122 protein-coding genes (2 of these 122 cut by a window edge) are annotated in these 107,835 nt (G+C 63.8%); 52 read left to right on the top strand and 70 right to left on the bottom strand.

All coding sequences use genetic code 11. From position 1 onward, the window contains the following. From ndhI to KBY73_RS02805, 5 genes are all read right to left on the bottom strand, one after another. Positions 1 to 190: the beginning of an NAD(P)H-quinone oxidoreductase subunit I gene (ndhI, locus tag KBY73_RS02825; RefSeq protein ID WP_254935556.1), read on the bottom strand. 407 nt of this gene lie to the left of the window's left edge; the window shows 190 of its 597 coding nt (coding positions 1-190); it begins with the start codon at positions 188 to 190; its stop codon lies off the left edge, out of view. An 81-nt stretch (positions 191 to 271) separates the two neighbouring features. Then, positions 272 to 1,402, bottom strand: a complete 1,131-nt coding sequence (nuoH, locus tag KBY73_RS02820) for an NADH-quinone oxidoreductase subunit NuoH (RefSeq protein WP_254935555.1) — start codon at positions 1,400 to 1,402, stop codon at positions 272 to 274. Positions 1,403 to 1,426: 24 nt separating this feature from the next. After that, on the bottom strand, positions 1,427 to 2,596 hold the full coding sequence (locus KBY73_RS02815) for a citrate synthase (RefSeq protein ID WP_254935554.1): 1,170 nt from the start codon (positions 2,594 to 2,596) through the stop codon (positions 1,427 to 1,429). Positions 2,597 to 2,622: 26 nt separating this feature from the next. After that, positions 2,623 to 3,117, bottom strand: coding sequence for a histidine phosphatase family protein (locus tag KBY73_RS02810; RefSeq protein ID WP_254935553.1), 495 nt, complete (start codon positions 3,115 to 3,117; stop codon positions 2,623 to 2,625). A gap of 5 nt (positions 3,118 to 3,122) precedes the next feature. Beyond that, positions 3,123 to 4,754 carry a DUF3352 domain-containing protein gene (locus KBY73_RS02805; RefSeq protein ID WP_254935552.1) on the bottom strand — a complete coding sequence of 544 codons (1,632 nt, stop codon included), beginning with the start codon at positions 4,752 to 4,754 and terminating at the stop codon, positions 3,123 to 3,125. Between the two features lie 30 nt (positions 4,755 to 4,784). Here KBY73_RS02805 and KBY73_RS02800 point away from each other — a divergent pair, with 30 nt between their 5' ends. From KBY73_RS02800 to KBY73_RS02790, 3 genes are all read left to right on the top strand, one after another. Further along, entirely contained in the window at positions 4,785 to 5,141 is a 357-nt protein-coding gene (locus KBY73_RS02800; protein WP_106632675.1) for a rhodanese-like domain-containing protein, read from the top strand. A gap of 126 nt (positions 5,142 to 5,267) precedes the next feature. Then, positions 5,268 to 6,176: a heat-inducible transcriptional repressor HrcA gene (locus KBY73_RS02795; RefSeq protein WP_254935636.1), complete on the top strand. Its 909-nt coding sequence runs from the start codon at positions 5,268 to 5,270 to the stop codon at positions 6,174 to 6,176. An 80-nt stretch (positions 6,177 to 6,256) separates the two neighbouring features. Next, on the top strand, positions 6,257 to 6,685 hold the full coding sequence (locus KBY73_RS02790) for a hypothetical protein (RefSeq protein ID WP_254935551.1): 429 nt from the start codon (positions 6,257 to 6,259) through the stop codon (positions 6,683 to 6,685). Between the two features lie 16 nt (positions 6,686 to 6,701). On the opposite strand, the gene trpB is transcribed toward KBY73_RS02790, so the two are convergent. Beyond that, complete coding sequence (trpB, locus tag KBY73_RS02785; RefSeq protein ID WP_396096461.1) at positions 6,702 to 7,973, bottom strand: tryptophan synthase subunit beta; 1,272 nt, start codon at positions 7,971 to 7,973, stop codon at positions 6,702 to 6,704. Positions 7,974 to 8,100: 127 nt separating this feature from the next. Between trpB and KBY73_RS02780 the strand changes: the two genes are divergently transcribed. Then, positions 8,101 to 8,472 (top strand): diacylglycerol kinase, encoded by a 372-nt coding sequence (locus tag KBY73_RS02780; protein ID WP_254935550.1) that lies wholly within the window; start codon positions 8,101 to 8,103, stop codon positions 8,470 to 8,472. Positions 8,473 to 8,513: 41 nt separating this feature from the next. Here KBY73_RS02780 and KBY73_RS02775 read toward each other — a convergent pair whose 3' ends face one another. Continuing rightward, positions 8,514 to 8,678, bottom strand: coding sequence for a hypothetical protein (locus KBY73_RS02775; protein WP_254935644.1), 165 nt, complete (start codon positions 8,676 to 8,678; stop codon positions 8,514 to 8,516). Positions 8,679 to 8,795: 117 nt separating this feature from the next. Here KBY73_RS02775 and KBY73_RS02770 point away from each other — a divergent pair, with 117 nt between their 5' ends. After that, positions 8,796 to 9,140: a translation initiation factor gene (locus KBY73_RS02770; RefSeq protein WP_254935549.1), complete on the top strand. Its 345-nt coding sequence runs from the start codon at positions 8,796 to 8,798 to the stop codon at positions 9,138 to 9,140. Between the two features lie 9 nt (positions 9,141 to 9,149). Here the strand turns inward: KBY73_RS02770 and KBY73_RS02765 are convergent, their stop codons facing one another. Continuing rightward, the gene (locus tag KBY73_RS02765; RefSeq protein ID WP_254935548.1) at positions 9,150 to 9,521 is read right to left on the bottom strand and encodes a type II toxin-antitoxin system VapC family toxin; all 372 of its coding nucleotides are present in this window, start codon (positions 9,519 to 9,521) and stop codon (positions 9,150 to 9,152) included. Between the two features lie 115 nt (positions 9,522 to 9,636). Here KBY73_RS02765 and cysC point away from each other — a divergent pair, with 115 nt between their 5' ends. Then, positions 9,637 to 10,293 (top strand): adenylyl-sulfate kinase, encoded by a 657-nt coding sequence (gene cysC / locus KBY73_RS02760; RefSeq protein ID WP_254935547.1) that lies wholly within the window; start codon positions 9,637 to 9,639, stop codon positions 10,291 to 10,293. Here the strand turns inward: cysC and KBY73_RS02755 are convergent. Continuing rightward, the gene (locus tag KBY73_RS02755) at positions 10,250 to 11,362 is read right to left on the bottom strand and encodes an AI-2E family transporter (RefSeq protein WP_254935546.1); all 1,113 of its coding nucleotides are present in this window, start codon (positions 11,360 to 11,362) and stop codon (positions 10,250 to 10,252) included. The two genes, cysC and KBY73_RS02755, sit on opposite strands and share 44 nt — an antisense overlap. Then, positions 11,362 to 11,868: a 5-(carboxyamino)imidazole ribonucleotide mutase gene (gene purE, locus KBY73_RS02750; RefSeq protein WP_254935634.1), complete on the bottom strand. Its 507-nt coding sequence runs from the start codon at positions 11,866 to 11,868 to the stop codon at positions 11,362 to 11,364. Before purE ends, KBY73_RS02755 begins: the two co-directional genes overlap by 1 nt. 80 nt (positions 11,869 to 11,948) lie before the next feature. On the opposite strand from purE, the gene KBY73_RS02745 reads away from it, so the two are divergent. The 4 genes from KBY73_RS02745 (at position 11,949) to KBY73_RS02730 (ending at position 14,429) form a co-directional block, all read left to right on the top strand. Next, entirely contained in the window at positions 11,949 to 13,151 is a 1,203-nt protein-coding gene (locus KBY73_RS02745) for an N-acetylglucosamine-6-phosphate deacetylase (protein WP_396096457.1), read from the top strand. A 26-nt stretch (positions 13,152 to 13,177) separates the two neighbouring features. Further along, positions 13,178 to 13,891: a magnesium protoporphyrin IX methyltransferase gene (gene bchM, locus KBY73_RS02740; RefSeq protein WP_254935545.1), complete on the top strand. Its 714-nt coding sequence runs from the start codon at positions 13,178 to 13,180 to the stop codon at positions 13,889 to 13,891. Positions 13,892 to 13,980: 89 nt separating this feature from the next. Next, a complete protein-coding gene (locus KBY73_RS02735; RefSeq protein WP_254931865.1) occupies positions 13,981 to 14,187 on the top strand; it encodes a 2-oxoisovalerate dehydrogenase in 207 nt (68 codons plus the stop codon). Beyond that, entirely contained in the window at positions 14,184 to 14,429 is a 246-nt protein-coding gene (locus tag KBY73_RS02730; RefSeq protein WP_254935544.1) for a type II toxin-antitoxin system HicA family toxin, read from the top strand. Before KBY73_RS02735 ends, KBY73_RS02730 begins: the two co-directional genes overlap by 4 nt. A 26-nt stretch (positions 14,430 to 14,455) precedes the next feature. Here KBY73_RS02730 and KBY73_RS02725 read toward each other — a convergent pair whose 3' ends face one another. The 4 genes from KBY73_RS02725 to KBY73_RS02710 are packed head-to-tail and all read right to left on the bottom strand — an operon-like array spanning position 14,456 to position 17,377. Further along, a complete protein-coding gene (locus tag KBY73_RS02725; protein ID WP_254935543.1) occupies positions 14,456 to 15,100 on the bottom strand; it encodes an alpha-ketoglutarate-dependent dioxygenase AlkB in 645 nt (214 codons plus the stop codon). Beyond that, positions 15,093 to 16,043, bottom strand: a complete 951-nt coding sequence (locus KBY73_RS02720; RefSeq protein WP_254935542.1) for a pseudouridine synthase — start codon at positions 16,041 to 16,043, stop codon at positions 15,093 to 15,095. Before KBY73_RS02720 ends, KBY73_RS02725 begins: the two co-directional genes overlap by 8 nt. 55 nt (positions 16,044 to 16,098) lie before the next feature. Beyond that, positions 16,099 to 16,827, bottom strand: a complete 729-nt coding sequence (locus KBY73_RS02715; RefSeq protein ID WP_254935541.1) for a response regulator transcription factor — start codon at positions 16,825 to 16,827, stop codon at positions 16,099 to 16,101. Positions 16,828 to 16,876: 49 nt separating this feature from the next. Beyond that, complete coding sequence (locus tag KBY73_RS02710; protein ID WP_254935540.1) at positions 16,877 to 17,377, bottom strand: hypothetical protein; 501 nt, start codon at positions 17,375 to 17,377, stop codon at positions 16,877 to 16,879. 19 nt (positions 17,378 to 17,396) lie between these two features. Between KBY73_RS02710 and KBY73_RS02705 the strand changes: the two genes are divergently transcribed. Further along, positions 17,397 to 18,545 (top strand): cysteine desulfurase family protein, encoded by a 1,149-nt coding sequence (locus KBY73_RS02705; protein WP_254935539.1) that lies wholly within the window; start codon positions 17,397 to 17,399, stop codon positions 18,543 to 18,545. Positions 18,546 to 18,561: 16 nt separating this feature from the next. Here KBY73_RS02705 and KBY73_RS02700 read toward each other — a convergent pair whose 3' ends face one another. After that, a complete protein-coding gene (locus KBY73_RS02700; RefSeq protein ID WP_254935538.1) occupies positions 18,562 to 19,080 on the bottom strand; it encodes a DUF456 family protein in 519 nt (172 codons plus the stop codon). Between the two features lie 65 nt (positions 19,081 to 19,145). Here KBY73_RS02700 and KBY73_RS02695 point away from each other — a divergent pair, with 65 nt between their 5' ends. Then, complete coding sequence (locus KBY73_RS02695) at positions 19,146 to 19,913, top strand: hypothetical protein (protein ID WP_254935537.1); 768 nt, start codon at positions 19,146 to 19,148, stop codon at positions 19,911 to 19,913. Positions 19,914 to 19,944: 31 nt separating this feature from the next. On the opposite strand, the gene rsmH is transcribed toward KBY73_RS02695, so the two are convergent. After that, on the bottom strand, positions 19,945 to 20,835 hold the full coding sequence (rsmH, locus tag KBY73_RS02690) for a 16S rRNA (cytosine(1402)-N(4))-methyltransferase RsmH (RefSeq protein WP_254935536.1): 891 nt from the start codon (positions 20,833 to 20,835) through the stop codon (positions 19,945 to 19,947). A gap of 6 nt (positions 20,836 to 20,841) precedes the next feature. Next, entirely contained in the window at positions 20,842 to 21,441 is a 600-nt protein-coding gene (locus KBY73_RS02685) for a hypothetical protein (protein ID WP_254935535.1), read from the bottom strand. 137 nt (positions 21,442 to 21,578) lie between these two features. Between KBY73_RS02685 and KBY73_RS02680 the strand changes: the two genes are divergently transcribed. Further along, complete coding sequence (locus KBY73_RS02680) at positions 21,579 to 22,763, top strand: NAD(P)H-quinone oxidoreductase subunit H (protein ID WP_254935534.1); 1,185 nt, start codon at positions 21,579 to 21,581, stop codon at positions 22,761 to 22,763. Continuing rightward, positions 22,753 to 23,208 carry a thioesterase family protein gene (locus tag KBY73_RS02675; RefSeq protein ID WP_254935533.1) on the top strand — a complete coding sequence of 152 codons (456 nt, stop codon included), beginning with the start codon at positions 22,753 to 22,755 and terminating at the stop codon, positions 23,206 to 23,208. Before KBY73_RS02680 ends, KBY73_RS02675 begins: the two co-directional genes overlap by 11 nt. On the opposite strand, the gene KBY73_RS02670 is transcribed toward KBY73_RS02675, so the two are convergent. The 5 genes from KBY73_RS02670 to menA are packed head-to-tail and all read right to left on the bottom strand — an operon-like array spanning position 23,205 to position 26,786. Then, a complete protein-coding gene (locus tag KBY73_RS02670; protein WP_254935532.1) occupies positions 23,205 to 23,393 on the bottom strand; it encodes a hypothetical protein in 189 nt (62 codons plus the stop codon). The two genes, KBY73_RS02675 and KBY73_RS02670, sit on opposite strands and share 4 nt — an antisense overlap. After that, the gene (locus KBY73_RS02665; RefSeq protein WP_254935531.1) at positions 23,371 to 23,637 is read right to left on the bottom strand and encodes a TM2 domain-containing protein; all 267 of its coding nucleotides are present in this window, start codon (positions 23,635 to 23,637) and stop codon (positions 23,371 to 23,373) included. Before KBY73_RS02665 ends, KBY73_RS02670 begins: the two co-directional genes overlap by 23 nt. Further along, a complete protein-coding gene (locus KBY73_RS02660) occupies positions 23,621 to 24,859 on the bottom strand; it encodes an AMP-binding protein (protein ID WP_254935530.1) in 1,239 nt (412 codons plus the stop codon). The genes KBY73_RS02665 and KBY73_RS02660 overlap by 17 nt, the downstream gene beginning before the upstream one ends. Then, positions 24,856 to 25,842 (bottom strand): o-succinylbenzoate synthase, encoded by a 987-nt coding sequence (gene menC / locus KBY73_RS02655; RefSeq protein WP_254935529.1) that lies wholly within the window; start codon positions 25,840 to 25,842, stop codon positions 24,856 to 24,858. Before menC ends, KBY73_RS02660 begins: the two co-directional genes overlap by 4 nt. After that, a complete protein-coding gene (gene menA, locus KBY73_RS02650) occupies positions 25,839 to 26,786 on the bottom strand; it encodes a 2-carboxy-1,4-naphthoquinone phytyltransferase (protein ID WP_254935528.1) in 948 nt (315 codons plus the stop codon). Before menA ends, menC begins: the two co-directional genes overlap by 4 nt. 71 nt (positions 26,787 to 26,857) lie before the next feature. Between menA and KBY73_RS02645 the strand changes: the two genes are divergently transcribed. Continuing rightward, a complete protein-coding gene (locus tag KBY73_RS02645; protein ID WP_261349158.1) occupies positions 26,858 to 28,318 on the top strand; it encodes an isochorismate synthase in 1,461 nt (486 codons plus the stop codon). Here KBY73_RS02645 and gshB read toward each other — a convergent pair. Together gshB and grxC are read right to left on the bottom strand one after the other, a co-directional pair. Beyond that, on the bottom strand, positions 28,288 to 29,235 hold the full coding sequence (gene gshB, locus KBY73_RS02640; RefSeq protein WP_254935527.1) for a glutathione synthase: 948 nt from the start codon (positions 29,233 to 29,235) through the stop codon (positions 28,288 to 28,290). The two genes, KBY73_RS02645 and gshB, sit on opposite strands and share 31 nt — an antisense overlap. A gap of 3 nt (positions 29,236 to 29,238) precedes the next feature. After that, positions 29,239 to 29,499, bottom strand: a complete 261-nt coding sequence (gene grxC / locus KBY73_RS02635) for a glutaredoxin 3 (protein WP_254935526.1) — start codon at positions 29,497 to 29,499, stop codon at positions 29,239 to 29,241. Positions 29,500 to 29,688: 189 nt separating this feature from the next. Here grxC and prfB point away from each other — a divergent pair. The 6 genes from prfB (at position 29,689) to KBY73_RS02605 (ending at position 33,376) form a co-directional block, all read left to right on the top strand. Further along, a protein-coding gene (gene prfB / locus KBY73_RS02630) for a peptide chain release factor 2 (protein WP_254935525.1) occupies positions 29,689 to 30,817 on the top strand; the annotation gives its coding sequence in 2 pieces (ribosomal slippage) (positions 29,689 to 29,763 and positions 29,765 to 30,817; 1,128 coding nt in all). After that, complete coding sequence (locus tag KBY73_RS02625; protein ID WP_254935524.1) at positions 30,810 to 31,007, top strand: DUF3285 domain-containing protein; 198 nt, start codon at positions 30,810 to 30,812, stop codon at positions 31,005 to 31,007. The genes prfB and KBY73_RS02625 overlap by 8 nt, the downstream gene beginning before the upstream one ends. A 1-nt stretch (position 31,008) precedes the next feature. Beyond that, positions 31,009 to 31,542, top strand: coding sequence for an rRNA maturation RNase YbeY (gene ybeY, locus KBY73_RS02620; RefSeq protein ID WP_254935523.1), 534 nt, complete (start codon positions 31,009 to 31,011; stop codon positions 31,540 to 31,542). Next, complete coding sequence (locus tag KBY73_RS02615; RefSeq protein ID WP_254928243.1) at positions 31,539 to 31,976, top strand: diacylglycerol kinase family protein; 438 nt, start codon at positions 31,539 to 31,541, stop codon at positions 31,974 to 31,976. Before ybeY ends, KBY73_RS02615 begins: the two co-directional genes overlap by 4 nt. 23 nt (positions 31,977 to 31,999) lie before the next feature. Then, positions 32,000 to 32,608, top strand: coding sequence for an aminodeoxychorismate/anthranilate synthase component II (locus KBY73_RS02610; protein ID WP_254935522.1), 609 nt, complete (start codon positions 32,000 to 32,002; stop codon positions 32,606 to 32,608). A 33-nt stretch (positions 32,609 to 32,641) separates the two neighbouring features. Further along, on the top strand, positions 32,642 to 33,376 hold the full coding sequence (locus KBY73_RS02605; protein ID WP_254935521.1) for an MBL fold metallo-hydrolase: 735 nt from the start codon (positions 32,642 to 32,644) through the stop codon (positions 33,374 to 33,376). Here the strand turns inward: KBY73_RS02605 and KBY73_RS02600 are convergent. From KBY73_RS02600 to nadC, 6 genes are read right to left on the bottom strand one after another with little or no spacing between them, the layout of a single operon-like run. After that, positions 33,373 to 34,452 carry a histidinol-phosphate transaminase gene (locus KBY73_RS02600; RefSeq protein WP_254935520.1) on the bottom strand — a complete coding sequence of 360 codons (1,080 nt, stop codon included), beginning with the start codon at positions 34,450 to 34,452 and terminating at the stop codon, positions 33,373 to 33,375. The two genes, KBY73_RS02605 and KBY73_RS02600, sit on opposite strands and share 4 nt — an antisense overlap. Next, positions 34,452 to 36,239: an arginine--tRNA ligase gene (gene argS, locus KBY73_RS02595; RefSeq protein WP_254935519.1), complete on the bottom strand. Its 1,788-nt coding sequence runs from the start codon at positions 36,237 to 36,239 to the stop codon at positions 34,452 to 34,454. The genes KBY73_RS02600 and argS overlap by 1 nt, the downstream gene beginning before the upstream one ends. 40 nt (positions 36,240 to 36,279) lie before the next feature. Further along, the gene (gene grrM, locus KBY73_RS02590) at positions 36,280 to 37,434 is read right to left on the bottom strand and encodes a cyclophane-forming radical SAM/SPASM peptide maturase GrrM/OscB (RefSeq protein WP_254935518.1); all 1,155 of its coding nucleotides are present in this window, start codon (positions 37,432 to 37,434) and stop codon (positions 36,280 to 36,282) included. A 20-nt stretch (positions 37,435 to 37,454) separates the two neighbouring features. Further along, complete coding sequence (grrA, locus tag KBY73_RS02585; protein ID WP_254935517.1) at positions 37,455 to 37,871, bottom strand: GrrA/OscA1 family cyclophane-containing rSAM-modified RiPP; 417 nt, start codon at positions 37,869 to 37,871, stop codon at positions 37,455 to 37,457. A gap of 31 nt (positions 37,872 to 37,902) precedes the next feature. Continuing rightward, positions 37,903 to 38,919 (bottom strand): extracellular substrate binding-like orphan protein GrrP, encoded by a 1,017-nt coding sequence (gene grrP, locus KBY73_RS02580; RefSeq protein WP_254935516.1) that lies wholly within the window; start codon positions 38,917 to 38,919, stop codon positions 37,903 to 37,905. Positions 38,920 to 38,978: 59 nt separating this feature from the next. Then, positions 38,979 to 39,848: a carboxylating nicotinate-nucleotide diphosphorylase gene (gene nadC, locus KBY73_RS02575; RefSeq protein WP_254935515.1), complete on the bottom strand. Its 870-nt coding sequence runs from the start codon at positions 39,846 to 39,848 to the stop codon at positions 38,979 to 38,981. Positions 39,849 to 39,893: 45 nt separating this feature from the next. Here nadC and KBY73_RS02570 point away from each other — a divergent pair, with 45 nt between their 5' ends. Beyond that, positions 39,894 to 41,492 (top strand): NCS2 family permease, encoded by a 1,599-nt coding sequence (locus tag KBY73_RS02570; RefSeq protein WP_254935514.1) that lies wholly within the window; start codon positions 39,894 to 39,896, stop codon positions 41,490 to 41,492. Here KBY73_RS02570 and KBY73_RS02565 read toward each other — a convergent pair. Genes KBY73_RS02565 through KBY73_RS02555 form a run of 3 tightly spaced genes read right to left on the bottom strand, consistent with a single transcriptional unit; the run spans position 41,483 to position 43,932 of the window. After that, positions 41,483 to 42,259, bottom strand: coding sequence for a hypothetical protein (locus KBY73_RS02565; protein WP_254935513.1), 777 nt, complete (start codon positions 42,257 to 42,259; stop codon positions 41,483 to 41,485). The genes KBY73_RS02570 and KBY73_RS02565 overlap by 10 nt on opposite strands. A gap of 54 nt (positions 42,260 to 42,313) precedes the next feature. Continuing rightward, positions 42,314 to 43,699 carry a tRNA uridine-5-carboxymethylaminomethyl(34) synthesis GTPase MnmE gene (gene mnmE / locus KBY73_RS02560; protein ID WP_254935512.1) on the bottom strand — a complete coding sequence of 462 codons (1,386 nt, stop codon included), beginning with the start codon at positions 43,697 to 43,699 and terminating at the stop codon, positions 42,314 to 42,316. A gap of 44 nt (positions 43,700 to 43,743) precedes the next feature. Then, complete coding sequence (locus KBY73_RS02555; RefSeq protein ID WP_254935511.1) at positions 43,744 to 43,932, bottom strand: hypothetical protein; 189 nt, start codon at positions 43,930 to 43,932, stop codon at positions 43,744 to 43,746. Here KBY73_RS02555 and KBY73_RS02550 point away from each other — a divergent pair. The 4 genes from KBY73_RS02550 (at position 43,931) to KBY73_RS02530 (ending at position 47,586) form a co-directional block, all read left to right on the top strand. Continuing rightward, a complete protein-coding gene (locus tag KBY73_RS02550; protein ID WP_254935510.1) occupies positions 43,931 to 44,233 on the top strand; it encodes a hypothetical protein in 303 nt (100 codons plus the stop codon). The genes KBY73_RS02555 and KBY73_RS02550 overlap by 2 nt on opposite strands. Before the next feature lie 799 nt (positions 44,234 to 45,032). Continuing rightward, complete coding sequence (locus KBY73_RS02540; protein WP_254935509.1) at positions 45,033 to 45,410, top strand: cupin domain-containing protein; 378 nt, start codon at positions 45,033 to 45,035, stop codon at positions 45,408 to 45,410. A 335-nt stretch (positions 45,411 to 45,745) separates the two neighbouring features. Next, a complete protein-coding gene (locus KBY73_RS02535) occupies positions 45,746 to 45,901 on the top strand; it encodes a hypothetical protein (protein WP_254935508.1) in 156 nt (51 codons plus the stop codon). A 65-nt stretch (positions 45,902 to 45,966) separates the two neighbouring features. After that, positions 45,967 to 47,586 (top strand): SGNH/GDSL hydrolase family protein, encoded by a 1,620-nt coding sequence (locus tag KBY73_RS02530; protein ID WP_254935507.1) that lies wholly within the window; start codon positions 45,967 to 45,969, stop codon positions 47,584 to 47,586. Positions 47,587 to 47,592: 6 nt separating this feature from the next. Here KBY73_RS02530 and KBY73_RS02525 read toward each other — a convergent pair whose 3' ends face one another. After that, positions 47,593 to 49,923 carry a bifunctional (p)ppGpp synthetase/guanosine-3',5'-bis(diphosphate) 3'-pyrophosphohydrolase gene (locus KBY73_RS02525; protein WP_254935506.1) on the bottom strand — a complete coding sequence of 777 codons (2,331 nt, stop codon included), beginning with the start codon at positions 49,921 to 49,923 and terminating at the stop codon, positions 47,593 to 47,595. A 52-nt stretch (positions 49,924 to 49,975) separates the two neighbouring features. On the opposite strand from KBY73_RS02525, the gene KBY73_RS02520 reads away from it, so the two are divergent. Further along, entirely contained in the window at positions 49,976 to 51,577 is a 1,602-nt protein-coding gene (locus KBY73_RS02520) for an ABC transporter ATP-binding protein (protein WP_254935505.1), read from the top strand. 6 nt (positions 51,578 to 51,583) lie between these two features. Here the strand turns inward: KBY73_RS02520 and KBY73_RS02515 are convergent, their stop codons facing one another. Genes KBY73_RS02515 through KBY73_RS02505 form a run of 3 tightly spaced genes read right to left on the bottom strand, consistent with a single transcriptional unit; the run spans position 51,584 to position 53,810 of the window. Beyond that, the gene (locus KBY73_RS02515) at positions 51,584 to 52,528 is read right to left on the bottom strand and encodes an RluA family pseudouridine synthase (RefSeq protein WP_254935504.1); all 945 of its coding nucleotides are present in this window, start codon (positions 52,526 to 52,528) and stop codon (positions 51,584 to 51,586) included. Then, a complete protein-coding gene (gene ylqF, locus KBY73_RS02510; protein WP_254935503.1) occupies positions 52,525 to 53,436 on the bottom strand; it encodes a ribosome biogenesis GTPase YlqF in 912 nt (303 codons plus the stop codon). Before ylqF ends, KBY73_RS02515 begins: the two co-directional genes overlap by 4 nt. Next, positions 53,436 to 53,810 carry a universal stress protein gene (locus KBY73_RS02505; RefSeq protein ID WP_254935502.1) on the bottom strand — a complete coding sequence of 125 codons (375 nt, stop codon included), beginning with the start codon at positions 53,808 to 53,810 and terminating at the stop codon, positions 53,436 to 53,438. Before KBY73_RS02505 ends, ylqF begins: the two co-directional genes overlap by 1 nt. A gap of 158 nt (positions 53,811 to 53,968) precedes the next feature. Between KBY73_RS02505 and KBY73_RS02500 the strand changes: the two genes are divergently transcribed. Beyond that, positions 53,969 to 55,174: a phosphoglycerate kinase gene (locus KBY73_RS02500; RefSeq protein ID WP_254935501.1), complete on the top strand. Its 1,206-nt coding sequence runs from the start codon at positions 53,969 to 53,971 to the stop codon at positions 55,172 to 55,174. 71 nt (positions 55,175 to 55,245) lie between these two features. Here the strand turns inward: KBY73_RS02500 and KBY73_RS02495 are convergent, their stop codons facing one another. The 3 genes from KBY73_RS02495 to KBY73_RS02485 form a co-directional block, all read right to left on the bottom strand. After that, the gene (locus KBY73_RS02495; RefSeq protein ID WP_254935500.1) at positions 55,246 to 55,632 is read right to left on the bottom strand and encodes a hypothetical protein; all 387 of its coding nucleotides are present in this window, start codon (positions 55,630 to 55,632) and stop codon (positions 55,246 to 55,248) included. Positions 55,633 to 56,434: 802 nt separating this feature from the next. Continuing rightward, on the bottom strand, positions 56,435 to 57,736 hold the full coding sequence (locus KBY73_RS02490; protein WP_254935499.1) for a HAMP domain-containing sensor histidine kinase: 1,302 nt from the start codon (positions 57,734 to 57,736) through the stop codon (positions 56,435 to 56,437). Beyond that, on the bottom strand, positions 57,714 to 58,439 hold the full coding sequence (locus tag KBY73_RS02485) for a response regulator (RefSeq protein WP_254935631.1): 726 nt from the start codon (positions 58,437 to 58,439) through the stop codon (positions 57,714 to 57,716). Before KBY73_RS02485 ends, KBY73_RS02490 begins: the two co-directional genes overlap by 23 nt. A gap of 85 nt (positions 58,440 to 58,524) precedes the next feature. On the opposite strand from KBY73_RS02485, the gene KBY73_RS02480 reads away from it, so the two are divergent. After that, on the top strand, positions 58,525 to 58,791 hold the full coding sequence (locus KBY73_RS02480) for an EF-hand domain-containing protein (protein WP_254935498.1): 267 nt from the start codon (positions 58,525 to 58,527) through the stop codon (positions 58,789 to 58,791). A gap of 26 nt (positions 58,792 to 58,817) precedes the next feature. On the opposite strand, the gene KBY73_RS02475 is transcribed toward KBY73_RS02480, so the two are convergent. Further along, positions 58,818 to 59,567 (bottom strand): hypothetical protein, encoded by a 750-nt coding sequence (locus KBY73_RS02475; RefSeq protein WP_254935497.1) that lies wholly within the window; start codon positions 59,565 to 59,567, stop codon positions 58,818 to 58,820. A gap of 96 nt (positions 59,568 to 59,663) precedes the next feature. Here KBY73_RS02475 and KBY73_RS02470 point away from each other — a divergent pair, with 96 nt between their 5' ends. From KBY73_RS02470 to KBY73_RS02460, 3 genes are read left to right on the top strand one after another with little or no spacing between them, the layout of a single operon-like run. Then, the gene (locus KBY73_RS02470; protein ID WP_254935496.1) at positions 59,664 to 60,734 is read left to right on the top strand and encodes a glycosyltransferase; all 1,071 of its coding nucleotides are present in this window, start codon (positions 59,664 to 59,666) and stop codon (positions 60,732 to 60,734) included. Positions 60,735 to 60,760: 26 nt separating this feature from the next. Continuing rightward, the gene (locus tag KBY73_RS02465; protein WP_254935495.1) at positions 60,761 to 61,036 is read left to right on the top strand and encodes a type II toxin-antitoxin system Phd/YefM family antitoxin; all 276 of its coding nucleotides are present in this window, start codon (positions 60,761 to 60,763) and stop codon (positions 61,034 to 61,036) included. Beyond that, positions 61,036 to 61,302, top strand: a complete 267-nt coding sequence (locus KBY73_RS02460) for a Txe/YoeB family addiction module toxin (RefSeq protein ID WP_254935494.1) — start codon at positions 61,036 to 61,038, stop codon at positions 61,300 to 61,302. Before KBY73_RS02465 ends, KBY73_RS02460 begins: the two co-directional genes overlap by 1 nt. Here KBY73_RS02460 and KBY73_RS02455 read toward each other — a convergent pair. Together KBY73_RS02455 and KBY73_RS02450 are read right to left on the bottom strand one after the other, a co-directional pair. Continuing rightward, on the bottom strand, positions 61,226 to 62,404 hold the full coding sequence (locus KBY73_RS02455; protein ID WP_254935493.1) for an aminotransferase class I/II-fold pyridoxal phosphate-dependent enzyme: 1,179 nt from the start codon (positions 62,402 to 62,404) through the stop codon (positions 61,226 to 61,228). The two genes, KBY73_RS02460 and KBY73_RS02455, sit on opposite strands and share 77 nt — an antisense overlap. 24 nt (positions 62,405 to 62,428) lie before the next feature. Then, the gene (locus KBY73_RS02450) at positions 62,429 to 62,944 is read right to left on the bottom strand and encodes a reprolysin-like metallopeptidase (RefSeq protein WP_254935492.1); all 516 of its coding nucleotides are present in this window, start codon (positions 62,942 to 62,944) and stop codon (positions 62,429 to 62,431) included. 150 nt (positions 62,945 to 63,094) lie between these two features. On the opposite strand from KBY73_RS02450, the gene KBY73_RS02445 reads away from it, so the two are divergent. The 4 genes from KBY73_RS02445 to KBY73_RS02430 all read left to right on the top strand — a co-directional run bounded on the left by KBY73_RS02445 (position 63,095) and on the right by KBY73_RS02430 (position 67,560). Continuing rightward, a complete protein-coding gene (locus tag KBY73_RS02445; protein ID WP_254935491.1) occupies positions 63,095 to 63,979 on the top strand; it encodes a MoxR family ATPase in 885 nt (294 codons plus the stop codon). After that, positions 63,966 to 64,904 (top strand): hypothetical protein, encoded by a 939-nt coding sequence (locus tag KBY73_RS02440; RefSeq protein ID WP_254935490.1) that lies wholly within the window; start codon positions 63,966 to 63,968, stop codon positions 64,902 to 64,904. Before KBY73_RS02445 ends, KBY73_RS02440 begins: the two co-directional genes overlap by 14 nt. Further along, positions 64,901 to 66,721: a DUF3488 and transglutaminase-like domain-containing protein gene (locus KBY73_RS02435; RefSeq protein ID WP_254935489.1), complete on the top strand. Its 1,821-nt coding sequence runs from the start codon at positions 64,901 to 64,903 to the stop codon at positions 66,719 to 66,721. Before KBY73_RS02440 ends, KBY73_RS02435 begins: the two co-directional genes overlap by 4 nt. Before the next feature lie 119 nt (positions 66,722 to 66,840). Then, the gene (locus tag KBY73_RS02430; protein WP_254935488.1) at positions 66,841 to 67,560 is read left to right on the top strand and encodes a pentapeptide repeat-containing protein; all 720 of its coding nucleotides are present in this window, start codon (positions 66,841 to 66,843) and stop codon (positions 67,558 to 67,560) included. A 9-nt stretch (positions 67,561 to 67,569) separates the two neighbouring features. On the opposite strand, the gene KBY73_RS15025 is transcribed toward KBY73_RS02430, so the two are convergent. After that, on the bottom strand, positions 67,570 to 67,812 hold the full coding sequence (locus tag KBY73_RS15025) for a RodZ domain-containing protein (RefSeq protein WP_254935487.1): 243 nt from the start codon (positions 67,810 to 67,812) through the stop codon (positions 67,570 to 67,572). Between the two features lie 270 nt (positions 67,813 to 68,082). Here KBY73_RS15025 and KBY73_RS02420 point away from each other — a divergent pair, with 270 nt between their 5' ends. Beyond that, positions 68,083 to 68,298: a hypothetical protein gene (locus KBY73_RS02420; RefSeq protein WP_254935486.1), complete on the top strand. Its 216-nt coding sequence runs from the start codon at positions 68,083 to 68,085 to the stop codon at positions 68,296 to 68,298. 82 nt (positions 68,299 to 68,380) lie between these two features. Here KBY73_RS02420 and KBY73_RS02415 read toward each other — a convergent pair whose 3' ends face one another. The 6 genes from KBY73_RS02415 to KBY73_RS02390 form a co-directional block, all read right to left on the bottom strand. Next, a complete protein-coding gene (locus KBY73_RS02415; protein ID WP_254935630.1) occupies positions 68,381 to 70,867 on the bottom strand; it encodes a type II secretion system protein GspD in 2,487 nt (828 codons plus the stop codon). A 117-nt stretch (positions 70,868 to 70,984) separates the two neighbouring features. Beyond that, on the bottom strand, positions 70,985 to 71,719 hold the full coding sequence (locus KBY73_RS02410; RefSeq protein ID WP_254935485.1) for a hypothetical protein: 735 nt from the start codon (positions 71,717 to 71,719) through the stop codon (positions 70,985 to 70,987). Beyond that, on the bottom strand, positions 71,719 to 72,435 hold the full coding sequence (locus KBY73_RS02405) for a PilN domain-containing protein (RefSeq protein WP_254935484.1): 717 nt from the start codon (positions 72,433 to 72,435) through the stop codon (positions 71,719 to 71,721). Before KBY73_RS02405 ends, KBY73_RS02410 begins: the two co-directional genes overlap by 1 nt. Beyond that, positions 72,432 to 73,247, bottom strand: coding sequence for a hypothetical protein (locus KBY73_RS02400; protein ID WP_254935483.1), 816 nt, complete (start codon positions 73,245 to 73,247; stop codon positions 72,432 to 72,434). The genes KBY73_RS02405 and KBY73_RS02400 overlap by 4 nt, the downstream gene beginning before the upstream one ends. Before the next feature lie 103 nt (positions 73,248 to 73,350). Then, positions 73,351 to 74,550, bottom strand: coding sequence for a quinone-dependent dihydroorotate dehydrogenase (locus tag KBY73_RS02395; RefSeq protein WP_254935482.1), 1,200 nt, complete (start codon positions 74,548 to 74,550; stop codon positions 73,351 to 73,353). A gap of 10 nt (positions 74,551 to 74,560) precedes the next feature. Next, positions 74,561 to 75,355, bottom strand: coding sequence for a ribonuclease H (locus KBY73_RS02390; RefSeq protein WP_396096436.1), 795 nt, complete (start codon positions 75,353 to 75,355; stop codon positions 74,561 to 74,563). A gap of 71 nt (positions 75,356 to 75,426) precedes the next feature. On the opposite strand from KBY73_RS02390, the gene KBY73_RS02385 reads away from it, so the two are divergent. Continuing rightward, a complete protein-coding gene (locus tag KBY73_RS02385) occupies positions 75,427 to 76,167 on the top strand; it encodes a DUF3747 domain-containing protein (RefSeq protein WP_254935480.1) in 741 nt (246 codons plus the stop codon). Positions 76,168 to 76,466: 299 nt separating this feature from the next. Here the strand turns inward: KBY73_RS02385 and rplL are convergent, their stop codons facing one another. Both rplL and rplJ read right to left on the bottom strand, forming a co-directional pair. Then, positions 76,467 to 76,850 carry a 50S ribosomal protein L7/L12 gene (gene rplL, locus KBY73_RS02380; protein WP_254935479.1) on the bottom strand — a complete coding sequence of 128 codons (384 nt, stop codon included), beginning with the start codon at positions 76,848 to 76,850 and terminating at the stop codon, positions 76,467 to 76,469. A 50-nt stretch (positions 76,851 to 76,900) separates the two neighbouring features. After that, the gene (gene rplJ / locus KBY73_RS02375; RefSeq protein ID WP_254935478.1) at positions 76,901 to 77,425 is read right to left on the bottom strand and encodes a 50S ribosomal protein L10; all 525 of its coding nucleotides are present in this window, start codon (positions 77,423 to 77,425) and stop codon (positions 76,901 to 76,903) included. A 253-nt stretch (positions 77,426 to 77,678) separates the two neighbouring features. Here rplJ and KBY73_RS02370 point away from each other — a divergent pair, with 253 nt between their 5' ends. Beyond that, positions 77,679 to 79,160, top strand: coding sequence for an ABC transporter permease subunit (locus KBY73_RS02370; RefSeq protein WP_254935477.1), 1,482 nt, complete (start codon positions 77,679 to 77,681; stop codon positions 79,158 to 79,160). Here the strand turns inward: KBY73_RS02370 and rplA are convergent. From rplA to gloA, 6 genes are all read right to left on the bottom strand, one after another. Beyond that, positions 79,144 to 79,851: a 50S ribosomal protein L1 gene (gene rplA / locus KBY73_RS02365; protein WP_254935476.1), complete on the bottom strand. Its 708-nt coding sequence runs from the start codon at positions 79,849 to 79,851 to the stop codon at positions 79,144 to 79,146. The two genes, KBY73_RS02370 and rplA, sit on opposite strands and share 17 nt — an antisense overlap. 92 nt (positions 79,852 to 79,943) lie before the next feature. Further along, entirely contained in the window at positions 79,944 to 80,369 is a 426-nt protein-coding gene (gene rplK / locus KBY73_RS02360; protein ID WP_106632872.1) for a 50S ribosomal protein L11, read from the bottom strand. 104 nt (positions 80,370 to 80,473) lie between these two features. Continuing rightward, positions 80,474 to 81,088, bottom strand: coding sequence for a transcription termination/antitermination protein NusG (gene nusG, locus KBY73_RS02355; protein ID WP_254935629.1), 615 nt, complete (start codon positions 81,086 to 81,088; stop codon positions 80,474 to 80,476). A 131-nt stretch (positions 81,089 to 81,219) separates the two neighbouring features. Continuing rightward, the gene (gene secE / locus KBY73_RS02350) at positions 81,220 to 81,480 is read right to left on the bottom strand and encodes a preprotein translocase subunit SecE (protein WP_396096432.1); all 261 of its coding nucleotides are present in this window, start codon (positions 81,478 to 81,480) and stop codon (positions 81,220 to 81,222) included. Positions 81,481 to 81,527: 47 nt separating this feature from the next. Next, positions 81,528 to 84,266, bottom strand: coding sequence for an ATP-dependent Clp protease ATP-binding subunit (locus KBY73_RS02345; protein WP_254935475.1), 2,739 nt, complete (start codon positions 84,264 to 84,266; stop codon positions 81,528 to 81,530). Between the two features lie 11 nt (positions 84,267 to 84,277). Then, entirely contained in the window at positions 84,278 to 84,670 is a 393-nt protein-coding gene (gloA, locus tag KBY73_RS02340; RefSeq protein WP_254935627.1) for a lactoylglutathione lyase, read from the bottom strand. Between the two features lie 154 nt (positions 84,671 to 84,824). Between gloA and eno the strand changes: the two genes are divergently transcribed. Both eno and KBY73_RS02330 read left to right on the top strand, forming a co-directional pair. Continuing rightward, positions 84,825 to 86,120 (top strand): phosphopyruvate hydratase, encoded by a 1,296-nt coding sequence (gene eno / locus KBY73_RS02335; protein ID WP_254935474.1) that lies wholly within the window; start codon positions 84,825 to 84,827, stop codon positions 86,118 to 86,120. 197 nt (positions 86,121 to 86,317) lie between these two features. Then, a complete protein-coding gene (locus tag KBY73_RS02330) occupies positions 86,318 to 87,748 on the top strand; it encodes a GGDEF domain-containing protein (RefSeq protein WP_254935473.1) in 1,431 nt (476 codons plus the stop codon). Here the strand turns inward: KBY73_RS02330 and KBY73_RS02325 are convergent. Genes KBY73_RS02325 through KBY73_RS02315 form a run of 3 tightly spaced genes read right to left on the bottom strand, consistent with a single transcriptional unit; the run spans position 87,705 to position 90,099 of the window. Next, positions 87,705 to 89,357 (bottom strand): AarF/ABC1/UbiB kinase family protein, encoded by a 1,653-nt coding sequence (locus KBY73_RS02325; RefSeq protein ID WP_254935626.1) that lies wholly within the window; start codon positions 89,355 to 89,357, stop codon positions 87,705 to 87,707. The genes KBY73_RS02330 and KBY73_RS02325 overlap by 44 nt on opposite strands. After that, a complete protein-coding gene (locus KBY73_RS02320) occupies positions 89,357 to 89,620 on the bottom strand; it encodes a hypothetical protein (RefSeq protein ID WP_315858392.1) in 264 nt (87 codons plus the stop codon). Before KBY73_RS02320 ends, KBY73_RS02325 begins: the two co-directional genes overlap by 1 nt. A 29-nt stretch (positions 89,621 to 89,649) precedes the next feature. Then, a complete protein-coding gene (locus tag KBY73_RS02315; RefSeq protein ID WP_254935471.1) occupies positions 89,650 to 90,099 on the bottom strand; it encodes a hypothetical protein in 450 nt (149 codons plus the stop codon). Between the two features lie 56 nt (positions 90,100 to 90,155). Here KBY73_RS02315 and KBY73_RS02310 point away from each other — a divergent pair, with 56 nt between their 5' ends. Then, positions 90,156 to 90,329 (top strand): hypothetical protein, encoded by a 174-nt coding sequence (locus KBY73_RS02310; RefSeq protein WP_193486311.1) that lies wholly within the window; start codon positions 90,156 to 90,158, stop codon positions 90,327 to 90,329. An 88-nt stretch (positions 90,330 to 90,417) separates the two neighbouring features. Here KBY73_RS02310 and KBY73_RS02305 read toward each other — a convergent pair whose 3' ends face one another. Further along, positions 90,418 to 90,594, bottom strand: coding sequence for a hypothetical protein (locus KBY73_RS02305; protein ID WP_254935470.1), 177 nt, complete (start codon positions 90,592 to 90,594; stop codon positions 90,418 to 90,420). A 54-nt stretch (positions 90,595 to 90,648) separates the two neighbouring features. Here KBY73_RS02305 and KBY73_RS02300 point away from each other — a divergent pair, with 54 nt between their 5' ends. Beyond that, positions 90,649 to 90,852, top strand: a complete 204-nt coding sequence (locus tag KBY73_RS02300) for a hypothetical protein (protein ID WP_254935469.1) — start codon at positions 90,649 to 90,651, stop codon at positions 90,850 to 90,852. Between the two features lie 111 nt (positions 90,853 to 90,963). Then, positions 90,964 to 92,469, top strand: a complete 1,506-nt coding sequence (locus KBY73_RS02295; protein ID WP_254935468.1) for a site-specific integrase — start codon at positions 90,964 to 90,966, stop codon at positions 92,467 to 92,469. Here the strand turns inward: KBY73_RS02295 and KBY73_RS02290 are convergent. Beyond that, positions 92,458 to 93,099 carry a DNA N-6-adenine-methyltransferase gene (locus tag KBY73_RS02290; RefSeq protein WP_254935467.1) on the bottom strand — a complete coding sequence of 214 codons (642 nt, stop codon included), beginning with the start codon at positions 93,097 to 93,099 and terminating at the stop codon, positions 92,458 to 92,460. The genes KBY73_RS02295 and KBY73_RS02290 overlap by 12 nt on opposite strands. A 273-nt stretch (positions 93,100 to 93,372) precedes the next feature. Here KBY73_RS02290 and KBY73_RS02285 point away from each other — a divergent pair, with 273 nt between their 5' ends. From KBY73_RS02285 to KBY73_RS02275, 3 genes are all read left to right on the top strand, one after another. After that, positions 93,373 to 93,951, top strand: coding sequence for a recombinase family protein (locus KBY73_RS02285; protein ID WP_254935466.1), 579 nt, complete (start codon positions 93,373 to 93,375; stop codon positions 93,949 to 93,951). Between the two features lie 344 nt (positions 93,952 to 94,295). Continuing rightward, positions 94,296 to 94,946: a hypothetical protein gene (locus tag KBY73_RS02280; protein ID WP_254935465.1), complete on the top strand. Its 651-nt coding sequence runs from the start codon at positions 94,296 to 94,298 to the stop codon at positions 94,944 to 94,946. A gap of 821 nt (positions 94,947 to 95,767) precedes the next feature. After that, positions 95,768 to 96,184 (top strand): hypothetical protein, encoded by a 417-nt coding sequence (locus KBY73_RS02275; protein WP_254935464.1) that lies wholly within the window; start codon positions 95,768 to 95,770, stop codon positions 96,182 to 96,184. A gap of 219 nt (positions 96,185 to 96,403) precedes the next feature. Here the strand turns inward: KBY73_RS02275 and argJ are convergent, their stop codons facing one another. Beyond that, entirely contained in the window at positions 96,404 to 97,618 is a 1,215-nt protein-coding gene (argJ, locus tag KBY73_RS02270; RefSeq protein ID WP_254935463.1) for a bifunctional glutamate N-acetyltransferase/amino-acid acetyltransferase ArgJ, read from the bottom strand. Between the two features lie 56 nt (positions 97,619 to 97,674). Here argJ and coaE point away from each other — a divergent pair, with 56 nt between their 5' ends. Beyond that, a complete protein-coding gene (coaE, locus tag KBY73_RS02265; RefSeq protein WP_254935462.1) occupies positions 97,675 to 98,262 on the top strand; it encodes a dephospho-CoA kinase in 588 nt (195 codons plus the stop codon). On the opposite strand, the gene gatB is transcribed toward coaE, so the two are convergent. Continuing rightward, positions 98,252 to 99,760 (bottom strand): Asp-tRNA(Asn)/Glu-tRNA(Gln) amidotransferase subunit GatB, encoded by a 1,509-nt coding sequence (gene gatB, locus KBY73_RS02260; protein WP_254935461.1) that lies wholly within the window; start codon positions 99,758 to 99,760, stop codon positions 98,252 to 98,254. The two genes, coaE and gatB, sit on opposite strands and share 11 nt — an antisense overlap. A 157-nt stretch (positions 99,761 to 99,917) precedes the next feature. On the opposite strand from gatB, the gene KBY73_RS02255 reads away from it, so the two are divergent. From KBY73_RS02255 to KBY73_RS02245, 3 genes are read left to right on the top strand one after another with little or no spacing between them, the layout of a single operon-like run. After that, positions 99,918 to 100,172 (top strand): type II toxin-antitoxin system Phd/YefM family antitoxin, encoded by a 255-nt coding sequence (locus tag KBY73_RS02255; protein WP_254935460.1) that lies wholly within the window; start codon positions 99,918 to 99,920, stop codon positions 100,170 to 100,172. After that, positions 100,169 to 100,582 carry a type II toxin-antitoxin system VapC family toxin gene (locus KBY73_RS02250; RefSeq protein ID WP_254935459.1) on the top strand — a complete coding sequence of 138 codons (414 nt, stop codon included), beginning with the start codon at positions 100,169 to 100,171 and terminating at the stop codon, positions 100,580 to 100,582. The genes KBY73_RS02255 and KBY73_RS02250 overlap by 4 nt, the downstream gene beginning before the upstream one ends. Continuing rightward, positions 100,579 to 101,691, top strand: a complete 1,113-nt coding sequence (locus KBY73_RS02245) for an FAD-binding oxidoreductase (RefSeq protein WP_254935458.1) — start codon at positions 100,579 to 100,581, stop codon at positions 101,689 to 101,691. Before KBY73_RS02250 ends, KBY73_RS02245 begins: the two co-directional genes overlap by 4 nt. On the opposite strand, the gene ndk is transcribed toward KBY73_RS02245, so the two are convergent. Next, the gene (ndk, locus tag KBY73_RS02240; RefSeq protein WP_254935625.1) at positions 101,692 to 102,150 is read right to left on the bottom strand and encodes a nucleoside-diphosphate kinase; all 459 of its coding nucleotides are present in this window, start codon (positions 102,148 to 102,150) and stop codon (positions 101,692 to 101,694) included. It abuts the gene before it with no gap. 95 nt (positions 102,151 to 102,245) lie between these two features. Here ndk and speA point away from each other — a divergent pair, with 95 nt between their 5' ends. Beyond that, a complete protein-coding gene (gene speA / locus KBY73_RS02235) occupies positions 102,246 to 104,195 on the top strand; it encodes a biosynthetic arginine decarboxylase (protein WP_254935457.1) in 1,950 nt (649 codons plus the stop codon). Here the strand turns inward: speA and KBY73_RS02230 are convergent. The 4 genes from KBY73_RS02230 to alaS form a co-directional block, all read right to left on the bottom strand. Then, the gene (locus KBY73_RS02230; RefSeq protein ID WP_254935456.1) at positions 104,192 to 106,009 is read right to left on the bottom strand and encodes an HD family phosphohydrolase; all 1,818 of its coding nucleotides are present in this window, start codon (positions 106,007 to 106,009) and stop codon (positions 104,192 to 104,194) included. The two genes, speA and KBY73_RS02230, sit on opposite strands and share 4 nt — an antisense overlap. Before the next feature lie 40 nt (positions 106,010 to 106,049). Continuing rightward, positions 106,050 to 106,406 (bottom strand): DUF3307 domain-containing protein, encoded by a 357-nt coding sequence (locus KBY73_RS02225; RefSeq protein ID WP_315858391.1) that lies wholly within the window; start codon positions 106,404 to 106,406, stop codon positions 106,050 to 106,052. A gap of 82 nt (positions 106,407 to 106,488) precedes the next feature. Further along, complete coding sequence (locus KBY73_RS02220) at positions 106,489 to 107,187, bottom strand: SIMPL domain-containing protein (protein WP_254935455.1); 699 nt, start codon at positions 107,185 to 107,187, stop codon at positions 106,489 to 106,491. A gap of 42 nt (positions 107,188 to 107,229) precedes the next feature. Then, a protein-coding gene (gene alaS / locus KBY73_RS02215; protein WP_254935454.1) for an alanine--tRNA ligase crosses the window boundary here: on the bottom strand, positions 107,230 to 107,835 show its 3' end. 2,046 nt of this gene lie beyond the right edge of the window; only the last 606 of its 2,652 coding nucleotides appear in the window; its start codon lies off the right edge, out of view; the stop codon is at positions 107,230 to 107,232.

Raw genomic sequence — 107,835 nt, 5'->3', positions numbered from 1 at the left:
ACTTGTCGAATTCGTAGTGGATGCGGCCCCGATAGCGCTCCGAGGGGATCAGCTTCTCGTAGGGGTATTGAACTGTGATCGGCCGGCGCCGCAGGTGATCAAAGGTCACCGCCAGACCCTGGGTCAGGTAGTTGGCCGCACCCACCGCATCGCGGGTGTAGTCACCGACTTTCTTGAGAAACCCGAACATGGAGTTGGCTCTGGGGGGAGGCGGTCGGAATGGGTCAGCCCATGATGGCTGGTCTGGAGAAAAGCTGGTGCTCAGGCTCGGTCAGCCACCAAAAACAGCCGGGAAGGCCAGCTTGAGAGCTGCCGTGATCAGCAGGTTGACGAGGGCAATCGGTAGCAAAAACTTCCAGCCCAGATCGAGCAGCTGGTCGATGCGCACCCGCGGAGTGGTCCAGCGCAGCAGGATCGCCAGAAACACCAGCAGATAGGCCTTGAGCACCGTCATGACGATGCCTACCGAGCCGGTGATCAGTTGCACCAAGGATGCATCGATCGGCTGGTGCAGCCAGCTGGCCAGCCACTCCACTGGGATGGGGAAACCCCAGCCGCCCAGGTAAAGCACCGACACCAGCAGGGCCGAGAGCACCAGGTTGATGTAGCTGCCCAGATAGAAGAGGGCAAACTTCATGCCCGAATACTCGGTCTGGTAGCCAGCCACCAGCTCCTCCTCGGCCTCAGGAAGGTCGAAAGGCAGGCGCTCACATTCGGCTAGGGCGCAGATCCAGAAGATCACAAAGCCCACCGGCTGACGCCAGATGTTCCAACTGAGGATGCCAGCGCCGGTCTGCTGGTTGACGATGTCAACGGTGCTAAGCGAATTGCTCATCATCACCACCGCCAGCACAGCCAGGGCTAGGGGGATCTCGTAGCTGATCGACTGGGCCGCCGCCCGCAGACCCCCCAGCAGCGAATACTTGTTGTTGGAGGCGTAGCCGCTCATCAGCAGGCCGATTGGCTGGATGCTGCTCAGCGAAATCCAAAGGAAAATACCGATGCCAACGTTGCTGATCAGCAGGTGCTGGCCGAAGGGCACTACCAACCAGCTGAGAATCACCGGAATCAGCACCAGCACTGGGCCGAGGGTGAACAGCAGGCCATCAGCCCGGGCGGGGATGATGTCTTCCTTGAACACCAGCTTGAGGCCATCGGCCATCGGCTGAAGCACCCCTAAAGCGCCGGCATATTCAGGACCAATGCGCTGCTGCACCGCTGCTGAGATCTTGCGCTCCAGCCAGACGTTGACCAGCACGCCCACCACGGCCGCCACCAGCACCAGCACCATGGGCAGGGGCAGCCACAACAGGTGGGCGGCGGCAGGACTCAGGCCGAAGCCCTGCAGGGCCTGCTCAAAACTGGCCTCTAGATCCAGGCCCGGAGCCGTGGTGGTCAGCATGGCGGCAGCTCAGATGGGGGCAACTTAGCGGGCCCCCACGGGCTGCCAGTCACGGGAGGGCTGACCGGTATAGATCTGAGAGGGCCGGTAGATGCGATTAGCCCCCAGCTGCTCCTTCCAATGGGCCAGCCAGCCAGCCGTGCGGGCGATAGCAAAAATGGGCGTGAAGAGATCTTCAGGGATGCCGAGCTTGCGGTACACCAGGCCTGAATAGAAGTCGACGTTGGGGAAAATTCCCTTAGGCCCTAGGCGCTCGGCCGCCACCTCCTCCAGCTTGCGGGCTAGGTCGTACATCGGATCGTGACCGAACTGGTCGAAGAGCTGCTCCGCCAGACTTTGGAGAATCACAGCCCGGGGGTCCTTCACCTTGTATTCCCGGTGGCCAAAACCCATGATTTTTTGCTTGCCGGCAATCGCCCGATCCAGCCAGGGCGCCACCTGATCTGGGCTGCCGATCTGGCCGAGCATCTCCAGCACATCTTCATTGGCGCCGCCGTGCAGGGGGCCCGCCAGGGTGCCAACCGCTGACGCCACAACGGCATAGGGGTCGGTGAGGGTGCTGGCCGTCACCCGGGCGCTGAAGGTGCTGGCATTGAGGCTGTGCTCGGCGTGCAGGATCAGACAGGCGTCAAAGATGCGGGCCGCCAGCGGATCGGGCTCCCGCTCCGTGAGCATGTAGAGAAAATTGGCGGCGTAGGCCAGGTCGTCGCGGGGTTGGATCGGATCTTGACCCTTCCTGATCAGCTGGAAGGCCGCCACCATCGTGGGGATCTTGGCGATCAGCCGCACCACCGCCGAAACGATGTATTCGGGGTTGTCGAGGGCTCGACGGGAATAAAAAAGGCCCAAGGAGGCGGCGCTGCTCTGCAGTGCATCCATCGGATGCCCCCCGGAGGGGAAGCACTTCATCATGTCCCGGATGCGGAAGCTGACCCGGCGGTGCATCTGCACCTCCTGCTCAAACTCCTGCAGCTGCTCAGCGGTGGGCAGCTCGCCCCAGATCAGCAGGTAGGCCGTCTCCAGAAAGGAGCTGCTGGATGCCAGCTGGTCTACGGGGTAGCCGCGATAGGTGAGCACCCCCCGCTGGCCATCGATGTCGCAGATCGACGACTGGGTAGCCGGCACCCCTTCCAAACCCGGCCGAAATGGGGCTGGGGTCGCCGCTCCTGTTACTACCAAGCTTCTCCACCGCACTCACTAAGGCGAACTTACGGCTGCCGCTAGCCATCCCGCCGTAGTCGCAGCAACCGTGGGCCAATTAGGGCCTCCAAGCTGGCGCCAGTTGGGCCCAAGCGCAGCAGCACGATGCCGGCCTTACGCACCGAAATCGAACCCGCCGGCAACCCCAGCAGGCTCGAGGCCAGCTCGCCCAGGTCTGGCTCATGGCCCACCAGACCAAGGCGCCGCCAAGGGCCCGCCTGCAGCAGCGGCCTCGGATCACCGCCTGGCGCCAGGCGATCCTCCAACTCCAGCGCCGGTGCCATACCAGCCGCCACACCAATTTCAGCGGTTTGCAGCGCCCGCCGCAGGGGGCTGCTCAGGAGGCGATCACAGTGAAGCTGCAAGCGGCACAACTCCGCCGCCACGGCCGCAGTGCGCTGACGGCCTTCAGCCGTAAGGGCCCGCTCCTGATCAGGGCGATCAGGGTGGCGATCTTCGGCGATGCCATGGCGCCAGAGCAGCAGTTCACGCTCAGCCGGTTCAAGTTTTGCCATAGCCATCAACCGAATTCAAGGTGGGCCTTGAGGTGCAGGTTGGCGTCAGGCTGCGCTTCCCAGCCCAGGCTCAGGCTCTGCACGGCCGGGGCCAGGGGCTGGCCGGCCAGGGCCGACAACAGCTGCCAGGTGCTCCAGCGCTGCAGCAAGGGCTGGGCCCGGCCCGCCGCCATAGCCCACTGCAGGGGAGCCTGGGGTAGATCGAGGCCGGCGAGCTGCTCCAGCCGCAGCCGGGGCGGCTTGCGGGAGTCACGCTGCTCCTGCAGCACCGCCAGGGTCTGACCCCACCAGGCCAGGCGGCCCTGGCTGGAGCGGGCGCCCTCCAGGCTGGCCTGCAGCTGGTTGGCATCGCCGCGAGCGAATCGGCGTCCAGCCTGGCCAGCCTCCAGCCTGGTCCAGACCCGCAGATCGGGATCCCCTTCCACCGGCAGCGGCGCGGCGATCAATCCCTCGGCAGCCAGCACCCCAGCGAGGGCCTCCGGCTGCGGTTGGTCGACGCCAGTGCCCAGCAGCCAGCCCTGACTTGCCTCACTGCGCAGCAGTGGGCCATCGGCGGCGGCGGTCACCAAGGCCGGGAAAGATCCCGGCTCAGCCTGCAGCACTGCCGCCAGCAGGGGCTGCCAGTAGGCCGGCCAAGCGGCGGGGCGCTGGATCAGGGCCAGGCTCTCTGAGGGGCCCTGCAGGGCCTCCAATAAGACTGCTCCTGTGGGGTCAATTTCCGTAGTGCCCGTGGCCGAGGGAACCGGCACTGCGGCATCTGCAGCGAACTGCAGCAGGGCCTCCAGCTCCAAGGAGCGGTTATCGGGGCGCAGGCTGGCCACCAGCTCCTGCACGACCCCAGGCGCCGTGAACTCACCCGGCAACCCCAACCAGGGCCCCAGGGTTTCTGGCCGGGCTGTGAGCAGCAGCGCCCCCTGCTCAAGGCGCTGCACCGCCTGCTTAAAGCGGGGGCTGGCCGCTTGGTTGAGCTCATCGATCTGGGAGACGTCAAGGGCCTGCTCCAGCACCCCCCGACCCGACGCGATCAACACCAGGTCGTCGTCGATCAGCGCCGTAGCGATCGGCACCGGGCTGGTGCCCACCAGGGCACCACGGCCACTGATCAAGCCCATGCCGCGGTAGCTGCTGATCTGCAGGTCGGTGCCCGCAAGACTGCGGGTCTGCCAGAAGCGCTGCAGGAAGCGGCGGGCGCCGTCAGCGTCGCGACTGCGCAGGGCCAGCAACCAGCCATCGGGCGCCGCCCCGGGCTCTGAGGCCAGTAGGGCAAAGCCGAGTTCGCGGCCCAACCAGGGGGCCAGCTCGCCGGGATAGTCGAGGCCGGCAGCAGCGAAAGCACCATCCCTAAGGCCGGCGACCGCCTCAGCCGCCTGGCGGCGCTGGCGGGGGGGAGCCACCGCCCGGGCGTAACCCACCGGCTGCTCGCCATCGCTGAGCAAATAGAGGCTCAGGGCGGCTTGGCGGGGCACAAAGCGGGCCGCCCGGGGCGAAACCAGCTGCTGGTGCTGCAGCTGCAGGGGGGAGCGCTGCAGCACCAGCCACCAGCCACCCGCCGCCAGGCTCAGCAACAGCAATGTCACCGCCAGCACGACCGCCAAAAACGGGCGGGCCTTCATGCGCCCCACGCAGGATGGGTCCATCTTGACCCCAAGCCACCCCGTCTGCCCGCCATGGCACCTATCGAGACGACACCGCAGACAATCCGGGCCCGCGACCTGCAAGAGCGGCTGGAGCGGGGCGAGGCGATCCAGCTGGTGGACGTGCGCGAAGACACCGAACTGGAATTGGCCCGCCTGCCCCATGCCGTGGTGCATCTGCCCCTAGGCCGATCTAACGAGTGGATTGGCCAGCTCAACCAGCTGCTCGACCGCGACCGACCCGTAGCCGTGCTGTGCCACGCCGGCGTGCGCAGCTGGCATCTGGGCTGCTGGCTGATGCAGGAACACGGCTTTGGTGCGGTCTGGAACGTGCAAGGGGGCATCGACGCCTGGAGTGTGGAGGTGGATCCGGCCGTACCCCGCTACTGACACCCGCTGGGCTGCGTACGATCGCCTCACTCCTGCGGCGCCCGCTTGCAGTCCGCCTCCCCTAGGCCCTTGCCCGCCAGGCAGCAGGAAGTACTGCAGCTCGCCGTTCGCCACTACGTCGACACGATGGAGCCGGTGGGCAGCCAGACCCTGGTGCGCCGTTTTGGCCTGCAGGCCAGCCCGGCGACGGTACGTTCAGCCATGGGGGCCCTGGAGCAGCGTGGCCTGCTCACCCAGCCCCACCCCTCCGCTGGCCGAATCCCCAGCCAGCAGGGCTACCGCACCTACGTTGATCAGCTGCTGCCCGCGCCAGGTGCGGCCGCCCTGCAGCTGGAGCGCGAACTCACCGGACTCAGCCTGCAGTGGGCAGCCCTCGACGATCTGCTGCTGCATCTGAGCCGGCGCCTGGCAGATCTCACAGGCCTGCTCAGCCTGATCACCAGGCCCCAACGTCAGCAGTCCCAGCTGCAGGCCCTACGACTGGTGGCCAGTGGTGAACGCCTGCTGGTGTTCCTGGTGGAGGGGGGCGCCACCGCCAGCAGCCTCAACTTGCGGCTGCCGTGCCTTGCGGTAGCGGAACTGGCGTCCCTGGAGCGCTGGGTCGCGGCCCAGCTGGATGGCGGCAGCATCGACTGGGCCGCCCTGCCCTCCCACCTCAGCAGCAGCGGCGCGGTATTGCGCCAAGCGCTGGCTAGCCATGGGCAGTCGCGGCAGCTAGAGGGCGAAGGCGCTGTGGCGACGGGGCTAGCTGGCCTGCTGGCCCAGCCGGAATTCAGCCAGACCCTCAGCCTGCGCCCCTTAGTGGAGCTGGTGGAGGATGCGCCCCAACAGCTCCTGCCCCAGCCGGGCATTTGGATCGGCGCTGAGCATCCCCACCGGGCCCTGCACCAGTGCGCCGTGGTGCAGGCCAACTACCGCAGCGGCGACGGCGGCGTGGGCCAGGTGGCCCTAGTGGGGCCAATGCGCATGGCCTACGCCACGGCCCGAGCCGCCGTGGGCTCGGTGGCCCAGGCACTGGAAAGGCTTTTGGGTTAACTCAATATTTTCCCAACTACGATTAGTACCCTGATGACTTGTCCAATCCGAACACCCGCGTGGATCACCAATCGGCAGGAGTGATCCTGAGACTTCTCAACCTGGTCGCGCTGGCCGACGGTGGGGTCTCCCTTGAAGAAGAAAGTCTTCTGGAGTCGCTAAGCGAGCAATACAAACTCCAGGCCAAATTCGTCACCTGGGAAGATCAGGTATCTGATCCAGCCTGCATCGAGGAGCTGGCCGCCTTGATAAATCCGGAGCAACGGGAACTGGCCATGAAAACCGCCGTGATGGTGGCTTCCGCATCAAGGCACCAGCAGGATGATGAATTCATCTGCGAGCAAGAGCGCGAGATCCTTTCTCGTCTTGCCACCGGCCTCGAGCTGAGCCCCGATCAGCTGCAATCAATCGAGAGCGCGGCGGCCGAGGAGATCAAGGAGCACCCCAACCTGTGGCAGGTGCTGTTTTCGCTTTTCGGCAATCGTTTCGACTTCCCGGTCTTGGGCTGATGCCAGCAGGCTGGGGTCAGCCTCCCATCTTGTCGCCGAGCTTCTCGGCCACCGTGTTCACATCCTTGTCGCCGCGGCCCGAGAGGTTGAGGACCACCTCGGTGCCAGGGGCCAGGGTGGGGCAGAGCTTCTCCAGCCAGGCGAAGGCGTGGGCCGTTTCCAGCGCCGGGATGATGCCCTCCAGGCGACACAGAAGCTGCAGGGCATCGAGCGCCTCGGTGTCGGTTACGGCGCCGTATTCAGCCCGACCGATGGTTTTGAGGTAGCTGTGCTCGGGGCCCACGCCGGGGTAATCGAGGCCGGCACTGATCGAGTGGGCCTCCTGCACCTGGCCCTCCTCGTCCTGCAGCAGCAGGCTCATGGCGCCGTGCAGCACGCCAACGCGGCCCTCGGTGATGGTGGCGGCATGGCGGCCGGTGGCCACGCCATCGCCGGCGGCCTCCACCCCCACCAAACGCACGTCCGTGTCCTGCACGAAGGGATGGAACAGGCCCATGGCATTGGAGCCCCCACCAACGCAGGCCACCAGCACATCGGGATTGCGGCCAAAGGCCTCGTGGCACTGGCGCTTGGTTTCCTCACCGATCACGGCGTGGAAGTCGCGCACCAGCATCGGGTAGGGATGGGGCCCGGCCACCGAGCCAAGAATGTAGTGGGTGCTCTCCACGTTGGTCACCCAGTCGCGGATCGCTTCGCTGGTGGCGTCCTTGAGGGTGGCGGTGCCAGCGGTGACCGGCTGCACCGTCGCCCCCAGCAGCCGCATGCGGAAAACGTTGAGGGCCTGACGGCGCATGTCCTCGGCGCCCATGTACACCACACACTCCAGACCGAAGCGGGCGCACACGGTGGCGGTGGCCACGCCGTGCTGACCGGCGCCGGTTTCGGCAATGATCCGTTTTTTGCCCATGCGCAGGGCCAGCAGCGCCTGACCGAGGGCGTTGTTGATCTTGTGGGCGCCGGTGTGGTTGAGGTCTTCGCGCTTCAGCCAGATGCGCGGACCGCCCTCGGGCCGGCGGTAGTGCTCGGTGAGCCGCTCCGCTTCATAGAGGGGATTGGGCCGCCCCACATAGGTGCGCAGCAGGTGGTTGAGCCGATCGGTAAAAGCAGGATCCTTCCAGGCCTCAGCCGCGGCCTGCTCCAACTCCGCCAGCGCGGGAATCAGGGTTTCAGGCACGTACTGGCCGCCGAACTGGCCGTAGCGGCCCAGACTGTTGGGGCGAGCTGCGCGCTCCAGGGCCGCTGGATCGACGCCGCTGGCTGCGGAGAGGGGAGAGACGGTGCTTGTCACCGGTGTCGGAGCAATATCAACTCAGCGTAAGAAGCGGCCACGGCCAAGGGCGCAAAGAACGGTCACGGGCGCAAAGAGGTGAGAGAGCTAATGGGCCTGCTCAAGCTGACGGGTGGATGATGGGCTGATGCCAACCACCACCCCCAGGCCCTACGAGCCACTGCGCAAAATGCGCGTTATCTGCCACGGCCTGCGCCTGGCCATGCGCGACAAGGCAGTGGCCTACAAGGTAGTGCTGGCAGCTGGGCTCCTGGCGATCGCCTTCGCCCAGCGGGCCTGGCTGGATTTCGGTCTGGTGCTGGTGACCACGGCGTTGGTGCTTTCAGCCGAACTGCTCAACACCGCCCTCGAGGAGCTGTGCGACTACGTGCAGCCGGAGCGCGCACCCCAGATCGGGGCCACCAAGGACATCGCCGCTGCCGCCGTGAGCATATGCATGGGGGCCTGGGTGATCGTGATGCTGATCGAGGGCTGGCGCCTGCTGCTGGCAAGGGCCTAACACCTCGTTCTATCGCTGGTCGTCACCTATGGAGTGGGGGCTCAGGGCAGGATTAATTTCAAACCGGAAAATGCCTGGCGATAGTGGCGCTCATCCCTGGTGATCAGTTCCGGGGACTCCAGCAGGGCATGGGCGAGCTGGGTGGGACTCCAGGCGGCCCAGTGGGGATCCGCCGTGATCACGTCGAGGATCACGCTCGAATTCACAAACAGCATTACTGCTCCTCGCCCCGGCAAAGGGTCAGGAGCTCATTGGTGCTGAGGCAGGCGCGATCCTGGGGAAGTAGCGCCTATCAAACTCAGGACTAAGGCGCAGGGTTCGGCATGGCAAGAAAAGGCGGCTGGCAGGAATTCAGCAGCAACTCCGCAAGCACGGCCAGGCCCACCCCGGCTGGGTCCGGCCCAACGGGCGCACCCAGCCCAAAGGCCCAGCAGCAGGTGAGGGTGCAGCGCACCAAGGCCGGCAAAGGCGGAAAACTAGTGACAGCGATCACGGGCCTTGAGGCGCCGGAAGCCGAGCTAAAGACCCTGCTCAAACAGCTCAAGGCCATTGCCGGAACAGGCGGCACCGTCAAAGACGGCGTGATCGAGCTGCAGGGAGACCAGGTGGCCGTGGCCCTGGGGGCGCTGGAGCAGGCCGGCTACCGGCCCAAGCAGGCGGGAGGCTGACGCGCAAGCTCAGAAGCCCGCCTTGCTGAAATCGTCGCCGATGTAGCCAAGGGGCAATTGGTCACGCTCAGCAAGTGCCGCCGCAAAACAATCCCCGAAGTTGAGCTGGGCGGGATGGCCCTGACCCTTGCCAAAACGCTTAAAGATGCCGAGAGCGCGCTCTGCCATATCCGCATCCACCGGCACCACATCAGGATCAATGAGATCCAGCAACGTCCGCATCGGTTCGAGCACACGACGGCAGTGAGCAAGCAGCAGCAGCTCCTGCAGGGTGCCTGCGGACAGTCGTAGGACTTCAGCTTGCTCGAGCGCCTGCTGGTGTCGCTCCCACCCAGGTTCTCGCTGAAGAATTGCGAGCAGCACAAAAGTATCCAGAATCACGACGGCAAGCCCTGCTCGTCGTAAAGCGAATCGGGATCGAACGGTTGGGCCGTCTCAAGGGCCTGACGCGAGGCACAGGGGAGAATGGCCCGATCCGTCCCAACGCCCAGCACCGATGTCCGCCGCTCCCTCCACCCCCACCTACGGCGAACTCACCAACCAGGGAGCCTCCACCAACATCGCCTGGCACCACACCACGGTGGACCGGGCAGCCCGGGCCGAACAGCAGGGCCACCGCAGCGCCATCCTTTGGTTCACCGGCCTGAGCGGCTCGGGCAAGAGCACCCTGGCCAACGCCGTGAACTCCGCCCTGTTTGAACGGGGGCTCTCCTGCTACGTGCTCGATGGAGACAACATCCGCCACGGCCTTTGCAAGGACCTGGGCTTCTCCGACGCCGCCCGCGAGGAGAACATCCGCCGCATCGGCGAGGTGAGCAAACTGTTCCTCGATGCGGGTGTGGTGGTGCTCACCGCCTTCGTGTCGCCCTTCAAGGCCGACCGCGACAAGGCCCGCGCCCTGGTCGATGCCGGCGACTTCATCGAGATCCACTGCGCCGCCGACCTAGGCACCTGCGAGCAGCGCGACACCAAGGGGCTCTATGCCAAGGCCCGGGCCGGCGAGATCAAGGAGTTCACCGGCATCTCCAGCCCCTATGAAGCCCCCGAGCAGCCCGAGCTACGGGTGGACACCGGCGCCCAGAGCCTGGAGGATTCGGTGGCCGTGGTGCTCAGCTATCTGGCGGCTCAGGGCGTGATCCCGCCGGGGAGCTGACCACCGGCACCTCCCCGGCGCGAAGCTGGTCGCCCCAGGCATCGAGAAAGGTCTTGGCGCAGCTGGCCACCGGCACCGCCAGCACCAAGCCGAGCAGATCCCCCAGGCCCAGCAGGCTGCCCAGGCGAGCTCCGACCGGCAGGCTGATCAACAGCCAGGCCGGCTGGAGCCCCACGATCCGCCCCATCAGCCGGGGCTGGATCACCTGGTCCACCACCTGGCCCACGCTGATGGCGGCGGCCAGCACTTCCAGGCCCGTGCGGGGATCATCCAGGGCGAGCAGCACGCTCACCGCCACGATCGTGAGGGCACTGGCATAGGGCACCAGGGTGGTGAAGCCGATCGCCACCGCAAACAACACGCCATAGGGAATGCCCAGCAAGGTGAACACCACGATCTGGGCCAGGCTGAGGATCAACGCCAGCACCACCTGGCCGGCGAAGTAGCCGCGGAAGGTGCGGTTCAAGGTGGCCACCACCAGCTCCCGCACCCGCGGCGGCAGCCACTGGGCCAGGCCGGCACTGATGCCCTCCCCTCCCAGCAGCAGAAACACCGCCAGCACCAGCACGATCACGGTGTTGACCGTGAGGCCCACGGTGGTGCCAAGCAAGCTCAGCAGCTGCTGGCTAAATTGGCGGGCCAGCTGGCTTGTGCGGGTGAGCAGCTCGCTGCTGAGGTCGCCGAAATCGGTGGGCAGCCCGCGCGTCACCGCCCAGGCCTGCAGCTGCTGCAACAGGGTTTCCCCCTGGGCCAACCAGCCGGGCAGGGCCGTGATCAGCTCGCCCAGCTGCTCGATCAGCCGGGGCACCAGCCAGACGGCGGCCAGGCCGATCAGGCCCACACTCACCCCCACCACCAGGGCGTAGGCAAGCCAGCGCGGCAGACCACGGCCCATCAGCCAGCGGCTGGGCAGATCCAGCAGAAAGCCGATCAGGGCCGCCGCCACAAATAGGGCCGGGAAGGGTGCCAGGGGCAGCAGCAGTTGGCGCAGCACCCAGAGGTTGAGCACCAGCAGGGGCAGGGCCAGGCCGGCCTTGAGCCAGGGAGGCAGAACGAGCCGTTCCAGCATCAGCCCATCTGCTCCAGGTAAGCCCGGCTGCCCAGCTGCTGCAGCCGGGTGTCCTTGGCCGTTACCTGGCCGTGCAACCCATCGCGGTAGTCCGAGATCTCCTGGGCGAGGCGGGGATCAGCGGTGGCCAGGATCTGCGCCGCCAGCAGGCCGGCGTTGAGGCCATTACCGATCGCCACCGTGGCCACCGGGATACCAGCGGGCATCTGCACGATCGAATGGAGCGAATCCACACCCGATAGGGCCCGGCTTTGCACCGGCACGCCGATTACCGGCAGGGTGGTGAGGGCCGCCACCATGCCAGGCAGATGGGCGGCGCCGCCGGCGCCGGCGACGATCACCTTGAAGCCGCGCCCGCGGGCCATCTGGGCAAATTCCACCATCTCCAGGGGAGTGCGATGGGCCGAGAGCACCCGCACCTCTACCGCCACCCCAAACTGCTCCAGCACCTGCACCGCCGGCTGCATGGTGGGCAGGTCTGAGTCGCTACCCATCACCACTGCCACCTGGGGTGCAGGGGCAGCTTGGGGCGATCCCGATGACGGTCCGGCAGAAGAGAAGGCAACCACACGGCCGCAGGCGGAGAATGGCATTGTCCCGTCTGGCGGCCCTTCTGCCCATGCGCTGGCTCAGCAATGTGCGACTGCCCCAGGCCCAGCGCTGCAGCCATGGCGCCAACCAGCGCTGGCGCATCGGCCTTGACGACGACGATCTGATCAGCCTGGTGGAGCCTTTGCCCGCCGGCAGCCGGGCCGCCGGTGACGACTGGCACGGCGACTGGCTCAGCCCGGCCGGGGTGGATCTACAGATCAACGGCGGCCTGGGCCTGGCTTTTCCGGAGCTCACGTTGGCCGATCTCCCCCAGCTGGAGGCCCTGCTGGAGCTGCTCTGGCGCGATGGTGTCGAAGCGATCTGCCCCACCCTGGTGACCTGCGGCGTTGCACCCCTGCGCCAGGCCCTGGCCGTGCTGGCAGAGGCGCGAGCAGCCCACCAACCGGGCCGCTGCCAGCTACTGGGCGCCCACCTTGAGGGTCCCTTCCTTGAACCAAGTCGCCGGGGCGCCCATCCCGCCCAGCACCTGGCTGCCCCCAGCCTGGCCGCCCTGCTGCAGCGCATCGACGGCTTTGAAAGCGACATCGACCTGGTGACCCTGGCCCCGGAACTGGAGGGGGCTGGCGCCGTGATCACCGCCCTGGCCGAGCGGGGAATCGTGGTGAGCCTGGGCCATAGCGCGGCCACGGAAGCCCAGAGCCACGCCGCCTTCGCTGCCGGGGTGACGATGCTCACCCATGCCTTCAACGCCATGCCTGACATGCACCGGCGCGCGCCAGGGCCGGTGGCGGCTGCCGCCCTGCGGGGGGATGTGGCAATCGGCCTGATCGCCGATGGGGTGCACGTGGCCCCCACCATGGCGGTGCTGCTGCAGCGGCTGGCTCCAGAGCAGGTAGTGCTGGTGAGCGATGCCCTGGCCCCCTACGGCCTCGGCGAAGGCCAGCACCGCTGGGATGAGCGCTTGCTGATCGTGGCCGACGGCAGCTGCCGGCTGGAAGACGGCACCCTGGCCGGCGTCACCCTGCCGCTGCTGGAGGGGGTGCGGCGCCTGGCCCAGTGGACCGGTGAGCCGGCCCGGGCCATCGCCGCGGCCACCGTGCTGCCCCGGCGGGTGCTGGGCGATGACCGCAGCCTCGACCAGATGCTGCTGGGCATGCCCCTAGCGGAAACCCTGCGCTGGCAGGAGGGGCCCGCCGGGCTCAGCTGGCAGCGGCCCGGAGCAGAAGTCACTCCCTAGGATCCGCGCCACGACCGGATATCCCCATGGCCCCCGACCAGCTACTGGAAGCCAACCAGGCCGAAAAACTCGAGGTGAAGGGCTACTTCGAAACCACCGGCTTTGAGCGCTGGAATCGCATCTACAGCGACAGCGACGACGTCAACCGGGTACAGCGCAACATCCGCATCGGCCACCAAAAAACAGTGGACAACGTGCTGGCCTGGCTGCAGGAGCAGGGCGGATTGGAGAGCCGCAGCTTCTGTGATGCCGGCTGCGGCGTAGGCAGCCTGACGCTGCCTTTGGCCCAGCTGGGTGCGGGCTCTATCGCCGCCTCCGACCTCTCCGCTGCGATGGTGCAAGAAGCCCAGCGCCGCGCTGGTGAACTGGGCGCCAAGCCAGGTCAGATCAGCTTCCTGGCCTCCGATCTCGAGAGCCTCGAGGGCCGCTACGACACGGTGATCTGCCTGGACGTGTTCATCCACTACCCCCAGGCCCCTGCCGAGGAGATGGTGCGCCACCTGGCCTCGATGGCCGAGCGCCACCTGATCGTGAGCTTTGCCCCCTACACGCCGCTGCTGGCCCTGCTCAAGGGCATCGGCCAGCTGTTCCCCGGCCCCAGCAAGACCACCCGCGCCTACACCCTGCGCGAGGCGGGCATCGTGGCCGCCGCCGCCAAAGCCGGCTTCAAGCCCATGCGCCGCAGCCTCAACCAGGCGCCCTTTTACTTCTCAAGGCTGATCGCCTTCGAGCGGGCCTGACCCCGCAAAGCGGGCAATCCCGCAGACCAACCAGCCCCCTGATTCGATGCCAGACTTTTGCTTGGCAGAGGGCACCGGGCAAAAACGCGATGAACGAAATTCTTTTTGTCGTGGAAGAAGCCGAGGACGGGTCATTCCGAGCCAACGCCGTTGGCAGTTCGATTCACACAGAGGCGGAGGATTTGGAGCAGCTGCATCAAGAGATTCGTGATGCCGTGCACTGCCACTTTGAGGAGGGTGATGCGCCCCCGTTGATACGGCTTCATCACGTGCGCCAGGAACTGCTGGCCCTGTGAAGATCCCCCGTGATCTCGATGGTGCAGAACTAGCGCGGCGGTTAGCCCGATTTGGCTATGCCGTGACCCGACATAGTGGCAGCCACATGCGACTCACTCGCCTGCTGCCGAATGGGCAGCAACACCTCACCATCCCCGCCCATAAACCTTTGCGTGTGGGCACACTCCGACAGATCCTCAAGGACGTGGCCAATCAAGTTGGCACCAATCTGGACTCGCTGATCCAAGCGCTGGATACCTGATCGCCTTCGAGCGGGCCTGAGCAGCCCTATGCAACTGGGCGCACCACCCGAAACGTCAGGTTGAGGCGCTGCTGCTGCAGCCGCAGCCGGCGCGGCAGGGCATGCTGCCACCACAACTGGGTGGGGGGCTCCATCAACAGCAAGTCGCCGTTGTGCAACGGAATGTTGAACGGGGTGCAGTCGCCAAAACCAGCAGGCGACGGGCAGGCACCGGAGACGACGGCGGCGCGGTGGCGCGGGCTGGGCTGGGGCCGCAGGCGGAAGTCGCGGGAGGCGCCGAGGCTGAGGGAGGCGATCGGGGCGGTGGGCTCGAGCTCAGGTTCATCGTCCGCATGCCAGCCCATGGCATCGCGGCCGTCGCGGTAGCGATTGAGCAGCAAGGAGTTGAAGCGCCAACCCGTGAGCATCTGCAGGGCCTCGCGCAGCTCGGCGGCAGCCGGCGACCAGGGCTCAATCACGTTGGCCAGGCCGCTGTAGCTGTAGCCGCAGCCGGGATCGGCCATCCAGCAGGTGAGCCGCGGCAGCAGGTGGCGGCGGCCGTAAATCGTGATCGCCTCCTGCTTCCAGGGCACCTCGAGCTGCAGGCGCTCCAGCAGCTCAGCCGCGGCGCTGGGCGCCAGCCAGGCCGGCCAGTGGCGCAGGTGCAGGCCCGGAGCTTGAACTTCAGCCATCAGCAGCTCCGCGCAGGGCTGCGGGCAACGGCGCCTCCAGCGCAAGCAGGTCGCCATCGGGGCAGACCAACTGCAGCCTGTGGGCATGCAGGTGGTAGCCACCATCGCCTGGCAGGGCCTGCTCCGAGGCCAAGCCGCCCGGGGCGTAGAGCGGATCGCCCAGCAGGGGCGCCCCGGCGGCCGCGGTGTGGATGCGGATCTGGTGGGGGCGCCCCGTAGCGATCGTGACCTCCACCAGCCAGGCCCGCTCGCCTCGCTCCAGCAGGCGCAATTCGCTGCGGGCCGGCAGGGCAACCGGATCCGCCGGAGCCGCGGCCCATATGGTCCCCAGCCGGGTATGGGGACAGCGACCAATCGGCGTGGTGAGGCTGAGCTGCTGGTCGGGCTCCAGCGCCAGCAGAGGCGAGCCGGGGGCGGGCGGCTGAAGCAGGGCCCTGTAGGTCTTGGTGCAGCGGCGTTGCGCCGTGCTCTCCCGCAGCAGGGCACTGAGCCAGGCGCGGCTGGCGGGAAGGCGGGCACACACCAGCAGGCCGGAGGTGAAGCGGCCCAGGCGGTGCACGGGCCGGGCCTCAGGCCAGCGGGCCTGCAGCTGGGCCAGCAGGGTGTGCTCCAGGAAGCCACCGGCCGGCAGCACCGGCAAACCGCTGGGCTTGTTGAACACCAGCAGGTCGCCGTTGTCGAACAGGGGGCTGGGCAACACCGGCACGGCCGCCTCCTGCCAGTGGGGCCGATGCCAGATCAGCTGATCTCCGGCTGCGAGGGCCACATCGGCCTGAAGCTGCAGGCCGTTCCTGTAGATCTCCCCGGCGGCGAGGCGCTGCAGCCAATCAGTAGGCGTTGAATGGCGATAGCAACCGGCATAAAAAGCACTGACGCTCTGGCCGGCGGCCCTGGGGGCGATGCGATCCCTGTAGGCGAAGCCGCCATTGAGGGCAGGCGCCAACCAGGCTGGTTCGGTCGAAAAAGTCGAAAAAACTTTCTCAGTCGACAAGACCGGTTCAGTCAACAAGCCCGTGCTCGAGGGCGTAGCGCACCAGTTCGGTGCGGCTGGCGGTGCCGGTCTTGATGAATAGCCGGCTGACATATTTCTCGACGTTGCGGATCGAGGTTTCCAGTCGCCGGGCGATTTCTTTATTCATCATCCCCTCGGCCACCAGCTGCAACACGCTGGCCTCCCGCGGCGTGAACACATGCTCGGGCGCGCTGGCTGGCTTCTTGGCACTGCCCGTGGCGAGCAGGGAACGGATTTCGGTGATCTGCTTGGACAGCTGGCCGATATCGGCATCAGCGAAGCGGGCCGCCTCCGCCAGAAGCCGCTGCTGGCGCTTGACGACGTTGTGGACCCGGGCCACCAACTCGTCCGGGTCAAAGGGTTTGGGGATGTAGTCGTCGCAGCCAGCCTGGAAGCCGGTGACGCGATCGGCCGTCATGCCCTTGGCGGTGAGGAAGATCACCGGCGTGCCACCCAGGCGCTCGTCGGCCCGCAACTTCTGGAGCAGCCCGTAGCCATCGAGGCGGGGCATCATCACGTCGCTAAGGATGACGTCAGGCAGCATCTCCTGGGCCACGGCCCAGCCCTCCTCACCATCGTTGGCGGTGGTCACCGCGAAGCCCTCGTCTTCCAGATAGGCCTTTACAGCGGTGCGCAGGCCGGGCTCGTCATCGACCAGCAGCAGGCGCACGGGCGTCACTTCTGGTTCCTGGGCCGGGGTCAGATCTGGGTTCATGGCGGCCACTCTGCAGGTCTCCAGTCGGCAGGGACAAGTCTGCAGGCGCTCAGCGGGAGCGTCCAGGCAAGATCTGCTCGGATTCCCGCAGGCTGCCGCCGTAGCCGAGCTGGCGGGCCAGGGGCCCCAGGCCCGCTGGATCCTTGCCGGCTTGCTCGGGGAAGCAGGTGGCCCACCACACCAGGTGGTCGATGCGATTGGCGGTCGTAATCGCTCCGCCGGGGTTCAGCTCTCGCACGTAGAAATTGACGCCATCGCTGGTAACCCGCATCGGCGCTGAAGGGCTGCAGCGGATGGTTTCGCTGCGCACCTTGACGTCGTTGGGCTGCTCATCCCAAAGCTTGATGCGCCACAGGCCGGGAACCTTGGCATCAGCCACGGCCCCATAAATACCAATCGCCTGCTTGCCGCCCAGGCCGGGGCGCTCCTGCAGCAGCAGCAGTCCCGGCGGCCGGGCATCCTCGGGCCGCACCCCGCCGCCCTCGGCCCAGCTGGGTGGCGCCAGCAGCGCTGCAAGGGCCACCAGCAATAGGGTTCTGGTTGGCAACATGGAAGCCTGCAAGCAACCCATGCTCGCCTACCTCGACCATCACGCCACCACTCCCTGCGATCCGGCGGTGGTGGCGGCGATGGCGCCCTGGTGGAGCGAGCACTGCGCCAACCCAGCCAACCGCCTTTATCGCCCGGCCCTGGAAGCTGCCGCCGCCGTGGAGCGGGCCCGGGGCCAGCTGGCCCGAGTGCTGGGCAGCAGCGCCGAAACCGTGATCTTCACCAGCGGCGCCACCGAAGCCAACAACCTGGCCCTCAAGGGGGTGTGCGAAGCGGCCCTGGCGGCTGGCAACCCCCGGCGGCGACTGGTGAGCCTGGTGAGCGAACACCGGGCCGTGCTCGACCCCCTGGCCTACCTGGCGCGCCATGGGTTTCCGGTGAGCCTGGTGCCCATCCAGCCCAATGGCCTGGTGGATCTGACCCAGCTGGAGGCGGTCCTCGGCGACGACGTGCTGCTGCTGAGCGTGATGGCCGCCAACAATGAAATCGGCGTGCTCCAGCCCCTTGCCGCTATCGCCGCCCTCTGCCGGCAGCGGGGAGTGCTGCTGCATGTGGACGCGGCCCAGGCTGCCGGCCACATCCCCCTTGCCATCGAAGAGCTGGGCATCGACCTGCTCAGCCTCAGTGGCCACAAGTTTTATGGACCCAAAGGGGTAGGGGCCCTGCTTGTGCGCCCGGGGCTCCAGCTGGCTGCCCAGCTCCATGGTGGCGGCCAGCAGGATGGCCGCCGGGCCGGCACCCTGCCGGTGCCCCTGGTGGTGGGGCTGGGCCAAGCGCTGCTGGGGGCTGAGGCTGATCGGGAGGAGCGGGACGGGCGGCTGGGGGACCTGCGGAACCAGCTCTGGGAGGGCCTGCGCGACCTCGGCGGGATAGAGCTCAACGGCGGCGGGCTGTCTGGCGATGGCGCACCCCGCTTGGCCCACAACCTGAACGTGACGGTGCAAGGAGTGGATGGCACGCGCCTGCACCGACTGCTGCGCCAGCGGCTCGCCGTGAGCAGCGGCTCGGCCTGCAGCCAGGGCTCCCCCTCCCACGTGCTGGCCGCCCTGGGCCGCAGTCGTCATCAGGCGGCCGCCTCGATCCGCTTCGGGCTGGGGCGGGGCAGCAGCGATGTCGAGATCGCCCTGGCAATTGAAACAGTTGCGGCCGCGGTGCGGGAGCTGCGCTGAGGGCACAAGTCAGCCATCAAGCTCCGCGCGTCAGCGCAATAAAGCCCAGCACCCCCACCACGCCCAACAGGGCTTGAGCCAACCTGCTCACCAGCATCCCCACCAGCACCGCCAACCCCACCTGCAGCGCCCTGCCCAGGCCACCGCGGGCCGCCAGCCACTGGGCCAGGCTCGCCCCCAGAAAGGGGCCCAACAGCAGGCCCAGCAGGGGGCCACCAACGGGCAGGGCCGGCAGCAGCCCGAGCAGGCCCACCAGCAAGCCCAGTCCAGCGCCCAAACCCGCCCAACGACTGGCCTGCAGCTTGGCTGGACCAAGCACCAAGCCCAGGGCCTCGGCACCCCAGCCGAGCACCAGCAGCACTAGCGCTAGCAGCAGCGACGGCCAGCCCGCACTCCAGCCGACCGCCCAGATCCACAGCAGCGCCCCCAGGGGCAGCAAGGCCAGTCCCGGCAGTACGGGCAACAACGCACCCGGGATCGCTAACGCCTGAATACCCAGGCAAAGCCACCAGAGCAGCGGAGCGGCATCGTTCAAAGCTTCACAACTGGGATGCGCCCTGCTGTCTTCATAGCTACCGTCCGGCCCATCTGCCCTTGATCATGGCCCTCACCCCTTCCAGCGACAGCCGACTGCACGTGCTCCAGGCCGTGGAAGACGGCTGGGCTGCTTTTTGCCGCGCCCCCTGGGCTTTTTTGCTGTTTGAGGCCCTCTCCGCCCTGATTCTGCTGCCCTTCGCCGCCCTGGCCGCCCTGGGAGGGGCTCGCCTAGCCAGCGTCAATGAGGTGATGGCTGTGCACCCCACCGGCGCCTGGGCCGCCCTGATCGTGGGCGTGATCGGCTATGTGATCGTTGCCCTGTGGACCGTGGTTGGCCTAACCCGCGGCGCCTGGCTGAGCCTGGAGGGCCGCAAGCCCTGCTTCGCCGACTTCACCCGCTGGGACCGTCCCGCCAGCGCCCGCCTGCTCGGTTCCGGCATCCTGCTGGCGATCGTCATAGCTGTGGCCGGGGCCATCGCCACCCTGATCGGGGCAGGCCTTGGCAAGCTCAACGAAGCCCTCAGCGTGATCCCCATGATCGTGGTGGCGATCTTCTACATCTGGCTGCTGGTCACCCAGAAGTTCCTGATCCAGGTGTCGCTGCTGGGCACCGCTAATCCCACCAAAACCATTGGTTCTGGCGTCAACGTGGTCAATCCCAGCTGGGGGATGGTGCTATGGCTTGGAATCATCGAGGGCGTGGTCCACACCATTGGCGGCCTGTTCAGCTACGGCGGCCTGCTGGTGGTGGTGCCCCTGGTGCTGTGCATCTCCACCGCCGCCTTCCGCCAGCTGTTTGGCGCCGAAGACCGCACCGGCCTGATCGGCTGATATAGATCGGCTGATACAGCCCGAGCTGCAGCTACGACCCCTCACCAAGACGGCGGGAGATGCGCAGCCGGGCGCTGCGGCTGCGCGGATTGGCTTCGGCCTCCTCGGGGCTGGCCTTAATCGCCTTGCGCGTTACCCGCTCCAGCCGATCGTCAGCCAAAAAGGCCGTTTTCACTCGCCGATCTTCAAGGGAGTGGAAGCTGATCACAGCCAGCAGCCCGCCTGGCTCCAGCCAGTTGGGGGAGCTGTGCAACAGCTTGACCAACACCCCCAACTCATCGTTTACGGCAATGCGCAGGGCCTGAAAGGTGCGGGTGGCTGGATGGATGCGGCCGCGGCGCGCCGCCGGTGGGTAGCAACCGGCTACCAGATAGGCCAGCTCGGCGGTATGGCGCTGGGCCCAGGGCCCCTGCTCCTTGAGCTTGCGGGCGATACGGCGCGACAGCCGCTCCTCGCCGTAGGCGTAGATCAGATCTGCCAGCTCGCTCTCGCCGGCACGATCAAGCAGCTCCCCAGCCGTCTCGCCGCTCTCGGGGTTCATGCGCATGTCGAGCGGCCCCTCGAGCCGGAAGCTGAAGCCCCGTGCCGCCACATCAAGCTGGGGACTGCTCACCCCCAGATCTGCAAGCACCGCTACAGCCGGCTCAGGCGGGACGTAATCGGCGAAGTTGGCGGCCACGATTGTGACCCGATCGCCAAATGGGGCGAGGCGCTCAGCGGCGGCGGCACGGGCGCTTGGGTCCTGGTCCAGCCCCACAAGTCGCAAGCCGGGATGGGCCTGCAGCAGCAGCGCGCTATGGCCGCCGCCGCCGAGGGTGCAGTCAATCAGCAGGCCTGCTGGCAAGCAAGCAAAGCCCGCCAGCACCGCCTCGGCCAGCACGGGCACATGATCAAACAACGCAGTGCTGGCGGGATCAGCCATGGCCATTCAGCGGCGGCGGTGGGGAGAAGCCCAACGAGCCAGCCGCTGACCCAAGCCATGGCGAAGGCGGCCCCACCAGCTGGGCGCAGGGCGAAAGCGGCGGCAAAGCTCGGGCAGCTCCCGCTCCAGTTCCGGGTGACCAAGCACCTGGAGCAGGGTCTGCAACAGACCGAGTTCCGCCGCCTTTCCCTGGCCATCCGCCGCCGCAAACAGGCAGTAGCAGCGAGCGATCGCTAGCTGCTGGCTGGGGTCTGCGATGGCGGCAAGGCTGGCGGCGATCCGCTTGGGATCGGGTGAGCCATGCAGGTCCGCGCTCTGGCGTTGGGCATCGCTGAGGCGCAGGCTCTTGAGACAGAAGTAGAAAAGCTCCCATTCCTCCTGGTCAAAATCGCCATCGGCCAGGCTGAGGGCACGGGCGCCCTGCAGGATCGCCAACCCCACCTGGCAGCCCTCCTCCCCGGTGGGAAGCACTGCCGTGAGGCTGTCGATGAGCAGCTGGCGCTGCCGGGCCGCCCGGAGCTGGTGTGGAGCCAGCAGCCAGCGCGAGAGGGCTGCGGCTGCCGGTGCCGCCATCTTTCGCAAAGGCGCTGGCTGGTGCTGACCCATGGTTTGCGCGGATTCAACACTCCCAGATCAAGCTTAGGAGCCGTATCCGGGGGCGCTGGTGCGATCTTCGCCGTCACGGATCGTCTGGCGGGCCCTTCCTTCCTAAGATCCCCGCAAAGCGCTTAACCCACGGCCCCATGACGCAGCTGGAGACGCGCACGGAGCCGATGGTGGTCAACTTCGGCCCCCACCACCCCTCGATGCACGGGGTGTTGCGGCTGGTGGTGACCCTCGATGGCGAGGACGTGGTCGATTGCGAGCCGGTGATCGGCTACCTGCACCGCGGCATGGAGAAGATTGCCGAAAACCGCACGAACGTGATGTTCGTGCCCTACGTGAGCCGCATGGACTATGCGGCCGGCATGTTTTACGAAGCGATTGTGGTGAACGCGCCGGAGCGGCTGGCAAATGTGCCCGTGCCCAAGCGCGCCAGCTACATCCGGGTGCTGATGCTGGAACTAAACCGCATCGCCAACCACCTGCTCTGGCTTGGCCCCTTCCTGGCGGACGTGGGCGCCCAGACGCCGTTCTTCTACATCTTTCGCGAGCGGGAGATGATCTACGACCTCTGGGAAGCGGCTACCGGCCAGCGGCTGATCAACAACAACTATTTCCGCATCGGCGGGGTGGCGGCCGATCTGCCCTACGGCTGGCTGGAAAAGTGCCTCGACTTCTGCGACTGGTTTGGTCCCAAGATCGATGAATACGAAAAGCTAATTACCAACAACCCGATCTTCCGTAAGCGAATTGAGGGGCTGGGCGTGATCAGCCGCGAGATGGCGATCAATTGGAGCCTGTCGGGGCCGATGCTGCGCGCCTCTGGGGTGCCCTGGGACCTGCGCAAGGTCGACCACTACGAGTGCTACGACGACTTCGACTGGGACGTGGTTTGCGAACAGGAGGGTGACTGCTACGCCCGCTACCGGGTGCGCGTCAAAGAAATGCGCGAATCCCTAAAAATCCTGCGCCAGGCCTGCGCCATGATTCCCGGAGGAGCCACCGAGCACCTGGAGGCCCGCCGCATGGCGGAGGGCAAGGGCAGCGAATATGCCGGCTTTGATTATCAATACGTGGCCAAGAAAGTAGCCCCAACCTTCAAGATTCCCGATGGTGAGCTCTACACCCGCCTGGAATCAGGCAAGGGCGAAATCGGGGTGTACCTGCAGGGCAACAACGACGTCACCCCTTGGCGCTTCAAGATCCGCGCCGCCGACTTCAACAACCTGCAAATCCTGCCCCACATCCTCAAGGGAGCCAAGGTGGCCGACATCATGGCCATCCTCGGCTCCATCGACGTGATCATGGGGTCGGTTGATCGCTGATTCGAGCAGCTGGCTGCTGCTCTGCCGCACCGTGCGCTTCGGGGACACGGACGCCGCCGGGGTGATGCATTTCCACCAGCTACTGCGCTGGTGTCACGAGGCTTACGAAGAAAGCCTGGAGCGCTATGGCCTGCCTGCCGCTGAAATCTTTCCCACCCCGGGGCAGATACCAGCCATTGCCCTGCCGCTCGTGCATTGCAGCGCCGACTTCCTCGCTCCCCTTGTCTGCGGCGACCCCCTAGCGATCCAGCTGGAACCCAGGCGCCTGGATTCCGGCAGCTTTGAGGTGCACTACAACTTCCGCAGGGGCGAGAGGGCCGCAGCCAAAGCACTCACCAGACACCTGGCGATCGAGACGGCCAGCCGCCAGCGCTGCCCATTACCGGCTGGGGTGCAGCGCTGGCTGGAAGCATCGAGCCTGGGCCAGGGCATCCAGCCCCTTTAGGGCCGGCTGAACACGTAAAGCAGCGCCGCCAACTGCAGGGGCAACAGGGCCGCCATCAGCGCCAGCGGATGCAAGCCGTCGTGGGGAATAGCTGCAGCCAGACCAAAACTGAGGGCCCCAGCTCCAGACAAAAGCAATAAAACGGGAGCCCGCGCTAAGGCCTCAGAACCAATCTTTTTGGCCATCTAGATATTCGGCTTCGAATTCCGCAGTGGATTTCGTCAAATAAATGACGCCCTCAATAATGCCAATGACTTGAAAAACAAAATAACCTACCCCGCAAGTCAGCAGCGATACCGCCAACATGATAACCGCCGGCTTGGTGTAGCCAAGAATGAATTTGTGCACCCCAAAGGCGCCCAGAAAGATTCCGGTGAGACCCGCAGCCAGCTTCTTATTGCTGATTTCGGTCTCAGACAGGCTCGACATCGACTGACGCGGGAGAGACGACCTGAACTGCTTTTAGCTGATCAACCCAGGCCCGCCAATGATTTCGTTGCCATTTGCCCAGCTCCGCTGGCGCCAGCTCGGGGCAGAGCAGCCACCGACCTGGCCGCTCGGCCGGTGGCCAGGAATCACAAAGCTGCTGCAACGCCAACTGCAGCTCCTGCCAATCCTGCTGGGGCGAGCCGGGCCGCACCAGGGCTACCAGGCGCTGGCCCCAGTCGAGATCATCGATTGGCAACAGCAAAAGCGCCTGCAGTGGCAAGCCGGCGGCCTGGGCCAGCTGGGCCAGCCGCTGCTCCAGCAGCTCGGGGAACACGGTTTCACCGCCGCTATGAATGGCCCCATCAAGGCGTCCCAGCAGCTCCAGCCCCGCTGGGCCCAGCCGGCCAGCATCACCACTGCGCCACCAGCCATCGGCCGTGCGCGGCAGGGGCTGGAGTCGGCCAGCCTCCAGCCAGCCCGGACTGAGCCGCTCACAGCGCACCTCAACGGCCTGCTCCGCCCCTAGCCGCAGCTCCACACCCGCCAATGGGACGCCGCAGCCCGAGGCGCCCGCCAGAAAAGCTTCGGGCGCCAGGGCACACACCATCGCCGCCGTTTCCGTGGCCCCATAGCAAGGGGCCAGCCGCAAACCGGCCAGCCTGGCCCGCTCCGCCAGCGCCGGTGGCAGTGGCGCCCCACCCACCCAGATCAACGCCAACCGCTGCAGCCAGGCCAGGCCGTCGGCAGCAGCCAGCAGCCGCTGCAGCTGGGTAGGCACCAGGGAAAGCAAGGCAGGGCGGCCTGGATCTAGCGGGGCAGCCGCAGCCAACAGGGCCGGATCGCGCATCCAGGCCGGATCGAGGCGCTGGTGGCCGGCGCCCCAGTGCTGGGCCCGCACCCAGGGCAGCAGCCCACTGACGTGATGCAACGGCAGGGGATTGAGCTGCAGGCAGCTCGCCGGATCCAGCCCCAACCCCTCCAGCCAGCGGCCAGTGGCCGACGCCGAAGCCTGCAGGTGGGCCAGGGGCTGCAGGCACCAGCGGCGACCGCCCATGCTGCCGCCACTACCCAGCACCACCCCCGGCCCCCAGCACTCCTCCAAGGGAGCCAGCCCATCGGGCCCGATCGCCGCCGCCAAAGCCTGCTGGTCGCTGGCGGCCGGGCCCGCCAAGGCCGCCAGGCGGTCGGCATCCCAGAGCTTTTGCAACTGTGCGGGCGTCATGGCTGCTGTTCTGCAGTGGACTGGGCGGCATCCCACACCACTGCCGGATCGGCGCTGGCAAGGGCTCCGGGGGCTTGCCAACCCGGCGCCAAACCCGGCGCCGCCGGCGTGGGGCCCTCGGCCTGTAGGCCCGCCAGATGCTCGAGCCAGCGGCGGCCGATGCCGGTTTCAAAGGCTGTGCTGAGCATCAGCCGCGGCCTGCCCCGCTCCAGGGCCGCCAGCAGGGCTCGAGGGTCCCCATCCTGGCTTGGGCGGCGCACCTGCCAGCCCGGCCAACTGCAGCGCAGGCCCGGGTCGCGCTGCAACGATTCATCTAGAGCCACGGGCACCTGGGCGGCCAAGGCCTCCAGGCCCGCCTGGTCGGCCGGGGCCAGGGGCTGCTCCAGCCACTGCAGCCGTGGCTCGCCCGCCAAACGCCCGGCCCAGGCCGCCGCCGTGGCCCGGCTCCAGCCGCCATTGGCATCAAGGCGCAGGCGGGCGGTTGCTGGCAGGCGCTGGAGCAGCTGCTCCAGCAGCTCGCGCTCCAAACCATCGGCGCAAACGGCCAGCTTCCACTTGAACACCGGAGCCGGCCCCAGCTCGGGCTCAAGCTGCTCCAAAACCTCAATAGCGGCTGATCCTGCCGGCAGCAGCTGGGCCGCAGGGGGCGGCGGCAGCCAGCGGCGCTGCGGCAAGCCGGCCAGCTCGGCCAGGGCAGCCCCGAGGGCAAAGGCAAGGGTGGGGGGCAACTGGCCCGCCTGCAGCAACCTCTCGAGCTCGGCTGTCCCATAGCTGGCATCCAAAGCAGCGAGGGCCGCCGCCAATGGCTCCAGCTGGCCATCGAGGGGCGCGGCCTCGCCCCAGCCCAGATCGCCCTGGGAGCCCTGCAAGCGCAGCAGCCAGCCGCGCCGCTGCTGCACGGTGCCTGCAGCCGTGACCAGGGGCTTGGGCAGGGCGAAGCCGAAGGGCCGCCACTGCAACTGCAGCAGGCCCCCCTGGCTCATCCTGTGAAGCGCCCCAGGGCCAGGCCCAGGGCCAAACCCAAACCATTGAGCGCCTGAAAGCGCAGGGCCAGAAATTTGCTGCCGCTGATCCGCCCAGGCTCGCCATGGTGGCGCTGCAAAAGGGAGATCAGCTGACGGGCCGGCGGCAGGCCGATCACGCCGAGCAGGGCAGTGAGCGGCCACTGGCCCAGCAGCACCGGCGCCCATTGCAGGGCCAAACAGCCGGCCACAAACCAGGGCACCAACCCCGAGGCAGCCGCCGTACCCAGATGCACCACCGGCGAACGCTTGCCGTGGGCGGCGTCCTCATCAACCTGGTGGAAATGGGAGCAGAACAGCACCAGGGTGGTGGCGAGGGCCGGGCCACTGCCAAGGGCCAGGGCGATGCGCCAGGGCACCCCGCTCGCCCCCGCTGGCGCCAAAGCCAGCAGGCCGGCGGCGGTGGCCAAGGGGCCGAAAGCAAGCCAGCAGAGGGGCTCACCCAGGCCCCGATAGCCCAGCCGAAACGGCGGCCCCTGATACAGGTAGCCCAGGCCGCAGCAGGCCAGCACCAAAGCCAGCACCGCCGGGCTGCTGCGCCAGGCCACCAGCGCCATCAGAGCCAGGCCCAGCAGCAGGCAGCCGTTGGCCAGCCCGGCCACCCGATCGCGCCGGCCGGTGAGATTCACCACGGAATGGGGCTTGCCGTCGGCATCCACGCCGGTGTCGGAATCAAAAACATCGTTGGCCAGGTTTTCCCAGGCCAGCAGCAGCACCGCCGCCAACAGAAACAGCAGTAGTTGGTCAAACCGCACCGGCAGGGCCTGGCCCAGGCGCCAGCCGGCGGCCAGCAGCACCGGCATCACTGCCACCGCGTACATCGGCCACTTGATCGCCGCCTGCCACAGCCGGCGGCGATCAACGGAATTGGCGTAACGGCTTGCGACGACCTTGGGCTCAGTCATGGGGGCCGCAGGCGGCAGCCACTGCAGGGCCCATACATTTGAGCAGCTCTTCGTCGCGGCCCCGGCCCTTCCTGGTGCAGGCCCCTTCTTCCTTCACCGATTCAACGGGTGATTTATTCACCAGTTTGCTGGCCGCCGCCAACGAGCGGGCACGCCAGCTGGAAGAGGAGGGCGTCCTCAGCCTGGCCCTGCCCCTGGCCGGCGGCGACCCGATGCTGCTGCTACCCCATCTGGAGCCCGAGGATGAACAGCTGGCCCCAGGCGGCGACAGCTTCCGCTTCCTGTGGGACGGGGCGCCGGGGCTCTGCATCGCCGCCGCCGGACGCACCAACAGCCTCGAGCTCAGTGGTCCGCGCCGCTTTGAGCTGGCCCAGCGTTTTGCCAGCGCCTGCCTCAGCCGCCTAGCCACCCCGGAGAGCGGACCGCCCCTGGCCCGGCCGCGGGTGCTGCTGGCCTTCGGCTTCTTTGAAGCTCCCCTGCAGCCGGGGCCTACCGCCATCCCTGGCGTACAGGCCGTGCTGCCGCGTTGGCAGCTGAGTCGCCAGGGCCAGCACTGCTGGCTGCGGCTGCAGCGCAGCCTCGGCGGCGGCGTGACGCCGCGCCAGCTAGCCGAAGAGCTGTGGGAGCAGGCCCGCCGGCTGGAGCGCCTAGTGCAACAAAAAGACGGGCTGGAGCTGAGGGTTGATAGTCGAATCGCCATCCGCCGCAGTTCGCCATGGCAGGAGAGCTACCGCTCCGCGGTTGAGCGGGGCCTGGAGAGGGTGGAGAGGGGCGAGCTGGAAAAAGTGGTGCTAGCCGTGCGCCAGGAGCTGCAGCTTGAAGCCGCGCCCCATCCCCTGGCCCTGCTGGCCCCCCTACGGCGCCACCAGAGCGGCAGCTGCCGCTTTCTGTGGCAGCAAGCCCATGGAACTGCCCTGATTGGCGCCTCCCCCGAACGGCTGCTCACGGTGCGCCAGGGACAGTTGCGCAGTGATGCCCTAGCGGGCACCGCCCCAGCAGGAGAGCAGGCCGCAGGGCTGCTGCACTCCTGCAAAGATCGCCATGAGCATGAGCTGGTGGTGGACACGATCACCGCCGTGCTCGCCAGAGCGGGCCTAAAACCACGGCGACCGCGCCATCCACGCCTGGCCCGCCACGGCCAGCTGGTGCATCTGCACACCCCGATCACGGCTGCCCTGGGCCAGCACCAGCCCCTGAGCATCGCCGCCGCCCTCCATCCCACCCCCGCTGTGGCGGGCCTACCGCGGCGCGAGGCGATGGCCTGGCTACGCAGCCTGGAGCCCTTCGAGCGCGGCCACTACGCCGCTCCGATCGGCTGGATCGACAGCGCCGGTGACGCCGACCTGCGGGTGGCGATCCGCAGCGGCACCCTGCGGGGCGACCGGCTTGAGCTCACCGCCGGTGCTGGCTTAGTGCGGGGTTCAACGGTGGAGCGGGAGCTGCAGGAGGTAGCCCTGAAGCTGGGAGTACTGCAGCAGCAGCTCAGTTGCGCCACCGACTATCAAGCGGCCAGCAGCAGCTCCATCGTCTGATCCGCCAGGGGAATCCCGGCCAGCCGCTCCACCTCGCGCACGCCGGTGGGGCTGGTCACATTGATCTCGCTGAGGCGGCCATCGATCACATCGATGCCCACAAAAAACAAACCCTCAGCTCGCAAAGCTGGTGCCAGCTCGGCGCAGATAGCCCTCTCCGCCGCCGTGAGCTCCGTGACCTCTGGGGCACCGCCCACGGCCAGGTTGCTGCGGAACTCGCCACCGGCGGGAATGCGGTTCACAGCCCCCAGGGGCTCGCCATCCACCAGCAGGATGCGCTTATCACCAGCGCTCACCCCGGGCAGGAAGGCCTGCACCATCACCGGCAGCTGCTCCTGGCCAGTGACCAGCTCCAGCAGGGCCCGCAAGCCAGGAGTTGCTGCAGAAGCAAACACCACCCCCTGGCCAGCCCGCCCCCCCAGCGGCTTGAGCACCACCTCGCCATGCTCGGCGGTGAAAGCAGCCAGCGCCGTGACCCGGCTAGCCACCAGGGTGGGTGCCATCAGCTGGCTCCAGCGCAGGGCACTGAGTTTTTCGTTCCAGGCCCGCAGCGAAGCGGGCCGATTCAGCACCCGCACTCCCTGACGCTCCCCCAGCTCCAGCAGATGGGTGGCATAGAGATAGGCCTCATCGACGGGCGGGTCCTTGCGCATCCACACCCGCGGGAAGGCGGTGAGGGGCAGCACTTGGGGATCGCCAAGTTCAAACCAGGGCTCGCAATTCACGGGGCTGGCCAGCACCCAGGCGCCATGACCTTGCTGGGGGTCTCCTGGCACTGGGGCGGCAGAAAGATCGGCGATGGTGCACACCCACACCCGCTCGCCCGCTCGCTGGGCTGCCTGCATTAGGGCAACGCTGGAATCTTTGGCTGGATTGAGCCGGGCGATCGGATCGATCACAAACAGTTGGGATGCCACCGCTCAGCTCGCCAGCAGAACATCGAGCTGGCCGGAGCGCTCGAGGGCATGCAGGTCGTCGCAACCACCCACGTGCTGACCATTAATGAAGGTCTGGGGCACGCTGCGGCGCCCGCCACTCTTAGCCGCCATCGCCGAGCGGGCCGCCTCGTCGCCATCGATGGCAAATTCGGCGTAGGCCACGCCCTTGCGATCGAGCAGGGCCTTGGCGCGCACACAGAAGGGACAGGCCCGCCAGGTGTAGATCTCAACGGTGGCGGCCATCTAAGCGGCTCCGGTCAGGTTTTGCTGATCGTAGAAGCGGGCCAGGGCGCGCGGGATCGGGAGCCGCGCACCTAAATCAATTAGCTAAGCCAAGACTTAGCCAATCAACAAAACCGCTCCCCCATCCCCGCCCCCTAGCGGCGGAGCTGGCCGGCGCTGATACCGTCAAGCAACTATTCAGCCGCACCGGTGCTCGATCTCACCGACTTCAAGCGCGACCTCTCCGAGCTCACTGACCGCCTGGGCAACGCCCAGGACTGTCTTTGACGTACCGGCCCTGAAAGCCCGCCAACAGGATCTGGAGCAGCTGGCCTCCCAGAGCGACTTCTGGGACGACCAGAAGCAGGCCCAGCTCAAGATGCGCCAGCTCGACGAAGTGAAGGCCCAGCTTGAGCAATTGGCCAAATGGCAGGCCAGCGTCTCCGATGGGGAGGCCACCGTTGAGCTCTACAGCCTCGAGCCCGATGAGGAGCTGCTGGCCGAATCCAACCAAGCCCTGCAGTCCCTCAAAGCGGACCTGGACCGCTGGGAACTGGAGCGCCTGCTCTCGGGCCCCTACGACAAGGAGGGCGCCGTGATCAGCATCAACGCCGGTGCCGGCGGTACCGACGCCCAGGACTGGGCCCTGATGCTGATGCGCATGTACACCCGCTGGGCCGAAGACCACGGCATGAAGGTGACTGTGGACGAGCTCAGCGAGGGGGAAGAAGCGGGCATTAAGAGCTGCACAATCGAAATCGAGGGCCGCTACGCCTACGGCTATCTGCGCAACGAAAAGGGCACCCACCGGCTGGTGCGCATCTCCCCCTTCAATGCCAACGACAAACGCCAAACGAGCTTCGCCGGCGTGGAGGTGATGCCCCAGATCGACGAGGACGTGAAGCTCGACATCCCCGACAAGGACCTGGAGATCACCACCTCTCGCTCGGGCGGTGCTGGCGGCCAGAACGTCAACAAGGTGGAAACGGCCGTGCGCATCCTGCACATCCCCACCGGCCTGTTTGTGCGCTGCACCCAAGAGCGCTCCCAGCTGCAAAACAAAGAAAAGGCGATGGCCCTGCTGATGGCCAAGTTGCTGGTGATCGCCCAGGAGCAGCGGGCATCCGAGATCGCCGACATCCGCGGCGACATTGTGGAAGCGGCCTGGGGCAACCAGATCCGCAACTACGTATTTCACCCCTATCAAATGGTGAAAGATCTGCGCACCCAGCAGGAAACCACCGACGTACAGGGCGTCATGGACGGCGATCTCGATCCCTTTATCCAGAGCCTGCTGCATGCGGGCGTCGAGCTAGCTGGAGGCGGCAGCGATGACTGAGCCAATTCAAAATGATTCTCAAAGTGTGCCCCAGCCCAGCGAAAACCCCAGCTTCATCAAGCTGGCGATGCGCAACATGGTGCGCAAGGGCCGCCAAAGCCTGTTTCACTTCGGTCTCACCGCCCTCGGGCTCACGGGCTTCCTGTTGCTGATCGCCTGGCTCGGCCGCCCCCAACTGCCCGGAGGCTGAGATGCCCGCCTCGACCGATCTTGACCTGGCCTTTAGCGCCGATCCCGATCTGGCTGATCCCGATCTGGAAGTGGCCCCGCAGCTGACAGGTGTCGATTACTGGCAGGCCCTATTGAGCGGCTGGCTAGACCAGCTGGCCCCGGAGCTCCCCACTGCCCTGCAAGCCCCCGCCTACAGCCTGGGGCTGAGCCTGGTGGCTGACGCCGAAATCGCCGAGCTCAATGCCGATTGGCGCGAGAAGGAAGGCCCCACCGATGTGCTGGCCTTCGCCGCCCAGGACGAGGCGACGGATGGCACCCCGCCGATGCCTGCACACGGAGAGGCGGAGCCCCTGGAGCTGGGCGACATCGTTATCTCCGTAGAAACGGCAGCCCGCCAGGCGCCGGAGCATGGCCACGACCTGGAGCAGGAGCTGCTGTTTCTGGCCAGCCATGGCTTGCTGCACTTGCTGGGCTGGGACCACCCCGACGAAGCCAGCCTCGCCGCCATGCTGGCGCGCCAGAAAGAGCTGGTTAAGGTGCCAGCGGAGCCATGACCAATCTGCGCCCCTTACCGACCCCAGAAACTCGTGGGCGCCGCCTCAGGGACCGGGCCTGGACGGTGGCCAGTGACCTGCCCGCAAGTTTCCGCTATGCCGCCCAGGGGCTGGCCTATGGCTTTGCCAGCCAGCGCAACTTCCGCATCCATGTGATCACCGGAGCGGTGGTCTTTGGCCTGGGGGTGTGGCTGCAACTACCCACGGCCCAGCTGGCGGTGCTGGTGCTCACCGTGGCGGCCGTGCTGGTTCTGGAACTGCTCAACACCGCCACCGAAGCGGTGGTGGATCTGGCCATCGGCCGCCAGTTCCACCCCCTGGCCCGGATTGCCAAGGACTGCGCCGCCGCTGCGGTGCTGGTGGCGGCCCTGTCGTCACTGATGATCGCCCTGCTGCTGCTTGTGCCGCCGCTGCTGAACCGGCTGGGCCTTTGAATGGGGGCAGGCCAGGCGCGGCGATGCTTCTCGTTCTCGACAACTACGACAGCTTCACCTTCAACCTGGTGCAGTATTTGGGCGAGCTGGCCCCCGAGCACCCAATAGCCGCTGAGCTGCGGGTGGAGCGCAATGACGCCCTCAGCCTCGAGCAGATCCGCGCCCTGGCCCCCGCAGCAATCTTGATTTCACCGGGCCCCGGCGATCCAGATCAGTCGGGGGTCTGCCTGGAGGTGCTGCAGCAACTCAGCCCCACCATTCCCACCCTGGGGGTGTGCCTGGGCCACCAATCGATCGCCCAGGTGTACGGCGGCAAGGTGGTGCGGGCCAAGGAGCTGATGCACGGCAAAACCTCGCCGGTGCACCACAGCGGCCAAGGCGTGTTTGAGGGGCTGCCCAACCCGCTCACCGCCACCCGATACCACAGCCTGATCGCCGAGCGCGAGTCGCTGCCCGACTGCCTGGAGATCACCGCCTGGCTCGACGACGGCACGATCATGGGCCTGCGCCACCGCGTATTCCCCCACATTCAAGGGGTGCAGTTCCACCCCGAGAGCGTGCTCACCCAGGAGGGTCACGCCCTGCTGGCGAACTTTTTGCGCCAGGCCAGCCAGCCAGCCATAGCAAGTTAGTTGGGTTAGCTTCACAGCGACTGCCGCTTCTCCATGCGCTCGCTGCCCACCTTCGCTGCTCTCAGCTTGAGTTCGCTCGGTCTGGGCGCCGCATTGCTGGCAACTGGCCCAGCCCTCGCAGGCAGCGGCGTCACGATCACCAGCTACGGCCACAGCGCCCTGTTGATCAGTGGTGGCGGGGCCAGCGTGCTGGTTAACCCCTTTAAAGCAGTGGCCTGTGCCGCCGGACTGGCCGAACCCCGGGTGAGTGCCACGGTGATCCTGGCCAGCAGCCGACTATTGGATGAGGGCGCACCGGTGGCCAGCGGCAAGATGCTGGTGGATCCAGGCTCCTTCAAGGTGAGTGGCCTTTCAATCGAAGGCATTTCCGGCCCCCACGATCGCGTTGGTGGGCGCCGCTTCGGCCAATCCACCCTGTGGCGCTGGAAGCAGGGCGGCCTGGACATCGCCCATCTCGGCGGTACCGCGGCCCGGCTCACCCCCGCCGACAAGGTGATGCTGGGTCGTCCAGACGTGCTGATCATCGGCGTGGGTGGCGGCGCCAAGGTGTACACCGGTGCCGAAGCCGCCGAGGTGGTGCGCGAGCTCCAGCCCCGCCGCGTGATCCCGGTGCAATTTGTCAGCGGCAAAACCCCCAAGGACTGCGACCAAACCACGGTGCAACCTTTCCTTGATGCCATGGGCGGCACCCCGGTGAAGCGCCCCGGCCGCACCCTCAGCCTGCCGGGCAAACTCGGCGATGGCATGGTGATCGAGGTGATGCGCTAATTGGCCTGCAGATAGGCAGCCCAGAAGCGCTGCATCTGCTCAATGGTGCCGAGGCTCACCCTCAAGGAGCCATCGATCAGAGGTTTTGCCGCCATCGAGCGCACCAGAATCCCGTCCTGCCGCAGGCGCTGCTCCACCTCCTCAGCCGGTCGCTCGGGCCAGATCAGCAAGTAGTTGCCACCTGCGGCGTGATGCCGCACGCCAGCCGCTTGCAACTGCTGCACCAGCCAGGTGCGGGCCCGCAGCACTTCGGCCACATAGCTATCCACATAGGCCTGGTCCGCCAGGGCCGCATGGGCGGCAGTCACGGCGAAGCTATTGATGTCATAGGGGCCTGTGACCCGAGCGAGCCGATCCACCACTGGCGCCGCGCCAATGGCAAAACCGATGCGCAGCCCCGCCAGTCCAGCAGTTTTAGCTAGTGAGCGCAGCACCAGCAAATTCGGCGTGGCAGCGAAATCGGCCAAGGGCAGCACGCTGTCGCCAGTGAAGGCCTCATAGAGCTCATCCACCACCACAAGAGTGCCGGGCGCCGAAGCCGCCAGCTCCAGGATCAGCTCGGGCGCCAGCCGGGTGCCTGTGGGGTTGTTGGGATTGCAGATCAGCAGGATGCGCGGGCAGCCGTGCAGTGCCGCCCGCAGCTCCTCGAATGGGAAGCCAAAATCCGGCAAGCGGTAGGGAATCGCCTCAATCGCCATGCCCTGCATCTGAGCGCAGGGGGTGTAGTAACCGAAGGTGGGACTGGTGGTGAGCAGGGTGTCGCCGCGGTCGCCGTAGGCGTGAAAGATGGCGTGGATCGCCGCATCCACCCCGTTAAACAGGCCGATGTGATCGGGCTGCAGCGGCCGGCTCAGGCCAACGCCTGCCAGGTTGGCCACCACGGCCTGGCGCAGGCCGTCGTATTCGGGATAGATGGCGTATTGCTCAGCCGGAATGGCGCGGATCGCAGCCACCACCTGCGGGCTTGGGCCCATCGTGTTTTCGTTGAAATCGAGCCGCAGCATCCCCCGCCGCCCCTCCAGCGGCGCGCTGTAGGCCTGGAGCCCTTCAACCTCGGGGCGCGCCTGGGGCTCCATCACATCCGCTCCAAAGTGGGGATACCGAGCAGGCCCAAACCGAGGGAAAGGGTGTCGGAGGTGAGGCGGCAGAGCGCAAGACGGGAGGAGCGGAACGGCTCCTCGGCCTTAAGCACCGGCACCTGGTCGTAGAAGCGGTTGAACACCTGACTGAGCTCAAACAGGTAGTTGCAAAGCCGATTGGGCAGCAGCTCCTGCTCCACCTCAGCAATCACCCCATCAAACTTGAGCAGCTCCCGCACCAGCGCCCACTCCGGCGCTTCGCTGAAGGTGAGTGAAGCAACGGCGCCAGCCCCCAGATCGCCGCCCTTGCGGGCGATGCCGGCGATGCGCACCACCGCATAGAGCAGATAGGGCGCCGTGTTGCCCGTTAGGGCCAGCATCCGATCAAAGCTGAACTGATAGTTGGTGATCCGGTTGGTGCTGAGGTCGGCGTACTTCACCGCCGCCAAGCCCACGGAGGTGGCCACCTGCTGGATGAAAGCCTCGTCTTCGCTGCGCTGCTCATCGGCGAGACGCTGACGCAGATCGGCCTCGGTGCGCTCCACCGCCTCATCGAGCAGGTCCTTGAGACGCACCGTGTCGCCGGAGCGGGTCTTGAGCTTTTTGCCATCGTCGCCCTGCACCAAACCGAAGGGCACGTGCTCGACGCTGCAGTGGGAGGGAATCCAGCCCGCCCGCTGGGCCACCTGGAACACGCCGGCGAAGTGGTTGGCCTGACCCGCATCGGTCACATAGATCACCCGGCCGGCGCCATCGCCGGCCGGCGCGGGAGCGAAGCGATAACGAATTGCCGCCAAGTCGGTGGTGGCGTAGTTGAAGCCGCCATCGCTCTTCTGCACGATCAGCGGCAGGGGCTGGCCGTCCTTGCCACTCACCCCCTCAAGAAACACGCAGCCGGCACCGGCGTCGACCACCAGCAAACCGGCAGCCTTGAGGTCGTCAACCACCGCCTGCAGGTAGGGGTTGTAGAAGGATTCGCCGCGCTCGGTTAGACGTATGTCGAGCTGGTCGTAGATCTTCTGGAATTCGCGGCGGCTCTGGTCGCACAGCAATCCCCAGGCCTTGAGCGACACCGGATCGCCCCCTTGCAACTTCACCACCTCTTCGCGGGAGGTGGTCTGGAAGTTTTCGTCGGCATCGAAGCGGGCCTTGGCCTGGCGATAGAAGGCCACCAGATCACCCAGATCCACCGCATCGGCCCTGGTGAGAGCCTCTGGCGCCACCTGCTTCAAGTGGGTGATCAGCATCCCAAACTGGGTACCCCAGTCGCCCACATGGTTGAGCCGCAGCACCGGGTGGCCGCGAAACTCCAGCACCCGCGCCAGAGCATCACCAATGATCGTGGAGCGCAGATGCCCCACGTGCATCTCCTTGGCGATGTTGGGACTGGAGAAGTCCACAATCACCGGCGTCGGGGCCACGCCGGCCACCCCTAAGCTCGGCACCCCCAGGCGCGGATCACCGAGCCGGGCCTGCAGCTCCGCCGCCAGCCGCTCGGGCCGCAGGGTGAGGTTGATGAAGCCGGGTCCAGCAATCTGGGGCTCCAGGCAGAGCTCGGCAAAGGCAGGATCGGCCGTAAGTTGCTCCACGATCGCCGTGGCAATAGCCCGGGGCGGCTGGCCCAGGGGTTTGGCCAGGGGCAGGGCCCCATTGGCCTGGAAGTCGCCAAATTCCGGCTTAGACGCTGGCGCCAGCTGGGGATCGAGGGTCTGGCCCGCCTCCGGGAAGGCCCGCTGCATAGCTGCCAGAAGCTGGCCCTGCAGGGCATGGAGAACGGTCAGCATGGCAACGGTGGGCCGCAGTGGCGGCAGGCACTTGCTGTGATCATCCCTCTCCAGCCAGCTGCAGGTCTGCCTCCATTCCCTGCAGCACTACATCGGCCACCAGCTTGATGCGATAGCGGCAGGCCTGGGTTTCGGTGCAGTCGAAACTGCGATGCTCCCAGTATTTGTTGCTGCCCGCACCACCCCCGCATAACCCGAAGTACTCACACTCCTGGCGGCAGCGCTCCACACCGGAGCGAATCTCCTGCAGCACCAGCTGCAATTTGTCTGTTGCAGCGATGGCTTCCAGGCTGTCGTGCAACACATGACCAAAAGCAAAGTCGCCGTATTCGGCGGTGGGCACCGAGAGCAACTCGGGATCAAAGGTCGACACATTGCCGCGGGCGTCCACATTGACGATCGCGAAGGGAGAGTTCATGTCGGTTTGGGCCATGCGGGCATTGCTGCAGGCCAGGCTGACGATCCCGTCAAACTCCCGCAGGCGCAGGCTCCCCGGCTGCTCCATGCAGCGCTGCCAAAACCGCTCTAAAAATGCCCGATAGCGCTGCTCAGCGCAGGGAGCCTCGAGGCTGGAGGCGGCGTTTTCGCCTTCGGTCTCCTCCATGTTGAAGCCCACGTCGGTGATGCCGTGCTCGAGGAAGAAATCAAACAGGCCATCGGCATGGTCGAGGGCGTCGGCGGTGAGCACACAGATCACCTGAAAAGCAATCTGGCGCCGCACCAGCCAGTCGATCCCCCGCATCACCGCCCCATAGGTGGGCAGGCCGGTGCGGGTAACCCGGTGGGCGTCATGCAGAAAGGCAGGGCCGTCCATGCTCACCCCTACGTGAATGTCATTGCGCTCAAAGCAGTCGCACCAAGCCCCATTGATCACGGTGGCATTGGTCTGCAGCGACTGGACGATCGTGCCGGCGGGCAGGCCGCGCCGCTCCAGCAGCTGGCGCAGGCGAGCACTGGCTTGGTCGTAGAAAGCGATTGGCGCCATCAGCGGTTCGCCCGCATGCCATAGCAGGGTGAATTGCCCCTCGAAATAGGGGCTATCGAGCACCCGCTCCACTGCCACCTCCAGCAGCTCCAAGGAGAGCTGGGTGCGATCACCCCGATCGGGCAGATAGCAATAGTCGCAATCGAGGTTGCAGTAGGGGGTGGGTTGTACCACCAGGAGCCGCACGGGGCCGTAAGCCTGGCTTTCCACTTCAGCAGCCTGGGGAGCGATCAGCGCCAGTAGCGACCACCACCATTTAGGAAGCCCCCATTGCGGAAGCCACCATTACGGAAGCCACCGTTATTGAAGCCGGTGTTATAAAAACCGCCGTTATTGAAGCCGCCGTTATAAAAGCCGCCGTTGCGAAAGCCGCCGTTGCCCCAGCCCATACCCCCGCCGTTGACGAACACGTAGGACACGGCGTCATCGGGCAAACCAGAGGCTTCGGTGCCATCGCGCTCCTGCACTGCCGCCGCAATTCGGCTCAGCCGCTCCTCAATGCTGAGGGAGGTTGGTTTAGCTGCGGTTTGGTCCTGGGCTGAAGGCTCGTGCTGGGCGCTGGCCAAGGCCAGGGCCGCCGCCCCATCGAGGGGCATGGAGGCAAGCAGCAACAGGCCGAAGAGATGGGAGCGGTTCAAGAACGCCATAACAACTACAAAAAGGGTTTCAGCGAGGGGATCAGCGGGCGGTCGAAGCAGCCTGACCTTCAAGAACGGGGCGAATCGTCTCAACCCCCAACAGCACAGCCTCAAAGCTGGCGCGGATCACAGACTCGGGCAATCCCAGCGCACTCGCCGGACCAAGCCAGCGGTTCACGGCGGTCACCGTGTCTGGCTGGCCATCGAGATAGCCCTGGAGCAGCCGGGCAATCGCCAGATTGACCACGTTGCGGAAGGCCGAGTCGTTTTCGGCGAGCACACAGCTCACCGCATAGGCCTCGTAGGGCAAAGCAGGACTGAGGGCCAAGCCGGGCAGACCCTGCTGGCGCACCAGCCCCGCCAGCACGATCGTGTCGCCAATTACGCCATCGACGCTACCGGCCTGCATGGCGGCCACGGCAGCCTTGAGGCTGTCAAAGGCGACGGGGATGGCCTTGGGCTGCATGCCCCGCAGTTCGGTTTCACCAAGCGACTGGCGCACCACCCCGATCCGCCTTCCCGCCAGAGCGGCCGGGCTGCCATCAAAACGCCCGCTGGGCGCCAGCAGTCTCACGCCGGAAAGGCCGATCGGCAGCGAGAAATCCACCTGCATGTCCAGCTCCCAGCTGAACGGCAGGCCACAGGCGAGGTCCGCCTTACCGCTGGTGATGCTGTTCACCAAGCTGGACGGATCGCCAGTCGGTGCAAAGCGGACACTCACAGGCCGGCCCACGGCCTGGCTGAGCTCAGCGGCAATACGCTCAGCCACCAAGATGCCGTAGCCGGAGGGCTGGCCCTGGGGGCTCAGCATCATTAGGGGTGGGACGTCGGCGAAACCACTCAGCACCAGCTGGCCGCTGCGCGCTGCCCGCTGCACCGCCCCCTCCTGCTGGGGCTTTGCTGGGGGTTGGGCCGGGGGTTTGGTTTGGGATTGGGCCTGTACCGCCGCCGGCATTACGGCCAGCAGCCCGAGAGCTCCGACGCCAGCAGCAAGCCGGCGACCAAGGCCAGCTAAGCGAGAGCTGCGCTTGGAAAAGCTGCGCTTTGGTGCTGCCACCCAACCTCGACATGAACTAACCGAAGTATGCAGAGGCTCGGGGCCACTGCCAACTGGGCTCAAAAATCAAACCGCATACTGAGATCAAGCCAGGCGCTGCGGGTGATCGGCGCGCTGGTGGAGATCAGGTCGATGCCGCTGCTGGCGTAGTCGCGGAGCTGCTCGGGCTGCACGCCTGAGGCTTCCAGTACCAGCTGCCGGCCGGAGGCCAGGCTGCGCAACTCGGGCACCAGCTGCCGCAACTGGGCCGGCGGGAATTCATCCAGCAGCACCCCATCGGCGCCCGCTTGCACCGCCGCCGCCGCCTCAGCCGCCGTTTCCGCCTCCACAATCACCCGGGCCGGCCAAGGAGCATGGGCCCGCACCGCCGCGATCGCCACCTCCAAACCACCCGCTACCCCACCGGCCCAAGCCAGGTGGTTTTCCTTGAGCATGGCGGCGTCATCGAGGCCCTGGCGGTGGTTGCTGCCGCCACCGCAGCGCACGGCGTACTTTTCAAGTCGGCGCAGGCCCGGCGTGGTTTTGCGGGTGTCGGCAAGGCGCACGCCCGTGCCCTCGAGCTCGACTACCAGGGCGGCGGTGGCGGTGGCGATGCCGGAAAGCCGCATCGCCAGGTTTAGGGCCGTGCGCTCACCGGCCACCAGGGCAGCGGCTCCACCCTCCAGCTCCAGCAGCCGCTGTCCTGCCACCACCGACTCACCATCAACCACCAGCAACTGCACCCGCAGCGCCGGATCCAGCAAGCGGAACAGCGGCTCCACCAGCACCCCGCCGCAAAACACCCCGGGCGCCTTGGCCAGCCAGTGGGCCCGGCCAAGGCGCCCAGCCAGCGCCGCAGCCGTGAGATCGCCGCGACCGATATCTTCTGCCAACCAGGCGCGCAGCTGCAGCTCCAGCTCGGGGGTGAAGGGCAGATGGGCAGCAGGCATTACCCCTCCGGAGCAGGCCTTCCCATGATGGGTGGTGCCAGTCTGATGAGCACTTCGCATCAGAGCGCTGGCATGGGCAAACCCCGCTGGTGGACCGCCGGTGACCTCGATGGCTTCCTCGGCCTCGGGCTCGACAACCTGATCCAGATCCTGTTGATCGTGGCCCTTTGCCGCGGCGTACTCGGCTATCCCGACAGCCTGATCTTCGGCGCGATCCTGCCTGCCACTGGCATCAGCCTGGTGGTCGGCAACCTGGCTTACGCCCGCCAGGCCTTTCAGCTCGACCAGCGCGAGGGGCGCGACGACCGCACCGCCCTGCCTTACGGCATCAACACGGTGAGCCTGTTCGCCTATGTGTTTCTGGTGATGCTGCCAGTGAAGCTGACGGCCTTGAGCCAGGGCCTGGATCCAGCCGCAGCGGTAACCCTCTCGTGGCGAGCCGGGCTGATCGCCTGCCTGGGTTCGGGGTTGATCGAATGCTCCGGTGCCTTCATCGGCAACAGCCTGCAGCGCTGGCTGCCTCGCGCAGCCCTGCTCTCCACCCTGGCGGGCATTGCTCTGGGCTACATCGCCCTGGGCTTCCTGCTGCGCACCTACGCCCAACCGGTGGTGGGGCTGGCAGTGCTGGCCGTGATCCTGGTGGGCTACTACGCGCCGGTGCGCTGGCCGGTGCCCGCCGGCCTGGTGGCCGTGCTGCTGGGCATCGCCCTGGCCTGGGCCAATGGTTTGATCGACCTCGATCCAGTGCGCTGGCAGAGCAGCACGGCCCTGATTGGGCTCCATCTACCCAAGCTGCAACTGGCTGACCTGTGGCAGGCGCGCGGCCAGCTAGTGCCCTGGTTGGGGGTAATAGTGCCGATGGGACTTTTCAATGTGATCGGCTCGCTGCAAAACCTGGAGAGCGCCGAAGCCGCCGGCGATAGCTATCCGGTGCCCAGCTCGATGCTGATCAATGGCATCGGCACCCTGGCCGCCGCCACCTTGGGCTCCTGCTTTCCCACCACCATCTACATCGGCCACCCGGGCTGGAAGGCCATGGGCGCCCGCATTGGCTACTCCTGGCTCAATGGCGTGGTGATGGGCGCCGCCTGCCTGCTGGGCCTGTTTGGCGTGGTCGGCCAACTGGTGCCGATTGAAGCCGGCATGGCGATCGTGCTCTACATCGGCCTGGTGATCGCTGCCCAGGCCTTCCAGGCCACGCCGCCTCGCCATGCTCCGGCCGTGGCCCTGGGGCTGCTGCCCGGGCTAGCCGGCTGGGGCGCCCTGATGCTGAAAGCTGGGCTGCGGGCCGGTGGCAGCGGCACGGGCACCAACCCCTTTGGGCCAGCCATGCTGGCCCCCCTGGCCCAGGCCGATGTGTGGGCCGCCGGGGCCTTCGCCCTTGAACAAGGCCAGATCATCACGGCGATGCTGCTGGCGGGCATGCTCGTGTACGTGATCGAGGCCCGCCTGCTGGCGGCGGCGGCCTGCGCAGCCATCGCCGCCCTGCTGTCCTGGTTTGGCGTGATCCACGCCTGGCAATTCACCAGCTCCGACACCGTGCTGCAGCTGGGCTGGGGCGTGGGCCGCAGCTGGGCCCTCGGCTACGCCGTAATGGCCCTGGTGTTCCTGGCAACCCGCTGGGGCCTGCGGCCTCAGCGCTGATGCTGCAGCAAACCAAGGGTGAGGTTGTCTGGGTCGGTCTGAAGGTAGACGTAGCCACCACCATTGGCGAGCAGCACCACTTTGTAGTTGTAGGAGACACCCGCAGAATCTCTCTGGGTCATCGAACCCAGGCAGCTGGCAGCCAGCTTGAGATTGCCGCTGTAGGTGACCCGGTCCTGGCGGCCCGCATAGCTCGCCAGGGCCAGGCCCTGCACCGCCCCTGCCTGCCACCACTCCCGCTGCACTACGGCATTGGGCTGCCAGCTGCCAGCCAGCCAGCTCTGGCCCTGCTGCTGGCTGGTGACCAAGCCATCGAGCTGCTCCGGCCGGCAAGCGCCTGGGGCCTGGGCCACGTAGCGCAACGACAGCACCTCACTGGGTGCCACCACCAGGGAAGTGCGCGGCCGGCCCAGGCCGTCCAGGGCGACCGCGTCAGCCATGGCACCGGCCGAACCCTGGCGCTCCACCAGGGCCCAGCAGTTGGTATCGGCTTTCACCTGGCCGCTGTAGCGATCTTCCGTAAAACGGCGACCCTCCCGCAGGTAGCGCACCCCTTCGATGCGGCCATCGGCAAACCAGCGCTCCTGCATCAGCAGGGCCGTAGGTTCGCCCCGCTGCTGACCGCTACCGAGCACCACAAAGGTGCCAGCTGCGGGTGATTTGCATTGGGCCGGAGCCGCCGCCGCCGACTTTTCAGCAGCAGCGGCTGCTGGCACCAGGCCAGCGCAAAGAGCCACGGCGGCAAGCAGGGCGCGGGGGTTGACCATCGATTCACATCATCAAGTGATCGCAGTTTGGCAAGAGGCAGTTTGGGAAAGGACCTACTTGCCAATACAGAAACGCGAAAACACCCGATCCAACACCGCCTCGCTCACCGCCTCGCCTGTTATCTCACCGAGGGCACGCACGGCGGCGCGCAAGTCAATCGTCCAGAAGTCCCAGGGCAGCTGCTGCGCCGCAGCTTCAAGGGCAGCCCCCAGGCTCAGGGCTGCCGCCGCCGCCAGATCCCGTTGGCGGACATTGAGTGCCACCTGCACCCCTTCAAGGCAGCCAGCGCCGCAGCGGCGCAGCAGCTCCGCCACCAGCTCGTCGCGGCCGGCGCCAGTGAGGGCGCAGAAGCGCACATCTGCCGGCTCCCCATCCCCAGGGGGCACCAGACCCACCGGCAGACCAGCCCCATCGGCCTTGTTACCCGCCACCAGCAGCACGACGCCCTCGGGCACCAGCTCCCGCAGGGCCTGATCCTCCAGGCTCCAGCCGGCGCTGAGATCAAACAGCAACAGCACCGCATCAGCAGCGGCAAGGGCCTGGCGGGAGCGCTCGATGCCCAGCTGCTCAACCCGGTCGCTGGTGGGGCGAATGCCGGCGGTGTCGAGCAGGGTGAGCGGCACGCCGTCGAGCACCAGCTCGCTTTCCAGCAGGTCGCGGGTGGTGCCCGGTAGGTCGGTCACGATCGCCCGCTCTCGCTGGCTGAGCAGGTTGAGCAGGCTGGATTTGCCCACGTTGGGCCGGCCCACGATCGCCACCCTCAGGCCCCGGCGCAGCAACTCCCCCTGGCGCGCCTCAGCCACCAGCTGCTCCAGCTCAAGCCGCACCGCCGCCAGTTCCGACGTCACCGCCGCACCATCAAGGGGGGGTAGGTCTTCCTCGAAGTCCACCCGCGCCTCCAACTCCGCCAACTGATCCAGCAGCCGCTCGCGCAGGGCGCCGATGCGCAGCTGCAGGCCGCCATCAAGGCCCGCCATGGCCAACTGGGCCGCCCGGCGGCTGCGGGCCGTGATCATTTCGCTGATCGCCTCGGCGCGGGTGAGGTCGAGCCGGCCGTTTAAAAACGCCCGCTGGCTGAATTCCCCCGGCAGAGCCCGCCGCGCCCCGGCCCCCAGCACCAGCTCCAGCACCCGCTGCACCGCCACCAGGCCGCCGTGGCAGTGCAGTTCCACCACGTCTTCGCGGGTGAAGCTGCGGGGCGCCCGCATCAGCAGCAGCAGGGCCTCATCGAGCCGCTCGCCACTAGCAGGATCCACCACATGGCCGTAAAGCACCCGGTGGCTCTCCCAGCTCTGCTGGCCGGGGGCCGCAAACAACTGCCGGCCGATCGGCTCGGCCTCGGGGCCAGAAATCCGCACGATCGCCACACTGCCCTCGCCCGGTGCCACGGCGGTGGCCACGGCGGCGATGGTGTCAGCAAATCCGGCAGGGTCTGGCATGACCCCATTTCAACGCCAAAGCGCCCGAAGATCGAACGCCCTGCTCAGGAATTGGCGGGGCCGGGAAACACCATCAAGTCGATATGGCCGCCGACGGGATGGCGCCATTCGCGGAATTCCTCGGCCAAGGCGTGCTGCTCGCGCGGCAGGGCCTGGGCCTGCAGGTCCTGGAGCCGCTGGTGCACTAGGTCCAGGGTGTCGTCTATCAGTTGGGCCGCCTGCTCGGAAGTCATGGCATCGCCTGCGCTGGATGGGCTGGTTGTAACTGGGCCTTCAAAGACACGCTGTAGCGGACGTCACGACCGCGCCAGCCGCGCCTCCAGCTCACCGCTAGAAGGCAAACACCCCAACAGTGAGAGGATCAACTCGAATTCAGGGGCACTTGTGACGAACGGCAAGGGATCTGCGCGCTCAGCACTGTCGACCCTCCTGCTTGGCTTCGGCGCCGTCGGCGGCTTGGCCCTTCTGGTTTGGCTGACGCTGGTGATGCTCGACCTCAAACACCTCAACACCTCCGGCTTCACCCTGCCCTAGCCGATGCCTGTGCGGGCGATGTCGAGCACCTCGATGCGCAGTTGCACCGAGTAGCGGCGCGGGCGCGTCTCGGAGGCGGGTTTACAACGCACCGGCCGGCACCTGGACGACGTTGGAGCAGTCCTGGCGGTAAATGGTGATGCCGTGGTTGCCGCCGCCTTCTGGTTCATCGCCCTATAGCGCTGCGGCCAGAGCCACATCGGCAGACCCCCTGGACAGCTGGCCGGGATTTCAGTCGTTCTGGGAGGCAAGGTATTACGCCACTGATATTCCCCCTAAAGAACATAGACGGGTGCTGAAAATCTCACGGCATATCCAAACCAATCCCAAGGCAACAGGGGTCAGAAAGGGATTTTATGTCTCTTTAACAACTACAGGCACTGCGGCACAGATTCGAGAGTGACGCCATCAGTGATTGGGATCCAAGTTTTCTGCAATTGGCTCCAAGCCTGCTTGCTTGCTCCAAGCGTTACGCCTCAATCAAATCCCAGACGGGTGGCATCAGATAGCAGTGAGATTTAGAAGAAACAATAGCATCCGCGATGGAGACAAAGAGCGAAGTATTTGGTAGTTGCGCTGGGGAAATAGATGTATCAGCAGAGCTCAAGATAGCGGAAATGGGAATCTAGAATGAACTGAGTGCACCAATCACATGTCAGCGACAAAAGCCATGAGGTCTTTTCTGAAGCGGTTCCCAATCAGCAAGTCCACCAAATTGATGACGGTTGCCACCTCACTGCTGCCCGCAGCTGTTCTGATGAGCGGCCAAGCGCCCGCCCTCAGCCAGCCACAATTTTCCGTGGTGCCTGCGCATGAACATCTCGATCCAACCCATGGCCCCACGCACACCCAAGGCGTGCTGGCCGTGAAGCGCCTTGGGGCTCAATCACTCGGACAGGACTTCAGCGCAATGCAGGGCAGGGAACTGCGGCTGCGGGAGCTCACGATTGCCCCTGGCGGCAGCATCGCCCTGCATCAACACGATCAACGGCCTGGCGTCGCCTACGTCCTCCAAGGGCAAATGACGGAGCGGCGTGGTCCTGGATTCAGCCCCAGGGTGATCGGCCCTGGCGAAGCGGCTTTCGAAGCCACCGGCGTCAGCCACTGGTGGCGCAATGAAGGCACCACCCCCGCCAAAGCTCTGGTGGTGGACATTGTGCCCTTGGATACTCCCTGAAGCACGACGTGGCCACCCTGCATCAAACGGATGTGCAGCACGAACGCATGGCGGCAATGTCCGCGAATTGTGAAGAAGTCGTATTGCCGATCACACCCGGCAAAGCAACTCCTAAGGTCAGGTTAAGATGAAAGCCAATACCATTCATCTTGCCCTAAATTATTAAACAAATTGCCGTGCCACTCTCACGTCGTCTTCTACTTCAGGCTGACGGTCAATAGTGCCAAAGCAGCCGATACCAACGTGCCAACATTTCAGGATCAGCTCGATGACTGCATACCCACTAGCGATCCGCTGAAGGCGATGATGGAGTGAGATCATCGATTCAGCCAGATTTGGCAAAGCCTGAAAAGCGGAATCACGCCACAGAAGCGCATGTCCAACTCACTAAGCGCAGCTCCGTGCTGAAGGAGGCCAAGGCGGGTGGCAAGGTGATGATCAACAGCGCCTTCTTTGATATCAAGAGTGGCAAAGTCAGCCTGCTGGATTAAGCAAGCAGCCGCGTACCAAAAAACGGCCACAAGTCCGACCATCAAACCAAGCAGCTCAACCCTCCATGGCTACCCCCTCAAACCCAAAGATTCAGGGCCTGTTTCAACAGCTCTACGACTTCGGTGACAGCCTGACGTCCTATGGCGATTTCGCCGCCTATCTCCAGAAGACGGTGTTGGCGGCCAGCGCAAAACCGGCCTGGAGTGGCGTCAGTTGGAGCAATGCCAACTTCGGCAACCAGCTCGGCCTGAGGACAAAACTGGGCATCGCGACACCTTCAGAAGATCCTCCGGCGAGGATTGACATCCCCTCGCCCTTCTACCAGGTCGTCAACCCTTCGGTCGCCACCCCCGGCCTTGGGACACCAGGTGCGCCATCCTTTGCCATGGGTGGAGCCACAAGCGGCACCACCAGCCTCTACGACATCCTCACCATCACAGGCCCAGACGGGAAGACGGTGTCTCTGTCCACCCTGTTCCCCAAACTGGCGCAGACGGGGGTTCAAAATCAGATCAATGCCGCCCTTAAGCAACGGATTCGGCCCGCCTCCAACGAACTGACCCTGATCCAGGGTGGCGCAAACGATCTGCTGATCGAGTACATCCAGGAAAACCCGAACATTGAAGCCGTTTTGGCTGAGGTGATGCAGAACATGCGCCGGAATCTCAGTGTGCAGCTGAGGGCTGCCGGCAGTCGTCAGTTGATGAGTTTTGGCCTGGCGGATTTCCAAGGCGTAGTGGATGGCGTGCCCTACCAGATGCCCTTCCTGAGCAACCTGCTTAAGCAGGCCAGCCAACCGGATGCACCTGCCTGGCTCCAATCCTGGAAGAGCTTTGTTGAGGAGGGTGGCCTACAAGAGTTCCAGACCAAGTACGCCACCATGCTGCAGGAACTCGGCAGAGAGTTCCCCTACGCCACAGTTATTTATTACTCACCCGAGTTCGGAACGAACTGGGACACCTATGGCGCCCGCCTGGGCAACTTCGCCAGCTATGGCATCAAGAACACTGTGGGCTATGCCCAGGCCACGAATCAAGATCTGCCGGCAGAGGCAACCAACGCCTATCTCTACTTCGACGACATTCACAACACCGAAAGCGGCCAGGAGATGACAGCCCAGGCCATGGCCCTCACGCTCGAGAGCAACCGCGAGGCCATTGCCGCTGCCACCCTCACCAACAAGCAACTGGGCACCTCAAGGCCAAACGTCCTGCTGGCACCACGGCAGAACAGCGAGCTCATCGGCCGGGCCGGCAACGACCTCCTGCGCGGCAACACGGGCAACGATGCTCTCTGGGGCGACCAAGGCCAGGACCGCCACAGCGGCGCCCAGGGCAACGACTGGCTGCAGGGCGGCCAGGGCTCAGATCGGCTCAGCGGTGGAGAGGGAGCAGACTTCTTCTCGTACAAGACGATCGATGCCTCCAGCCGCTGGCGGGACACGATCACCGATTTCGACGGCCGGCGGGGCGATCGGCTGGGGATCACCGCCGTGCTGGACGGCAAAGATCCCTTCGCCAATCCAGGCTGGGAGTACATCGGCTCCAGCCCCTTCAGCGATGGACCGGCTGAACTGCGGTTTGCCGATGGGCGTTTGCAGGGCGATGTGGACGGCGATGGCAAGACAGATCTGCTCATTCAGTTGCTGGGGGTGAGCAGCTTCAACCCAAACTGGATCAGCTGAAAGGCCCTAGCCGATACCCGTGCGGGCGATGTCGAGCACATCGGCCATGGAGCGGATCTGATTGATGGTGCTGGCTAGCTGGCTGGCACTCTCAAGCTCCACCCTCAGATCGATGCGGGCCGGCTTGCCGGGATTGGTGCGCACCCGGGCATCGCTGACGTTGATGCGGTGATCTGAAAGGCGGGTGAGGATGTCCTTGAGCACTCCAACGCGATCAAGCACCTCGATGCGCAGTTGCACCGGGTAGCGGCGCGGGCGCGACTCGGAGGCAGAGTTCCAGCGCACCGGCAGCCGCCGTTCGGCCGGCACCTGGGCCACGTTGGAGCAGTCCTGGCGGTGGATGGTGATGCCGTGGTTGCCGAGAGCCACCGCGCCAAGAATCTGCTCGCCGGGCAGAGGACTGCAGCAGCCCCCGAGCCTGTAATCGAGGCCCTCAAGGCCGAGGATTGAGCTGGTGCCACCACCACCCACCGGCGCATGGGGCTCCACCTGGGCAGCGTAGGCCGCCACCTTGGCCGCCACCTGCTCATTGCTGAGCACGGGGGCGGAGGCTTCGCTGGCCAGGCGCATTTCCTCCCGCAGCCTGTTGAGCACCTGATGCAGGGTGACCCCACCAAAGCCGAGGGAGGCCAGCAGGTCTTCGGTGCCGGTGAGATTGCAGCGGCGGGCCACCTTGGCCATCGCCTCACCATTGAGCAGGGCATCGAAGCCATCGCGGCCTAGCTCGCGCTCGAGCATCTCCGTGCCGCGCTGGAGGTTGTCTTCGCGGTGGCTGGTTTTATACCAGTGGCGAATGCGATTACGAGCCGTGGGGGTAGCCACGAAATTGAGCCAGTCGAGGCTTGGGTGGGCCGTTTTGGCGGTAACCACCTGCACAAAGTCACCATTGCGCAGAGGCGTGGCGAGCGGGCATAGCCGATCATTAATGCGCACGCCCTGGCAGTGATTACCGATTTCCGAGTGGATGCGATAGGCGAAATCTACGGCCGTAGACCCCTTACGCAAACCCACCACATCGCCATTGGGAGTGAATACAAACACCTCCTCGTCAAACAGATCTTCCTTGATCGAGCGCAAGAAATCGTTGCTGTCGGTGCCGCCGTCATCCTTCTGCCAATCAACCAGCTGCCGCAGCCAGTTGAACCGCTCAGCATCGGCTCCAGAGGCGGCAGGCGAACCGCCCTCCTTGTATTTCCAGTGGGCAGCAATGCCGTATTCGGCCACCTGGTGCATGTCGGTGGTGCGAATCTGCACTTCGATCGGCCGGTGCCGGCCGATCACCGCCGTATGCAGGGATTGGTAGCCATTGGGCTTAGGCAAGCCGATGTAATCCTTGAAGCGCCCCGGGATCGGCCGGAAGGTGTCGTGCACCACCGCTAGAGCCCGATAACAACTCTCGAAGTTGGGGCAAAGAATCCGCAGAGCCGCCACGTCGTAGATCTCGTGGAACGCCTTCTGCTGGCGCTGCATCTTGCTCCAGATGCCATAGAGGTGCTTGGGCCGGCCGCTCACTTCGCAATTAGCCAAGCCCACGGCGGCAAGCCGATCGCGCAGCAATTGCACCGTGACCGCCAGGCGCTCCTCGCGCTCGCTGCGCTTGGTGGCCACCTGCTGCTGCACGTCCCGGTAGGCCTCGGGCTCGAGGATCTTGAAGGCCAGATCTTCCAGCTCCCACTTCAGCCGGCCAATGCCGAGGCGATTCGCCAGGGGGGCATAGATCTCCCGGGTTTCCCGGGCGATGCGCAACTGCTTTTCAGGTTTGAGCGCCGCGATGGTGCGCATGTTGTGCAGCCGATCGGCCAGCTTCACCAGCACCACCCGGATGTCGCTGGCCATGGCCAGAAACATGCGGCGCAGGTTTTCGGCCTGGGCTTCGGTGTGGTTGGTGAAGTGAATGCCGCCGAGCTTGGTAACCCCCTCCACCAGCGCCCGCACCTCGGCGCCGAAGTGCTGTTCGATCTCCTCAGCGGTGACCTCGGTGTCCTCCACCACGTCGTGCAGGAAGCCCGCAGCGATCACGCCGGCGCTTGCACCGATATCGCGCAGTAGGTCGGCAACGGCGACCGGATGAATGATGTAGGGCTCGCCACTGGCCCGAAACTGGCCCTCGTGCAGCTGGTAAGCGAAGTCGAAGGCGGAGGCCAGCAGGGCCTCGGCATCGGTGGGGCAGCTCACCCCCTGTCCCGGCGGCACATGCTCGATGCAGCGCTGCAACCACTCCGGCAGGGGCACGCCGTAGTCGGCAGGAGTGCGAATGGGCTTGCGCACCAGAGCTGGAGCTGCCGCCACTCGAGTAGCTACGGCGGTTGCATCAAGATTCGGGGCCGCCCTGAGCATTTCAGCCTGCGCCTTCCCCTCATCGTAGGCAAGTGGGGGCAAGCTGGTGGCCATGACCAGCCCCGTGCTCGCAATTGAGAACCTGGTGGTGCGCTACCCCGCAGCGGAGCGCCCCACCCTCGACGGCCTGAACCTGACCCTGGCGTCCGGCGATCGGCTGGCCCTGGTGGGTCCTTCCGGCTGCGGCAAAAGCACCGTGGCCCGGGCCGTGCTGCAACTTCTACCCCCGGGCAGCCAGTGCAGCGGCTCCCTGCTGTTGGCGGGTCAGAACCCCAGCCAAATGGCCCGGCCGGCCCTGCGCCAACTGCGCGGTGAAGCGGTGGGGCTGGTGTTCCAGGACCCGATGACCCGCCTCAACCCGCTACTGACGATCGGCGATCACCTGGCCGACACCCTGGCGGCCCACCGGCCCCGCTGGCAGAGGCGCCAGGTGCGGCAACGGGCGGAAACCCTTCTGATCCGGGTGGGCATCGGCCCGGAGCGCTATGGCAGCTATCCCCATGAATTCAGTGGCGGCATGCGCCAGCGCTTAGCGATCGCCCTGGCGATGGCCCTGGAGCCGCCGCTGGTGATCGCCGACGAACCCACTACCAGCCTGGATGTGGCCGTAGCCGGCCAGGTGATGGCGGAGCTCAGCAACCTCTGCCGCGAAGCGGGCAGCGCCCTACTGCTGATCAGCCACGACCTGGCCATGGCGGGCCGCTGGTGCGACCAGATCGCCGTGCTGGATCAGGGACGCCTAGTGGAACAGGCGCCAGCCCGGCAGTTGCTGCTTGCCCCCGCCTCCGCCCTGGCCCAACGGCTGGTGGCCAAGGCGCGGGAGCGGGAGGGCGCTGAAAGTTTGCCGCCACCGCCAGCGCCGCTGCTGCTGGAAATCGAGCAGCTGCGCAGCTGGCATCCACTGCCATCCCTGCCCTGGCAAGCCCGCTGGCTCAAGGCGGTGGATGGCGTCAGCCTGCGCCTGCAGCAGGGCGAAACCATCGGCTTAGTGGGAGCCTCCGGCTGCGGCAAAAGCACCCTCTGCCGCGCCCTGATGGGGCTGGCGCCGGTGCGGGGCGGCAAGGTGCGGCTGCAGGGCACAAACCTGCTCAGCCTGCGGGGCCGAGCCCTGCGCCAGGCCCGGCGCGGCATTCAGATGGTGTTTCAAGACCCGCTTGCCTGCCTCAACCCCCAGATGGTGGTGGGTGAGGCGATTGCTGATCCCCTGCTGATCCACGGCCTAGCCAACCGCTCCCAGGCCCGTCAACGCGCCCGCGAACTGCTGACAGCGGTGGGGCTCACCCCCCCGGAAAGCTTTGAAAACCGCCTGCCCCGCACGCTCTCTGGCGGTCAGCAGCAACGGGTAGCGATTGCCCGGGCCCTAATCCTGGAACCCCAGGTGCTGCTCTGCGATGAGAGCGTCAGCATGCTGGATGCCGAGGTGCAGGCAGATGTGCTGGCCCTGCTGCGGGAGCTGCAGGAGCGCCTGGGGTTGGGGATGCTGTTTGTCACCCACGACCTATCGGTGGCCAGTGGCTTCTGCCACCGAGTGCTGGTGCTGGAGGGGGGAAAGATCGTGGAGGAGGGCCCCGGCTCCCGGCTGCTGAGCGATCCCCAGACCGCCATCACCCGAATCCTGGTGGAAGCCTGCCCGCGACTGCCCACAGCTGCATGAGCCTGCCTAGCGCCGCCTGAGCACCGCCAGCAAGCGCTCGAACGCCTCCGGCAGCGGCGCTTCGCACACCAGGCGCTGCTGGGTGATCGGGTGATCAAGTCCCAGTTGCACGGCGTGCAAGGCCTGGCCAGGTAGCTCAAGCGGCAGCTTGCGGCAGCGGGAGTAGGTGGGGTCGCCCACGATCGGGTGACCGATGTGGGCGCAGTGCACCCGGATCTGGTGGGTGCGGCCCGTGTCGAGCTTGAAGCGCAGCAAGCTGTAATCCCCCAGGCGCTCCACCAGGCGCCAATGGGTGCAGGCATGACGCCCCGAGTCGTCGTGGACCACCGCATATTTCTTGCGGTCGACGGGATGGCGGCCGATCGCCCCGACGATCGTGCCGGAATCGCCAGCTGGCTGGCCGTGCACCACCGCCAGGTACTGGCGGGAAGCGATGCGCTTCTGGATCTGCACCTGCAGCTTCACCAGGGCCTCCTGGCTCTTGGCCACCACGATGCAGCCCGTGGTGTCCTTATCGAGCCGATGCACGATGCCGGGCCGCAGCTCGCCGCCGATACCGGGCAGATCTGGGCAGTGGTGCAACAGGCCATTCACCAAGGTGCCGTCCTTGTTGCCGGGCGCCGGGTGCACCGTGAGCCCGGCGGGCTTGTTGAGCACGATCAGGTGGGCGTCTTCAAACAGCACATCCAGGGGCATCGCCTGGGGCAGCAGGTAAGGAAGGGGCTCGGGCGGCGGCATCCACAGCGCCACGCTGTCGCCTTGGCGCAGGGGAGTCTTGGCCCGCCCCGTGACGCCGTTCACCCGCACATAACCCGCCTCGATGAACTTCTGGATCCGGGCGCGGCTCTGCTCCGGCCGCTGCGCCACCAGCCAGCGATCCAACCGCATCGGCAGCGGCTTGGGATAGGAGAGAGTCAACAGCTCGCCTTCGCCCTCGCCGAATTCGCTCATGGCGGCGTCAGAGCCGGCAACTCAAGCGCAATGGCACCCAAGCGAGCGCAGCGAAAATCATCAAGGAGTTTTGTGGCCATGCGCAGGCTGTCACCGCTGGTGTGGCGCTCCGCAGCTGTCACCAGCCAGCCCTCCACATCCGGACCGCCGCCGGGCAGCACACCCAGGGGGATGCCGTAGCGCTGGCCCACCAGCCCAGCCGGCACGCCAGCAGCTGGCTCGGCTTCAAGCAGGGTGAGCAGCTGCAAGAAGGCCCGGGCGGCGGCCTCGTTGTCGTAGGCCGCCTGGCCAATGTCGTCGCAGAGAGCCAGGCGCAGGGCTGCCTGCTGGTCGTCGAGGCGGGGAGGAAGCACGCCGGGGGCGTCGAGCAGGTCGAGGTCCTGGCCCAGCCGCACCCAGCGGAGGCTGCGGGTCACACCGGCACGGCGGGCGCTGTCTACGACTTTCTGACGCACCAGCCGGTTGATCAGGGCCGATTTACCCACATTGGGGAAGCCCAGCATCAGCGCCCGCACCGGCCGTGGCTTCATGCCCCGCCCAGCCCGGCGAACATTGAGGGCTACGCCGGCCCGGATCGCCGCCTGCTGCAGCTGCTTCACGCCGGTGCCGGCCTTGGCGTCACACCACCAGCAGGTCTGCTCCTGGGCTCGAAACCAGGCGGTCCAGGCCTGGCGCACCGGCGGCGGGATCATGTCGACCCGGTTGAGCACCAGCAGGTGTTGCTTATTGCCGATCCAGCGCTGCAGCCGCGGGTGGGAGGTGGCCATCGGTATGCGGGCATCGCGCACCTCGATCACGAGGTCCACCTTGGCCAGGTTGGCGCTGAGAGCTTTCTCCGCCTTAGCGATGTGGCCTGGGTACCACTGAATAGCGGGAGCGTTGACGCTGAGCGGAAGCGTCTGGGGCATCAGGGCACCACCAGCACCGGACAGGGAGCCAGCTGGATCACCCGGGCGGCGGTGCTCTGCTGATCACTCTCGATCGCAATGCCGCGGGTGCCCATCACGATCACGTCAGCGTTGATCTCATCTGCCACATCGCCAATCACAAAGGCGGGCTTGCCCTCCCGCTCGATCACCTGGCAGCTGACGCCAGCCTCTTCAAAGCGAGCGCGGGCTTGCTGCAGCAGGGCAGCGACCGCCGCTGGGTCGTCCTGCTCGGGCTCCACTACCGACAGCAACACCAGCTTGCTGGCGTGCTGCTGGGCAAGTTTCAAAGCCACCGATGACGTTTCCATCGCCTGGCGGCTCTGGTCAATGGGAAAGAGAACGGTGTCAAACATGGGGCGAAATGCGGCTGGGCAGATGCGGGCCCGTGGGTTCAGTCTGGGGGTCCCACCGTCGTCCGGCCAGGGCGGATGGCAGGGGGGAATCCGAAGCCTGGGCAAGCCGGAGCCCGCGGGGGCTAATCTCCCCCGGCAATTCAGTTATTCCATAACCCATGGCGAAGCGATCCCTGGCCAGCCTTTCGGCCGATGAGCTCAGCGGCAAACGCGTGCTGGTGCGGGTCGACTTCAACGTACCGCTAGATGACGCCGGTGCCATCACCGACGACACCCGCATCCGGGCCGCCCTGCCCACCATCAATGACCTGAGCAGCAAGGGCGCCAAGGTGATCCTGGCGGCCCACTTCGGCCGTCCCAAGGGCCAGGTGAACGAAGCCATGCGCCTCACTCCCGTGGCTGCCCGCCTGGCTGAGCTGCTCGGCAAGCCTGTAGTGAAAACCGACAGCTGCATCGGCCCCGACGCCGAAGCCAAGGTGGCTGCCATGGCCGCAGGCGATGTGGTGCTGCTCGAAAACGTGCGCTTCTTCGCTGAAGAAGAGAAGAACGACGCCGGTTTCGCTGCCCAGCTGGCCGCCCTTGCCGATGTTTATGTGAACGACGCCTTTGGCGCCGCCCACCGGGCCCATGCCTCCACCGAAGGCGTCACCAAGGCGCTCAGCCCCAGCGTGGCCGGCTACCTGATGGAGAAGGAGCTCCAGTACCTGCAGGGCGCAATTGACGAACCCAAGCGTCCCCTAGCGGCGATCGTGGGCGGCTCCAAGGTGAGCTCCAAAATCGGCGTGCTCGAGGCCCTGATCGACAAGTGCGACAAGGTGCTGATCGGCGGCGGCATGATTTTCACCTTCTACAAAGCCCGTGGCCTAGCGGTGGGCAAGAGCCTGGTGGAAGAGGACAAGCTTGAGCTAGCCAAAGAGCTCGAGGCCAAGGCGGCCGCCAAGGGCGTGCAGCTACTGCTGCCCACCGATGTGGTGCTGGCCGACAACTTCGCCCCCGACGCCAACAGCCAGACCGTGTCGATCGATGCCATCCCCGATGGCTGGATGGGCCTGGACATCGGCCCCGACTCGCTCAAAGCCTTCCAGGAGGCCCTAGCCGACTGCAAAACCGTGATCTGGAACGGCCCCATGGGCGTGTTCGAGTTCGACAAGTTTGCCGCCGGCACCAACGGCATCGCCCACACACTGGCCGACCTGAGTGGCAAGGGCTGCTGCACGATCATCGGCGGTGGCGACTCGGTAGCAGCCGTGGAAAAGGTGGGCGTAGCCGAGAAGATGTCCCACATCTCCACCGGCGGTGGCGCCAGCCTGGAGCTGCTGGAAGGCAAGGTGCTGCCGGGCGTGTCAGCACTAGATGAAGCCTGATCTGGATGGCCCTGATCCAGAGCTGATCTGAACTGAACAAGGGGGCTTCGGCCCCCTTTTTTGATGCCTGCTCAATCTGCTTTGTTGATTGAGCCAGGCAGGCCATAGCGGCGTTGCAGCTCCGCCAATTCAGCCATTTGTTGGCGCCGCTGCTGCCTGACCTCTTGATGCTGGCTGCGCTGACAGCTTTGGACAGCAGCCAAGTCCCGTGCCTTAACAAAGCAGCCCTCTGCCTTGCTGAGCTGGCTTAAACGCTGGCTGGAAATGCGCTTTTCAAGCTGGCGGCGGTCAGCAAAATATTGCTGTCTCCGGGTGACGCTAAGGCGGCTCATTGCCTCAGCCTGCTGGCGCTGCAAAGCCTCGCGCCGCTCAGGATTTGGGCGCTGCCCAGCCGGGCTGCCCGACTGGCTTTGGGCCAATAGGGGGCCACTGCAGAGGAGCAGGAGGGCAGCCGCCAACCCAGGAAGGCAGGGCGCAAAGGAAGTTGTCAAACGTCTTGGGGTCATGGCATTTGCTAAGCAAAGAATGGCTCACACATCAATCATGGAGAGTTTTCAGCTCCTCGTAATAAATACATTCCAGGCATTTCAAATCCTGTCTTCACTGCCAACCAGCCTGATCAGCAGCCCGACATCGTGCCCCCCAGGATCCCGCCAACTGCGGCTCCCATTGGCACCGCCCAGAGCCTGTTGCGATAACCGTTGGCCAAAGCACCGCCCATCGTGCCCCCCAGGGCAGCTCCAACAATTGGCGCAGCGATGGAACAGCTCCTGCTAGGAACCACCGGGCTGCTTGGGTAAGCAGCTACTGGATAACCGCCGTAAACACCTAACTGAGATGGGGCGTAGCGGGGCCGCGGGGCATAAACAGGCTGGGGAGCATAGACAGGCTGCTGGGCATAGAGAGGCTGCTGGGCATAGAAAGGCTGGGCTGCGTAAGCATGCTGAGGCACATATACGGGCTGGCGTGCATAGACAGGCTGGCGCGTATAAGCACGGGGAGGGGGCCCGTAGGACTCATATGTGTAACGCTGAAAGGTATTGGGAGAGGCAAGGGCTGGCACCGGCAGGGCTAAAGCAGCTAAAGCCAGTGGAAGAAGTGATGCACGCATGGGAAAGCTCCGATTGGCAGTCATGAATCCCAGCTACTGAGCTGGTTCCCCTTCACTGTGCGGCGCCCGCTGCCCTGAAATGCAACCGAACCACCGCAAAACTGTGACCAAATCCGACTGAACTACTTAAATCCAGTCGTGAACTGGTTTTAAGACTCCTCTTGAGAGCGCCCATAGAGAGCAATTCCAAACCGCCAAGCTGAATCACCATCAGCTTCCAACCGCTCCAGGTGGCCGCCATGGGAGCGGGCAACCCGGGCGGCGATCGCCAGGCCCAGGCCACAGTGACCGCCGCCTCCCCGGGCGGCATCGAGACGCTGAAATGGCATTAACGCCTGATCCCAGCGCTCTGGGGGGATGCCGGGGCCGCAATCCCAAATCACAATCCGAAACCCTTCCCCTGCCGGCTCTGCAGCTCGCAGTTGCAAGCGCAGAGGCGGAGCTCCATAGCTACGAGCGTTGGCGATCAAATTGGCCACAGCACGGGCAAGGGCAACAGGCTGCACCACCCTCAGCAGCGGCTCTAAATCTAATTCGAGCTCAGAAGCCGCTAGGCCAGCCGCCTGCTCGGCCAATAGCTGCTCCAAGGGCACAGCTAGAGCGACTTCCTGGTCGCCACCGCCAGCAAATAACAAGAACTGGCCAGTGATCCGCTCCAAGGAGTCGAGGTCAACCACTGCTTGCTGCAGATCAGCTTGCTGCAGATCAGCTTGGGCCAGGTCCAACAGGCTGATCCGAAAACGCAACCTGGTAAGTGGACTCTTGAGGTCGTGGGCGATGCCAGCCAACATCACGGCCCTCTCTTCTTCGACGGCCTGCAATCGCTGCACCATGGCATTGAAACGAGCGGTGAGTTGTCTCACAACGAGCGTGCCCTGCTCCTGCTGAACGTCAGGCCAACCGCGGCGGCCTACGCCGCCAAGAACCTGCTGTAGCAACAGCAACGGCCGCTGAACTTCCAACAGAAAGAACAACAGCAGAGCCACACTGCCCCCTAACCCCAGGCCCACCAGCAGCAACCAGGGATCCGGAGGCCAAGGACGCACCGGGGGAATAGGCACCAATAACCACACCGGATCAAGGGGTGACAGCAACTGAACCCACACCCCCCTTTGGGGGGCCAACGCCGGCAGCACGGAAGGGCACGGATTGAGGCTGGCGCAGAGCTCTTGGCGCAGCAGCTGCGCCTGAACTTCCAGAGCCCGATCAGATCGCCTGGGCGGTTTAGCTCCAACGCGCAGGGGTAGGCCGCTAAGGCGCGCCAACCTGGCTGGCGGCAAGCGATCAAGCGCCAGCTCCGCCAGGCGCAGCTGAAACAAAACCTCTGGTCCCTGCTGGGTAATCCGATCGCGTTGTAAGCGTTCCGCAAGCAGCAATTGCAACTGCAGAGTGCTGAGCAGGGCCACCCCCAGCCCCACCAGCCCATACCTAACGGCTGCGAGGTTGACCATCGGGCACAAATACATAGCCATAGCCCCACACCGTCTGCAGATAGCGGGGACGAGCGGGATCCGGCTCCACCAACTTGCGTAGCCGCGACACCTGCACATCCATGCTGCGGCTGTCTGTCACTGAATCGGGCCCCCGTGCCAGTTCCACCAGGCGCTCGCGCGATAGGGGTCGATGCGGATGCTGCACAAAGGCCGCAAGTAGGGCGAATTCGCCGGAGGTAAGCAAGGTGACCTTGCCACCGTGCTCCAGGGTGCGGGCCGCCTGATCGAGCACCTGCTCGCCAATCGTCAGCATCTCTGCTTCAGCCAGGGGAGTTCCGGCCGGCAGGGCGACGCGGCGGCGCAGCACGGCCTCGATACGGGCCGTGAGCTCCCGCGGCAGAAACGGCTTGGCCAGATAGTCGTCAGCACCCTGCTCCAGGCCGATGATCCGATCCACGGCATCGCCCTTGGCAGTGAGCATCACCACCGGCAGGTCATCGCCGCCGTCGCGCAGGCGCCGCAACAGGGTGAGGCCATCGTCGCCAGGCAGCATCAAATCGAGCACCACCAGATCAGGTCGCTGGCCCGCTAGCCGCGCCATCAACTGAGCCCCATCGGCCAGGCAACGCACGTCGTATCCCTGGTCCATCAGGTAGGTACCCACCATCCGCCTTAGTTCGGGGTCGTCATCCACAACCCAGATGCTTTGCCCTTGGGCCATGAAGGTGGCGTGCTGGAAAGATCTGGTCACAGCTTGGCCCGAAACTGGCAACAGTTCGCTTGGCCGGGCTGCATAACTTGGGTTGATGAGGATTTCCCCTGCCGCCTTGATGGGTGCCCTTGCGGGCGCGCTGCTGGTGACCCTGAGCGGTTTCGCCCAGCAACCAGCCCAAGCAGCCGATGAACTGCAGCAATACCAACAGCGGCTAGGCAAACTGTTTCGGCAGCTCGATAGCAACGGCGATGGGCGCTTGGAGCGTGATGAGGTGCGCTCCAATGCCTACCTCCAGCGACACTTCAGCCGCCTCGATCGCGCTAATAAGGGCTATTTGACCCCAGAGGACCTGCGCTGAGGCTTGTACCGGTCAAGAATTGAGTATCAAGGATTGAGCTGGGCCTTATCAGCCACCACCAGCACCCGCTTAGTGGCACTAACAATGCCTTTGGGGTGCACCAGCAGGATCGCCCAAGTTTGGGCGCCGGGAGTGAAGGGTGCCTGAACCGACTTGAACAGACCGCCACCGCCTAGGGCGCCCAGCTGCAACTCGGGACTCTCAAGAGCATTCACCTGCTGGCCTGTGAGCGCCACCAGACCACCGGCAGCCACGGCACCCTCCAAAGGTTCATCGAAAAGAACATCCACGTCGTAGCGCTGGCCCGTGAGCACCGCATCCGGAATCAACAGGCTCACGGGAAGTTCGGCCTCACCGCTACGCAGCAAGCTTTGCTCGCGAATCACGGTCTGGGCATTGATGCGACCACCGCTGCTGCCGAGAACCAGCTGCTGCTGGGCTTCGAGCCGGTAGCGAGTGGGGCCCTCCTGACGGCTGCCGGAGAGCTGCAGCTGCACGGTGCTGCGGCCATCACGCAGGGGCTTGCCTGTGGTGAGCTGCCAGCGGGCATCGGGAAACTGCTGCTTCAGGCTGCGTCGGCGCAACTCCACCAGGGTCACATCGAGGCCAGGACCGCTCTCCAGCACGGCCGACAGCTCACCGCTGCCGTTAAGGGCTGCCTCCAGGGCCTGCAACTGAGCTGAGGTGGGCACTGCAGCGGCAGCTAGAGAAGGCGCGCTGGCCAGCAGAGCCGCCAGGCTCGCCACCGCGAAAGTCCATACCTTTCGTACGACCAAGCCTGAACTCGGGGGCTGGAGAGGCGACATCAGAGCAGACGGCATCGCAAGGGCGGAAACCGCTTTTAAGTTAGGCGCGCTCCAGCCCCAGCACCCATGCCCAGGCTCCTAATTGCTGCCAGCGGCACCGGTGGCCACCTATTCCCTGCCCTAGCAGTGGCCGATGCCATGCCGTCCGATTGGAGCGTGTCGTGGCTGGGGGTGCCAGACCGACTGGAACGTCAGCTGGTGCCGAGCCGCTATCCACTGCACACGGTGCGGGCCGGGGGGCTGCAAGGCCGGGGCCTGCGCAAGCTGCTCAACCTGCTGCAACTGCTGCAGGCGGTTCGATCGGTGAGACGGTTGATCCGGCGCGAACGCATCGCAGCGGTCTTTACCAGCGGCGGCTACATCGCGGCGCCTGCAATCCTGGCGGCCCGCTGGGCCGGCGTGCCGGTGGTGCTGCATGAGAGCAACGCTGTGCCCGGCAAGGTGACCCGCCTGCTGGGCCGCCTCTGCAGCCAGGTGGCGGTGGGCCTGCCCCAGGCCGCTGCCCGCCTGCCCCGCTGCCGCCCCGTGCTGACGGGAACGCCGGTGCGGCAAGCCTTTCTGGAGCCCGCCCCCCTGCCCGACTGGGCTCCCAAAGGCTCCGGGCCCCTGCTGCTGGTGATGGGCGGCAGCCAGGGAGCCGTGGGTCTCAACCAGATGGTGCGCCCCCTGCTTGCCAAGCTCACGGCTGCAGGCGTGCGGGTGGTGCACCTCACCGGCAGCAACGACCCCGAGGCAGGCCAGCCCCTGCCGGCAGGGGTGGTGGAGCTTCCCTTCAGCGACGAGATCCCCGGCCTGCTGCAGCACGCCGCCCTGGCGATCAGCCGCAGCGGCGCCGGCGCCTTAAGTGAACTGGCAGTGTGCGGCACCCCGGCGGTGCTGGTGCCCTACCCCGCCGCCGCCGACCACCACCAGGACGTCAACGCCGCCGCCGCCGCCGAACTTGGGGCGGCCGTGATCGTGTGGCAGCACGGCCCCGGCGAGCCGGCCCTCGAGCGCAGCCTCTGGCGGCTGCTGGGCCCGCGCCTGCGGGGGGCAGCAGCTGCTTGTGATCCCCTAAAGCAAATGTCTACAGCCATGGGCGACCTGGCGGTGCGCGATGCCGATCAGCGAGTGGCGGCGATGCTGAGAAAACCCTAAAGTTGTCCAACAAAGCTGGACAGGAAGTGGCAATTGAAACTACTTACAGCCAAGCCAGAGAAGGCTTGAAGGGCCTGATGGACCGTGCCGTGCAAGACCGAGAAGTCGTGATGGTGCGGCGGCGCAAGGGCGGCGATGTGGCCCTAGTGGCTGCTGATGAACTAGCCGGCCTACTGGAAACAGCCCATCTGCTGCGCTCACCGGCGAATGCGGAGCGTCTTCTCACAGCCCTAAGCAGAGCCCGCGAGCAGAGCCTGGACCCGATCAACCTGACGGACCTTGTCAGCAGCCTTCAAGGCTGATGGGCCCCTCCTGGCAGGCGGTGATTCACCCAGAGTTTCTAGATGACTTGCAGCATTGGGTGCGCCACGAGCCACGCACCGCTAAACGGCTGATTGAGCTGATGCAAGCCATCTTGAAAGATCCTTTTGAGGGCATCGGCAAAGCCGAACCGCTCAAATACTTGGGGCCGGGCGTCTGGTCTCGGCGGATCACCCAGGAACATCGCTGCGTGTATTTGGTTCAGAGCAGCCGGGTCGAATTTCTGCAAGGGCGCTATCACTACTAAAGCGCCCTAATTCCTGCCACAAGGCCCGCAGGATGCGGCGATTGTTGCGGTGGCTCTGATAGCCAATCCGCAGCCAGTTTTCCCCTAGCCCCTCGAAAGAGCGGCAATCACGCAAGAGGATGTGATGGCGCTGCTCCAGGACTTGGCACAACGGCAATAGCGAATGCTCAGCGCGGATCAACAGGAAGTTGGCGGCTGAAGGCAGGGGCGTGATGCCAGGCAACTGAGCCAGCTGACGCTGCAGCCAGGCACCCTCGCGGCCGGTCCAGCGCTGCACCCTGCCGCACCAGCGCCGGTAGGCCGCCGGATCAGCCAGCAGCCTCTCCCCTACGGCGGCCGCCAGGCCATTCACGGGCCAGGGATCGCGCCAGGAGGCCCACTGGGCCAGGCGCTCGGGGTGGCCAAGGGCATAGCCAAGGCGCAGGCCCGCTATGCCATAAAGCTTGGTGAGGCTGCGGATCACCACCAGGTTTGGGTGCATAGGCAGCAGCGGGATCAGGCTCTGGGCCTCGCCACCCGGCACCAGCGGCAGGAAAGCCTCATCGGCGATCACCAGGGCAAAGCGCTGTAGCAGGGGCTCCAGGGAGGCGCGAGTCCAGAGTGCTCCAGTGGGGTTTTGGGGATTGGTGAGCCAAAGCACCTCGCCCGCCGGCGGGGCCGGGTAGGCCTGAGCGGCACCAACTCCCGCAGACCAATCCACCTGCATCGGCAGCGGCTGGGGGAGCCAGGCCCCATCCCAGCAGGCCAGGGCCCGCGGATAGTCGGCAAAGCCCGGTTGGGCCAACACACTTACCCCTGACGCCGCCGCATCCCGGCCCGCCCAAGTGAACAGCTCAGCTGCGCCGTTACCCGGCAACAGCCAATCGGGCTGCAGGCCATGCAGCCGGGCCAGGCCGCGGCACAAACGTGCATAGGCGCGGTCGGGATAAGCCCGTAGCGGCGCGGACAGCCCGGCCCATAGCAAGGAGCACCGCACAAACCAAGGCGGCCCGAAAGGAACCAGAGAGGCGCTGGCATCAAGCAACTGGGAGGGCCGGCAACCGAGCCGCGCGGCGACTGCGGCCAAATTGCCACCATGGCGATCAAATGGCGCCAAAGACATCAGAGCAACTCAAAAATAATTAAATCAAGACCATAGAGATTGCAGCGCTGCGGCATCGGAATCAGTAAATCCCCTAAAGCCAGTATAATTATAAGACATAATAGTATCCATAGTGTCATAGCGACGGTCGTAAGGCTTGCTGTTCGGATGATCCAGTCCAAGTGTATGGCCAATTTCATGAGCTATCACCCAAGCCTCAATACGAGCCAGCTCGCCGCCAAGTCTATCTACCCATTCAATGTCATACCAAGACCTATTGCTGGTCGCCACACCGATAGCATTGCCATTCAAGCTGTCCACACAATAGAAATCGATATCTGATTTTGCGCGACTATCTTTTTCCTCGAAATCCAAACCCGTGATTTGATCAAGGCGATCGAAAACCTTGCGAATATATTTTACTTCCCGGCCCGACATTCCAAGGCTTTGCCTCTCGCCACTATCGGCGAGCCAATAATTTACAACGCGATCATGACCCGAAAACCTCCTAAGATCTTCAGCCCATTTTTGGCTGGTAATAGCTGATATGGCGATACTCATGGGGCAACCAGACTCCTAAACATGTCCGACTCTGGGGTTTCATGCTAAGGCTTCAAACCCGGTGGCATCTGGCCAAGGAGCATCCCGAAACGGGGGGTTCAGCACTCGGTCGAGGTCAGCCGTCACAATCGTGTTCTTCGCACCAGCCCCGTGTCCAGCCCCAGGCTGCAACCGCTGATCAGCGCCATTGGCCAGGTGTTACTGGGCAAGGACCAGGCGGTGCGGCTGGCGCTGGCCTGCCTGCTGGCCCGCGGCCATCTGCTGATCGAAGACCTGCCCGGCATGGGCAAAACCACCCTGGCCGAGGCCCTCGCCCGCGCCTTCGGCCTCGACTTCAAGCGGGTGAGCTTCACAAGCGACCTCCTGCCAGCCGATCTCACGGGCATCAACGTCTTTGATGCCAGCAGCGCCAGCTTCCACTTCCAGCCCGGCCCCCTATTCAGCCAGGTGCTGCTGGCCGATGAGATCAACCGCGCCAGCCCCCGCACCCAGAGCGCCCTGCTGGAGGCGATGGCAGCTGGTCGGGTGAGCGTCGATGGGGTGAGTCACCCGCTGCCCGAGCCCTTCCTGGTGATCGCCACCCAGAACGGTCTCGACCAGGTGGGCACCGCACCCCTGCCGGAATCCCAGCTGGATCGCTTCTTGATGAGGCTGAGCCTCGGTTATCCGGATCGACGGGCCGAGCGTGATCTGCTCAGCGGCCAGGCGCTGCCGCCAGCCAGCCTGGAGCCCCTGCTAGATGGCGCAGGCCTACTAGAGCTGCAGCGGCGAGCCACCGCCCAGCACTGCTCAAGCGCCCTACTCGACTACGTACTCGACCTGGCCGCTTTCAGCCGGCGAGCAGACCAAGCCGGCACCGGGCTGTCACCGCGAGCCTGCCAGGGGCTGGTGGCCGCCGCCCGGGCCTGGTCGCTGCTGGAGGGGCGGGACCACGTCACCCCCGCCGACGTGCAGGCGGTGCTGCCAGCTGTGGCTGAACACAGGTTGGTCGGCGATGCGGCGACGCTGCTGGCGGGGGTGGATGGTCTTCGCTAGGGCCGAGCAACTGATCAAACCGCACCGAGGCGAGCGGCTAAGGCTGGGGCTGCGCAGCCTCTACATCCTGCCGACCCGCTTCGGCTTGCTCTGGCTGGCGGGCGGCGGCCTGCTGCTGCTCGTGGCGATCCAGAGCCAGCGCAATGGCCCGCTGCTGCTGAGCTTTTTGATGCTGGGGCTATGGCTGCTGGCCCTGCACCTCACCCAGTTCAACCTGCAAGGCCTCGAACTTGAAGCCCTGGCCCCCAGCGGTGGCTTCGCCGGCGAAATGGTCGCCTATCCGCTGCTCTGCCGCAGCCGCTGCCAGCGCGATGCGATCCAGCTGGGGCTGGCCGGCAGCGCGGGAAGACCCCAGCCGCTGGCAGCTGGCGAATCGGTGCTCTCGGTGCCTTGGCGCGCGGGGCGACGGGGGTTGCAAACCCCGGGGCGACTGCGGCTGCAAACCACCGCGCCCCTCGGACTTTTTGTGTGCTGGACGCTGTGGGAACCGCCACGGCCCCAGCCCATCTATCCAGCCAGGCGGCCGGGGCCGGTGGCCGAAACCCCCTGGCCCGCCAGCAGCGACACAGCCGCCACTAGCGCTAGCCAGCTCGCCCCAGGCAGCGACGACTGGGACGACCTGCGCCCCCACCGCCCCCAGGACGGCCTAGCCCGACTGGCCTGGAAATCGCTAGCCCAGGGCCGGGGCCGCCAAACCAAAACCTTCGCCGATGCCACCCCTGCGGTGGGGCTGCTGACGCCAGCGCCGGGCCTGCCGCCGGAGCGGGCCCTGGAACACCTCAGCGCCGAAATCTGGCGCCGCAGCAAGGCGGGCGAGGCCTACGGCCTGGCATTGGGCAGCACCCAACTGGCCCCAAGCACGGGCCCCGAACACCGGGACCGCTGCCTACTGGCCCTGGCCCTTGCACCTGGCGCAGCGTCATGAGTGTTAGCGCCCGCTGGCTGCAGATTCTGGGGCTGGGGGCCCTGGCGGCGGGTTTGGCGGGTCTGGATTACAGCTCAGCTCTCAGCTGGCTTTCGGCGGGGCTGCTACTGCTGGCTGGCCTGAAACTGGCCGAGGCCCGCAGCCTGCCGGAGCGGCGACTGGTGAGCTTGCTCACCTTGATTGGCGGCGGTGTGCAAGGTGCCCAGCAAGGGGAGCTGCTGCCCAGCCTGCTGCAACTGCTGGCCACAGCCCTGGGTCTGGCGGGGCTGCTGGCCCTGGAGGTAGGGAGCGGGCTGAGCTGGCGCGCGGTATTGCGCCGCAGCCTGGCGGTGTTGCTGGCGGCCCTGCCGGTGGCCCTGGTGCTGTTTCTACTGGTGCCGCGAATCGAGCCGATTTGGCAAACGCCAAACCTGCGGGGTGCTGGCGCCAGCGCCGTAACCGGCTTGAACAGCGAACTCGACCCAGGCAGCATCTCGAACCTCGCCGACAACACGGGCCCGGCAGCGCGGGTGAGCTTCAGCAGCGGCCAGCTGCCCGAGCCGGCTGAGCGCTATTGGCGCGTGATCGTGCACGAGCAGTTCGACGGGCAGCGCTGGAAGCAGCGCGAGCTGCCAAGCAACCGCCGAACCGAGCCAACCGCAGCCGATAGCAACCCAGAGAGCAACACCAGCAGCCAGGTGTGGCTGGTGGAACCCAGCCCGGTGAACGCCTTGCCCTGGGATGGCAGCGGCCGGGCCAACCCCAACCAATTGCGGGTGAATCGCAGCGGCGAACTCCAGCCCCTCCAAGCCAGTCGGGAGCGCCAGGCCTATTTGGTGAGGGACACGGGCAGCCCCCAGCCGTGGCAGCAACGGCAGCCGAGCCCAGCGGATCTGGAGCTACCCGCCGGCAGCAATCCCCAGCTGGAGGCGCTTGGGGCCAGCTGGCGAGATCTGGCAACGCCCGAGCAACGGCTAGCCGCTGCCAAGCAGTGGTTTACGCAGCAGGATTTCCGCTACAGCCGCAGCCCTGGTACCCTGCCGGCCCAGCGCGGGCTCGATGTATTTCTATTTGAAAGGCGCGAAGGCTTCTGCGGCCACTACGCCAGCGCCTTCACGGCCCTGATGCGCGCCGCGGGGGTGCCGGCTCGGGTGGTGAGCGGCTATCTGGGCGGCACCTGGGTGCGGCCGCTCAGCGGAGCGCCCTACCTCGACCTGCGCCACAGCAATGCCCACGCCTGGAGCGAGGTGTGGCTGGCGGGCCAGGGTTGGCATCGCATTGACCCAAGCGCTTGGACAACGGCGCCAGCTAGCCGCGCTGAAGGCAGCGAAGCAGGCGACAGCACCAACCCCATTAGCTCCTGGCTGCAATGGCTGCAGTGGCAGTGGTGGGGCCTGGACCTGGCCTGGAGCCGCTGGTGGCTGGGCTTCGATCAGGCCGGCCAGGAAGCATTGCTGCAACGGCTATTTGGCGACCAACGCCAGTGGCTGGGCGCCGTTGTGCTTGGGGCGGTGGCTGGCTTGCTGGCTCTGGCGCTGGCCTGGCTGCAGTGGCTGCAACAGCCAGGCAAGCCCCAAGGGCGAAGGCGACAACTCAACCGGGTGCTGCAGCTGCTGGAGCAACAAGGCCTGCAGCTGCAACCGGGCGAAACTCTCGAATCCCTCGCCCTGAGAGCCCGCGAGGCGCACTACGGCCACTCTGAACTCCTAACGGAACTGGTAGCCAGCTACAACCAATTGCTCTTTGCCCCACTCACTGGGCCGCAACGCCGCCAGGCCGAGGCTCGGTGGCACAAGTTGCGCAAAGAGCTTGGGAAGCGCCGGCTGAAGGCGCTATAAGGCAGCAAGGCTTGGGGGTAGTTGTGATGAACGGTTCAAAGCTGAGATATCAACTTCTGGCAGTTGCTTGCCTGACGGCTTGCCTAACCAGCCCTGCGGCCCATGCCTCGGGAGAAGACTTGATCAAGCTGCTGGATAGCCGTAGCTGCCGTAATTGCAAGCTGCAGGATTCAGATCTAGTTCACGCCAACCTGCGTGATGCGGACCTTAGGGGCGCCCAGTTGCAGCGAGCCAATCTTGGCCAAGCAAAGCTAGATGGGGCGCGCCTTAACGGCGCAGACCTTAGTTTCACCAGCCTTACGGGTGCCTCGCTGCGGGGCGCCGATCTGCGCGGAGCACGAATAAGTGGCACCGATTTACGCCAGGCCGATCTGAGTGGAGCCCTGCTAGATCCAGGAGCCCTGTCGCGAAGCCACTGGCAACAGGCAAAGGGAGTGAATCAAGAGCAGCTGAGCTTTGTGGAACTCCATAACGCCGGGGTGGAGGCTTCGATGCAGGGACGCCATAGCGAAGCGGAGGGTTATTTCAATGCCGCCATTCGGCGCGAACCAGCCGCTGCAATCACCTGGGTAGCCCGAGGGATCACGAGGGGGCAACAGGGACAGGTTGAAATGGCGGCCAAGGACTTCAACTACGCCGCCAACCTGTATGAACAGGGCGGTGACACCAGCCAGGCCCAACAGCTGCGGGCAGCCGTAAAGCAGATGGGCCAAGGCGATCAGCAGGGAAGCGGAAATGGCTTCGGCAGCCAGGTGCTGAATGGCCTGATCTCAACCTTCGGAGCACTGGCGCCACTAGCGATCAAGGCAGCAGGCATGGGCATGGGGGTGGGATTCTGAATCTGAGCTTCAGGGGCGAATCTCCACCCAATCGAGATCGCCAACGTCGCCGAGGGGCTTAGGCGCCGCATCTCCAACAGCAACGAAAAGCAGATCGGCGCGACCGGAGCGCAGCCGCAACCCCTGAGCCAGCGGTAACCGCTTTGGCGCTCCTGGCTGCAGTATTGCATCAAAGACTTGGCGCCCCTTGAGATCTTCCACTAATACCCAGCTCTCACCACCTCGAGCCTGCAACTGAATCGTGGTAGACACGCTTGGCACTGGAGGTGCCTGAGGGGAGCGAGTCGAGGCCCCACCCCGAGGCGCGAGTGAGCGGCTGCTGAAAAGGCTGGGAATCACTAGTGCCGCACCAAAAAGCCCCAACGCGGCTGCTGCACTAACACCCATCAGCCGCAGCATGGGCAAGCGCTTGAAACGGGGGATTTGCAACCTGGTCCAAATTTGGGATTTGGGGTGATCCGAAAATTCAGACGCTGCCCCTGAGGCCGGCAACAATTTCGGCTGCTTGGTCTCTACCAAGGCATGGCCTACCTGCTGCTGAAGGGCCTTGCGCTCATCAAGCAGCTGGCGAATTTCCTGGGCAACAGAGCGCAACTTCTGACGAAACTTGCCTTCATAAATCTCTGGAAGCTCGTTCAGCAGGCGCTGATACTCCTCAAGCTCAGCTTGTGCCTCTGCAACTTGCGCTTCCAAGACTTCCAGCCGGATGGCCTGTTCATCAGCTGGCAGCGGCCCTAAAGACGCACCATCAGACTGGTCAGGTGGCTGCAAAGACATCAGCCCTAACGATCCGAACCGAAAACAATAATGTTAGCCAAGATTAATTGCCGCCCGGGCCATTCATTGCCCCGAAGAATTCACGCCCAGCAGCAGTTCCGGGCTGATAGCCATAGCCATAGACTCCACCTTGATCATCGTTAACTATTCGCGGCGACACCATGATCACGAGTTCACGCTTTTCTTTACGCCCCGAACTTGACCTAAAGAATTGACCGATCAAAGGCATGTCGCCAAGGATGGGCCACTTGCTAACCTCAGTTCTATCGAATTCAGAAATAACACCAGTCATAATAAGTGTTTGACCGTCGCGGACGCGCAAAGCTCCTGTATCAAGACTACGAATACTAAGGATATTTAGATTTGATCCGCAGCCCTGGGGAGCAACCTCTTGATTAGTAACTGCTGAAACGCTTGGAGACAAAACGAAAGTGACAAATCCGTTGTCATCGATTTTCTCTACCCTGGCACCTAAAACAAGCCCAGCAGTAGACAACTCCGGGGTACATACAACATTACCGCCCTGGGATGGCGTCTCCGTCTCGTAACCCGTAACCACATTAGTACCAACACGAACAACTCCTTCATTGGCACGCCTTCTACCAATAGCGCTATCTAATCCAATGTTAGTGATGCCTTGACTAGCAGCTTGAGAAGATCCGCTAGAAGCCGCTGCCTCGGACCCCTCTCTCAACAGTGAAGGATTTTCCTGGAGAATTAAGGTGGGACTAGCAAGCAACTTGGTAGAACCTGAAACTATCTGTGCTCGCACAAAGTCAAAAAATGTATTATCAGAATAAAGAGATCCCGGATTGGGACGCACAGTTCCCGAAACAGACCTGTCGAAAACATTTCCAGACGACCTGGAAGTAGAGACACTTCTACCTGTATTGCGAGACAAAATACGTTCTATTGATCGCTTTGTACTGTCTGACAGCGTTTCACTACTGCTATCAACAGGCACAACAACTAGACGCTCCCCAGCCTCGGTAAGCTTAAATCCTGTAGCAGACTGAAGCTCGCTGTTAATATCTCTCAACTGAGATCGAGTGAGCGACAAGTCTCTAGACCTATCAACTACGAGTGACGAAGTGGACTGAGAAGACGAGCTTCGATCAATAGACTCAAGAGGCCCAGAACTTTGCCGATCAAATGCACCTTCTCCAGGAGGCAAGTTCTGACCAAAAGCCCCTAAAAGCTGCCCACTATCGTTAACAATAAAGTTATTGCCCCACTTAAAGGCAAATGAATTATCAATTTCGGATACATTGTCGAGGTTGACATCAAGAATTCGCACGCTCAAGGCAACCTGCCGCTGACGAAGATCTAGCTGCTTGAGATACTGTTCTGCGACTGAAACGATAACAGGATCGCCAACAAGGGTAATCGTGCCTAAGCGAGTATCGGTTGTAGCCCTGAGGCCAAGCAAGGGGCCGCTGGAAGCTCCATAGGCTTCCACATTAGTAATTGAGCTTGACTGTGTCGTTTGAGAGTTGGCGCCTGAAGAGACAGCTTCACCCTGGGCAACACCCTGGGTTACCGAAGTGGTAATCGTGTTGGTCTTGGTAACTGTTGCCCCAAGATTAGCCAGGTAATCAGCAGCCGCATTCGGGCCCACCTGATTTAGGCGATAGACCTTCGACAACTGGGGCCCAAAGGTTTTGGATAAGGCTTTGGGACCGGCAAGAATCATGTTGCCTTCACGCCTTCCTTGCAAACCAGCTGCCAGCAAAGCTGTATTGAAAGCACGACCATAACTTTCACCGCGGAATGCCAGAGATATTCGAGTTGATCCTGCATCAACCCCACCAGCAGCGGGATTAGCTGCATCAGCTTCTGCTACGTAGGCAAAGCCATACCCCCCCACCTGGGCAAGAGCCATCAAGGCATCTTTGGCCGGTGCATTCTTAAGGGTCATGGTGACCGCGGGGCCACTTAGATTTAAATAGCCAGGATTGCGCAGTGTCATCGATCCCACGGCCATATCACCGAGGGGGGGGGCCACTGCCCGAGGCTGAAGCGGCGGTGCAAAGGTGGCCTGAGGGATATAGCCAGGCTGCCGAGCATTGAAACGGGCTACCGGAAGAGACACCTGGGCCGAGGCTGGGAAGCTGATGATCATGTTGACTCCATCCCCACTCACCACAGGCCGGCCCAATGGGGCTCCCGCTACGGGCGTGACACCAACTCGGTAGCTACTGCCGGATCCGTCCAGGGTGATGGTCTGAAATCCAAGTTCGGGCATAGACAGCCGCTGGGGTCCAACCCGTAGGCCCGAAGGGGTGGCTGTGGTGAGCAAACCCTGCCAGCCGTTGGCACCACTGGATTGCTGCAGCTGCGGCGCCAGACCAGCCCCTTCGATCACCAATTCAACCGAATCACTGAGACGGCGCACCTTTAGTTGCAAAGGTCCGGTAGCTGGCACCTCGGCAGCTTTCGCACTGGGCGATCCAGTCACGCTGGTGCCAGCGCCAGGAGTACGAGGGGCGGCCTGAACCGCCGCTTCAGCCAGGGCAATTACGGGAAGCACTGTGGCCAAGGCAGCCGATGCCAATCGAGACCGGAGAGGGCTTGCCAACTGGACCAATGCTACTCAAATCTAATCTTAGCGAAAATATCTCTGAAAAGCCAGGAGCCAATGAGTCAATTAGGACTTTTTAGGAATTGGCGGAGCTATCTTGCCGTCAGTGGTTTGATAAGAAGTCAGCATCAATTTGAGCTCGGTTTTCGCCGCCACTGGGCCACTACCTAGAACAGCAGAACCCGCCGGAGGCGCAGCCTGAGCTCCGGCCTTAGCTGGATCTACCAAAGCCAAAGACAAATTGCTCTGGCTCACAAGCACACTCAGCTTTTCGGTAGCTCGCATAAATGCCAGCAGGCTTGGATAACTACCGCGAGCAGTTAGCAACACCTTCTGAGCCTTCAAACCAGCAGCTTCCATGGGAGAAGCTGGCGGTGGGGGCGGAGCCGTTTCACCCTTCTTTGCTTCTACCGCCGGCACGGGTGCTGGCGCTGCCACCGGCTCATAGAGATCAAGCTGCACTCCTTGGCGAGCAGCTTCCGCGTCCAACTGGGCCAGGAAGGTGACAAATTCGCCACTGCCCTCGATTAATTGCAGCACCTGCAGCTGCTTACGCTCTGCCGCGCTCTTGGCCTCGGCAATTTTGGCAATCTGGGCTCTCAGCAGAGGGATGCGGCTCTTGAGTTCCTCCAATTGGGCCAAGCGTTCACTGTCGGCTTGAAGGCGCAACCACTGAGGCACTACCCCAAAGCCAACAATCAAAGCAGTAACTACCGCAGCAATGCCAATCGGCACACCCAACAGCAAACGCTGCTGCAACTTGGTGGCATTGGGATTAGCAACATCTTGAAGATTAGTCATCAGAGCAGGCCCTCCTTTTGAAGCAGATCGAGGCGCCGCACCAAACCTTCAGAGCCCAGCTGGGTGAGGATCTGTTTTTCCGCTAGCGGACTAATCGGTGGGCGGAAGTTCACCTGGATCTCAAAACTGACCGGTGCCACTAATGCTTGGGCTTGGGGTGTATTTGCTGCACCCGCTTCACGGGAGGCCTTCACCATGGTGATTGAATTTGGATCAAGCAAGGGCGAACGCTTCAGCTGCAGCTGCAGCGCGTTGATACGGGCAAAAGCCTGGGGATCACGCGATAGCCCCTTAAGCCGATAACCAGTGCCTTCTTCAGCAGCACTAGTGAGCTGGATTCCCTCAGGCACCCTCATTTGCAGATCCCGCAGCACTGCTGAACCGGATCTCACTGACAGCAAGCCCTTAACCAAATCCTGATTGGCCTTTGTCACCCCATTGAGCTTGGCTCTACTGGCGTTCAGCTGGGTTTCAAACAACTGCACCTCCGCTTCCACGCTGCCTAGGCCTTCGATAGCCGAGCTCACCATCAAGGCTCTCAAAAACACCAATACCGCCACGCCAAGGGAGACGCCAACCAGTGCAGCACCGATCACCACACCCTGGACAAGCCAGCGGCGCCCCTGGATAGAGGCCTCAGCTGGCTCGGGCAGATTCAGCTCCTGGCGTTTTTCACGCAGCAGATCAAACTGGGAGGCCATCGGTGTGGAGCTCATTGGGCCAACTCCAGGCCGGCAAGTCCTTGCAGCGCAAGGGATCCAAAGCCGTCACGCTCGAGCAGCTCGGCCTCCAGGCCTAGGGCCTGTTGCAATCCTTCCAGATCCGGCATTGATTCGGCGAGCAGCAGCCTCACGGGTGCTTTGGGTGCATGGTGGCTGCAATAAAAATCCAGGCTCTGCTGCAGGGCCGGTAACAACTCCGGCATAGTCCCAGGCAGTAGCCGCTCAAATTCAGGAACACCCTGGCGCCAGATGGTTAGAACGGTCTGCTGGTCGAGCTGCTGCAAAAGGGCTAGCAGGGTGGAAGCTGGAGTGGCTTCTAGCTCATCGCTGAGCGCTCCCATCAAGCACACCTGAGCCGGCAGCAGATGTTGCAGGGTGCCGCCAGCTATCGCAAACACCTCCACCCAGGCCTCCACCACCGAGCGATCTGCGGCCACCACCAGGGAGCTGGAAGTATTTCCAGGTAGGGGCTGCACATCGACGTAAGCGTCATCCAACGCAAACGGCAGCCGCAGATCCGGGTTCAGATCGCGTAGCTCATCGATTGAATCCACGGGTTGCTGCGCGCTAGCCCATTCGACCACCCGCCAATGGGCCGCCTGGCGGGGCAGGGACACCACGAGCTGGGAATCAATCCCACCGTGCTCGAGCAGCAGATCACCGATGAAATCGCCCACGGCATCCACGAGCTGGGGCACCCCATTACGGCAGGTGCGCGCCGGTATCGGCGCCGACCAAGCTGGCTCAACTGGCTGGCCCCGTTTAACGGACTGGCCAAGCACCAACTGCTCGGACAAATCCACCATCACCAATTTGGGAAATAGCTGGGCACGGAGGGGGCGCCAGGTGTTTTGGAGTCCCGCCAGTACCAAGGTGTAAATCCTTTCTCTATAGCAACTTACCGAACTTTCAGCGCCAGGCCAGACCCGTGCCCACGGCTGCGCTGATATGGCTGAGGCCATGGCGATCCAGCTGGGACGCCAGACCTTCCAAAATCTGCGGCACCAGCGCCGGCCCGCCATAGATCCAGCCGGTATAGAGCTGCACCAACGACGCCCCCGCGGTGATCCGCTCCCAAGCGCTCTCGGCCGAATCGATCCCGCCTACGCCAATCAGGGGCAAGGCTGGACCCGCCGTAGCCCGCAGCCGCCGCAGCACTTCCAGGGCCCTGCCCCGTAGGGGCACTCCGCTGAGACCGCCGGCCTCCTCGGCCAGGGTGCGACCCGTCTGCACCAGGCGCCGCTGCTCCAGGCCAAGGCGATGCAGGCTGGTGTTCACGGCGATTACGCCGGCCAGCCCCTCCTCGTAGGCCATGCGGGCGATGGCATCAATGGCGTCGTCTTCCAGATCCGGCGCGATCTTCACCAGCAGCGGCGGGCAGGCCGGCAAGCGCCGCAGCCGCTCCACCAGGCGCCGCAACAGGGTTTCCTCCTGCAGCTCCCGCAGGCCCGGCGTGTTGGGCGAGCTCACATTGATCACCGCATAGTCGGCTAGGGGGGCGAGTAGCTCCAGGGAGGAGGCGTAGTCGTCGGGGGCCAGCTCCAGGGAGGTGATCTTGGATTTGCCCAGGTTGATGCCCAGCACTGCCGGGCGCTGGCCCGGTGCCGGCAGCTGCTGGCGCTCCAGGGTGCGGCGCAGCACCTGGGCGCCGCCGTTGTTGAAGCCCATGCGGTTGAGCGCCGCCCGCTCGGCAGCCAAACGAAACAGCCGTGGCTTGGGATTGCCCGGCTGGCCGTGCCAGGTGACCGTGCCCAGCTCGGCGAAGCCAAAACCAAACAAATGCCAGATCCCTGCTGCTACACCGTTTTTGTCAAATCCTGCCGCCAGGCCCACCGGGTTAGAGAAGCGGCAGCCAAACAGGGTTTGCTCCAGCCGGGGATCGGGGCGCTGCAGCTCAGCGGCCAAGCCCGCCAGGGCGCCACTCACCAAGGGCCACTGGCGCCGCAAAGAGGCCTGGGCCAGGGCCGTAAGGGTGAGCTGGCTGAGCTGCTCGGCGTCAGCGCCGTCATCGCGGCCCAGCAGCGGACCCACCAGCCGCCCATACAAAGCATCTGTGCTGGTGCGAACCGTGCTGGTGCCAGCCCTGCTCGATGAGCCTGAATCCACCATCAGCCGCCGCCTACTCCCGCGCGTCCAATCCTCCCTCGTCCCGTTGCAAACGCCAGCGCCCTCCAGCCAGGGGCAACACCTGCCAGTCGCGCCAGCGCCAGGGGCCACTGCGGCGCTCCAGTTGCTGCAAGGGCTGCTCCACCAGCTGGGCCAGCTCCACCAAGCTGAGACCGTAGCCCTGGCCAGCGAAGCGATCGGCTAGCTCAAGGCGGCTCAGCAGCTGCTGCAGGCCAGCAGGGGCCGGGTCGGCAATCGCTGGTCCAGGGGAGGCGTTTTTAGTGCTGGGACCATCAGCAGGGACGTCGGCAGGAACATCGGCTTCGATCCGGGCAGTGGCGATCACCTCGCCAGCCGCCATGGCCGGCATCTGACCCTTGGAAAAGGCCACGGCGATGGCATCACAGCGGTCGTTGTCTGGATCACCGCTGTGACCCTTGACGTGCACCAGGGACACCCCTTCAAGCCGGGCCTGGTCCAGCTGCTCCCATAGATCCCGATTGAGCACCGCCCCGCCGGAGGCCGTGCGCCAGCCCTTGCGCTTCCAGCCCTGGATCCACTTGCTGAAACCATCGATCAGGTAGCGGCTGTCGGTGCGAATGCTGAGCTGGTCCGGACGGGGCAGCTCCTTGATGGCCTCCAACAGGGCCAGGGCTGCGGTGAGCTCCATGCGGTTGTTGGTGGTGGCCCGATCGGCGCCGCCCATCTCATGCACCGTGCCATCCTCGAAGCGCAGCAAGGCCCCCCAGCCGCCTGGGCCCGGATTGCCACTGCAAGCACCATCACAGGCCGCAGCCACCACTTTCACCGGCTTAGCCGCCACTGGACAACCCCCGAAAATTCGCTAGAGAACCCATCTGCCCCTTGCTGCGCCCCGCCATGGACCCATCCAAACCGGGCCTGACCAGGAGCCAGGCAGAGCGCCGAACCTACCGTCCCTGGCGAAACGCCCTGCTGGCAGGTGCGGCCCTGGCCGCCCTCACCCCCTGGGCAGAGGCCGCCAACCTGTTCAATAGCCGGCCGCTCGATGCGAGCAGCTTCGCCGTGCTGGCGCGGCCCCTGGGGCGCAGCGACTGGAACCTGCTGGTGCTTGAGCAGATCCAACCCCAACCCCGCTGCTGGCAGGAGCGCCCCGACGGCCTGATCGACCCGGCCCTCAACCGCTTCAACTTCACCGGCATCTGCAGCCGCTATCTCGACAGCAACGGCTACTCCCTGCGCATCGGCGATCAGGATCTGGCCAGTCGCTACCGGCTGCAGCTGCGCCAGAGCGGCAACGAACTGCAACTGCAGGCCAGCACCCCCAGCGATCCCACCACCCTGGTCGTTGCCCGCGCCCAGGTGCCCCTGCGGGATCGAGACGGGTTTGTAGCCCTGAAACTCGAATCAGGCTGGGACCTGCAACGCCGCACCTTTGGCGAGCAGACCCTCAATCACCTGTACTTCGCCAACGCCGCACCCCTGCCCAAGCTACTAGCCGCAGCCAGCGGCAGCTCCCAACCCCCAGCCAGGCCTGGAGCCCAGCTCGGCCTGCGGCCGCCTGTTGCCCCCCCGAGCCTGCTGGCCCAGGGCATGGGCCAGGGCCCGATTCGCTTGCCAGTAATTCCCTTCCGCGATTGATGCCCGGGTGCCAGTTGCCGGAGAGTCCCAGTCCAGCTAGCCGATCCCAAAGCCTGCCATTAAGTTTCTGGGGTGTGAGGAGTGGGAACGCTCTTCCGGGGTCGAAACGAGGACAGACTCCCAGAATCGTTCCAACTCAGAGCCCTGCCTTTGGCGGGGCTTTTTTATTGGTCACATCGTTTTGTTGGTCCCTCCTTTTTATTAGTTACTGCATCAAAAAACCGGCCCTGGTGGGGCCGGTCTGATGGCAACGAAAGACGTTGGTAGGAAGGTGATAGGGCCTCAAAGGGCCCAATCGATCACTTAATCGAAACCTTGCCGCCGACTTCTTCCACAGCTTTTTTGATGGATTCGGCTTCGCCTTTGGCGATGCCTTCCTTGATGGCGCAGGGAGCGCTTTCCACCAGAGCCTTGGCTTCGCCCAGGCCGAGGCCGGTGACTTCGCGGACGGCCTTGAGAACCTTGATCTTGGCAGCGGCGTCAAAGCTGTCGAGCATGACGTCGAATTCGGTCTGCTCCTCGGCGGCTTCAGCAGCAGCAGCGGGAGCTGCGGCCATCATGACGCCCGCGGAAGCGGCGGCGGATACACCAAAAGCCTCTTCGATCTGCTTGACGAGCTCGGAAGCTTCAAGCAGGGAAAGAGTCTTCAGTGACTCGAGAATTTGGTCGGTTGTAGCGGACATGGTTGAGAATCAGCAACAGATCTGTTTGTGAACAGTCGGATCGGGGGAGCTCAGCTGTCGCCTTCGGCGTGCTGTTTGAGCGCCCGGGCAAGACCGGACGGAACCTCGTTGATACCCACGGCCAGCTTGGTAGCCACGGCATTGATCGCACCTGCGATCTGGGCCATGAGCACCTCCTTGGTGGGCAGATCCCCGATGGCCTTGATGTCGTTTTGGGAGAGGAGTTTGCCTTCGAAAAGGCCACCCTTCACCTCAGACTTCTTCGTGTCCTTCTGGAAGGACTGCACGGCCTTCACCGCACCGCCTACATCGCCCTTAACAAGGACGAAGGCGTTGGTGCCGGTGAGTAGGGAATCGAGATTCGACCAGGCGGTATTTCCATCAATGGCGCGGCGCATCAAGGTGTTTTTGGTCACCTTGCACACCCCCTTGCTGGCCTGCAAACGAATCCGCAGATCAGACATCTCCTTGATGGACAAGCCCTTGAAATCAAGGACAAGCGCCATTTCGGCCTCGCCGAGGAGCACCTTGAGCTCATCGACGATCTGTTGCTTGCTCTCCAGCGTGCGGCCCATAGGAAAGGAACGGATCAGGGGAACAAGCCGGGAACGCGGCCCGGGACGTTGACTTTCCCAAGGGGAAGGTCAACTCGAGGCCGCTGCACGCTCCACAACCCTTCCGGACGAATCCTTCCTGGTGCCAAACCTGTCGCGATCACCTCGGCAGGGCTTATGGACCGAAATCCACCTGCTGTCTGGGGTAGGGCGCGTGCCCTTCTGGACAAAGCCAGAGGTCCACACTACACACTGCCCATACCTGAGCTCAGCCATGCCTGCCTCTCGCCGCCGCGGCACCATGTTGCTCAGCATGGTGATGGCCTTGGTGCTGGCCTTGGTGGTAAGCCTGGCGATTCCAGCCCGAGCGACCCCCGCCTGGACCGTAGGCACCGATCCCACCTATGCCCCCTTCGGCATGACTGATGGGGCCAGCGGCGAGCTGCGGGGCTTCGATATCGAGCTGATCGAAGCGATCGCCAAGCGCACTGGCCAGCGGCTCAAGCTCACAGCTCTGCCCTTCGATGGCCTGATACCTGCCCTGCAAGCGGGCAACCTCGACCTGGCGATCAGCGCCATGACGATCACCGCCGAGCGGGCAGAAACCGTCGACTTTTCGCGCCCTTATTTTGCCGCTGGCTTGGGCATAGTTGTGCGGGGAGGCACCCGGGGCATCGCCAACCTCAAGGATCTAGAAGGACGCACGATCGCCGTTCAGATCGGTTCCACCGGCGCAAAGGCCATGGCAGCCGTGCCCGGAGCCAAGCTGAGCACCTTTGATTCAGGTCCTCTCGCCCTGCAGGAGCTCCTAAACGGCCACGTGGAGGCCTACGTAAATGACCTTCCTGCCACCTTGTATGCGATCGAAACCGCTGGCCTCGATGGCATCGAGATCGCCGGCAAGCCCCTCACCAGCGACTTCTACGGCATCGCCTTCCCCAAGGGCTCTGGCCTGCGCGAAGCAGTAAACAAGGGGCTGGGCCAGGTACTGGCCGATGGCAGCTACGCCCGTATCTATGAGCGGTGGTTTGGGCAGAGCCCGCCAGCTCTGCCCCAGCGAGCCCCTGCTCTCGATAGCCGCAGGGATAGCGCCGGACTTGACGGGGTGCAGTTGCTGCGCAATTTGATCCGCGGTGCGGGCGTGACCCTGGCGCTGACCCTCTGCTCCTTCTGCCTAGGCCTAATCGGCGCCGGCCTAGTAGCTGCAGGGCTACTGGGTGCCAACCCAGTGATACAGCGCTGCTGCCGCATCTACGTCGACTTCTTTCGCGGCACGCCAATTTTGGTGCAGCTGTTCGTGATCTACTTCGGCGTGCCTGCCCTAGCTCGCCAACTGGGAGTAGAGCTGCAACTAGATCGCTTCGCCGCAGCCGTGCTCGCCCTAGGGCTAAACGGCGCTGCCTACCTAGCCGAAACCCTACGAGCAGGAATTATTTCCATTGACCGAGGCCAATGGGAGGCCTCAAGGGCCCTGGGGCTCAAGCCCCTAACGGCGCTGCAGCTGATAATCCTGCCCCAGGCCCTGCAGCGGGTGCTGCCCTCCTTAGCCAATGAGTTCATCACGCTGATTAAGGACACCAGCCTGGCGGCGGTGATCGGCTTCGACGAACTTTTCCGCCAAGGGCAGCTGGTGGTGGCCACCAGCTACCGGGCGTTTGAGGTTTACCTAGCGGTGGCCTTGGTGTATCTAGTGATGACCACCACGGCCTCGCTGCTGTTCAAGCAGCTGGAGCGGCGACTCAGCCTTCCTGCTTGAGGTCCTGCAGGGCCGAGAAGTCGACTTCCACCGAAGGGCCCATGGTGGAGGTCACATAGAGGCTCCTCCAATAGCGGCCTTTGGCACCGCTGGGCTTGTTGCGATCGATGGTCTCCTGCAGGGCCTTGAGGTTCTCGAGCAAGTTGGCGGCAGTGAAGCTGGCCTTGCCAAAGCGCACGTGCACGATGCCACTGCGGTCGGCGCGAAACTCAAGTTTGCCGGCCTTGAACTCGTTGATGGCGCCAGCCAGATCGGTGGTGACGGTGCCTGCCTTGGGGTTGGGCATCAGGCCGCGGGGACCGAGCACCCGGCCAAGCTTGGCCACCTTGGGCATCATGTCCGGGGTGGCGATCAGCAGGTCGAAGTTCATCTCGCCTTTGGCGATCTGATCCACCAGATCGTCGTCACCAGCGAGGTCGGCGCCGGCAGCCTTGGCGGCGGCCACGGCTTCACCGCGGGCGATCACGGCAATGCGGATGGCCTGGCCGGTGCCGTGGGGCAGGGCCACGGTGGTGCGCAGCTGCTGGTCGGTGTACTTGGGGTCGATCCCGAGGCGCACGTGGGCCTCCAGGGTTTCGTCAAACTTGGCGTTGGCGTTGGTCTGAACCAGCTCAATGGCCTCTAGAGGGCTGTAGCTGCGGTCTTCGACCTTGGCGCTGAGCGCTAAGAAGCGCTTGGAGATTTTCGGCATGGTGGGGATGGGGTACGGGCGATTCAGGGCGTGGCTGTTGAGCAGATGAACTGATCAAGGCTGCCTGGATCTCCCCCGAATAAGGGGTGGAATTAATCGTTAACGGCGACGCCCATGTTGCGGGCGGTGCCTTCGATGATGCGCATGGCCGATTCAACGCTGGTGCAGTTGAGGTCGGGCAGCTTGGTTTTGGCGATCTCCTCGAGCTGGGCGCGGCTGATGGCACCCACCGAACCCTTGGCAGAGGTGGCGGCACCCTTCTCGATACCGGCTGCTTTGGAGATCAGCACGGAAGCGGGAGGGGTCTTGGTGATGAAGGTGAAGCTGCGGTCTTCAAAGACCGAAATTTCAACCGGGATCACATATCCAGCCTTCTCCTGCGTCCGAGCGTTGTACTCCTTGCAGAACGCCATGATGTTGACGCCGTGCTGACCGAGGGCAGGGCCCACCGGCGGCGCGGGGTTGGCTTTGCCGGCTTGGAGGGCCAGCTTGATAACGGCAACGACTTTCTTGGCCATCGTCTAAGGCTACGGGGCGAATCTGCGGATCACCCCCATCGCCGGGGATGTGAACTGAAACGGCCGCCCTCCGCAGGGAGACGGCCGCTGAGCGGGGCCGAAACCTAGCTCTGCTTGCTGATCTGGGAAAACTCGAGCTCCACCGGGGTTTCCCGGCCAAAGATCGAGAGCAGGGCCTTGAGCTTGTTGCGCTCGCCGGAAACCTCGATCACCTCACCCTGGAAATCCTTGAAAGGACCAGCCGTAACCAGGATCTGATCGCCTTCGGCGAGATCCACCTTGACGACTGCCTTCTTTTCTGCGGCTCGCTTAAAGATGCGATCCACTTCTGTGCGGCTGAGCGGCCGAGGCTTGATGTGGCCGCGGGCCTTGGCCGTTGCACGCCGCTCCTCTGCCCCCACGAAATTGATCACGTTTGGGGTGCTGCGCACCGCCATCATGGTGTCTTCGTCGAGCACCATTCGCACCAGCACATAGCCAGGGAACACCTTTTCCTCCGTGCTCTGGCGCGAGCCATCCTTCTTCAGCTTCATCCCCGGGGTCTGGGGGATCTCGATCTCGAGGATCCGGTTGTCGACGCCCAAGGTGACGGCGCGCTGCTCGAGCGTTGCCTTCACCTTCTTCTCGCAGCTGGAGGCCACCTGCACGGCGTACCAGCGGGCCACCTGCATCTTCTCAACCGGCGCCGGTGCTTCCAGCACCTCAGACACGGGCGCCAGCTCTTGGGCCCCAAGCTCGAGCTCTTCGGCCGCAAGCTCGGTGGCTTCGTTTTGGCTGTCGGTCAGGGACTCAGACACGGGGCTCAGGAAAGAAACGGGATCAACGGACGGGGGCTCGACTACGGATCGGCTCAACGGAACACCTGATTAGCCCCCCAGCCATAAAAACGATCGATGGCGGCGATCGCTGCCGCCGAGAGACTCACCATCAAGATCACGGCCACCGATTCGCTAAACAGCTGCTGACGGCTGGGCCAAACGACTTTGCGGAGCTCCGCCAGGGTGGCGGCAGCAAAGCCTTCAGGCACCGCCGAGGCTGCGGCAGGCGAAATGGACGCATCGGGGCTGGGTTCTGCCTCTTTGGAGTCGGGAGTTGGGGGGGTTTGGTCCACTGGCGCTCGCGCACGGGGGCGTCCGCGCGTACCGGCAAACGAACACCCTAGCCGAGGGGCACAAACGTCAAGGGATTGCCCGGCTCAACGCGCACGCCCCGAGCTCCACTGAAGCGCTCCGCCAGCAGCTCGGTGGCCAGGGGATTTTCCAGCTGGCGCCGCAGCACCCGCCGCAGGGGCCGGGCGCCGTATTCGGGCTCGTAACCCTGCTCAGCCAGGGCCTGCACCACCGGCTCCGGCACCTCCAGCTCCAGGTGCTGCTCAGCCAGCAGCCGGGCCAGCTCGGCCAGTTGTAGGCGCACGATGCGCTGCAGGTCGGCCGGGCCAAGGGGGCGGAAGCGGATCACCTCGTCAATGCGGTTAAGGAATTCCGGCCGAAACTGGCTGGCTAATGCTTGGTCTATTTGCTGGTCGAGCCAGGTCTGCTGATCGCGCCAGGCCTGCTGGTCAGGCTCCACGCCCGCCTCCCGTGCCGCCTTTGCACTGTCGAGGATGGCGCGGCTGGCCAGGTTGCTGGTCATGATCACAACCGTGTGGCGAAAGTCCACGGTGCGGCCCTGGGAATCGGTCAGGCGGCCGTCGTCGAGCACCTGCAGCAGCAAATTGAACACCTCCGGGTGGGCCTTCTCCACCTCATCAAGCAACAAAACCGCGTAGGGCCGGCGCCGCACCGCCTCGGTGAGCTGACCGCCCTCCTCGTAGCCCACGTAGCCAGGGGGCGCCCCCACCAGCCGGGCCACGGCGTTGCGCTCCATGAATTCGCTCATGTCGAGGCGCACCAGGGCGTCGTCCTCGTCGAAAAGCGCCGCCGCCAGAGCCTTAGCCAGCTCGGTTTTGCCCACGCCGGTGGGGCCCAGAAATAAAAACGAACCCACCGGCCGCGTTGGCGACTGCATGCCGGCCCGGGCGCGGCGGATCGCCGCGGCCACCGCCGCCACCGCCTCTAGCTGGCCCACCACCCGCTCGCCCAGGAGTTGCTCCAGCTCCAGCAATTTCTGGCGCTCCCCCGCCAGCAGGCGCTGCACCGGAATGCCGGTCCAGCGGGCCACCACATCGGCGATGTCGCCCTCCTCCACCTGTTCACGCAGGATCGTCTCCCCCTTCAGTTCGGCCTCAAGGGTTTCGCGACGCTGCTGCAAGCCATTGAGCTGGTCGTGCTGCAACCGGGCTGCTTCCTCATAGTCACCCTCCCGCTCGGCCTCGGTGATGGCGTGGCGCAGGTCTTCGTCTTGCTGCAACAGCTCGCGCAGCTCCGCCAGCCGCTCCCGCTCCGCCTGCCAACGCTGCTGCAACGCCAGCAGGGTCTCGGTGGCGCGGCGGCGCTGCTCCTGCAACTGCAGCCGCTCCTCCAGCGGCGCCGCCTCAGCCGAGAGCAGGGCCAACTCCACTCGGCGCAGCTCGGCTTCGGCAGCTTCCACCAGCTGGGGCTTGGAGGTGACCTCCATGCGCAACTGGGCGGCCGCCTCGTCCACCAGATCAATGGCCGAATCGGGCAGGCAGCGATCGGCGATGTAGCGGTCGGCCAGGCGGGTTGCTGCCACCAGAGCCTGGTCGGTGATGGCCACGCCGTGGTGCAACTCGTAGCGCTCCTTTAGACCCCGCAGAATTTCCACACAGGTGTCGAGGCCTGGCTCTTTGATCAGCACCTGCTGGAAGCGGCGATCCAGGCCGGGATCCTTCTCGATGCTGCGGCGGTAGTCCTCGGCGGTGGTGGCGCCGATGCAGCGCAGGTAGCCCTGGGCCAGGGCTGGCTTGAGCACGCTGCCGGCGTCGGCATTGGAGCGATCGCCGCTCACCACCGTGTGCAGCTCGTCGATAAACAGCACCACCCCGGCGGCACCAGGAACGGCATCGGCGTCGTGCACCTCCTTGAGCACGGCCCGCAGGCGCTCCTCAAACTGGCCGCGAAACTTGGCCCCAGCGATCAAGGCGCCCAAATCCAGGGCCACCAGCCGCAGACCCTGCAGCGAGTCGGGCACCTCGCCGGCCACGATCCGCTGGGCCAGCAACTCGGCCACGGCGGTTTTGCCGACGCCGGGCTCACCGATCAGCACCGGGTTGTTCTTGCTGCGGCGTGAGAGCACCTGAATCAGGCGGCGCATCTCCAGGTCGCGGCCGATCACCGGGTCGAGTTCGCCAGCCCGGGCCGCTGCGGTGAGGTCGCGGCCGTAGAGCTCCAGTGCACTGGGCTCGGGCGGCTCCTGCTCCAGTGGGGCGGCAACCAGTGGGGCTGCAAGTGGGGCGGCAGCGACCGGCGCCAGCGGAGACGGGCCCGCATCGATCCAGGCGTCGGGGGCGGGAGCTGGCGCCTGCGGGGGAGCAGGAGCCGGTGGGGTTGGGCTGGCAGGGGAGCCAGGCCGAAACTGGCGTTGCAGCAAGTCTTCGCTGAGCCCCTCAGCCACCAGCAATGGCGCCCCGATCCGGGGATCGCGCACCAATGCCACCAGCAGGTGGGATACGTCTAAAAGAGGGTCGCCCCAGGCGGCCCGGCAGCGGTCGCCATCCTCGAGCAGATCCTCGAGAGCATCGCCGATGTACAACTCACCACCGGCGCTGCCGGGCTGGTCGACGCAGAAACTCTCGAGCTGATCGAGCAGGCGATCTGGCTCAAGCGGCAGGGGATCCAGCCAGCGCCCGAAGCGTCTCTCCAGCAGCAGGGTCTGCAGCAGATGCTCCACATCCATGGCGCCATGGCGCCAGCGGCGAGCCGTGTCCTGGGAGGACAAAAGCAACTCCCAGGCGTCTTCGCTGAAGCGATCTGGTTCGCTGGTGAGGCTTGGGGGCATGGGCTTAGCGGTCAGCCGCGGGAGGAGAGCTGGATTAGTTCCACCTTGTAACCATCAGGATCTTCCACAAAGGCGATCACCGTGTTGCCGTGCTTCATCGGGCCGGGTTCGCGCACCACCTTGCCGCCCTTAGAGCGGATTGCATCGCAAACCGACTGGATGTCCTCCACGCCTAGGGCGATGTGGCCATAGCCCGCACCAAGGTCGTAGTGACTGGTGTCCCAGTTGTGAGTTAGCTCCAGCACGGTGGTATCCCGCTCCTCGCCGTAACCCACAAAGGCGAGGGTGAAACGACCTGAGGGATAGTCCTTGCGGCGCAGCATCCGCATCCCCAACACTTCCGTATAAAAGGTGAGGGAGCGCTCCAGATCGCCAACCCGGAGCATGGTGTGCAGCATGCGCATCAGCGGATCAGGCCAGGCATCAACCTGGGCACAACAAATTCCATTGTGGCGAGCAACTGTGGCGAGCAACCCCAAGGGCGGTACCCATCAGCACAAATGGGTGGGTGGGGGTGACCCATAGGATCGCAACAGAGAGCGCCAATGGCACGTCAACGTGATCGATTCCCTCGACCTTGTTATTGACACCGTCGTGGCACGGGAGGTGTTGGATTCCCGCGGCACACCCACGGTGGAAGCCGAGGTGCTGCTGGAGGGAGGCGCCAGCGGCCGGGCGATCGTGCCGAGTGGCGCTAGCACCGGCGCCCATGAGGCCCATGAGCTGCGCGACGGCGGCAGCCGTTACTTCGGCAAGGGAGTCACCCAGGCCGTCAACAACATCGAAGAGCGAATCGCCCCGGCCCTTTGTGGCCTCAGCGCCCTTGACCAGAGCGCCGTGGACGGTGCCATGGCCGAACTCGACGGCAGTGACAACAAGTCCAGCCTCGGTGCCAATGCTGTGTTGGCCGTGAGCCTGGCCACCGCCCGGGCAGCCGCCAACGGCGTCGGCCTGCCCCTCTACCGCTACCTAGGCGGCCCGCTGGCCAACCTGTTGCCGGTGCCGCTGATGAACGTGATCAACGGCGGCGCCCACGCCTCCAACAACATGGATTTTCAGGAATTCATGTTGGTGCCCCATGGCGCCAGCAGCTTCCGCGAAGCCCTGCGCATGGGTGCGGAGGTGTTCCACACCCTCAAGGGTTTGCTGAGCAGCCAGGGCCTCTCCACCGCCGTTGGCGATGAGGGCGGCTTCGCTCCCGACCTAGCCAGCAATGACGCCGCCGGCGAACTGCTAGTGCAAGCAATCGAAAAGGCCGGCTATCGCCCCGGCGATCAAATTTCCCTGGCGCTGGACGTGGCCAGCACCGAGTTTTTCAAAGATGGCCGTTACAACTTCGGCGGCGGCAGCTATAGCAGCGCCGAGATGGTGGACCAGTTAGCCCAGCTGGCCAGCCGTTTCCCGATCGTTTCAATTGAAGACGGCATCGCCGAAGACGACTGGAATGGTTGGGCCCTACTCACCGAGCGTCTCGGCAAAACGGTGCAGCTGGTGGGCGACGACCTGTTTGTGACCAACACCGCCCGGCTACAGCGGGGCATCGACCTTGGTGTCGCCAATTCAATTCTGATCAAAGTGAATCAGATCGGCTCGCTCACCGAAACCCTGCAGGCGATCGATCTGGCCGGCCGGGCTGGCTACACCAGCGTCATCAGCCACCGCTCCGGCGAAACCGAAGACACCACCATCGCCGACCTCGCCGTAGCCACCCGCGCCGGCCAGATCAAAACCGGATCCCTCAGTCGCTCCGATCGGGTGGCTAAATACAACCAACTGCTCCGGATTGAGGACGAACTCGGCAGCCAGGCGATCTACGCCGGCGCCGAAGACCGGGGCCCCCGCGGCAAAGCCTAAGTATTTACACCTCCCCCATTAGGGGACAATAAATAAAAAAAGCTAGGGTCAGCCATTAAAGTTGCCTAATCACTTAGGGCCCGGAGGTGGCGCTGTTGGCACCCTCCGCCCAAGACCCTCCCGCCAAATTGGTGGCGTCTGAATTCGAAGCAAAAAGCCCAGAGTTCAACGCAAAGGGCTTTACGCGCCTATCAGCCATGCTCGGCGCTATAGGCATGGTTGTTACGGCTGGAGCGACCGTATTCACCTATCAACTCCTACACGAGCCTTTGGAGTCGGTTGGGGCCTCGGTGGTGAGTCACCTGGCCTCTGCCAAGTGCACCACCATTGCCCGCTCGCTCACAGCCCTTTCCCTGGCTCGCAGCGATGTGCAAAACGGGGAACCAGAGGGTGAGCGCACCGATCCCGATCCCAACGCGACCATCGGCGTAATCAGCCTCGGCAGCTGGGATCTCGAAGATTTTCATACCAGCAGCATCTCCCAGCGGGAAAGCCTGGCCATCCTGCGCCGTTTACCTCTAGACCCCCGCAACGATCCCCAGGCTCGATCAGTACGCACCGCCCTGAGCGACGCCTCCCCTGAGCTCAGGGCCGACTTAAATCAGCACCACTGCAATGAATTGGGCTACAACCTTGCCCCTCTGGCGGTGCGGGCCTATCCAATTCCGGGCCGCACCAGTGGCTGGACAGCTTTTATCTACGGTCCATGGAACATACGGGGCAAGCAAAAAGCAGCCTTCGCCCTGGTAAATCTTTCGGCCAGCATGTTGGCAATCGGTGGCCGCGATCAGGATCCAACCCTGCAAGCGCTCTTTCCAAGTGGCGCTAGCCAACTTGACGTAGGCGTGACTCTCAACCCGGCCCAGGTGCTCAAGGACGAAGCGAGCTTGCATCGGGCACTGCCCAAGCTTGAGCTAGAGCCAGAAGACCAAAAACTGGTAGGGCTACGCATCGTGCCCTTTGCCAACCAGCTGGTCAGCACTCAAGTGAGCATTGACCACAACCGGCTCAACTGGAGCTCCTGGCAGGCCGCTGCCCTGGTTTTTCTGATGGGTTCACTGGCCACCATCACGGTGGTGCTAGTGAGTCGCAATTCGGAGATCCGGCTACGCCGGCTCAATGGAGCCCTGCTGCGCGAGAGCCGCACCGATGGGCTCACCCGCATCGCCAACCGCCGCGCCTGGGATGAGAACCTCAATCTTGAAGAGAGCCGCCGCCAGCGACACGGCCATCAGTACGGGCTGGTGGTGGTTGACCTAGACGGCTTCAAGCAAATCAATGATGAGCAGGGCCATCAGATGGGCGACCAGGTGCTCAAGATCGCAGCCAGCCAGCTGGGCGACCAAATGCGCAGCACGGATTTACTGGCCCGCGTTGGCGGCGACGAGTTTGCGCTGATGGTGTTCAACCCCAGCGCCTCCGGCTTGGATGAACTGGTGGATCGCCTGCGGGATGCCCTGCAAGCCTGCGGCGTTCAAGCTTCGATTGGTGCAGCGATGAGTGAACCGCGGACCACCCTGGAGCAAACCTGGGCAAAAGCTGATGAGGCGATGTACACCTACAAGCCCCAAACCAGCAAAAAGCTCAACCCACGCCGGGCAATTGATCAATCCGGCCATCGCGCTTAAGCCGGCCTTGCAGCTTGATCCAGCTGAGCCCCACAGGCAGGCTGGCCAGCAGGGGAATTATCACTAAAGCGGGCCGGGCACTGACCGCCAGCAGGGCGGCTGCTACTCCCAAACCAGCTAGCAGCATCGACTGACCAGCAGCCTGCTGGGCCAGGGCCAAGCGCCGTAGCAGGCGATCCGTTTCGCCGGCGCGAATCTGCACCTGCAGGTCGCCCTGCTCGATGCGAGCCAGGCTGTCGTCTAATCGTTTGGGAATACCCAAGGCGCGGCTGCCTACCTCTGCCGCCTGGCGCGAGATTTCATTGAACAGGTCATTTGCACCACCGCCACTGCCACCACTTGAAGTCATTAGAGGAAGTAGGTAGGGGCGGGCAATCGCTACCAAACTAAAGCCGCTATCGAGGCTGCGGCCGACCCCCTCAAAGGTGGAGAGGGCCCGCATCACAAAGATCAGCTCTGGGGGCAACCTGAAGGGCTGGCCGTAAACCAGGTCGTAAAGGTCGCCCGATAGGCGCTCAAGCACATTGGCGGAGAAGGGAGGCGTCAGCGCCTCTTCCAGCATCACCCGCACCAGCCGCCGCACCGGGCCCGGATCAACGCCAGGTGCAATCACACCCGCCTGCTGCAGCTCCTTGACCAAACCAGCTGCGTCTCGGCCAGCTGCTGCCCGCACCATGCTGCCCAGGCGGCCCCGCAGGCGGCTGGAGAGCTGACCCATCATGCCGAAGTCGTAGTAGATGAGCGCCCCATCGGCGGCAACGGCCAGGTTGCCGGGGTGGGGATCGGCGTGAAAAAAGCCAAACCGCACCAGCTGCTGCAGGTAGCTGGCGGCGCCCTTTTCGGCTACGGCGGCGGGCACGATTCCAGCCTCCAGCAAGGCCTGGCGATCGGTGATCTTGATGCCGGGCACATAGTCGAGGCAAAGCACCCGGCGGGTACTCAATTCCCACACCACGGCAGGAATGCGGATGCCGGGATCGTCAAGAAACTGCTGGCGGAAGCGAGCCGCGTGCTCGGCCTCCAGCCGGAAGTCGAGCTCTCTGAGCAACACCCGCCGGCACTCCTGGGCAATGCCGATCCAGTCGCGGCCGCGACCCCAACGGGGATGGCGCTGGACCGCCGCGGCAACTTGTTGCATCACCTCAAGGTCAAGCCGGAAGGTGCGCTCCAAGCCGGGGCGTTGCACCTTGAGCACCACCTGACGGCCGCTGCGCAGGCTGGCGCGGTGCACCTGGGCCAGGCTGGCCGAACCCAGCGGCTCGCTCTCCAGGTCAATGATCTCGGCGCAGCGCTCACCCAACTCCTGCTCCAGCAGGTCTTGCACCACGGCAAAGGGGAAGGCGGGCACCCGGTCCTGCAGGGTGGCTAGCTGCTCCACTAATTCAGCGGGCAGCACGTCGGGACGGGCTGAAAGCAATTGGCCCAGCTTGATGAAGGCTGAGCCAAGCCCAAGGAACTCCTGGGTAAGCCAGCGGGCCCGGCGGCTCTGACGGCTCCGCTGCCGCTCAGGAGTAACACCACCTAAATAGCTCCAGGCCTGGCCGTCCCACCACAGACCGAGCAGCAGGGCCAGGGCCAACCACCAGATGCGCAGAGGCCTAAGCAGGATCACGAATCCTGGTCCAGTCGGCGAGCCATGGCAGCCACCCGGGCGCGCAGGGCATCGATTTGAGCCTGGATATCCGCAGACGGCGCCGTGATGGCGACCTCCGGCTCGTCGTCCCTCTCGATCCGGGCAGCTTCTGCTTCCACTTCGTCCCAGAAAAGCCGAAACTCCTGCCGCAGCCGCTCCGGAGCGTCCTGGGCCAGCAGAGCCAAATTGGCGGCCGCATCAACGAGGCCGCTGCCTAAGCGGGCCCCCAAGCGCTGCAAGGCAGCTTGCACAAGCGATTGCGGCGCACTCATTGGGGCCCGGCAGTAGGAGTGGACTGTGGCAGATCAGCGCCGGGCAATTCTGGAGGCGGCGGGGCATCCAGGCTGGGCGCGTCAGCCGGGACAGCCTGGGCTTCCGGTTCAGCCGCGGGCGAGGGCATCTCCTGGGGCGACTTAGCTTCGCTGGCGGCGGGGGCAGCGGTATCGGGGTGCTGCTCTAACTGCAAAAGATCGGCGTCACCGCGGATGTCCTGGTTTTCAGCGCCAAACCGCAGCCGCAGGCTCTCAAGCGAGGTGCCCGGGAAGGGCCGCACCTCAAAGCCCTGACCAAGGCGCACCAGGGATGGCAGCTGCAGGGCAAGCAGCCGCTGGGTGACGCCATAACCGAGACCAAAACAAAAGCCCACAAGCAATGGCACCTGCCACCGGGGGCGTTGCTGGGATGGCGGAGTTGCTGAAACCGAAGCCACTTGAGCCATAGATGCCAAATCTAGGGAGAGGGGCTTTGCTGGGGTGAGTCCCCACCTAAGAGCAGATGGCCCTGATCCCCCGCTGGCGCTTCATGAGCGACGAGGCGAAGGCTTTGACAAAGCGCACCGCGGTGTCGTTGCTGGTGGTGTTGCTGGTGGCAGTTGTATTTCGAGCGCTGCTGCCATGGGCGCTACTGGGGCTGGTTATTTGGTGGATCTGGAGAGCGATCAACAAATAAAAGCCAATAAAAAAGCGGACCCGCCCAGGACCGCTCGATGACCAAACTCAACTATATCACAATTTGTAACGGCAATCTCAGCCCTCTGTCAGGCCGCCTGCTGGTCCTTCGCCCAGGCTCGCTCAAGGGAGCTCCTGAACTGCTCGGTGCTGGACGGTGCGCCGATTAGGTGCCTGCGGAACAGGCTGGTCAGGCGCCAAAACTTGATCCCTGCAGCGATGGCAAAAACCGCCCAGGGCACAAGCATCCAAAGGGGGTTGCTCATCGCTGCTGCTCTCCTCGACCAAGACCTTTAATCACTGTAGGAATTCCAACGGCGATGAGCTTCAGCATCAACACCCACGATGCCTGGGGCGTCGTGAAGGTCGGTGATTTCCCATCCCTGGAGGAAGCGCGGCGAGCTTTCAAAGCTCTCTGCCAAGACCCCTGGTATCAGCAGGATGGGGGAATAAAAGGCCTGGAATTGATACAGAGCACTGAAGGCACAAAAAGTCAAAGACTCGATTGGTTTGCTTTCAGATGACTACGTCGTGTAATCGGCGTTGATGCGGACATAGCACTCAATAACCAGTGATACCAACGGTTTTAGCACTTGGTGCTAGTGTTAGCGTACCGTTAGCAGCAAGAGGGCACGATGGAAAAACCCAGTCGTGCCGGTGCTGCCGTTAGCAAAGCGTTAGCAGCGAAGGCAACAAAATCAGCATCTACCACCAACCAATTCATCCTAGACAGAAAAGATATCCCCAGCGACAGGAATGCCTATGTTTATAGAGACGCCAAAAGAGGAGGAAGGTGGTGTCTCTATTTTTACGATAAAGAAACAACCAAACGGCATAGATTTGTTCTAAAAGACGGTAATGGGAAACATCCGCCGCAGACAATCAAAGGACAAGATGAAGCGTGGGTTCTTGGAATAAGTAGATTTGTAGAACTCAAAGGAAAAAGCGAACGGGGAGAAGCAATAGCACTTTTGACATTTGGAGAGATGACTGAAAGGTTTCTTCTAAAAGAACGCCGGAGGATAAACAACATTCCTCACGAGGGCATCACAGAAACAAGATACCGACTGCTAGAAAGTCAAGTTAGATGGTTGAGAGAGTTCCTCAATAATGATGAGAAACCAGTTCATCAAATAAAGAGAAACGCATTTCTAACATACGATGCGTGGAGAAAAGAGCGGATAAAAGAACTTGGCAAAACGGCACCACAACCAAGCACAATAAATCAAGAACTCTCAACGCTGCGAAGATGCTTTCAGGAAGTAGCAGTAGCAAATGGATTTCTCACGAGAGACAGCACACCAGAAATCCCAAACATCAAGTTATCAAAAGACAAGAGACACAGGCGTGATGACTTGACCGATAAGGAATGGGAGACTATAGAAAGAACTGCTCGCCTCTACTGGATTAAAGGGAACACGAGAAAAGATAAGAATGGAAATATTGAGAAGAACAGTTCGGGGCAGTATGTGGTGTATGAAGATGTTACTCACGCTGGTTCCCAGAGAACAAGATTACAACTAATACACAGAGAACTAATTTATTGGGCGATGCGGATTTCTATGGATACAGGCATCAGGATTGGATCACTACAAAAATTGAGGTGGAGAGATATGAGTGAAAACACCGCTATTCCAAAAGAAGAGCGGAAAATCTGGGTATCTATTGATGTTCCAGCAGAAGCAACGAAAACTGGACGCTCATACCGAATATCAGCACCAATAGCAATTCATCTACAAAAACTTCGCAAGTTATCCAAGTTCCTTAAACCAGATGACTTCCTTTTTACAAATCAAAAACTTGGAGAACCTTTCAGCGACCGAATATGGAAGGACAGTCTGCGGCAAATGCTTGTCGAGGCAGGGTTAGCAGATTGGGCGGAGGATGACAGCAACAACCTACGGAAAATCAATATCCATACTGGTAAAAATATTACTTGGTATAGTTTCAGGCATACCTACATCACGATGAACCTTCGGAGGGGTGTTCCTGTGGCGATTGTCGCTGCAAATACTGATACCTCGCTCAAATACATCCAAGACCATTATTTCCATTACAGAGCAGATGAAAGCACACAAATACTTGGAAAAGGAAGGAAACTGAAAGGAGGTGCTGAAGATATGAGTTGGTTAGATAACTGAACTTTCCTGTGCCTTCTTTCTGTGTGCCTCGACCCTGCAGGTCGTTCCGCAAAACCGTGCCGTCGACCGACTGGCGAAAAATACATCACCGCAATACGAGCAGGAAACCTGCCTTCGGTTGGGCGGGGATTTGTGGATCATCAAACCGTATCCGTGCCGACTTGTAAGTTCAAGAAAACGGTCCACAGAACCGCCGGCATAAACAAGAGCAAGTGGAATTGGAGTTGATACCGGCAGTTCCTTGTAATCGGCATCAAGGAAATTAAATCGCCGATAACAGAGGCACAGGGCAGCGGCAAACTGCTTCATCAGCAGCGCAGCACCCTTACTGTGGATTGAGGTGATTGGAACAAGCACAAGTGTCTCGCTCACTGCTCCTGCTTCCATATAGATGCAGAGATGGCGGAACCAGTCAGTAGCACCGCTATAAGGCGGGTTTAGAAAGACCCTCCCCGCCCACGCCCTCGCAAGACCATCCTGCTCCTTCGTGTAATGAAGAGCAGCAGGCACTCGCTTTAAGGGGTCGGCACAAGGGTCCAAGTCGATGCCGCCCATAAGTTTGACGGCAATATCCAGAACCCACTGGGGCGTGTATCGCTCATCGCTGCTGGATGCGGCACGATGCGGCATCGCACTCCAAGATGATGAACTCAACCTCTTTACCGTTGGGTTTAGCGTTGGGGAAATGTTAAGCGACAGACACCAAAAGGAACAGGGGGGCAGCGGCGAACAGCAGCAGGAGCACGGTCAGGGCAAAGTCAAGCAGCAAAAACCTGTTCCAGAAACCGAACGGATACGGGCACACCCGAGAACACCAGAAAAACCCAGCAAAAAGGTGGGTTGAAATGTTCCCAAAAGGGTGTTCGGTTGATAAAGTAATGGGAACATCCGTTTTAGGAACAAATGACTGCCCGTTCCATTGGATATGCCCGAGTAAGCACCGCCCATCAATCAGTTGAAGCGCAGGTCGCCCTACTGAAAGCGGAGGGGTGCTCCGCTGTATTCAGCGAGGTGATCAGCACACGCACGAAAGAAAGCGAGAGAACCCAACTCCAAGCAGCACTGAACGCTCTGGTGGAGGGTGATGAACTTGTGGTGGCGAAATTGGACCGATTGGGGCGGGACCAACGCTCGGTCATAAATCGCCTTCACGACCTCCAAGAGAGGGGCATACACATAAGAACCCTCGACGGTCTGGTTTCCACCAAAGGTTTGGGCAAGTTCGCTCCGGTAATCATCGGTCTCATCACAGGCATAGCGCAGTGCGAACGCTCGATGGTTCAGGAACGCACTTTGGAAAGCATCCAGCACCGCAGGGCGACTGGTGGAAAACTTGGAGGACGCCCCAAAACGAATGCTCCCAAAGAGAAACTGGTTCTTCGCCTTCGGGAAGAAGGGTGCTCCTACCGCTCTATCAGGGAGCAAACCGGGTTGGGTCTTTCAACAATAAGAAGGATATTTGTGGAGGCAGAGGCAAGGTAATCATCTAATATCGAGAGCATATACACTTTCGCAAGATAAAAAAGGTTGAAATAAATATGATTACACTCGTATTAAAGAGGGATATTTCTTGTTGTCTTACCCTGCGACTTGTTACGAAACCTAAACAAAACTCTTTTGGGGAAATTATTGATATACATAGTATATGTAAAATACAATAATATGAATGTGGTAATGCTTCATATTTCAATAGAAAATACATACCACATACCAGTTAGTTTGGTTAATACTATAAGACATTATATTGGACACCAATAGATTATCAATAGAATAATATCGTATTATTGAATTACTACTATCATACACTACACTTTTATAAGATAATTATGAATAATACTATTATTTCATCAACGGGAACAGCACAGATTATCAACGCTCTAGTCGAACAAGTAAGCGAAGGAGAAGACTACCCTTATGTTTATAGTGTGGTCTACTTTGGATTTTACGACAACAACCATATTAAACTGCCTCCAAGTTTAATACGAAAGTTCTGGGACAAATACGAATGCGAAAGAACCGCCATAATCGTCAGGAATTCACTCAAAGAAACCTTTGGTATGGATGGGGTTTGGGCATTCCAAGAACGCCATAAGGACATCCTTAACAAAGATGGAGAGGTTGAGAAAAAGGGCAAGTATCACCTAAATATCATTACCTCACAAATCCGAGATTGTGTTATTGAAGAACCCAACAGGAAAATCAGGCGGTTATTGGGTGACGACGGCAGGATGGGTGTTCCAATCAAGGACCTAGTTTGGAATGATATTGATGAGTTAAAAAAGGAACTCGTGAATGCTTGTATCCGCCGGGCGAGTGAGTGGGTCAATCGTTTCCAATACTCGGTGAAGACCGAACTTTTACTAGAACCAATAGACCTTGATACAACAGTGAGATACTGCCTAAAAGATTATCAACACGGGAAAGCAGACTTTACTGATGTTGTAATCTTTCCCGCTAGTGATTTCTACAAACCATAACCTTACTTTTATAAAAATGAACCGAACCAAAACAGCACCAAGAACTTTATGCCTTTCTGTCTCCCGCAGGAATGCCAGATATTTGGACCTTCTTGATGACTACGCAACAGAGTTCAACACCGATAAGGCAAACACTCTTTTCCGTATCTTGAATGAATACAACACTTACCGGTGTCTAGATATAGCGGGTGCTCGAGGATGAAGAAACCTATTCACATTGACTCCGTTTATTATGAGATGTTATTGGAAATAGCGAAGAAATCAAAACCTTCTGCTCTCAAACCAGAACAATTTGTTGAGAATATGATTAAAACAATTTACATAAAAGGAGTTGGCAAATGATTGGATATCGAACTACAGCAATTGGAAAACAAAGAGTTCATAGAGACGAACCGCCACAACATATCCAATTCGCCCAAGCAGACCTCATACGAAAACGGGAACAGGAGAGAGAGGCACGAGCACGATTAGAACGACTTAAGGCAGCAAACAAAGTTCCTACAAAGCGAGGAGTAAAACTGTTTGACGAGTTTATGAAGGACTGTGGTTACAACCCAGACTTGGGCAGTTCTGTATATAAAAATGCTTAACTACCTTAATCTATATGCGGACCAGATTGAGAGGTAAATATCTCCTGATTAAAAAAATCCCGTCGAAAAAATCTCTCCTACAAGGCAGCGGCAAGCAGCATCGCCTTTATCGAGTTGAGTTCTTGTTCCCAGTCAATACCCTTCACCCCCTCCGTGAAGGTTCTTGGAGGAATTGATGGAATAGTTAGAACCAGATGATACGATAGAAGTATTATCGTTCAGCAAGGAAAGATGAGAAAATACTTGTTTGTTGGAGCAATCGCGATCCTTGCCCCCTTGCTTTGCTCTTTTAGTTTTTTTGATATGGGAGCACTTAAAAAGTTTAACTGCAAAACCCAATCAATAAAACTAAACCCACAAGGATTAAATCCAAAGGAAATGAATAGAGTGTATTATAACTATATCAAAGATAAGAAAAAAATAGAGGTGGTTTGGGATGGTGCTGGTGGAAAAAGCATAGTAGGGACATATAATACATATGAAAAAGAGGGGAAACTATACTGGGGCAAAATAGATAGACCAATATGGGGAGGACAGCAGGTTCATTCTCTTCTCACAATAAGCACGATGAAACTTAAAATCAAAAGGTTTGACAATAAAGGTGTGTTAATAGAGGAGATTGACGACCTCTGCAAAAGAGGTTGGTAAGTAATCAACAGAGAGGTCTCAACCGCACCTGAACTGCTCCACAACCCCTCCGTGAAGGTTCTTGGAGTGCTGGGCGAGATGCTGCTGCCTCTGCTGGTGTGAAGACCCCCAAGCACCTCAAAACACTCACAAGGGCGACTATGTGCGTATCAAGCGTTAGCAAACCGTTAGCAGCATTATCAGGGTACTCAAAACGACTGCCATAACAGGGATTAGCGACTAGGTAGTGTAATCGGCGTTGATGCGGACATATTGAGCCGAAAGGTCGCAGCCCCAGGCGACGCCTGTGCCGGGGCCATTGCCCACCACCAGGCGAATAATCACCGTGTCGCTCTGCAGATAGGTGCTGGCGGCGGCACGATCAAAAGCCAGGGGCTGGCCAGCGGCCATCAGCTGGTGCTCGCCCAGCCAGAGGGCCACCGCCTCGGAATCGAAGGGCACGCCGGCCCGGCCGGCGGCAGCCACGATCCGGCCCCAGTTGGGATCGCGGCCATGCACGGCGCATTTCACCAGCGACGAGCCGCAAACAGTGCGGGCAATGGCACGAGCGCCGGCGTCATCCGCCGCGCCCTCTACCTGCACCTCGATCAGGCAGGTGGCGCCCTCGCCATCGCGGGCGATCGCCTTGGCCAGGTGTTGCGACACCGCCGTCAGGCCGGCCTCCAGCGCTTCAAAGTGCTCGTGGCCTAGGAGCTCCCCGGCTGCAAAGGCCAGGAACGTGTCATTGGTGCTGGTGTCGCCGTCCACCGTGATCGCATTAAAGGAGCGATCCACCGCCCGCCGCACCATCGCCTGCCAGACCTCGGCGGGCACGCCCGCGTCGCAGCTGAGGTAGCCCAGCATCGTGGCCATATTTGGGTGGATCATTCCCGAGCCCTTGGCCATGCCGCCGATGCGCACGCTGCGGCCGCCCAGATCCGCCTCTAGGGCGATCTGCTTAGCCACCAGATCGGTGGTGAGGATGGCAGTGGCTGCGGCGGTGGCTGCCGCGGCGCCACCCTCGGGACTGAGGGCCGCCACCAAGGGATCCAGGCCCGCCAGCAAGGTGTCCATCGGGATCGGCACGCCGATCACACCGGTGGAGCAGATCAGCACCTCTTCTGGCGCTAGTCCCAACCGATCGGCGACGGCCTGGGTGGCCCGCAAGCTATCGATCAGGCCCCGATCGCCGGTGCAGGCATTGGCCTGGCCGGAATTGGTGAGCACCGCCCGGGCCTGACCGCCGGAGGCCGCCAGGCGCTCGGCGCAGAGGTCAACGCAGGCGGCCCGCACCACCGAGGTGGTGAAGGTGCCGGCGCAAACCGCGCCTTCGGGCGCCAGCAGCAGGGAGAGGTCGGGATTGCCGGAAGACTTCAGGCCCGCGGTAACAGCGGCTGCTTGGAAGCCCACCGGGGCGGTAATGCCGCCGGGGATCGGGTGCCAGGGGTGGGTCAAGGGCTGCAGCTGCTGCGAACCTGAGCATGGAATAGCGCCACGCCCCTCCTCAACCCATGGTTGCTGCACGCCGCATCGGCCTCACCGGCGGCATCGCCAGCGGCAAGAGCAGCGTGGGCCGGCTGCTAGCGGCGCGAGGCCTGCCGCTGCTTGATGCGGATCTATTTGCACGCGAAGCGCTGGCACCCGGGAGCCCGGGAGCTCAAGCGGTGCTGGAGCGCTACGGGGCTGGGGTCCGGGCACCCGGCGGAGAGATCCATCGCGCCGCCCTGGGGCAGATCGTGTTTGGCGATCGCACCGAGCGGCGCTGGCTGGAGCAGCTAGTCCATCCGCTGGTGCGGGCGCGCTTCGCAGCCGAGCTGGAGGAGCTGGGGGCGGCGCCGATAGTGGTGCTGATGATTCCGCTGCTGTTTGAGGCGGGCCTCGAAGCGCTCTGCAGCGAGGTTTGGCTGGTGGACTGCGACGAGAAACAGCAGCTGCAGCGATTGATGGCCCGGGATGGCCTGGGCGAGGCCGATGCCCGCGCCCGGATAGCCGCCCAGTGGCCGCTGGCGCGCAAGCGCCAGCTGGCAGATGTGGTGCTCAACAACCGGGGCACGCCCGAGCAACTCGCCGCCGAAGTGGAGCAGGTGCTCAGCCGTTGAGCTTCTGGATCAGTAACTGGTTGGCGAGCTTGGGGTCGGCCTTGCCGCCGGTTTTTTTCATCAGCTGACCCACAAAGAAGCCCTGCAGCTTGGTTTTACCGCCGCGGAAGGCTTCCACCTCCTCGGGGTGGGCGGCAAGCAGCTCCTCCACAATCGCCGTTATCGCGGCAGGGTCGCTAATCATGCCAAGACCACGCTCTGCCACGATCGCCTTAGCGGAACCGCCCTGCTCAAGCAACTCGGGCAGAATCTCTTTAGCAATCTTGCCGCTAATAATTCCGCCCTCAATCAGCTGCACCAGCTCAGCTAGCTGCTCGGGCTTAAGGGGCAACTCGGCAATAACCAGCCTGTTGGCATTTACATAGGCAGCAATATCGCCGGTGACCCAGTTGGCGATGCCCTTGGCGTCAGCGCCGGCGGCCACCGCGGCCTCGAAGTATTCAGCCATCGAGCGCTCATCGGTGAGCACTCGGGCGTCGTAGATCGATAGACCCAGCTGCTCGGCGTAACGGTGGCGCTTAGCAGCGGGCAACTCGGGCAGCTCGGCTCGCCAGCCCTCCCGCTGGGCATCACTTACCTCGATGGGGCCAAGATCGGGATCGGGGAAGTAGCGGTAGTCGCTGGCACCCTCTTTACCGCGCATGCTCTTAGTGAGCTGCTTGGACTCGTCCCAAAGGCGAGTTTCCTGCCGCACCGGCTCACCGGCTTCGTAGGCCTTGATCTGGCGCTGAATCTCGTAATCAATCGCCTTCTGAATAGCCGAGAAGGAATTCATATTCTTGATCTCCACCTTCGTGCCAAAGGGGGCATCAGGGCCGCGCCGCACGGAGATGTTTACATCGCAACGCAAGGAACCCTCCTGCATGTTGCCGTCACTCACGCCCAGATAACGCATGATCCGGCGAATCTCCGAGGCGTATTCCGCCGCTTCTCGGCCGGTGCGCAAATCCGGTTTGCTGACAATCTCAGCAAGAGCTACCCCGGCGCGGTTGTAGTCCACCAAGGAGTGGGTGGAGCCGTCTAGACGATCACTGCCGGCGTGCACCAATTTGCCGGCATCTTCTTCCATGTGAAGCCTTTCTATACCGATACGCTTCAAATAAGTTTCTTTGCCTTTTTCGGCCACCTCCACTTCAATCCAGCCATCTTCGGCGATTGGCTCGTCAAATTGGGAGATCTGATAATTCTTGGGCAGGTCGGGATAAAAATATTGCTTGCGATCAAACTTACTGTGCTCAGCAATATGCAGGTTGAGGGCAAGGGCTGCCTTTACTGCATACTCGAGCACCTTTTGATTAAGCACTGGCAAGGTGCCAGGCAGGCCACACACCACGGGGTCGATATGGGTGTTGGGGGCATCGCCGAAGGCGGTGGAGGCGCTGGTGAAAATCTTGCTGGCGGTGCCCAGCTGCACATGGGTCTCCAGGCCAATCACCGCCTCCCAAGGAGCCTGCTGAGATGGGGCTAGTGATGCTGGTGCTACTGCCGCGCCTGCCATGGCCTGTATCAATGCCTCAGCTGATCCTATGGGGAGGCACTGGACGCCGGCTTAACAGGGACTAGGGGACTGGGGGACTGGGGACTGGGGCTCCCGGGCGGACAGTAATTTGAGTTGGTTAGCTAAGCTAAAACTAAGTCCAGAGGTTTTTGCAGCCGTGGCCTTCCCGCCATTCCCCACTGAGCCAACACCAAGCAACCAGCCCCAGCTGGTGAATGTGCATGAGGCCAAAACCCAGCTCTCACGCCTGCTGCTCCAGGTGGAGCAGGGCGAGGAGATATGGATCGCTAGAGCAGGCAAACCGGTAGCCCGCCTCAGCGCCTGGGTGCCAACCCCCAGCGCCGCCCACGCACCGGGCGCCATGCGCCACGCCATTGCCATCGCCGCCAACTTCGACGCACCGCTGCAATGAAACGCCTGCTGCTCGACACCCAGGTGCTGCTCTGGTGGCTAGCCGACGACCCGCGTCTGCCGGCCTGGGCCATCGCGGCCGTGCAGGCGCCGGGAGCAGAGGTGTTCGTGAGCCAGGTGAGCCTCTGGGAACTGGCCCTCAAGCAACGACAAGGGCGGGTGCAGCTGGACCTGGCTCGCCTGGAGCAGGAGGTGACCCGTCAGCATTTCCATTGGCTGCCCCTGCGCAATGAGCACCTGCTAGCCCTGGCCGAGCTGGATTGCAGCGCCACCCCCAGCGACCTGTTCGACCAGCTGCTGCTCGTGCAAAGCCGCCAGGAACCACTGCTGCTACTCACCGCCGACGCTGCCCTGCGCTCCTGCGGAGCCACGGTGCTGGGGCTGGAGCCAGCGGCGCCTGCCCAGCCATGACTGCAGCCAAGGGGCCAGCCATCACGGTGCTGGGGGGCGGCCTGATGGGCCTGGCCATGGCCCACCAGCTCGCCCGCCGCGGCGAAGCAGTGCGGGTGTTGAGCCGGCGCCGCAGCGAGGCAGCAGGATTCGTAGCCGCCGGCATGTTGGCGCCCCACGCCGAGGGGCTCGCCGGCGACCTGCTCGCCCTGGGGCAGGCCAGCCTGCAGCTCATCCCCTCCTGGGTGGCCCAGATCGAAGCCGACAGCGGCCTGAGCTGCGGTCTACGGCCCTGCGGCATCGTCGTGCCCTTCGCCACCTCGGCGGAGCGGGATGCCTATCCCACCGCCGCCTTCGGCCAGGGGCTCGATCGCCGCGGCCTGGAGCAAGAGATACCGGGCATCGGCGAGCGCTGGCAGACCGGCCTGCTGTTTGAACAGGACGGCCAGATCGACAACCGCCGCCGGCTGATGCGCGCCCTGGAGCGGGCCTGCGTGGAACTGGGGGTGACCTTTGAGGAGGGCAGCCAGGTGCTGGAACTGGTCTGCGGCCCGACCGGCGCCCTTAGCGGGGTGCGTCTACGCAGCGCCGAAGGGGAGGAGCACCATCTCACCGCTGAGCGGGCGGTGCTGGCCTGCGGTGCCTGGAGCGCCCAGCTACTGCCCCAGCTGCCGATCGCTCCTGTGAAGGGCCAGATGCTGTCGCTGCAGGGGCCGCGGCAGGCCTTGGGGCGGGTGATTTTTGGGCCCGGCACCTACCTGGTGCCGCGGCAAGACGGTCTGCTGGTGGTGGGGGCCACCAGCGAAGCCGAGGCCGGCTTCAGCGAGGGGCTCACCCCCGCTGGCCAGCGCCAGCTGCAGGAGGGGCTAGCCAGCCTGCTGCCGGAGGCGAGCGCCTGGCCGCCGATGGAGCGCTGGTGGGGCTTTCGGCCCCACACCCCAGACGAAGCACCCCTGCTTGGAACCAGCCCCATCCCCGGCCTGTGGCTGGCCGCGGGGCACCACCGCAACGGCGTGCTGCTGGCAGCGATCACCGCTGAATTGGTGGCGGGAGCGATCCTTGGCGACCTAGGAACGGCAAAACAGGACCAGCTGAATAACTTCAGCTGGCGGCGATTTGAGCGGAACTGATCAGCCCTCGACGCGCCAGACCTGATCGGCGGGGGTCCAGTCGCTCAGCTCGGAGGGCTGGAACCACAGGCCGATTTCGAATTCAGCGGTTTCGGGGGCATCGGAACCGTGGATCACGTTGCGACCGATGTTGACGGCCAGGTCGCCGCGGATCGTGCCGGGCTCGGCCTCGAGGGGCTTGGTGGCGCCAATGAGCTTGCGGGCGCTGGCGATGACGCCGTCGCCTTCCCACACCATCGCCACCACTGGGCCGGAGGTGATGAAGTCCACCAGGCCGGCGAAGAAGGGGCGCTCGCTGTGCACGCCGTAGTGACTTTCAGCCAGCTCGCGGCTGGGGGTGAGCTGCTTAAGGCCCACCAGCTTGAAGCCCTTGCGCTCGAAGCGGCCGAGGATTTCGCCGACCAGACCGCGCTGAACGCCGTCGGGCTTGATGGCAATGAAAGAGCGTTCGGCGGCCATGGAGGAGAAGTCAATCCGGCTCATCGTCCGCGGCGGCCCTGCCCATTGGCAAGCACAGTGGTGCCGTGATCACCGCCCCCCACCAGCCCCCTGCCGTGAGCGCGTCGAACAGCGACACCTGGACAGCCGCCGCCGGCGCCGCCCTCTACGGGCTGGATCGCTGGGGCGACCCCTATTTCTCCGTGAGCGATCGCGGCCACGTGATGGTGCAGCCCCGGGGCGACCGGGGCGGCTCCCTCGACCTGATGGAGCTGGTGCAGGAGCTGCAGGGCCGCGACCTCAGCCTGCCCCTGCTGATTCGCTTCGACGACATCCTCGAAGACCGGCTCGAACGCCTGCACGGCGCCTTCGAGCGGGCCATCGCCCAGTACGGCTACGCCGGCCGTTACCAGGGGGTGTTTCCGGTGAAGTGCAACCAGCAGCGCCACGTGGTGGAGGAACTGGTGAGCAGCGGCCGGCGCTGGCATTTCGGATTGGAAGCCGGCAGCAAGGCGGAGCTACTTATTGCCCTGTCGCTGATCGACGACCCCGAGGCCTTGCTGATCTGCAACGGCTACAAGGATCAGCGCTACATGGAGACCGCAATCCTTGCCAGGCGCCTGGGGCGCCAACCGGTGGTGGTGATCGAGCAGGCCGATGAGGTGGAGCGGATCATCAGCGCCAGCCGCGAGCTGGGTGCGGCGCCCCTGATCGGCATCCGCGCCAAGCTCTCGGCCCGCAGCACCGGCCGCTGGGGCAGCTCGGTGGGGGAGCGGGCCAAATTTGGCTTGGGCATCCCCGACCTGCTGGCCACGGTGGAGGCTCTAAGGGCTGCCGATCTGCTGGGCGAGCTGCGCCTGCTGCACTTCCACGTAGGCAGCCAGATCAATGACATCGCCGTGCTCAAGGACGCCCTGCAGGAGGCCGGCCAGATCTACGGAGAGCTCACCAAGTTGGGGGCGCCGATGGGCTACCTGGATGTGGGCGGCGGCCTGGGCATCGACTACGACGGCAGCCGCACCGCCAGCGCCGCCTCCACCAACTACTCGCTGCAGAACTACGCCAACGATGTGGTGGCCACGGTGAAGGAATGCTGCGAACCCCACGGCATCCCCGTGCCCACCCTGGTGAGCGAAAGCGGCCGAGCCTTGGCGAGCCATTTCTCGGTGCTGGTGTTCGACGTGCTCGGCGCCGGCAGCCTGCCCGGTGCCGTGCCCACACCCCAAGAGGGCGAAGCCCTAATCCTGCGCAACCTGCGCGACACCTACGCCGCCATCACAGCGCCTGAGGCCAGCGTGGAAGCCCTGCAGGAGGCCTGGAACGACGCCCTCAAGTTCAAGCACGACGCCTTGGCCGCCTTCCGCCTCGGCTACCTGAGCCTGCCGGAGCGGGGCCTGGCCGAGCAGCTCACCTGGGCTTGCTGCCAAGCCATCGCAGAACGGCTCAAAGGGCTGCCCGCGGCCACGGTGATCCCCGAGGAGCTACGGGCCCTGCCGGCAGCCCTGGCCTCCACCTACTACGCCAACCTCTCGGTGTTTCGCTCGGCCCCCGACACCTGGGCGATCGACCAACTGTTTCCGGTGCTGCCGATCCACCGCCTCGACGAAAAACCAGAAGCCCTGGGCAGCTTCGCCGACCTCACGTGCGATTCCGACGGCAAAATCGCCCGCTTCATCGATCCGGCCGGGCACACGGGGCGGGGCCAGGTGAAACCCCTGCTGGAGCTGCACACGTTGCGTCCAGGGGAGCCCTACTGGATCGGCATGTTCCTCGGTGGCGCCTACCAGGAGGTGATGGGCAACCTGCACAACCTGTTTGGCAGCACCAACGCCGTGCACATCCGCCTCAAGGCCAGCGGCGGCTACCAGCTAGATCACGTGGTGCGCGGCGACACCAATGCCGAGGTGCTGGAGGTGATGGAGCACAACCCGGAGCTGCTGCTGGAGCGGCTGCGGGTGGCCAGCGAGGCAGCCATCGGCAAAGGCTCACTGGGCATCAGCGACGCCCGCCGGCTGATGGCCCACCTGGAAACGAGCCTGCGTCAGACCACCTATCTGCAGAACTAAATTTTCTGCAGATATTTTTCAATATCAACCTCGTTGATCTGCTCGGGGCGCAGGTAGCGCTCGGCATAGGTGCGGTAGAGGCCCGAGCGAAGCAACAGCTCAAACAGGTCGGGATCGATATGGTTGCGGTCGCGGAAGCCAGCCAGGATGTCGATGCACGACGACAGGGGCTTGCCCTTCTTGTAGGGCCGATCAGCGGCGGTAAGGGCTTCAAAGATGTCGGCGATGGCCATGATCCGCGAGGGCACAGAGAGCTCGGCCGCCGTGAGCCGGCGCGGATAACCCTTGCCATCGAGGGTTTCGTGGTGGGTGCCGGCGTATTCCGCCACCCGCGAGAGATTGCGGGGAAAGGGCAGGTTTTCCAGCATCACAATCGTCTGCACGATGTGATCGTTGATCTTGTAGCGCTCCTCGGCGGTGAGAGTTCCCCGTGAGATCGCCAGGTTGTGGAGTTCGCCCAGGTTGTAGAGATGCTCCGGCACCTCCATCTGGAAGCCATAGCGGGGATCGGGAAGCAGCTGGGGCGAGCGGGGAATCACGTGCCAGGCCTTATCTGCCAGCAGCGGCTCGCTCACCGGCAGCACCTCGGGCTCGGTGCCAGCGGGGCAGCGCCGGGCCCGCTCCTCCCAGGACAGTCCCAGGCTGTCGTCGAAATGGCGCTGCCAGCTGCGCTGGGCGATCTGCTGCAGACGCTCCACCTGCTCCGGCCCAAAAAATTCGCCCCCCTCGTTGCTCTCGGCCACGAAGCGAAATTCCTCCTGCAGCGCGGCGACCGTGGCGTCGTAGCTCTGCTGCAGTGCGGTGGCATCCCCGCCGGCCAACTGGCCCTCCAGCTGGGCGATGCGGGCGTCGCGCAACAGCACCTCAAAGCGGGTGCGCACCTCGTGGATGCGGTTGTAGTTGGTTTCGAGCTTGGTGGCCTTATCAACCACGTATTCCGGAGTAGTGACCTTGCCGCAGTCGTGCAACCAGGCGCCGATGCGAAATTCCCGCCAGGCCTCCTCACCCTCCAGGTGGAAGTCGGCTAGGGGGCCCTGCTGCACCCCATTGGCCGCTTCGGCCAGCAGCAGCGCCAGCTCCGGCACGCGCTCACAGTGGCCACCGGTGTAGGGGCTCTTGGCGTCAATCGCGCCGGCCAGCAGGGCGATGATTGCGTCGATCAGCTGCTCCTGGCTCTGCAGCAGTCGGGTGCGCTCCACACAAACGGCCGCCTGGCTGGCCAGGGCCTCGATCAGGGTCTGGTCGAAGGCATCAAAGGGTCGGGTTTGGCCATGGGCTGTCTCTGGGGTGATCAAGGTGGCCGCATCGTGCTTGCGGTTGATCAGCTGCACTACCCCAACGATCTCGCCGTTGGTGGAGCGCATGGGCACCGTCAGCATCGACACGGCCCGGTAGTCGAGCTTCTGGTCCATGCCGCGGTCGAAGCGGTAGGGCAGCCCAGGATCGAGCTGATAGACATCCGGAATATTGAGCACCTCCCCCGACAGGGCACTCCAGCCCACCAGCCGCTCCGGCGACAACGGGAAGCGAATGTCGAGCACTTGGGCCTCCATGGCGCCACCGCTGCGGGCCTCGATGGTGGCGTTCTGGGACACCGCAAACCACAGCTGATCACTGGCCTCAGGCTGCTGGCGAGGATCGGGGCGCTCCACCAGGAAGATGCTGCCGGCATCGCTGTTGGTGAGCTGGCGGCACTTGCTGAGGATCAGGTGCAGCAGGGTGCGCAGATCGCTGGCGCTGCTAAGGGCGGTGGCGATATCCAACACCTCCACCAGGGTCTGGTCGACCAACTGCTCAGCACTTTTCGTAGCCATGCCCAGAGCGCGGTCGTGAGCCAAGCCTATGGAAACTGGGCTAGAGCGTCAGCCCAGAGGCGGGGAAACAACTCACAGCCACCAAGGTCCAAACCAACTTGCAAAGCAGGTGCAGACCTTGATCCATGCCCATGCCGTAGGAGCGGCGGCACTTACCCAGATCAATCAGGCCATGGAGCAACCACTCCGCCAAGCCAAGCAGGGGCACGCCCGTAATCCAGGCCACAAAAAAGCCATGGATGCCGGCATGGGCAACCAACCACCAGCCCCAGCCCAACACCACCCCCTGGCCAGGGCACTTTTCAACGGCCATGCGATCACCTTGCAGGGCGAAATCAGCCACAAAGTGGCCCATCGCCAGCATCAAAAACAGGTTGAAAGCTTCAAATGGCGCCACGCCGTAGGGAAGAGAGGAGGCCTGAGGGCTCCACAATGGAGCCAATATCCAGGTTTGACCCCAATTGAATCGTTAGTGCACCTCAACGGGCGCAGAAACGCACCTGCAGGCTGAGGCGCTCCATCGGACCGGGCAGCTCAGCGGGGTCAAAGGGTGGAACTGCCGCATCAGCCATGGCCAGCGCCCGCATGGCCACTGGCCTGCCCCCACCTTCAAGCTGCACCTCCAGGGGCTGCAGTCCCCGCAGGCCGATCGCAGCAGCCACGTCCTGGGCCTGCTGCAAGGCGTCCTGGTAGGCGGCTCTCAACAACTGCCGCCTGGCGGCCCGATCACCCGCCGCATCCGCCTCGGTGGCCACGGGCGACAGGCGAACCCCCGGCAGCCCGCCCACCTGACGCACCAGTGGCTGCAGCTGGGCAGGCGCCAGCTGGCCAGACACCTGCAGGCTGGCCTGCACCGCCCCAGCTTTGTCACGGCTAGCGGGCCGCTGCCAGGTGGAAGGGGAGGTGACCTCCAGATCAACCACCTGCAGGCTTTTGAGCCTGGTGCGCACCTCGGCCAGGCGTCGCTGCAGGCGGGCCAGAGCCGCATCGGTGCTGGGCTCCTCCGCTTCCAGGGTCAGGGAAAAACGCAGGCGCTGGGTGGGTCGCTTCAGCTCAGCGCTGCCGCGAGCCTCAACCAGGGTGCCCGTGCAAGCAAGCTGCACCTGGGACTGGGCCAACCCAGCCGCGGGAAGCAAGGGCAACAGCAGCGGCAACAACCGGAGCAGATTCCAAGCCATGGAGCCTCGGTGATTTCTGGCAACAGCTTGGCTGAGTCAGGCTCAACCCAGCTCCGCCACGAGCTGGGCCTGGGCCTGCTCCAGGGCCCCATCCAGCGCCGCCCCATCGCGCCCGCCCGCTTGGGCCAAGTTGGGCCGGCCGCCGCCGCCACCGCCGCAGGCCTTGGCCACCGCGCCGATGAAGGCACCAGCCTTGGGGCCGGCCGCGATCACCGCCTGGCCAAAGGCCGCCACCAGAATCACCTTGGCCAGATCGGCCGGATCCGGCAGACCACCCAGCACCACGGCGGCGCCAGCGCCGAGCTGATCAGCCAGGCCCTGGGCCGCGCTCTGCAGGCCAGCCCCCTCGACACCATCCAGGCGGGCCACCAGCAGCTGGAACTCGCCAAAAGCCTGGGCCTGGCCCGCCAGCGCTGAAGCCTTGGCCAGCGCCAACTCGCCGCGGGCCGCCGCCAGGGCCTTGCCGCTGGCCTTGAGCTCGTCGGCCAGTGCCGCCACACGCTCGACAATCTCGCCGGGCTGGGCCTTGAAGCGCTCGCCCAGCTGCTTCACCACCGCATCGCGCTCATTGAGGTAGGCCAGCACCGCCGGGCCTGCCACCGCCTCGATGCGGCGGATGCCGGCAGCCACGCCACCCTCGCTCACGAT

It is taken from the genome of Cyanobium sp. Tous-M-B4, assembly GCF_024345395.1.
In the GTDB taxonomy this organism is placed as follows: domain Bacteria; phylum Cyanobacteriota; class Cyanobacteriia; order PCC-6307; family Cyanobiaceae; genus Cyanobium_A.
The sequence above is the reverse complement of the archived record's forward strand: the minus strand, read 5'-3'. Positions and strand labels throughout refer to the sequence as shown.

Excerpts from the sequence above, each read along its gene's own strand:
- bchM (WP_254935545.1), top strand. The coding sequence starts at position 13,178 with ATGGCCCCCGACCAGCTACTGGAAGCCAACCAGGCCGAAAAACTCGAG.
- KBY73_RS02725 (WP_254935543.1), bottom strand. The coding sequence starts at position 15,100 with ATGGCTGAAGTTCAAGCTCCGGGCCTGCACCTGCGCCACTGGCCGGCC.
- KBY73_RS02755 (WP_254935546.1), bottom strand. The coding sequence starts at position 11,362 with ATGCTGGAACGGCTCGTTCTGCCTCCCTGGCTCAAGGCCGGCCTGGCC.
- KBY73_RS02770 (WP_254935549.1), top strand. The coding sequence starts at position 8,796 with ATGGCAAGAAAAGGCGGCTGGCAGGAATTCAGCAGCAACTCCGCAAGC.
- KBY73_RS02450 (WP_254935492.1), bottom strand. The coding sequence starts at position 62,944 with ATGAGTATCGCCATATCAGCTATTACCAGCCAAAAATGGGCTGAAGAT.
- KBY73_RS02400 (WP_254935483.1), bottom strand. The coding sequence starts at position 73,247 with ATGGTGGATTTGTCCGAGCAGTTGGTGCTTGGCCAGTCCGTTAAACGG.
- KBY73_RS02615 (WP_254928243.1), top strand. The coding sequence starts at position 31,539 with ATGACCAATCTGCGCCCCTTACCGACCCCAGAAACTCGTGGGCGCCGC.
- KBY73_RS02220 (WP_254935455.1), bottom strand. The coding sequence starts at position 107,187 with ATGGCTTGGAATCTGCTCCGGTTGTTGCCGCTGCTGTTGCCCTTGCTT.
- KBY73_RS02315 (WP_254935471.1), bottom strand. The coding sequence starts at position 90,099 with ATGGCTCAAGTGGCTTCGGTTTCAGCAACTCCGCCATCCCAGCAACGC.
- KBY73_RS02395 (WP_254935482.1), bottom strand. The coding sequence starts at position 74,550 with ATGGTGGATTCAGGCTCATCGAGCAGGGCTGGCACCAGCACGGTTCGC.
- KBY73_RS02605 (WP_254935521.1), top strand. The coding sequence starts at position 32,642 with ATGCGCTCGCTGCCCACCTTCGCTGCTCTCAGCTTGAGTTCGCTCGGT.
- KBY73_RS02385 (WP_254935480.1), top strand. The coding sequence starts at position 75,427 with ATGGACCCATCCAAACCGGGCCTGACCAGGAGCCAGGCAGAGCGCCGA.
- KBY73_RS02710 (WP_254935540.1), bottom strand. The coding sequence starts at position 17,377 with ATGTTGCCAACCAGAACCCTATTGCTGGTGGCCCTTGCAGCGCTGCTG.
- KBY73_RS02505 (WP_254935502.1), bottom strand. The coding sequence starts at position 53,810 with ATGTTTGACACCGTTCTCTTTCCCATTGACCAGAGCCGCCAGGCGATG.
- KBY73_RS02565 (WP_254935513.1), bottom strand. The coding sequence starts at position 42,259 with ATGGTCAACCCCCGCGCCCTGCTTGCCGCCGTGGCTCTTTGCGCTGGC.
- KBY73_RS02290 (WP_254935467.1), bottom strand. The coding sequence starts at position 93,099 with ATGCCGCATCGTGCCGCATCCAGCAGCGATGAGCGATACACGCCCCAG.
- KBY73_RS02250 (WP_254935459.1), top strand. The coding sequence starts at position 100,169 with ATGAAACGCCTGCTGCTCGACACCCAGGTGCTGCTCTGGTGGCTAGCC.
- KBY73_RS02685 (WP_254935535.1), bottom strand. The coding sequence starts at position 21,441 with ATGGGTCAGCACCAGCCAGCGCCTTTGCGAAAGATGGCGGCACCGGCA.
- KBY73_RS02280 (WP_254935465.1), top strand. The coding sequence starts at position 94,296 with ATGAATAATACTATTATTTCATCAACGGGAACAGCACAGATTATCAAC.
- KBY73_RS02550 (WP_254935510.1), top strand. The coding sequence starts at position 43,931 with ATGGCATCGCCTGCGCTGGATGGGCTGGTTGTAACTGGGCCTTCAAAG.
- KBY73_RS02245 (WP_254935458.1), top strand. The coding sequence starts at position 100,579 with ATGACTGCAGCCAAGGGGCCAGCCATCACGGTGCTGGGGGGCGGCCTG.
- KBY73_RS02800 (WP_106632675.1), top strand. The coding sequence starts at position 4,785 with ATGGCACCTATCGAGACGACACCGCAGACAATCCGGGCCCGCGACCTG.
- coaE (WP_254935462.1), top strand. The coding sequence starts at position 97,675 with ATGGTTGCTGCACGCCGCATCGGCCTCACCGGCGGCATCGCCAGCGGC.
- KBY73_RS02600 (WP_254935520.1), bottom strand. The coding sequence starts at position 34,452 with ATGGAGCCCCAGGCGCGCCCCGAGGTTGAAGGGCTCCAGGCCTACAGC.
- rplL (WP_254935479.1), bottom strand. The coding sequence starts at position 76,850 with ATGTCCGCTACAACCGACCAAATTCTCGAGTCACTGAAGACTCTTTCC.
- argS (WP_254935519.1), bottom strand. The coding sequence starts at position 36,239 with ATGCTGACCGTTCTCCATGCCCTGCAGGGCCAGCTTCTGGCAGCTATG.
- KBY73_RS02460 (WP_254935494.1), top strand. The coding sequence starts at position 61,036 with ATGGGCCCCTCCTGGCAGGCGGTGATTCACCCAGAGTTTCTAGATGAC.
- KBY73_RS02665 (WP_254935531.1), bottom strand. The coding sequence starts at position 23,637 with ATGTCGAGCCTGTCTGAGACCGAAATCAGCAATAAGAAGCTGGCTGCG.
- KBY73_RS02485 (WP_254935631.1), bottom strand. The coding sequence starts at position 58,439 with ATGGCCCAAGGGCAAAGCATCTGGGTTGTGGATGACGACCCCGAACTA.
- KBY73_RS02520 (WP_254935505.1), top strand. The coding sequence starts at position 49,976 with ATGACCAGCCCCGTGCTCGCAATTGAGAACCTGGTGGTGCGCTACCCC.
- KBY73_RS02500 (WP_254935501.1), top strand. The coding sequence starts at position 53,969 with ATGGCGAAGCGATCCCTGGCCAGCCTTTCGGCCGATGAGCTCAGCGGC.
- rplK (WP_106632872.1), bottom strand. The coding sequence starts at position 80,369 with ATGGCCAAGAAAGTCGTTGCCGTTATCAAGCTGGCCCTCCAAGCCGGC.
- KBY73_RS02455 (WP_254935493.1), bottom strand. The coding sequence starts at position 62,404 with ATGTCTTTGGCGCCATTTGATCGCCATGGTGGCAATTTGGCCGCAGTC.
- KBY73_RS02745 (WP_396096457.1), top strand. The coding sequence starts at position 11,949 with ATGGCATTGTCCCGTCTGGCGGCCCTTCTGCCCATGCGCTGGCTCAGC.
- menA (WP_254935528.1), bottom strand. The coding sequence starts at position 26,786 with ATGACTGAGCCCAAGGTCGTCGCAAGCCGTTACGCCAATTCCGTTGAT.
- KBY73_RS02295 (WP_254935468.1), top strand. The coding sequence starts at position 90,964 with ATGGAAAAACCCAGTCGTGCCGGTGCTGCCGTTAGCAAAGCGTTAGCA.
- KBY73_RS02300 (WP_254935469.1), top strand. The coding sequence starts at position 90,649 with ATGAGCTTCAGCATCAACACCCACGATGCCTGGGGCGTCGTGAAGGTC.
- KBY73_RS02285 (WP_254935466.1), top strand. The coding sequence starts at position 93,373 with ATGACTGCCCGTTCCATTGGATATGCCCGAGTAAGCACCGCCCATCAA.
- KBY73_RS02805 (WP_254935552.1), bottom strand. The coding sequence starts at position 4,754 with ATGGACCCATCCTGCGTGGGGCGCATGAAGGCCCGCCCGTTTTTGGCG.
- KBY73_RS02715 (WP_254935541.1), bottom strand. The coding sequence starts at position 16,827 with ATGAACCCAGATCTGACCCCGGCCCAGGAACCAGAAGTGACGCCCGTG.
- KBY73_RS02810 (WP_254935553.1), bottom strand. The coding sequence starts at position 3,117 with ATGGCAAAACTTGAACCGGCTGAGCGTGAACTGCTGCTCTGGCGCCAT.
- KBY73_RS02310 (WP_193486311.1), top strand. The coding sequence starts at position 90,156 with ATGGCCCTGATCCCCCGCTGGCGCTTCATGAGCGACGAGGCGAAGGCT.
- rplA (WP_254935476.1), bottom strand. The coding sequence starts at position 79,851 with ATGCCGAAAATCTCCAAGCGCTTCTTAGCGCTCAGCGCCAAGGTCGAA.
- KBY73_RS02420 (WP_254935486.1), top strand. The coding sequence starts at position 68,083 with ATGGCCTACCTGCTGCTGAAGGGCCTTGCGCTCATCAAGCAGCTGGCG.
- KBY73_RS02330 (WP_254935473.1), top strand. The coding sequence starts at position 86,318 with ATGCTCGGCGCTATAGGCATGGTTGTTACGGCTGGAGCGACCGTATTC.
- KBY73_RS02370 (WP_254935477.1), top strand. The coding sequence starts at position 77,679 with ATGCCTGCCTCTCGCCGCCGCGGCACCATGTTGCTCAGCATGGTGATG.
- ylqF (WP_254935503.1), bottom strand. The coding sequence starts at position 53,436 with ATGCCCCAGACGCTTCCGCTCAGCGTCAACGCTCCCGCTATTCAGTGG.
- KBY73_RS02530 (WP_254935507.1), top strand. The coding sequence starts at position 45,967 with ATGGCTACCCCCTCAAACCCAAAGATTCAGGGCCTGTTTCAACAGCTC.
- gatB (WP_254935461.1), bottom strand. The coding sequence starts at position 99,760 with ATGGCAGGCGCGGCAGTAGCACCAGCATCACTAGCCCCATCTCAGCAG.
- KBY73_RS02480 (WP_254935498.1), top strand. The coding sequence starts at position 58,525 with ATGAGGATTTCCCCTGCCGCCTTGATGGGTGCCCTTGCGGGCGCGCTG.
- KBY73_RS02440 (WP_254935490.1), top strand. The coding sequence starts at position 63,966 with ATGGTCTTCGCTAGGGCCGAGCAACTGATCAAACCGCACCGAGGCGAG.
- KBY73_RS02525 (WP_254935506.1), bottom strand. The coding sequence starts at position 49,923 with ATGCTCAGGGCGGCCCCGAATCTTGATGCAACCGCCGTAGCTACTCGA.
- KBY73_RS02470 (WP_254935496.1), top strand. The coding sequence starts at position 59,664 with ATGCCCAGGCTCCTAATTGCTGCCAGCGGCACCGGTGGCCACCTATTC.
- nuoH (WP_254935555.1), bottom strand. The coding sequence starts at position 1,402 with ATGCTGACCACCACGGCTCCGGGCCTGGATCTAGAGGCCAGTTTTGAG.
- menC (WP_254935529.1), bottom strand. The coding sequence starts at position 25,842 with ATGAGCCAGGGGGGCCTGCTGCAGTTGCAGTGGCGGCCCTTCGGCTTC.
- nadC (WP_254935515.1), bottom strand. The coding sequence starts at position 39,848 with ATGCCTGCTGCCCATCTGCCCTTCACCCCCGAGCTGGAGCTGCAGCTG.
- KBY73_RS02625 (WP_254935524.1), top strand. The coding sequence starts at position 30,810 with ATGACTGAGCCAATTCAAAATGATTCTCAAAGTGTGCCCCAGCCCAGC.
- mnmE (WP_254935512.1), bottom strand. The coding sequence starts at position 43,699 with ATGCCAGACCCTGCCGGATTTGCTGACACCATCGCCGCCGTGGCCACC.
- KBY73_RS02405 (WP_254935484.1), bottom strand. The coding sequence starts at position 72,435 with ATGAGCTCCACACCGATGGCCTCCCAGTTTGATCTGCTGCGTGAAAAA.
- KBY73_RS02705 (WP_254935539.1), top strand. The coding sequence starts at position 17,397 with ATGCTCGCCTACCTCGACCATCACGCCACCACTCCCTGCGATCCGGCG.
- ybeY (WP_254935523.1), top strand. The coding sequence starts at position 31,009 with ATGCCCGCCTCGACCGATCTTGACCTGGCCTTTAGCGCCGATCCCGAT.
- KBY73_RS02570 (WP_254935514.1), top strand. The coding sequence starts at position 39,894 with ATGAGCACTTCGCATCAGAGCGCTGGCATGGGCAAACCCCGCTGGTGG.
- KBY73_RS02435 (WP_254935489.1), top strand. The coding sequence starts at position 64,901 with ATGAGTGTTAGCGCCCGCTGGCTGCAGATTCTGGGGCTGGGGGCCCTG.
- KBY73_RS02670 (WP_254935532.1), bottom strand. The coding sequence starts at position 23,393 with ATGGCCAAAAAGATTGGTTCTGAGGCCTTAGCGCGGGCTCCCGTTTTA.
- KBY73_RS02410 (WP_254935485.1), bottom strand. The coding sequence starts at position 71,719 with ATGACTAATCTTCAAGATGTTGCTAATCCCAATGCCACCAAGTTGCAG.
- KBY73_RS02610 (WP_254935522.1), top strand. The coding sequence starts at position 32,000 with ATGCTTCTCGTTCTCGACAACTACGACAGCTTCACCTTCAACCTGGTG.
- KBY73_RS02275 (WP_254935464.1), top strand. The coding sequence starts at position 95,768 with ATGAGAAAATACTTGTTTGTTGGAGCAATCGCGATCCTTGCCCCCTTG.
- KBY73_RS02735 (WP_254931865.1), top strand. The coding sequence starts at position 13,981 with ATGAACGAAATTCTTTTTGTCGTGGAAGAAGCCGAGGACGGGTCATTC.
- rplJ (WP_254935478.1), bottom strand. The coding sequence starts at position 77,425 with ATGGGCCGCACGCTGGAGAGCAAGCAACAGATCGTCGATGAGCTCAAG.
- ndk (WP_254935625.1), bottom strand. The coding sequence starts at position 102,150 with ATGGCCGCCGAACGCTCTTTCATTGCCATCAAGCCCGACGGCGTTCAG.
- gloA (WP_254935627.1), bottom strand. The coding sequence starts at position 84,670 with ATGCGCATGCTGCACACCATGCTCCGGGTTGGCGATCTGGAGCGCTCC.
- KBY73_RS02660 (WP_254935530.1), bottom strand. The coding sequence starts at position 24,859 with ATGACGCCCGCACAGTTGCAAAAGCTCTGGGATGCCGACCGCCTGGCG.
- KBY73_RS02555 (WP_254935511.1), bottom strand. The coding sequence starts at position 43,932 with ATGACTTCCGAGCAGGCGGCCCAACTGATAGACGACACCCTGGACCTA.
- cysC (WP_254935547.1), top strand. The coding sequence starts at position 9,637 with ATGTCCGCCGCTCCCTCCACCCCCACCTACGGCGAACTCACCAACCAG.
- grrA (WP_254935517.1), bottom strand. The coding sequence starts at position 37,871 with ATGGCGTTCTTGAACCGCTCCCATCTCTTCGGCCTGTTGCTGCTTGCC.
- KBY73_RS02780 (WP_254935550.1), top strand. The coding sequence starts at position 8,101 with ATGCCAACCACCACCCCCAGGCCCTACGAGCCACTGCGCAAAATGCGC.
- KBY73_RS02795 (WP_254935636.1), top strand. The coding sequence starts at position 5,268 with ATGGAGCCGGTGGGCAGCCAGACCCTGGTGCGCCGTTTTGGCCTGCAG.
- KBY73_RS02515 (WP_254935504.1), bottom strand. The coding sequence starts at position 52,528 with ATGAGCGAATTCGGCGAGGGCGAAGGCGAGCTGTTGACTCTCTCCTAT.
- KBY73_RS02305 (WP_254935470.1), bottom strand. The coding sequence starts at position 90,594 with ATGAGCAACCCCCTTTGGATGCTTGTGCCCTGGGCGGTTTTTGCCATC.
- KBY73_RS02490 (WP_254935499.1), bottom strand. The coding sequence starts at position 57,736 with ATGGTCAACCTCGCAGCCGTTAGGTATGGGCTGGTGGGGCTGGGGGTG.
- rsmH (WP_254935536.1), bottom strand. The coding sequence starts at position 20,835 with ATGGCTGATCCCGCCAGCACTGCGTTGTTTGATCATGTGCCCGTGCTG.
- KBY73_RS02680 (WP_254935534.1), top strand. The coding sequence starts at position 21,579 with ATGACGCAGCTGGAGACGCGCACGGAGCCGATGGTGGTCAACTTCGGC.
- grxC (WP_254935526.1), bottom strand. The coding sequence starts at position 29,499 with ATGGCCGCCACCGTTGAGATCTACACCTGGCGGGCCTGTCCCTTCTGT.
- KBY73_RS02345 (WP_254935475.1), bottom strand. The coding sequence starts at position 84,266 with ATGCCCCCAAGCCTCACCAGCGAACCAGATCGCTTCAGCGAAGACGCC.
- KBY73_RS02695 (WP_254935537.1), top strand. The coding sequence starts at position 19,146 with ATGGCCCTCACCCCTTCCAGCGACAGCCGACTGCACGTGCTCCAGGCC.
- KBY73_RS02230 (WP_254935456.1), bottom strand. The coding sequence starts at position 106,009 with ATGGCTACGAAAAGTGCTGAGCAGTTGGTCGACCAGACCCTGGTGGAG.